The sequence below is a fragment of the Aurantimicrobium photophilum genome, assembly GCF_003194085.1.
GTDB classification, from domain to species: domain Bacteria; phylum Actinomycetota; class Actinomycetes; order Actinomycetales; family Microbacteriaceae; genus Aurantimicrobium; species Aurantimicrobium photophilum.
The window spans coordinates 1,433,172-1,546,829 of sequence record NZ_CP023994.1 but is presented as its reverse complement, the minus strand read 5'-3'; the positions used below and the strand labels follow the sequence as shown (position 1 = coordinate 1,546,829).

112 protein-coding genes, 4 tRNA genes, 2 pseudogenes and 1 riboswitch (2 of these 119 running past the window's edge) are annotated in these 113,658 nt (G+C 55.4%); of the genes and pseudogenes, 66 read left to right on the top strand and 52 right to left on the bottom strand.

Annotated features, from left to right (window positions below):
- Positions 1-832 carry the 5' portion of a glycoside hydrolase family 13 protein gene (locus AURMO_RS07740; RefSeq protein ID WP_110234614.1) on the bottom strand. It extends 812 nt beyond the left edge of the window, so 832 of the gene's 1,644 nt are visible here — the first part of the coding sequence; the start codon lies at positions 830-832; its stop codon lies beyond the left edge, outside the window.
- 141 nt (positions 833-973) lie between these two features.
- On the opposite strand from AURMO_RS07740, the gene AURMO_RS07735 reads away from it, so the two are divergent.
- Both AURMO_RS07735 and AURMO_RS07730 read left to right on the top strand, forming a co-directional pair.
- Positions 974-1,045: transfer RNA gene (locus tag AURMO_RS07735), tRNA-Thr, on the top strand.
- Between the two features lie 52 nt (positions 1,046-1,097).
- A tRNA-Met gene (locus AURMO_RS07730) sits at positions 1,098-1,171 on the top strand.
- A gap of 49 nt (positions 1,172-1,220) precedes the next feature.
- Here the strand turns inward: AURMO_RS07730 and AURMO_RS07725 are convergent.
- A complete protein-coding gene (locus AURMO_RS07725) occupies positions 1,221-2,183 on the bottom strand; it encodes a sodium-dependent bicarbonate transport family permease (protein WP_110234613.1) in 963 nt (320 codons plus the stop codon).
- Positions 2,184-2,261: 78 nt separating this feature from the next.
- Between AURMO_RS07725 and AURMO_RS07720 the strand changes: the two genes are divergently transcribed.
- A complete protein-coding gene (locus AURMO_RS07720) occupies positions 2,262-3,275 on the top strand; it encodes a TerC family protein (protein ID WP_110234612.1) in 1,014 nt (337 codons plus the stop codon).
- Between the two features lie 2 nt (positions 3,276-3,277).
- Positions 3,278-3,547 carry a helix-turn-helix transcriptional regulator gene (locus tag AURMO_RS07715; RefSeq protein WP_110234611.1) on the top strand — a complete coding sequence of 90 codons (270 nt, stop codon included), beginning with the start codon at positions 3,278-3,280 and terminating at the stop codon, positions 3,545-3,547.
- Between the two features lie 23 nt (positions 3,548-3,570).
- Here AURMO_RS07715 and heR read toward each other — a convergent pair whose 3' ends face one another.
- Positions 3,571-4,374 (bottom strand): heliorhodopsin HeR, encoded by an 804-nt coding sequence (heR, locus tag AURMO_RS07710; RefSeq protein ID WP_110234610.1) that lies wholly within the window; start codon positions 4,372-4,374, stop codon positions 3,571-3,573.
- Positions 4,375-4,502: 128 nt separating this feature from the next.
- Here heR and AURMO_RS07705 point away from each other — a divergent pair.
- A pseudogene (locus AURMO_RS07705) lies at positions 4,503-6,200 on the top strand (amidase); the annotation flags it as partial.
- 332 nt (positions 6,201-6,532) lie between these two features.
- Here AURMO_RS07705 and AURMO_RS07700 read toward each other — a convergent pair.
- Both AURMO_RS07700 and AURMO_RS07695 read right to left on the bottom strand, forming a co-directional pair.
- On the bottom strand, positions 6,533-8,350 hold the full coding sequence (locus AURMO_RS07700; RefSeq protein ID WP_110234608.1) for an ABC transporter ATP-binding protein: 1,818 nt from the start codon (positions 8,348-8,350) through the stop codon (positions 6,533-6,535).
- Positions 8,347-10,149: an ABC transporter ATP-binding protein gene (locus tag AURMO_RS07695; RefSeq protein ID WP_110234922.1), complete on the bottom strand. Its 1,803-nt coding sequence runs from the start codon at positions 10,147-10,149 to the stop codon at positions 8,347-8,349. Before AURMO_RS07695 ends, AURMO_RS07700 begins: the two co-directional genes overlap by 4 nt.
- 149 nt (positions 10,150-10,298) lie before the next feature.
- Between AURMO_RS07695 and AURMO_RS07690 the strand changes: the two genes are divergently transcribed.
- From AURMO_RS07690 to AURMO_RS07680, 3 genes are read left to right on the top strand one after another with little or no spacing between them, the layout of a single operon-like run.
- Positions 10,299-11,705: a pyridoxal phosphate-dependent decarboxylase family protein gene (locus AURMO_RS07690; protein ID WP_110234607.1), complete on the top strand. Its 1,407-nt coding sequence runs from the start codon at positions 10,299-10,301 to the stop codon at positions 11,703-11,705.
- A 39-nt stretch (positions 11,706-11,744) separates the two neighbouring features.
- The gene (locus AURMO_RS07685) at positions 11,745-12,710 is read left to right on the top strand and encodes a quinone oxidoreductase family protein (protein ID WP_110234606.1); all 966 of its coding nucleotides are present in this window, start codon (positions 11,745-11,747) and stop codon (positions 12,708-12,710) included.
- Between the two features lie 21 nt (positions 12,711-12,731).
- On the top strand, positions 12,732-14,384 hold the full coding sequence (locus tag AURMO_RS07680; RefSeq protein ID WP_239406890.1) for a FumA C-terminus/TtdB family hydratase beta subunit: 1,653 nt from the start codon (positions 12,732-12,734) through the stop codon (positions 14,382-14,384).
- 66 nt (positions 14,385-14,450) lie between these two features.
- Here AURMO_RS07680 and AURMO_RS07675 read toward each other — a convergent pair whose 3' ends face one another.
- Positions 14,451-15,959: an APC family permease gene (locus AURMO_RS07675; RefSeq protein ID WP_239406820.1), complete on the bottom strand. Its 1,509-nt coding sequence runs from the start codon at positions 15,957-15,959 to the stop codon at positions 14,451-14,453.
- Positions 15,960-16,126: 167 nt separating this feature from the next.
- On the opposite strand from AURMO_RS07675, the gene AURMO_RS07670 reads away from it, so the two are divergent.
- Both AURMO_RS07670 and hisC read left to right on the top strand, forming a co-directional pair.
- Positions 16,127-16,942: an acetoacetate decarboxylase family protein gene (locus tag AURMO_RS07670; protein WP_110234603.1), complete on the top strand. Its 816-nt coding sequence runs from the start codon at positions 16,127-16,129 to the stop codon at positions 16,940-16,942.
- 54 nt (positions 16,943-16,996) lie between these two features.
- Positions 16,997-18,064 (top strand): histidinol-phosphate transaminase, encoded by a 1,068-nt coding sequence (hisC, locus tag AURMO_RS07665; RefSeq protein ID WP_239406819.1) that lies wholly within the window; start codon positions 16,997-16,999, stop codon positions 18,062-18,064.
- 3 nt (positions 18,065-18,067) lie between these two features.
- Here hisC and AURMO_RS07660 read toward each other — a convergent pair whose 3' ends face one another.
- Together AURMO_RS07660 and AURMO_RS07655 are read right to left on the bottom strand one after the other, a co-directional pair.
- Positions 18,068-18,676 carry a GNAT family N-acetyltransferase gene (locus AURMO_RS07660; RefSeq protein WP_110234602.1) on the bottom strand — a complete coding sequence of 203 codons (609 nt, stop codon included), beginning with the start codon at positions 18,674-18,676 and terminating at the stop codon, positions 18,068-18,070.
- A 9-nt stretch (positions 18,677-18,685) separates the two neighbouring features.
- A complete protein-coding gene (locus AURMO_RS07655; protein ID WP_332618791.1) occupies positions 18,686-19,321 on the bottom strand; it encodes a YqaJ viral recombinase family protein in 636 nt (211 codons plus the stop codon).
- A 129-nt stretch (positions 19,322-19,450) separates the two neighbouring features.
- Here AURMO_RS07655 and AURMO_RS07650 point away from each other — a divergent pair, with 129 nt between their 5' ends.
- Both AURMO_RS07650 and AURMO_RS07645 read left to right on the top strand, forming a co-directional pair.
- Positions 19,451-20,191: a response regulator transcription factor gene (locus tag AURMO_RS07650; RefSeq protein ID WP_110234601.1), complete on the top strand. Its 741-nt coding sequence runs from the start codon at positions 19,451-19,453 to the stop codon at positions 20,189-20,191.
- The gene (locus AURMO_RS07645; RefSeq protein WP_110234600.1) at positions 20,191-21,669 is read left to right on the top strand and encodes a sensor histidine kinase; all 1,479 of its coding nucleotides are present in this window, start codon (positions 20,191-20,193) and stop codon (positions 21,667-21,669) included. Before AURMO_RS07650 ends, AURMO_RS07645 begins: the two co-directional genes overlap by 1 nt.
- A 76-nt stretch (positions 21,670-21,745) precedes the next feature.
- Here the strand turns inward: AURMO_RS07645 and AURMO_RS07640 are convergent, their stop codons facing one another.
- The gene (locus AURMO_RS07640) at positions 21,746-22,762 is read right to left on the bottom strand and encodes a 1-phosphofructokinase family hexose kinase (protein ID WP_110234599.1); all 1,017 of its coding nucleotides are present in this window, start codon (positions 22,760-22,762) and stop codon (positions 21,746-21,748) included.
- A gap of 358 nt (positions 22,763-23,120) precedes the next feature.
- Between AURMO_RS07640 and rplJ the strand changes: the two genes are divergently transcribed.
- Positions 23,121-23,636, top strand: coding sequence for a 50S ribosomal protein L10 (gene rplJ, locus AURMO_RS07635; RefSeq protein ID WP_110234598.1), 516 nt, complete (start codon positions 23,121-23,123; stop codon positions 23,634-23,636).
- A gap of 47 nt (positions 23,637-23,683) precedes the next feature.
- Positions 23,684-24,070: a 50S ribosomal protein L7/L12 gene (rplL, locus tag AURMO_RS07630; RefSeq protein WP_110234597.1), complete on the top strand. Its 387-nt coding sequence runs from the start codon at positions 23,684-23,686 to the stop codon at positions 24,068-24,070.
- Between the two features lie 69 nt (positions 24,071-24,139).
- On the opposite strand, the gene AURMO_RS07625 is transcribed toward rplL, so the two are convergent.
- The gene (locus AURMO_RS07625) at positions 24,140-25,390 is read right to left on the bottom strand and encodes an Nramp family divalent metal transporter (RefSeq protein WP_110234596.1); all 1,251 of its coding nucleotides are present in this window, start codon (positions 25,388-25,390) and stop codon (positions 24,140-24,142) included.
- A 106-nt stretch (positions 25,391-25,496) separates the two neighbouring features.
- On the opposite strand from AURMO_RS07625, the gene AURMO_RS07620 reads away from it, so the two are divergent.
- Positions 25,497-26,768, top strand: coding sequence for a saccharopine dehydrogenase family protein (locus AURMO_RS07620; protein ID WP_110234595.1), 1,272 nt, complete (start codon positions 25,497-25,499; stop codon positions 26,766-26,768).
- Positions 26,769-26,772: 4 nt separating this feature from the next.
- Here AURMO_RS07620 and AURMO_RS07615 read toward each other — a convergent pair whose 3' ends face one another.
- From AURMO_RS07615 to xylA, 6 genes are all read right to left on the bottom strand, one after another.
- Positions 26,773-27,750 carry an aldose epimerase family protein gene (locus AURMO_RS07615; RefSeq protein WP_110234594.1) on the bottom strand — a complete coding sequence of 326 codons (978 nt, stop codon included), beginning with the start codon at positions 27,748-27,750 and terminating at the stop codon, positions 26,773-26,775.
- 73 nt (positions 27,751-27,823) lie between these two features.
- A complete protein-coding gene (locus tag AURMO_RS07610) occupies positions 27,824-29,065 on the bottom strand; it encodes a sugar ABC transporter permease (RefSeq protein WP_110234593.1) in 1,242 nt (413 codons plus the stop codon).
- Entirely contained in the window at positions 29,065-29,814 is a 750-nt protein-coding gene (locus AURMO_RS07605) for an ATP-binding cassette domain-containing protein (protein WP_110234592.1), read from the bottom strand. Before AURMO_RS07605 ends, AURMO_RS07610 begins: the two co-directional genes overlap by 1 nt.
- A 138-nt stretch (positions 29,815-29,952) precedes the next feature.
- Complete coding sequence (locus tag AURMO_RS07600; protein ID WP_110234591.1) at positions 29,953-30,999, bottom strand: sugar ABC transporter substrate-binding protein; 1,047 nt, start codon at positions 30,997-30,999, stop codon at positions 29,953-29,955.
- A gap of 178 nt (positions 31,000-31,177) precedes the next feature.
- Positions 31,178-32,590, bottom strand: coding sequence for a xylulokinase (xylB, locus tag AURMO_RS07595; RefSeq protein ID WP_110234590.1), 1,413 nt, complete (start codon positions 32,588-32,590; stop codon positions 31,178-31,180).
- 3 nt (positions 32,591-32,593) lie between these two features.
- A complete protein-coding gene (gene xylA, locus AURMO_RS07590) occupies positions 32,594-33,787 on the bottom strand; it encodes a xylose isomerase (protein WP_110234589.1) in 1,194 nt (397 codons plus the stop codon).
- A gap of 163 nt (positions 33,788-33,950) precedes the next feature.
- Here xylA and AURMO_RS07585 point away from each other — a divergent pair, with 163 nt between their 5' ends.
- Entirely contained in the window at positions 33,951-35,174 is a 1,224-nt protein-coding gene (locus AURMO_RS07585; RefSeq protein ID WP_110234588.1) for an ROK family transcriptional regulator, read from the top strand.
- 6 nt (positions 35,175-35,180) lie between these two features.
- Here the strand turns inward: AURMO_RS07585 and AURMO_RS07580 are convergent, their stop codons facing one another.
- Positions 35,181-36,218, bottom strand: a complete 1,038-nt coding sequence (locus tag AURMO_RS07580; RefSeq protein WP_110234587.1) for a Gfo/Idh/MocA family protein — start codon at positions 36,216-36,218, stop codon at positions 35,181-35,183.
- Positions 36,219-36,300: 82 nt separating this feature from the next.
- Here AURMO_RS07580 and argG point away from each other — a divergent pair, with 82 nt between their 5' ends.
- From argG to AURMO_RS07565, 3 genes are all read left to right on the top strand, one after another.
- Positions 36,301-37,650 (top strand): argininosuccinate synthase, encoded by a 1,350-nt coding sequence (gene argG, locus AURMO_RS07575; protein WP_110234586.1) that lies wholly within the window; start codon positions 36,301-36,303, stop codon positions 37,648-37,650.
- Between the two features lie 175 nt (positions 37,651-37,825).
- Positions 37,826-38,899, top strand: coding sequence for a BMP family lipoprotein (locus tag AURMO_RS07570; protein ID WP_204163610.1), 1,074 nt, complete (start codon positions 37,826-37,828; stop codon positions 38,897-38,899).
- Between the two features lie 125 nt (positions 38,900-39,024).
- A complete protein-coding gene (locus AURMO_RS07565; protein ID WP_110234585.1) occupies positions 39,025-40,539 on the top strand; it encodes an ABC transporter ATP-binding protein in 1,515 nt (504 codons plus the stop codon).
- Between the two features lie 48 nt (positions 40,540-40,587).
- Here AURMO_RS07565 and AURMO_RS07560 read toward each other — a convergent pair whose 3' ends face one another.
- Both AURMO_RS07560 and AURMO_RS07555 read right to left on the bottom strand, forming a co-directional pair.
- A complete protein-coding gene (locus AURMO_RS07560) occupies positions 40,588-41,454 on the bottom strand; it encodes an IS3 family transposase (protein WP_162532689.1) in 867 nt (288 codons plus the stop codon).
- Entirely contained in the window at positions 41,451-41,927 is a 477-nt protein-coding gene (locus tag AURMO_RS07555) for a helix-turn-helix domain-containing protein (RefSeq protein ID WP_110233498.1), read from the bottom strand. Before AURMO_RS07555 ends, AURMO_RS07560 begins: the two co-directional genes overlap by 4 nt.
- A 30-nt stretch (positions 41,928-41,957) precedes the next feature.
- Between AURMO_RS07555 and AURMO_RS07550 the strand changes: the two genes are divergently transcribed.
- The 4 genes from AURMO_RS07550 to AURMO_RS07535 are packed head-to-tail and all read left to right on the top strand — an operon-like array spanning position 41,958 to position 46,241.
- Positions 41,958-43,232 (top strand): ABC transporter permease, encoded by a 1,275-nt coding sequence (locus AURMO_RS07550; RefSeq protein WP_420807783.1) that lies wholly within the window; start codon positions 41,958-41,960, stop codon positions 43,230-43,232.
- Positions 43,229-44,497, top strand: a complete 1,269-nt coding sequence (locus AURMO_RS07545) for an ABC transporter permease (RefSeq protein ID WP_110234583.1) — start codon at positions 43,229-43,231, stop codon at positions 44,495-44,497. Before AURMO_RS07550 ends, AURMO_RS07545 begins: the two co-directional genes overlap by 4 nt.
- A gap of 8 nt (positions 44,498-44,505) precedes the next feature.
- Positions 44,506-44,937 (top strand): cytidine deaminase, encoded by a 432-nt coding sequence (locus AURMO_RS07540; protein WP_110234582.1) that lies wholly within the window; start codon positions 44,506-44,508, stop codon positions 44,935-44,937.
- On the top strand, positions 44,934-46,241 hold the full coding sequence (locus tag AURMO_RS07535; protein ID WP_110234581.1) for a thymidine phosphorylase: 1,308 nt from the start codon (positions 44,934-44,936) through the stop codon (positions 46,239-46,241). The genes AURMO_RS07540 and AURMO_RS07535 overlap by 4 nt, the downstream gene beginning before the upstream one ends.
- A 3-nt stretch (positions 46,242-46,244) precedes the next feature.
- On the opposite strand, the gene AURMO_RS07530 is transcribed toward AURMO_RS07535, so the two are convergent.
- Entirely contained in the window at positions 46,245-47,936 is a 1,692-nt protein-coding gene (locus AURMO_RS07530) for a phospho-sugar mutase (RefSeq protein WP_110234580.1), read from the bottom strand.
- A gap of 11 nt (positions 47,937-47,947) precedes the next feature.
- Positions 47,948-48,799, bottom strand: a complete 852-nt coding sequence (locus AURMO_RS07525; RefSeq protein WP_110234579.1) for a purine-nucleoside phosphorylase — start codon at positions 48,797-48,799, stop codon at positions 47,948-47,950.
- Positions 48,800-48,870: 71 nt separating this feature from the next.
- Here AURMO_RS07525 and deoC point away from each other — a divergent pair, with 71 nt between their 5' ends.
- Genes deoC through AURMO_RS07510 form a run of 3 tightly spaced genes read left to right on the top strand, consistent with a single transcriptional unit; the run spans position 48,871 to position 52,149 of the window.
- A complete protein-coding gene (gene deoC, locus AURMO_RS07520) occupies positions 48,871-49,845 on the top strand; it encodes a deoxyribose-phosphate aldolase (RefSeq protein ID WP_110234578.1) in 975 nt (324 codons plus the stop codon).
- A gap of 7 nt (positions 49,846-49,852) precedes the next feature.
- Positions 49,853-51,295, top strand: coding sequence for an aldehyde dehydrogenase family protein (locus AURMO_RS07515; RefSeq protein WP_110234577.1), 1,443 nt, complete (start codon positions 49,853-49,855; stop codon positions 51,293-51,295).
- Positions 51,292-52,149, top strand: coding sequence for an aldehyde dehydrogenase family protein (locus AURMO_RS07510; protein WP_110234576.1), 858 nt, complete (start codon positions 51,292-51,294; stop codon positions 52,147-52,149). The genes AURMO_RS07515 and AURMO_RS07510 overlap by 4 nt, the downstream gene beginning before the upstream one ends.
- A gap of 7 nt (positions 52,150-52,156) precedes the next feature.
- Here the strand turns inward: AURMO_RS07510 and upp are convergent, their stop codons facing one another.
- Complete coding sequence (gene upp, locus AURMO_RS07505; RefSeq protein ID WP_110234575.1) at positions 52,157-52,789, bottom strand: uracil phosphoribosyltransferase; 633 nt, start codon at positions 52,787-52,789, stop codon at positions 52,157-52,159.
- A gap of 112 nt (positions 52,790-52,901) precedes the next feature.
- Between upp and AURMO_RS07500 the strand changes: the two genes are divergently transcribed.
- The gene (locus tag AURMO_RS07500; protein ID WP_110234574.1) at positions 52,902-53,258 is read left to right on the top strand and encodes a DoxX family protein; all 357 of its coding nucleotides are present in this window, start codon (positions 52,902-52,904) and stop codon (positions 53,256-53,258) included.
- Between the two features lie 53 nt (positions 53,259-53,311).
- Here the strand turns inward: AURMO_RS07500 and AURMO_RS07495 are convergent, their stop codons facing one another.
- The gene (locus tag AURMO_RS07495; RefSeq protein ID WP_110234573.1) at positions 53,312-53,722 is read right to left on the bottom strand and encodes a pyridoxamine 5'-phosphate oxidase family protein; all 411 of its coding nucleotides are present in this window, start codon (positions 53,720-53,722) and stop codon (positions 53,312-53,314) included.
- Between the two features lie 162 nt (positions 53,723-53,884).
- Positions 53,885-54,679 (bottom strand): Bax inhibitor-1/YccA family protein, encoded by a 795-nt coding sequence (locus AURMO_RS07490; RefSeq protein ID WP_110234918.1) that lies wholly within the window; start codon positions 54,677-54,679, stop codon positions 53,885-53,887.
- Between the two features lie 129 nt (positions 54,680-54,808).
- On the opposite strand from AURMO_RS07490, the gene AURMO_RS07485 reads away from it, so the two are divergent.
- Both AURMO_RS07485 and AURMO_RS07480 read left to right on the top strand, forming a co-directional pair.
- Positions 54,809-55,807: a glycerophosphodiester phosphodiesterase family protein gene (locus AURMO_RS07485; protein ID WP_110234572.1), complete on the top strand. Its 999-nt coding sequence runs from the start codon at positions 54,809-54,811 to the stop codon at positions 55,805-55,807.
- A gap of 12 nt (positions 55,808-55,819) precedes the next feature.
- Positions 55,820-58,147, top strand: a complete 2,328-nt coding sequence (locus AURMO_RS07480; RefSeq protein ID WP_110234571.1) for an ATP-dependent helicase — start codon at positions 55,820-55,822, stop codon at positions 58,145-58,147.
- On the opposite strand, the gene AURMO_RS07475 is transcribed toward AURMO_RS07480, so the two are convergent.
- Positions 58,144-58,866 carry a VIT1/CCC1 transporter family protein gene (locus tag AURMO_RS07475; RefSeq protein WP_110234570.1) on the bottom strand — a complete coding sequence of 241 codons (723 nt, stop codon included), beginning with the start codon at positions 58,864-58,866 and terminating at the stop codon, positions 58,144-58,146. The two genes, AURMO_RS07480 and AURMO_RS07475, sit on opposite strands and share 4 nt — an antisense overlap.
- A 186-nt stretch (positions 58,867-59,052) precedes the next feature.
- On the opposite strand from AURMO_RS07475, the gene sucC reads away from it, so the two are divergent.
- The 10 genes and pseudogenes from sucC to ddaH all read left to right on the top strand — a co-directional run bounded on the left by sucC (position 59,053) and on the right by ddaH (position 67,347).
- Positions 59,053-60,216 (top strand): ADP-forming succinate--CoA ligase subunit beta, encoded by a 1,164-nt coding sequence (gene sucC / locus AURMO_RS07470; RefSeq protein WP_110234569.1) that lies wholly within the window; start codon positions 59,053-59,055, stop codon positions 60,214-60,216.
- Positions 60,217-60,243: 27 nt separating this feature from the next.
- Entirely contained in the window at positions 60,244-61,131 is an 888-nt protein-coding gene (gene sucD, locus AURMO_RS07465; RefSeq protein WP_110234568.1) for a succinate--CoA ligase subunit alpha, read from the top strand.
- A 138-nt stretch (positions 61,132-61,269) separates the two neighbouring features.
- Positions 61,270-62,373, top strand: coding sequence for a hypothetical protein (locus tag AURMO_RS07460; RefSeq protein WP_110234567.1), 1,104 nt, complete (start codon positions 61,270-61,272; stop codon positions 62,371-62,373).
- Between the two features lie 20 nt (positions 62,374-62,393).
- The gene (locus tag AURMO_RS09020) at positions 62,394-62,666 is read left to right on the top strand and encodes a hypothetical protein (RefSeq protein WP_110234566.1); all 273 of its coding nucleotides are present in this window, start codon (positions 62,394-62,396) and stop codon (positions 62,664-62,666) included.
- Between the two features lie 9 nt (positions 62,667-62,675).
- Positions 62,676-63,695 (top strand): cell division protein PerM, encoded by a 1,020-nt coding sequence (locus AURMO_RS07450; RefSeq protein ID WP_110234565.1) that lies wholly within the window; start codon positions 62,676-62,678, stop codon positions 63,693-63,695.
- Entirely contained in the window at positions 63,692-63,949 is a 258-nt protein-coding gene (locus AURMO_RS09065; protein ID WP_162532705.1) for a cell division protein PerM, read from the top strand. The genes AURMO_RS07450 and AURMO_RS09065 overlap by 4 nt, the downstream gene beginning before the upstream one ends.
- A gap of 9 nt (positions 63,950-63,958) precedes the next feature.
- Positions 63,959-64,348 (top strand): phosphoribosylglycinamide formyltransferase, encoded by a 390-nt coding sequence (gene purN / locus AURMO_RS07440; protein ID WP_110234563.1) that lies wholly within the window; start codon positions 63,959-63,961, stop codon positions 64,346-64,348.
- Positions 64,349-64,538: 190 nt separating this feature from the next.
- Positions 64,539-64,724, top strand: a pseudogene (locus tag AURMO_RS09105) (hypothetical protein); the annotation flags it as partial.
- Positions 64,725-64,810: 86 nt separating this feature from the next.
- Positions 64,811-66,136, top strand: coding sequence for a bifunctional phosphoribosylaminoimidazolecarboxamide formyltransferase/IMP cyclohydrolase (gene purH / locus AURMO_RS07435; RefSeq protein WP_420807767.1), 1,326 nt, complete (start codon positions 64,811-64,813; stop codon positions 66,134-66,136).
- Positions 66,137-66,147: 11 nt separating this feature from the next.
- Positions 66,148-67,347 carry a dimethylargininase gene (ddaH, locus tag AURMO_RS07430; RefSeq protein ID WP_110234561.1) on the top strand — a complete coding sequence of 400 codons (1,200 nt, stop codon included), beginning with the start codon at positions 66,148-66,150 and terminating at the stop codon, positions 67,345-67,347.
- A gap of 64 nt (positions 67,348-67,411) precedes the next feature.
- On the opposite strand, the gene AURMO_RS07425 is transcribed toward ddaH, so the two are convergent.
- Both AURMO_RS07425 and AURMO_RS07420 read right to left on the bottom strand, forming a co-directional pair.
- Complete coding sequence (locus AURMO_RS07425) at positions 67,412-67,864, bottom strand: GNAT family N-acetyltransferase (RefSeq protein WP_110234559.1); 453 nt, start codon at positions 67,862-67,864, stop codon at positions 67,412-67,414.
- A gap of 385 nt (positions 67,865-68,249) precedes the next feature.
- Positions 68,250-69,602, bottom strand: a complete 1,353-nt coding sequence (locus AURMO_RS07420; RefSeq protein ID WP_110234557.1) for a glutamine synthetase family protein — start codon at positions 69,600-69,602, stop codon at positions 68,250-68,252.
- Positions 69,603-69,739: 137 nt separating this feature from the next.
- Here AURMO_RS07420 and AURMO_RS07415 point away from each other — a divergent pair, with 137 nt between their 5' ends.
- Positions 69,740-70,447, top strand: coding sequence for a type 1 glutamine amidotransferase (locus AURMO_RS07415; protein WP_110234554.1), 708 nt, complete (start codon positions 69,740-69,742; stop codon positions 70,445-70,447).
- Here the strand turns inward: AURMO_RS07415 and AURMO_RS07410 are convergent.
- A complete protein-coding gene (locus tag AURMO_RS07410) occupies positions 70,440-71,168 on the bottom strand; it encodes a type 1 glutamine amidotransferase (protein ID WP_110234552.1) in 729 nt (242 codons plus the stop codon). The genes AURMO_RS07415 and AURMO_RS07410 overlap by 8 nt on opposite strands.
- Positions 71,169-71,290: 122 nt before the next feature.
- Positions 71,291-72,538 (bottom strand): cytochrome P450, encoded by a 1,248-nt coding sequence (locus AURMO_RS07405; RefSeq protein ID WP_110234549.1) that lies wholly within the window; start codon positions 72,536-72,538, stop codon positions 71,291-71,293.
- A 137-nt stretch (positions 72,539-72,675) separates the two neighbouring features.
- On the opposite strand from AURMO_RS07405, the gene AURMO_RS07400 reads away from it, so the two are divergent.
- Entirely contained in the window at positions 72,676-73,179 is a 504-nt protein-coding gene (locus tag AURMO_RS07400) for a MarR family winged helix-turn-helix transcriptional regulator (protein ID WP_110234546.1), read from the top strand.
- Here the strand turns inward: AURMO_RS07400 and AURMO_RS07395 are convergent, their stop codons facing one another.
- Positions 73,180-73,878, bottom strand: coding sequence for a gamma-glutamyl-gamma-aminobutyrate hydrolase family protein (locus tag AURMO_RS07395; RefSeq protein WP_110234543.1), 699 nt, complete (start codon positions 73,876-73,878; stop codon positions 73,180-73,182).
- Positions 73,879-73,991: 113 nt separating this feature from the next.
- Here AURMO_RS07395 and AURMO_RS07390 point away from each other — a divergent pair, with 113 nt between their 5' ends.
- The 8 genes from AURMO_RS07390 to AURMO_RS07355 all read left to right on the top strand — a co-directional run bounded on the left by AURMO_RS07390 (position 73,992) and on the right by AURMO_RS07355 (position 80,789).
- Complete coding sequence (locus tag AURMO_RS07390) at positions 73,992-75,455, top strand: aldehyde dehydrogenase (protein WP_110234540.1); 1,464 nt, start codon at positions 73,992-73,994, stop codon at positions 75,453-75,455.
- 2 nt (positions 75,456-75,457) lie between these two features.
- Positions 75,458-76,366, top strand: a complete 909-nt coding sequence (locus AURMO_RS07385) for a DODA-type extradiol aromatic ring-opening family dioxygenase (RefSeq protein ID WP_110234538.1) — start codon at positions 75,458-75,460, stop codon at positions 76,364-76,366.
- A complete protein-coding gene (locus AURMO_RS07380) occupies positions 76,359-77,237 on the top strand; it encodes a fumarylacetoacetate hydrolase family protein (RefSeq protein WP_110234536.1) in 879 nt (292 codons plus the stop codon). The genes AURMO_RS07385 and AURMO_RS07380 overlap by 8 nt, the downstream gene beginning before the upstream one ends.
- Positions 77,237-77,428 carry a ferredoxin gene (locus AURMO_RS07375; RefSeq protein ID WP_110234534.1) on the top strand — a complete coding sequence of 64 codons (192 nt, stop codon included), beginning with the start codon at positions 77,237-77,239 and terminating at the stop codon, positions 77,426-77,428. Before AURMO_RS07380 ends, AURMO_RS07375 begins: the two co-directional genes overlap by 1 nt.
- 9 nt (positions 77,429-77,437) lie before the next feature.
- A complete protein-coding gene (locus tag AURMO_RS07370) occupies positions 77,438-78,652 on the top strand; it encodes an NAD(P)/FAD-dependent oxidoreductase (protein WP_110234532.1) in 1,215 nt (404 codons plus the stop codon).
- 39 nt (positions 78,653-78,691) lie between these two features.
- The gene (locus tag AURMO_RS07365; protein ID WP_110234530.1) at positions 78,692-79,750 is read left to right on the top strand and encodes an NAD(P)-dependent alcohol dehydrogenase; all 1,059 of its coding nucleotides are present in this window, start codon (positions 78,692-78,694) and stop codon (positions 79,748-79,750) included.
- A 5-nt stretch (positions 79,751-79,755) separates the two neighbouring features.
- Positions 79,756-80,079 (top strand): 2Fe-2S iron-sulfur cluster-binding protein, encoded by a 324-nt coding sequence (locus AURMO_RS07360; protein ID WP_110234528.1) that lies wholly within the window; start codon positions 79,756-79,758, stop codon positions 80,077-80,079.
- Between the two features lie 62 nt (positions 80,080-80,141).
- The gene (locus AURMO_RS07355) at positions 80,142-80,789 is read left to right on the top strand and encodes a DUF3800 domain-containing protein (RefSeq protein ID WP_110234526.1); all 648 of its coding nucleotides are present in this window, start codon (positions 80,142-80,144) and stop codon (positions 80,787-80,789) included.
- A gap of 229 nt (positions 80,790-81,018) precedes the next feature.
- Here the strand turns inward: AURMO_RS07355 and AURMO_RS07350 are convergent, their stop codons facing one another.
- From AURMO_RS07350 to AURMO_RS07305, 9 genes are all read right to left on the bottom strand, one after another.
- A complete protein-coding gene (locus tag AURMO_RS07350) occupies positions 81,019-82,116 on the bottom strand; it encodes a hypothetical protein (RefSeq protein ID WP_162532704.1) in 1,098 nt (365 codons plus the stop codon).
- Positions 82,113-82,745 carry an ATP-binding cassette domain-containing protein gene (locus tag AURMO_RS07345; RefSeq protein WP_110234522.1) on the bottom strand — a complete coding sequence of 211 codons (633 nt, stop codon included), beginning with the start codon at positions 82,743-82,745 and terminating at the stop codon, positions 82,113-82,115. Before AURMO_RS07345 ends, AURMO_RS07350 begins: the two co-directional genes overlap by 4 nt.
- Positions 82,736-83,785, bottom strand: a complete 1,050-nt coding sequence (locus AURMO_RS07340; protein ID WP_162532703.1) for a hypothetical protein — start codon at positions 83,783-83,785, stop codon at positions 82,736-82,738. Before AURMO_RS07340 ends, AURMO_RS07345 begins: the two co-directional genes overlap by 10 nt.
- On the bottom strand, positions 83,778-84,278 hold the full coding sequence (locus tag AURMO_RS07335; RefSeq protein WP_110234517.1) for a hypothetical protein: 501 nt from the start codon (positions 84,276-84,278) through the stop codon (positions 83,778-83,780). Before AURMO_RS07335 ends, AURMO_RS07340 begins: the two co-directional genes overlap by 8 nt.
- A 186-nt stretch (positions 84,279-84,464) precedes the next feature.
- The gene (locus AURMO_RS07325) at positions 84,465-84,782 is read right to left on the bottom strand and encodes a lactococcin 972 family bacteriocin (protein ID WP_110234511.1); all 318 of its coding nucleotides are present in this window, start codon (positions 84,780-84,782) and stop codon (positions 84,465-84,467) included.
- A gap of 261 nt (positions 84,783-85,043) precedes the next feature.
- On the bottom strand, positions 85,044-85,658 hold the full coding sequence (locus AURMO_RS07320) for a TIR domain-containing protein (protein ID WP_110234509.1): 615 nt from the start codon (positions 85,656-85,658) through the stop codon (positions 85,044-85,046).
- Positions 85,655-86,080, bottom strand: a complete 426-nt coding sequence (locus AURMO_RS07315; protein ID WP_110234507.1) for a hypothetical protein — start codon at positions 86,078-86,080, stop codon at positions 85,655-85,657. Before AURMO_RS07315 ends, AURMO_RS07320 begins: the two co-directional genes overlap by 4 nt.
- A 208-nt stretch (positions 86,081-86,288) precedes the next feature.
- The gene (locus AURMO_RS07310) at positions 86,289-87,296 is read right to left on the bottom strand and encodes an agmatine deiminase family protein (RefSeq protein WP_110234505.1); all 1,008 of its coding nucleotides are present in this window, start codon (positions 87,294-87,296) and stop codon (positions 86,289-86,291) included.
- Between the two features lie 40 nt (positions 87,297-87,336).
- The gene (locus AURMO_RS07305) at positions 87,337-88,719 is read right to left on the bottom strand and encodes a pyridoxal phosphate-dependent decarboxylase family protein (RefSeq protein WP_110234917.1); all 1,383 of its coding nucleotides are present in this window, start codon (positions 88,717-88,719) and stop codon (positions 87,337-87,339) included.
- A 510-nt stretch (positions 88,720-89,229) separates the two neighbouring features.
- On the opposite strand from AURMO_RS07305, the gene AURMO_RS07295 reads away from it, so the two are divergent.
- From AURMO_RS07295 to AURMO_RS07280, 4 genes are read left to right on the top strand one after another with little or no spacing between them, the layout of a single operon-like run.
- The gene (locus tag AURMO_RS07295; protein ID WP_110234503.1) at positions 89,230-89,679 is read left to right on the top strand and encodes a MaoC family dehydratase N-terminal domain-containing protein; all 450 of its coding nucleotides are present in this window, start codon (positions 89,230-89,232) and stop codon (positions 89,677-89,679) included.
- A 2-nt stretch (positions 89,680-89,681) separates the two neighbouring features.
- Complete coding sequence (locus tag AURMO_RS07290; protein WP_110234501.1) at positions 89,682-90,101, top strand: MaoC family dehydratase; 420 nt, start codon at positions 89,682-89,684, stop codon at positions 90,099-90,101.
- 3 nt (positions 90,102-90,104) lie between these two features.
- Positions 90,105-91,220: a UDP-N-acetylmuramate dehydrogenase gene (locus AURMO_RS07285; RefSeq protein WP_110234499.1), complete on the top strand. Its 1,116-nt coding sequence runs from the start codon at positions 90,105-90,107 to the stop codon at positions 91,218-91,220.
- Between the two features lie 2 nt (positions 91,221-91,222).
- Positions 91,223-91,576, top strand: a complete 354-nt coding sequence (locus tag AURMO_RS07280; RefSeq protein ID WP_110234497.1) for an iron chaperone — start codon at positions 91,223-91,225, stop codon at positions 91,574-91,576.
- A 9-nt stretch (positions 91,577-91,585) separates the two neighbouring features.
- Here the strand turns inward: AURMO_RS07280 and AURMO_RS07275 are convergent, their stop codons facing one another.
- Positions 91,586-92,791: a pyridoxal phosphate-dependent aminotransferase gene (locus AURMO_RS07275; protein ID WP_110234494.1), complete on the bottom strand. Its 1,206-nt coding sequence runs from the start codon at positions 92,789-92,791 to the stop codon at positions 91,586-91,588.
- A gap of 126 nt (positions 92,792-92,917) precedes the next feature.
- On the opposite strand from AURMO_RS07275, the gene AURMO_RS07270 reads away from it, so the two are divergent.
- From AURMO_RS07270 to AURMO_RS07245, 6 genes are all read left to right on the top strand, one after another.
- Positions 92,918-92,990, top strand: a tRNA-Trp gene (locus AURMO_RS07270).
- Positions 92,991-93,009: 19 nt separating this feature from the next.
- Positions 93,010-93,300, top strand: a complete 291-nt coding sequence (gene secE / locus AURMO_RS07265) for a preprotein translocase subunit SecE (protein WP_110234491.1) — start codon at positions 93,010-93,012, stop codon at positions 93,298-93,300.
- A gap of 38 nt (positions 93,301-93,338) precedes the next feature.
- Entirely contained in the window at positions 93,339-94,145 is an 807-nt protein-coding gene (nusG, locus tag AURMO_RS07260; RefSeq protein WP_110234488.1) for a transcription termination/antitermination protein NusG, read from the top strand.
- A gap of 112 nt (positions 94,146-94,257) precedes the next feature.
- Complete coding sequence (rplK, locus tag AURMO_RS07255) at positions 94,258-94,689, top strand: 50S ribosomal protein L11 (protein ID WP_110234485.1); 432 nt, start codon at positions 94,258-94,260, stop codon at positions 94,687-94,689.
- 12 nt (positions 94,690-94,701) lie between these two features.
- A complete protein-coding gene (rplA, locus tag AURMO_RS07250; RefSeq protein ID WP_110234483.1) occupies positions 94,702-95,391 on the top strand; it encodes a 50S ribosomal protein L1 in 690 nt (229 codons plus the stop codon).
- A gap of 83 nt (positions 95,392-95,474) precedes the next feature.
- A complete protein-coding gene (locus tag AURMO_RS07245; protein WP_110234481.1) occupies positions 95,475-97,388 on the top strand; it encodes a heavy metal translocating P-type ATPase in 1,914 nt (637 codons plus the stop codon).
- Here AURMO_RS07245 and AURMO_RS07240 read toward each other — a convergent pair.
- The 7 genes from AURMO_RS07240 to purU form a co-directional block, all read right to left on the bottom strand.
- Entirely contained in the window at positions 97,297-98,070 is a 774-nt protein-coding gene (locus AURMO_RS07240; protein ID WP_110234479.1) for an FAD:protein FMN transferase, read from the bottom strand. The two genes, AURMO_RS07245 and AURMO_RS07240, sit on opposite strands and share 92 nt — an antisense overlap.
- 10 nt (positions 98,071-98,080) lie before the next feature.
- Positions 98,081-98,596: an FMN-binding protein gene (locus AURMO_RS07235; RefSeq protein ID WP_110234477.1), complete on the bottom strand. Its 516-nt coding sequence runs from the start codon at positions 98,594-98,596 to the stop codon at positions 98,081-98,083.
- On the bottom strand, positions 98,596-100,029 hold the full coding sequence (locus AURMO_RS07230; RefSeq protein ID WP_239406818.1) for a ferredoxin reductase family protein: 1,434 nt from the start codon (positions 100,027-100,029) through the stop codon (positions 98,596-98,598). The genes AURMO_RS07235 and AURMO_RS07230 overlap by 1 nt, the downstream gene beginning before the upstream one ends.
- Before the next feature lie 87 nt (positions 100,030-100,116).
- The gene (locus tag AURMO_RS07225) at positions 100,117-100,626 is read right to left on the bottom strand and encodes a hypothetical protein (RefSeq protein WP_110234475.1); all 510 of its coding nucleotides are present in this window, start codon (positions 100,624-100,626) and stop codon (positions 100,117-100,119) included.
- A gap of 54 nt (positions 100,627-100,680) precedes the next feature.
- On the bottom strand, positions 100,681-100,905 hold the full coding sequence (locus AURMO_RS07220; protein WP_110234473.1) for a hypothetical protein: 225 nt from the start codon (positions 100,903-100,905) through the stop codon (positions 100,681-100,683).
- A gap of 43 nt (positions 100,906-100,948) precedes the next feature.
- Positions 100,949-101,728 carry a dioxygenase family protein gene (locus AURMO_RS07215; protein WP_110234471.1) on the bottom strand — a complete coding sequence of 260 codons (780 nt, stop codon included), beginning with the start codon at positions 101,726-101,728 and terminating at the stop codon, positions 100,949-100,951.
- A gap of 76 nt (positions 101,729-101,804) precedes the next feature.
- Positions 101,805-102,659 carry a formyltetrahydrofolate deformylase gene (purU, locus tag AURMO_RS07210; RefSeq protein WP_110234468.1) on the bottom strand — a complete coding sequence of 285 codons (855 nt, stop codon included), beginning with the start codon at positions 102,657-102,659 and terminating at the stop codon, positions 101,805-101,807.
- Positions 102,660-102,692: 33 nt separating this feature from the next.
- Positions 102,693-102,777: riboswitch (ZMP/ZTP riboswitch) on the top strand.
- A 49-nt stretch (positions 102,778-102,826) separates the two neighbouring features.
- On the opposite strand from purU, the gene glyA reads away from it, so the two are divergent.
- The 3 genes from glyA (at position 102,827) to AURMO_RS07195 (ending at position 106,097) form a co-directional block, all read left to right on the top strand.
- Positions 102,827-104,107 (top strand): serine hydroxymethyltransferase, encoded by a 1,281-nt coding sequence (gene glyA, locus AURMO_RS07205; RefSeq protein WP_110234466.1) that lies wholly within the window; start codon positions 102,827-102,829, stop codon positions 104,105-104,107.
- On the top strand, positions 104,101-105,027 hold the full coding sequence (locus AURMO_RS07200; protein ID WP_110234464.1) for a bifunctional methylenetetrahydrofolate dehydrogenase/methenyltetrahydrofolate cyclohydrolase: 927 nt from the start codon (positions 104,101-104,103) through the stop codon (positions 105,025-105,027). Before glyA ends, AURMO_RS07200 begins: the two co-directional genes overlap by 7 nt.
- A gap of 77 nt (positions 105,028-105,104) precedes the next feature.
- On the top strand, positions 105,105-106,097 hold the full coding sequence (locus AURMO_RS07195; RefSeq protein WP_110233195.1) for an IS481 family transposase: 993 nt from the start codon (positions 105,105-105,107) through the stop codon (positions 106,095-106,097).
- Here AURMO_RS07195 and AURMO_RS07190 read toward each other — a convergent pair.
- Together AURMO_RS07190 and AURMO_RS07185 are read right to left on the bottom strand one after the other, a co-directional pair.
- Positions 106,072-106,629, bottom strand: a complete 558-nt coding sequence (locus tag AURMO_RS07190) for a gamma carbonic anhydrase family protein (protein WP_110234462.1) — start codon at positions 106,627-106,629, stop codon at positions 106,072-106,074. The two genes, AURMO_RS07195 and AURMO_RS07190, sit on opposite strands and share 26 nt — an antisense overlap.
- A gap of 17 nt (positions 106,630-106,646) precedes the next feature.
- Positions 106,647-108,191 (bottom strand): glycosyltransferase, encoded by a 1,545-nt coding sequence (locus AURMO_RS07185; protein ID WP_110234460.1) that lies wholly within the window; start codon positions 108,189-108,191, stop codon positions 106,647-106,649.
- A gap of 63 nt (positions 108,192-108,254) precedes the next feature.
- Here AURMO_RS07185 and AURMO_RS07180 point away from each other — a divergent pair, with 63 nt between their 5' ends.
- The 4 genes from AURMO_RS07180 (at position 108,255) to AURMO_RS07165 (ending at position 111,855) form a co-directional block, all read left to right on the top strand.
- Positions 108,255-109,451, top strand: coding sequence for a CapA family protein (locus AURMO_RS07180; protein WP_110234458.1), 1,197 nt, complete (start codon positions 108,255-108,257; stop codon positions 109,449-109,451).
- Positions 109,452-109,578: 127 nt separating this feature from the next.
- The gene (locus AURMO_RS08935) at positions 109,579-110,061 is read left to right on the top strand and encodes a histone (RefSeq protein ID WP_162532608.1); all 483 of its coding nucleotides are present in this window, start codon (positions 109,579-109,581) and stop codon (positions 110,059-110,061) included.
- 113 nt (positions 110,062-110,174) lie between these two features.
- On the top strand, positions 110,175-111,158 hold the full coding sequence (locus tag AURMO_RS07170) for a pirin family protein (protein WP_110234456.1): 984 nt from the start codon (positions 110,175-110,177) through the stop codon (positions 111,156-111,158).
- 55 nt (positions 111,159-111,213) lie between these two features.
- Entirely contained in the window at positions 111,214-111,855 is a 642-nt protein-coding gene (locus tag AURMO_RS07165; RefSeq protein WP_110234453.1) for a DUF998 domain-containing protein, read from the top strand.
- Positions 111,856-111,896: 41 nt separating this feature from the next.
- Here the strand turns inward: AURMO_RS07165 and AURMO_RS07160 are convergent.
- The 3 genes from AURMO_RS07160 to AURMO_RS07150 all read right to left on the bottom strand — a co-directional run.
- Positions 111,897-111,970: transfer RNA gene (locus AURMO_RS07160), tRNA-Lys, on the bottom strand.
- Positions 111,971-112,017: 47 nt separating this feature from the next.
- Complete coding sequence (locus tag AURMO_RS07155) at positions 112,018-113,616, bottom strand: sialidase family protein (protein ID WP_110234450.1); 1,599 nt, start codon at positions 113,614-113,616, stop codon at positions 112,018-112,020.
- Positions 113,613-113,658 carry the end of a sensor histidine kinase gene (locus AURMO_RS07150; protein WP_162532702.1) on the bottom strand. It continues 1,643 nt past the right edge of the window, so 46 of the gene's 1,689 nt are visible here — the last part of the coding sequence; its start codon lies off the right edge, out of view; it ends in the stop codon at positions 113,613-113,615. Before AURMO_RS07150 ends, AURMO_RS07155 begins: the two co-directional genes overlap by 4 nt.

The following is a 113,658-nucleotide window of genomic DNA, read 5'->3' as shown; positions in this document are numbered from 1 at the left end:
TGGTGAGCGGTTCCACAAATGCCTCAGCGCAGAGAATGCGCTCGCCAGGATATTCCTCAAGCAGCTGGTGCCATTCACGATAGATCTCGTGGACACCCTCATGTCCGAAGTAGGGGTTGTCGGGACGAACCTCAGCGGGAGTATTCCAGTAGGCCTCGTCGCGTCGGAAATCAGGAAGACCCGGTGCCTTGGAGAGACCGTGAGCAACATCCACGCGGAACCCATCGACACCACGGTCTAGCCAGAAGCGCAGGATTTCGAGGAAGCGGTCACGAACCCAGCGGTTAGTCCAGTCGAAGTCAGGCTGGCTGGAGTCGAAGAGGTGCAAGTACCAATGACCAGGGGTGCCATCTGGGTTAGTGGTTCTAGTCCAGGCGGGACCGCCAAAGACAGACTCCCAGTTGTTGGGAGGAAGTTCACCGTTTACTCCCTTGCCTTCCCGGAACATGAAGCGGGCACGTTCTTCACTGCCTTCTCCGGCAGCAAGTGCTTCCACAAACCAGGGGTGCTCAGACGAGCAGTGGTTGGGAACCAAGTCAACAATGACCTTGAGGCCCAGGCCGTGAGCCGTGGACTCGAGAGTATCGAAGTCTGCAAGTGCGCCAAAGAGAGGGTCCACGTCACAGTAGTTGGCCACGTCATAACCAGCATCCTTTTGCGGGCTGGTCATAAAGGGGGAGAGCCAGATGGCGTCAACACCGAGTTCTTTGAGCTTGGGCAGGCGAGAAGTAATACCGGCGAGGTCACCAATTCCATCACCATTCGCATCCGCGAAGGAACGGGGGTAGATCTGGTAAATAACGGAGGAACGCCACCACTCTTTTTCACTCATGGAGCAAGTTTAGGCACGAGCGAAACTCCTGAGAACATCCCTGCGGTATGTCATCAACCGCCTTGTGTTTTTAGCATGCGCTCAGAGGTGATAATCTCTTACGGTGCCAATTTTCGAGGGGAACCTCGAAGGTATGGATACGCCCCGATAGCTCAGTGGTAGAGCACTTCCATGGTAAGGAAGGGGTCGCGAGTTCAATCCTCGCTCGGGGCCCGATCATTCTTCGACTGCTGCAGGGTAACCTGCCTCACCGGCGGATGTTCGTGGCTGGGTAGCTCAGCTGGTTAGAGCGCACGACTCATAATCGTGAGGTCGCGGGATCGAGCCCCGCTCCAGCTACGCCGTCAAAACCCCCTCATCGCGAGGGGGTTTTGTTTTGCTTCAGCGGCTAGCCAATTACCTGAGCGAACCACACGAACAGGGGTATTCCTACAATCAGGTTGAACGGGAAGGTAATCCCCAAGCTCGCTGTGAGATAGAAGCCTGGGTTTGCCTGGGGCAGGGAGAGCTTCACTGCAGCGGGCGCCGCGATGTATGACGCACTAGCGCACAGAATTCCAAACACCGCAGCTCCTCCAGCGCTCAGCCCAATCCAGGCCGCAAGTGCAACTCCTGCAAAGCCGGCAATCAGCGGAAAACCGAGTGCAAACACGAGCAATCCCCAGCCGGCCTGCGGCAGTTCTTTGAGGTGTGATCCAGCCTGAATTCCGAGCTGAAGGAGGAAGAGTGTGAGTATTCCCACAAACAGGCCGCCGAAGAACGGCTCCACTCGCTCGTAGCCGGTCTGGCCGCTGACGGCACCGATGACCAGACCGCCAACCAAGAGCAAGATGGACTTCCCAGTGAGCACTTCGTGCATGAGGGGACCCCAGCTTTGACCTTTGCTGGCCTTGCGGGCAAGGACAAGGCCCACAATCAGGCCGGGTACTTCCATGATGGCCAGCAGGGTGGGTAAGAAGCCTTCTGTTTCGAGCCCTAAGGATTCGACGAACATGAGCCCTGCCGTGAAGGTCACCAAGGAAGTCGAACCGTAGTGGGCGGCAATCGCCCCGCGATCGAGTTGACTCAGCGGGGTCAGTACCTTCAAGAGCGCGAAGGCGGCGATCGGAATCAAGAGCCCGACCGCGATGGCTAGGGCTATTGGTGCGGCGATCTGTGTGGGGTCTGCGTTGCGCAGACCCACACCGCCTTTGATGCCGATAGCGAGCAGGAGATAGATGGAGAGTGCGCTGAAGATCTGTGGTGGAATCTCGAGTTTGCTTCTGAGGCCAACAGCTATCAGACCCAACACGAAGGCCAGCACGGGGGGAGAAGTCAGGTTCGTGACAGCGAGTTGCAGAGATTCAAACATCTGATTCCAATCGGTTGACTGGAACAATAATACATGAAATACTTTTCCGTAATAACTTTTCTCTAATGAAGGTGGATCATGAACGTAGAACTCTGGATGTGGCTCGCAGTATGTGCTGGCATCATCGTGATGCTGTTGGTCGATCTCTTTGCCCACCGCAAGGCCCACGAGATCTCCCTGCGTGAAGCTGCGCTGTGGTCAGCTTTCTGGGTTGCCACCGGTGTGGGCTTCGGCGTTCTCATCTGGAACAGCTTCGGCGAGGAATACGGTCAGCAATACTTTGCTGGTTTCGTCATTGAGAAATCCCTCGCTATCGACAACGTCTTTATCTGGGCATTGATCTTCGCGGCATTTAGCGTGCCGAGGAAGTATCAGCACCGGGTGCTCTTCCTGGGTGTGCTGGGTGCGCTGATCTTCCGAGGCATCTTCATCGCGCTGGGATCAGTCATCCTCGAAAACTTTGCCTGGGTGCTCTACCTCTTCGCTGCCTTCCTCATCTATACCGGTATTCACATGCTGATCAAGCGCAACGAGCACTCAGACCCCACCCAAGGACGTTTCTATAAGTGGTTCTCTGCACGGGTGCCGAGCGTGAAGAAGTTCTACGGGCAGCGCCTCTTTGTGAGAATTGGTGGCACGTTATTCGCCACTCCACTGCTGTTGGTCCTAGTGCTGGTGGAGTTCACCGACATTATCTTCGCGGTGGATTCCATCCCTGCGATCTTCGCGGTGACGTCTGAATCGTTCCTGGTCTTCACCGCGAACGCCTTCGCACTTCTGGGTCTGCGCGCGATGTACTTCCTCTTAGCTGACCTGATGCACCGCTTTATCTATCTCAAGGTGGGGCTGGCCCTGGTGCTGGTCTGGGTCGGTATCAAGATGGGTCTGCACGACTTTGTGAAGGTGCCCAGTGGATTGTCTCTGACAGTGATTCTCACCATCCTGATGGCCGCGATTGTGGCGAGCCTGATTGTGAGCCGCAACAAGGAGGTTGTTCACGCTGAGCCAGCCCACAAGCAAGAATTCCCTGAAGCAACAGAGGCTGAGATTGCAGAATTGAAGCCACTGTGGCGCAGGTCTGTCAGGATGTAAGCATGGCTCAATGGACATTTCTCACTCACCACGGTCACGTGCTGGTTGCGGTTGCGCAATCAGCTGATCTCACGGTGGATCAGATTGCCGCCAAGGTGGGCATTACTGCTCGGGCAACCGCAGGAATCCTCACGGACTTAGTAGATGCTGGCTATGTGGAGAAGACCAAGGTTGGTCGCAACAACCACTACACCGTGCACGGTGAGATTCCCTTGCGTCACCCATTGAACAACAACACCACGATTGCGGAGTTGTTAGCTCTCTTTCAGTAAAGCGTGAGCTTCTCTCTGGTGCGTTAGTTCACAAAGAGTGGAACTAACGCGCCAGAGAAGACCTGCCAAGCCAGGACGCTCTTGGCGACCAAGCTGAGTGTGATGTAGGCACGTTCACCGCGAAGGTAGCTCTTCCAACCGCCAATTTGGCGATACTGCAAAACCTGGTTGATGGCGAAAGTGTTGAAGAACACGAAGAGTGAAATCACGATGCCATAGACAAAACCAGGAACCTCAGCTGCGCTGGTTGAGCCAGGCTGCAGGGTGTAGACGGCAATGATGATCCAGGGCACGATTCCGGTCATGGAGCCGAAGATGAATGGCAGGAACTTCTTGTTTCCTGGCTTCTCATACTTCTCCTGCAGTGCCCCGAACATGATCATGGAGGCGTTCACCGCGAAGATCGCAAACAGAGCAGCGAAGTCGGTAGCACCGTTGAGCTGAGCAATCAGCCAGATCATGACCGAGGAGCTCAGCGAATACTCTGTCCAGCGGAAGTAGTTGTGGTTGAGTTTCAAGCCATTGGCATAGCGCGTGAAGACACCAGGCAAAGAAATAAGGAAGTGGAAGAAAGCCGACATAAAGAGGAAGGCCACCACACCCAGGCCGAGGTTTATTTCAAACAGTGTGACCTGCTCCGTGGGGAGATCCACTCCGGGAGGGCCGGTCATGTAGTCGACCGTCACGGGGAACATAACCTGTGAACTGAGCTTGGTTAGCACGAATAGGAATGCCAGACCCTGGAGCAGGTGGATGGCACCCGCAACAATGTTGTAAACCCGCAGGCGTTTGATCTGTTCATCTTCGGAGCGAATCTTGCGAGCCATGATGCACCAGTCCTTTTGTGACCCTGAGACGGGCCGTCACTGTGCTCAGTCTGGCCTATATTTCCTGAGAAACCCACCCCTCTTGCCTGAGGATTTACAGGAGTACGTGAATGGGTAATGTGTAAGGCATGACCTCCTACACCGTCGTTGAGAAGTCCATCGCTCAGCTACGAGCTGATTTGGATGCTGGCGTGATCACAAGCGTTGAGCTTGTTGCTGCCTACCTGAATCGCATTGCCTTCTATGACCGCCATGGCATCACGCTCAACGCTGTTCCGATTCTGAATCCCGATCTCTTTGCTGAAGCTCGAGCAGCTGATGAGCGCCGTGCTCAGGGAAAGTCTCTGGGGTACCTCGACGGTATTCCCTATACAGCTAAGAACAGCTACAAGGTCAAGGGGTTGACGGTCGCTTCTGGCTCTCCTGCATTTGCGGATCTCATTGCCACCGATGACGCCTTCACCATTGCGCAATTGCGCAAAGCAGGCGCCGTTCTTATTGGTTTAACCAACATGCCACCGATGGCCAACGGCGGCATGCAGCGCGGACTCTATGGCCGCGCGGAAAGCCCGTATAACGCAGATTTCTTGACCGCTGCGTTTGGTTCAGGTTCTTCAAACGGTTCGGGCACCGCTACCGGCGCCAGCTTCGCTGCCTTTGGTCTGGGTGAAGAGACCTGGTCTTCTGGCCGTGCACCTGCCAATAACAATGGGCTCTGCGCATACACACCCTCCCGGGGAGTGATCTCAACCCGAGGCAACTGGCCACTTGTTCCCACCATGGATGTCGTGGTTCCTCACACGCGCACGATGGATGACATGCTCGCTGTGCTCGACCAGGTCGTGGGAGACGACTGGGAAGTGCGTGGAGACTTCTGGCGCATGCAGCCGTGGGTGAAGACCCCGAAGAGTTCTGAGCTACGCCCTGATTCCTATCCTGCTCTTGCAAACCCTCGTGCTCTCGAGGGCAAGCGTATTGCTATTCCACGGATGTATATCAACAAGGCTCCGGTCGACATTGTCCTCGATGACATTGATGTCATAGAGACCCGCGACTCTGTGGTGGAGCTCTGGCATCAAGCCAAAGCTGACCTCGAAGCTCTCGGTGCTGAGGTTGTGGAGACTGACTTCCCCGTGGTGACCAACTACGAAAGCCGTGGGCCAGAGGCGAAGAACCTCAAGGCTCGAGGTTTAGTGCCTGAACACTTTGCTGAGCATGAGCTGTGGGAGCTCTCCATGTTGGGCTGGCACGACTTCTTGGCTGCCAACAATGACCCCACACTTAACGCCTTGGCACAGGTCGACCCAGACAAGATCTTCCCCGTTCCTTCTGGTTCGGTGCCGGGTCGTTACGACGACCACCTGCATCGCTTTGCCCCCGAAGATGTTCCGTTAGAGGAGTATGTGGCCCGCGCTAAGCGAGACGGAGTTCCTGCTCTCGTGGATATTCCAGATATGGCTGAAGGTATTCCAGGGCTTGAGAAGGCACGCAAGCTTGACCTCGAAGACTGGATGGACGAACTCGGGCTCGATGCTGTTGTCTTCCCCGCTTCTGCTGATGTGGGCCCTGCTGATGCTGATGTCAATGACGCCTCAGCTGACCTGGCCTGGCGCAACGGAACCTGGGTTGCCAACGGCAACCTGGTTCCACGCCACCTGGGCATTCCTACTGTCACGGCACCCATGGGAATCATGAGTGACATCGGTATGCCAACCGGACTGACCTTCGCAGGTCGTGGCTATGACGACAGCAACCTCCTGGCTTATGCCTGGGCTTTCGATAACTACCGTAACCACCGCGTTGCCGCTCCTCGCACGCCTGAGCTTGCTGGAACTCACTGGGTCTCGCGCGATGTTGAGCAAGTAAGCCAGGCTCCCGAACTTCACGTCCTCGTCTCCATGGCACCTGCGGTCAATGGGATGGTACCCATCCACGTTGACGTGGCCACAGATGCAGCGGAGGTAATGGTTACCGTCAACGGTGTCCAGATTGCAGGTGTGGTGACCCCCTCTGGCTTCATCGCCGAGACGTTGGTCCCCGAGTCTGAGCACACTCGCCTGCACTCGGAATGGCGAGGAGGTTATGGCTCCGTGATTGTTGCCCTAGCTAAGTCGGGCAACACTGTTGTTGGCCACTACGACGTCGTGGGTGGCGTGGCCTAAGCCAGAGAGTCTCGCCAGGCTGAGTGCAGACTGGCAAACTTGCCGGTGCCGGCAATGAGTTCCTCAGGGGAACCGTCCTCGATGATTTCGCCATGCTCCATCACGAGCACACGGTCAGCAATCGACACCGTCGAGAGTCGGTGAGCAATGATGATTGCGGTGCGATCAGCGAGCAAGGTTTGTAGCCCCCGCTGAACCAGTCGCTCGCTTGGGATGTCGAGAGATGCAGTTGCCTCATCCAAGATCAGCACGGTGGGGTCTGCAATGAATGCGCGCGCGAAAGAGAGCAGCTGACGTTGTCCTGCGGACAAACGACCACCGCGCTTGTTCACGTCAGTGTCGTAGCCTTCCGGCAATCTCATGATGAAATCATGAGCACCCACAGCCTTGGCAGACGCCTCAATTTCTTCCTGCGTTGCTCCAGGTTTACCAAGGCCAATGTTGTCGGAAACCGAACCTGAAAACAAATAGGACTCTTGGGTCACCATGACGATGGCTCGGCGGAGATCCTTGTTGGCTAGGTCACGCAGGTCGATGTCATCCAGGCTGACGGTTCCCTGGCTGGGGTCATAAAAACGTGCCACCAACTTTGCCAGGGTGGACTTCCCAGCGCCGGTGGTTCCCACCAAAGCGATGGTCTGTCCTGCTGGGATGTGGAGATCAAGTTGGGGAAGAACGATGGTCTCGTCGTTATATCCAAATCGAACCTGGTTGAAGTCCAGCTTGCCCTTGGGGTGAACCAGAGGAGTCGGATTGAGCGGCTCCACCACGGTGGCCTTCTCTTCGAGCATGCCCGAGACCTTCTCCAACGCAGAGGACGCGTTCTGGAAGGAGTTATAGAACATGGCTAGTTCTTCCATCGGTTCAAAGAACCGGCGGGTGTAGAGAACAGCTGCAAGAAGTACGCCGACCTCCATAGCGCCGTTGGCCACACGGAACGACCCCAGAATCAAGACGGCAGCCAGGGTGAAGACACCAATGACTTTGAGGCCGGGGTCATAGGTTCCAAAGAGGCGAATGACTTTGCGGTTTGCTTCCCGGTAGTCGTCGACGGCGAGGGCGTAGCTCTTTTCGTTGCGCTCTTCCCGGCGGAATGCTTTCACGGCACGGATACCGGTCATGGTTTCCACGAACTGCACAATCAACCGTGCCGAGAAGGTGCGGGCTTCACGGAACTGCTTCTTGGAGGTGTTGGAGAACCAGCGGGTGAGGAAGAATGCAGGAATCAAAGCAATGAGCAGCGGAAGCGCACTTGAAGGATCCAGTGCAATCAACGCGCCTGCCGTGAACGTCATGAGCAAGATGCCGCGGAACAGGTTGCTGATTCCGCCATCGAGCAGTTCACGCAAGGTTTCGATGTCACTGGTTTGACGAGCAATGACGCGGCCCGAGGTGTAGTTTTCGTGGAAGCTCATACTGAGGTTTTGGGTGTGCTGGAAGACACGTTCACGCAGGTCAATCAATACCGTTTGGCTCAGCACCGCAGAAGAGCGCATATAGACGGCCATCATGGTCGAGCTGACAATCGCGGTGAGCACATACGCACTCACAATCAATTGCGCAGGTAACCAATTGTGGTTCTGCACAACCTGGGACAAGCCCTGGTCAATTCCTAGTGCCAACAGCGTGGGCCCGGCAACCTGCGCTGCCGTGCTGACCACCACAACAACGAGCGTCCAATACAAACGCACCCGCACAGGGTGAAGCAGGGACTTCAGTAACGAAAGCGAGCGCTGGCGCAGGCGCTTTCCTTCCTGTTTCGTGAAGTCGGAGCGTTCTTCACCGGTTACTCCGCGAACTCCGGCAATCGTCATCGCTTTTCCTCCTCGAGGGAAGCAATCACGTTGCGGTATTCGGGGCAGCGCGCGAGAAGTTCAGCGTGGGTGCCTACGTCCAGGATTTTGCCGTTATGCAAGAGAGCAACACGATCCGCCAGCATCACTGTGGAGGGTCGGTGCGCCACAATGAGCGCTGTGGTGGTGCCCAGTACTTCACGCAGTGCCTTCTCGACAGCAGCCTCGGTGGTGACATCAAGTGCGGAGAGAGGGTCATCCAGCACCAAGATGCTGGGCTGGACGGCAATGGCTCTCGCTAAAGCCAAACGCTGACGCTGGCCGCCGGAGAGACTCAGGCCTTCCTCGCCGATCTTGCTTTCGACTCCCTTGGGCAAACTTCGGGCAAAGTCTGCTTGAGCAATGTCGAGTGACTCCTGCAGGAGGGCTTCACCCTCGGCTAGGAGCACAGGGTTCTCGGTGTTGGTGAGATCTTCACGGCCCAGCAAGACGTTGTCTCGCACGGATATGGAGAACAATGTGGCATCTTCAAAGGCCATGGCCACGCGGGTGCGCAGGCTTTCAATGCCCACGTCTCTGATGTCCGCACCATCAATCAGAATGCGACCGCCGGTGACATCAAAGAGTCTGGTGGTCAGGGCGGTGAGGCTTGTCTTGCCGCATCCGGTCAGGCCCACCAGTGCCATGGTTTCACCTGGCTTTATCGTCAGGTTGACTCCATCCAGCAGATCAGGAACATGTGCGGGGGAATCTTCGTAACGGAAGTGCACATCGTCAAAGACGAGTTCACCTGGACCAGCTGGAACATCTTTCGCATCCCGCACTTCGAGGATCTCGATGGGGGTGTCCATCACTTCGTGGAAGCGGTTCAGCGAGCTGGCTGCCTCAATAGAAATTGAAAGCATGGGTGCAATGGACTGCATCGGTCCCTTGAGCAGGGCTGCCGTGGCAAAGAACGCGATGAGAGTTCCCACCGAGACAATGCCTTGCTCAGCTTCGATGATGCCGATGAGCAACGTGATGGCAAATCCCAGGTCGGGAATCAGTAGCATCCAGAACCACATCTGGCCATTGGCCTTGCCCTTGGCAAGTTCGGTGCCGCGCAAGATATTGGCCTGCTCGAGGAATTCTTCGAGAGCTTCACCGGCTCGACCAAAAGACTTCAGCACGCGGATGCCGTGAACCGACTCTTCAATGGACGTGGCTAAATCACCCTGCTGGTCTTGAGAGTTCCTGGCCAACGTGGTGAAAGTGCGCTGGAAACGCAAGCTGATGATGATCAGGGGGAGTGAGCAGATTAGGAAGATGGCGCCCAGCACAGCATTGAAAGCAAAGAGGAGGGTGAAGCCCGCCACGAGCATGATGGTGCTCGTGACGAGCTGCACCAAGGCGAAGGAAATCCATCTGCGCACGGTGCTAATGTCACCCATGGCGCGTGAGAGCAGCTGGCCGCTTTGCCACTTGTCATGGAAAGAAACCGGAAGCTTTTGCAGGTGGACATAGATGGCATTGCGCATCTTGCCCTCGAGGTGAACGCCGGGAGCTAAGGTGATCCAGCGGCGCAGATAGATGAAGATCACTTCGGCCATACCCAGGCCGAAGATCACAGCGACACCAGGCACAATTTGTGCCACGTCGCCCGTGCTCAGTGGGTTGTCCACGAGCCAGCGCAGGGCGAAGGGAATGGTCAATGCGGTGGCTACGGCAGCTAGAGAAACGAAGATGCCGACAAAGAGGAGGGGCAGGGCGCCTTGCACGAATGGGTACACCCGACGCAGGCTGCTGAATGTGCTCAGCTGACCGCTCTGCTGCTGGGTAATTGCCACGCTGCTCCTGTGCTTCGACCTCTCAATGTACCAACTCGGGAAGTGGCACAGTTATTCCTCACGTGAGGGGAACGTCCAGTAGGCGGGACATACTCGTCGACTCGACCCTGTGAGGGAGTGGGGCCCGTTTGTATCCTAAAGACATGAATCACAATCTCCGCTTAGGCGATGAACGTCGTGATGTTCTCCAGGCAACCTTCGACACCGTGACGCAGGTCTGGGAAGGTTTCGATAAAGCACGTGAGAGTGAGCCAGAACTCACCGCCGCCACCGCGGCGTTGTTGGCAGAGACCCTGCCCGAACAGGGCATGATTCACACAGACGCTCTAGGTCAGGCTGTAGATGTCCTCGATCAGTCGCTGGCACAATCGCGCCCCCGCTTCCTGGCCTATATCGGCTCCAGCGGCCTCGAAATTGGAGCCGTGGCAGACTTCCTGGCTGCCTCCTATGACATCAACTTGGCTGTTGATGCCCGTGCCGCTTCCACCCTTGAAGTGCAAACCAGTAAGTGGTTAGGGGAGTTCATTGGTTTCCCCAATGCTCGGGGACTCTTCACCTCCGGGGGAACGGTGAGTAACATCACTGCGCTCGCCGCAGCTCGTCATCGTGCTGTTCCTGAGTCTCGTGAGATGGGTAACACCGGCCCCATGGCGGTCTATGTTTCCAGCGAAGCCCACTACTCCAACAAGCGCGCTGTGGAACTGTTGGGCCTGGGCACCCGTGCGGTGCGATCTATTGCGATTGATGAGCAACACCGCATGGTCCCTGCTGCTCTGGAAGAGCAGATCAGGGCAGATATGGCTGCTGGTGTGAAGCCGATGTGCATCATTGCCAGTGCAGGAACCACCTTGACTGGCGCGATTGATCCTCTGCGCGAGATTGCCCGCATTGCCCAGACTTACAACATCTGGATGCACGTCGATGGTGCCTATGGTGCTCCTGCTGCGGGTACGGATGTTGCTCGTGACCTCTTTGATGGCATTGAGTTGGCTGACTCGGTCACTATCGATGCACACAAATGGTTGTTTGTGCCGAAGGCCTGTTCGATTGTGCTGGTCAAGGATTACGCAGCCTTGGCAGCAACCTTTGGCCACAACGAGGCCTACATGCCGCACGAGGGTGAAGAGCCCAACCCCGTTGATGTGACGCTGGAGTATTCGCGTCCGCTACGTGCACTCAAACTGTGGCTTGGCTTCAAGGCTCATGGTGCATCAGAGTTCCGCTCTGCCATCACGAAGAACATTGAGCTGGCTCAGGAAACCTATTCACGTGCCAGCGTGAATGCGTCTTTCCGTGTTCTGCATCACCGTCCGCAACTTTCCATCGTTCCCTTGCAACACATTCCTCACGGCATGACCGACCCCGAACAGATCAGCAAGCACAACGCAGCGCTGTGTTCTGCCATAGAGAAGGACGGCCGAGTCTTCCTCTCGCCCGCTGTGATCGATGGCGAGACGTGGTTGCGTCCCTGCTTCACCAACTTCCGCACTGAGCTCAGTGACGTCGATGTCCTCTTCGAGGTCATCGAGGACCTGGGCAACAAGCGCTGAGGCAGAAGTATTCGTTCTGGCAGTGACAGACTTGAGACTATGAGTAAAGCCATTGTTGTCTCCGAGTTCGGTGACTCTTCAGTCCTGAACTACACCGAGGTTGAAGCCCCTGTTGCGGGTCCCGGACAGGTGCTTGTGCGTATGCGTGCGACCGGTGTGAACTTCATTGAGATCTACCAGCGCAAGGGCATCTACTCCATCCCGCTTCCCCACATCTTGGGTGCTGAAGGCATGGGAACAATCGAAGCTCTCGGCGAAGGTGTAACCAACCTGGAGGTTGGTCAGCGCATTGTCTTCACTGACGGCATCTCGACCTATGCAGAGTTCGCTCTCGTTCCTGCGGAGAAGGCACTGCATATTCCCGCAGGCATGGATGACCTCACTGCGGCTGCTCTTCCCTTGCAGGGCATGACCGCGCACTATCTGGCATCTTCGACCTTCCCGCTGGGACCTGAGCACACTGCCCTGGTTCATGCCGGAGCCGGTGGTGTTGGCCTGCTGCTGATACAACTGGCCAAGCTGCGCGGTGCTCGTGTGTTCACCACCGTCTCCGATGAACACAAGGCAGAGCTTGCTCGTGCTGCTGGTGCAGACGAGGTGCTGGACTATGAGGGCTTTGATGTTCGGGTTCGTGAGCTCACCAATGGACGCGGTGTTGATGTGGTCTATGACGGTGTTGGCCAGGCCACCTTTGATCGCTCACTCATGTCTCTGGCTATCCGTGGGACCATGGTGCTCTTCGGGGCAGCGTCTGGTCCTGTTCCGGAATTCGATCTGCAGCGCCTGAATTCCGGCGGTTCGCTGTTTATTACTCGACCCACACTGTGGAATTACTTGTTAACGGCCGAAGAGCGCAATTGGCGCTGGGGCGAGCTCACAGAAGCCGTGGTTGCGGGGAAACTTGACGTGCGCATTGGTGGCACCTACCCGTTGGCAGAGGCTGCACAGGCTCAAGACAACTTGGCTGGGCGCAAAACCACCGGCAAACTTTTATTACTTCCTTGAGTTAACAGAAATAAGGCAATGATGAACAAGGGCGAATACCAGATCCTGCACCGCCAGTCCACGGACTACGACAGGACTCTGCTCAGTGACGAAGGCGTTGAATCGGTCACCCTCGGTGAGCACACCTTCACTTCGGTCTCTCCTGAGGCACTCGAGCTCTTGGCCTACACCGCCTATAAGGAAATCAACTACTACCTGCGCCCAGCACACCTCGCCCAGCTGCGCAAAATCTTGGAAGACCCTGAAGCATCGGGCAATGACAAGTACGTGGCCCTAGACCTACTCAAGAACGCTAACGTGGCTTCCGGTGGTGTGCTGCCCATGTGTCAAGACACTGGCACGGCACTGGTCATGGCCAAGCGCGGTCACCGCATTCTGACCGATGGTCGTGATGCTGAATACATCACGAACGGTATTGCCAAGGCGTACCACGACCTCAACCTGCGCTACTCGCAGATGTCTCCCACCTCGATGTGGGAAGAAGTCAACACCGGCACCAACCTGCCTGCTGAAGTGGATATCTCACTGACCAAGGGCGACAGCTATGAATTTCTCTTCATGGCCAAGGGTGGTGGTAGTGCGAACAAGACCTTCCTCTACCAAGAGACCAAGGCTGTTCTGGAAGAGACCCGTCTGTTGGAGTTCCTGCGCGAGAAGATCGCCAGCCTGGGAACCGCAGCATGCCCCCCGTATCACTTGGCCGTTGTCATTGGTGGAACCTCGGCTGACTACGCAGTGAAGACAGCTAAGTTAGCCTCCACCCACTATCTCGACTCGCTTCCCACCGAAGGTGGCAAGGAGGGTCAGGGATTCCGTGACCTCGAGTTCGAACAGAAGGTCTTCGAACTGACCAAAACCATTGGTTTTGGTGCGCAGTTCGGCGGTAAGTACTTCTGCCACGACGTTCGTGTTATTCGTCTTCCTCGCCACGGCGCTTCGCTGCCGATTGCCATTGCTGTTTCCTGCTCGGCTGACCGTCAGCTCCTGGCCACCATCAACTCTGAGGGTGTCTTCATTGAAGAGCTTGAACATGACCCAGCACGCTTCATTCCTGAAACAGGTCTTGAGGAAATCGAGCAGGCTTCACCAGGTGTTCCCATCAACTTGAACCAGCCGATGGAGGAGATCCTCAAGGAGCTCTCCGCCTGCTCTATTGGCACGCGTGTGATGTTGACCGGAACCATTGTGGTGGCCCGTGATATTGCTCACGCACGCATGCGTGAACGCCTGGAGCGGGGTGAAGGGTTGCCCGACTACGCCAAGGATCACCCCATCTACTATGCAGGTCCGGCAAAGACCCCCGAAGGTCTACCTACGGGTTCCTTCGGACCCACCACCGCTGGTCGTATGGACAGCTATGTGGAGGAGTTCCAGAAGGCTGGTGGCTCCATGGTCATGTTGGCCAAGGGAAACCGCTCCTCGGTGGTGACCAAGGCCTGTGGCACCTATGGCGGCTTCTACCTCGGTTCTGTGGGTGGCCCTGCTGCTCGCCTGGCTCAAGACAGCATTCGCTCGATGGAGATCATTGACTACCCCGAGCTGGGTATGGAAGCTGTCTACAAGATCGAGGTGGAGAACTTCCCTGCCTTCGTTGTTGTCGATGACAAGGGCAATGACTTCTTCACGATGGATCAAAAGAAGCCCATTCTGCTGGGCCCCACCCGCACGGCCTAGTAGCTTCCAGACACACAAAAGGGGCGCCCATCTTATGCAGATGAGCGCCCCAGTTTTGTGTACTGGTTAGGACAGAATGTCCTCGGTCAGTGCAGCCTTTTCCTTACCCTGGACTGCAGCGACAATGAAGCCGATGATTCCAGCGATGAAGGGCAGCAGCACCAGGAACCAGCCGAGGGGGCTCAGTGCCCATGCGCTTTCAGGAAGCGATGGGTCCACGCCGTCGGCAACAGTTCCAGCCAGCAGGTTGAAGCGGCTCATCAGCAGGTACTCACCGAGTACGAGACCAATTGCTGCCAGGGCAGGAGCAATCTTGCCCTGCCATGCATTCGCACCGCTGTTCTTAGCGAAGTAAGCGATGACCGCAACGCTGACCAAGATTTCAACCAAGATGATCGAGATGGCGGTGATGGCCGACATCCAGAAGAACAGGTTGAGTACGGGGTCAAGCTGAGCCACTGCGAAGATCACGATGACAACGAGAGCAATGATCGAGGTGAGGATGACACCTGCACGAGGAGCACCCGCCTTGTTCACGTGAGCGAAGCGCTCTGACAAGATGCCACCGCGACCCATAGCGAAGAAGTAACGAGCAGTTGCGTTCTGGAATGCGAGCAAACCAGCGAACAGGCTCGAGACAACGAGCCAGCTCATGATGGTAACCATCCAGCCGCCGACGTACTGGTCTGTCAGTGAGAACAGAACAGCTGCGGGGTCAGCCAGTGGCACACCCTCGATGGATGAACGCTCAATGACCTGGTCGAAGATTGCGTTAGCGCCCATGCCGGTAACCATGGCGAAAGACACCACTGCGAAGAGTGCAGTGATGATTCCGATAGCCCAGTAGGTTGCGCGACGAACGGTCTTCTTAGGGTCGACGGATTCTTCGCCGTAGATAGCAGTTGCTTCAAAACCAATGAAGGAAGCGAAAGCGAAAGCAATAGCGATACCTGCACCGCCGCCGAAGCCACCTGCGAAGATCTGGTCAGGAGCGAAAGATGCACCAATGTTCCAGCCCTCAGGACCGCCGTTAGCAAGGATTGCAATGGCAGTGATGATGAGCGAAAGAAGTTCCAGAATCATGAGGGTGCCGAGAACCTTGGCTCCGACATCAACACTCAGAAGTGACAATGCGGTCACAAGAGCCCATGCAAGGATGCTCCAGACATACCATGGCAGTTCAAGTCCGAGGGCAGCCATCTGGCCGGAAAGAATCGCACCGAAGAAACCGTAGATGGCCAGCTGAATGGTGACATATCCCACGATGGAGATGAATGCGGACGCAACACCGGCTTTGATGCCGAGGCCACGGCCGACGTAAGCGAAGAAAGCACCAGTGTTGGTGACCTTGTGCGCCATGGCGGTGTAACCAACGCTGAACAAGAGCAGGACGATGCCCACGGCGAGGTAAGCGCCTGGGGCGGCTGCGCCGTTACCGGCGAGCATGGCGACAGGAACAGCACCTGTCATGCCCACGAGGGGCGCGGAAGCTGCGACGACGAAGAAGACGATTCCCAGGACGCCAAGACGTCCCTTCTTTAGGGAGGTGTCTTCAGCCGTTTGCGCGGTTGACATCATTGATCTCCTCATTGAGTTCATATCCATAATCGTTCGGATAGAAACGATTTTCTAACTTTCCCAATAAATAAGGTCGACGTCAAGCCAAACAGTGCATTTTCGCCTAAACGTTATGTTTCGAAAATATGTTTGTTTGGATACGAATGACCATATAATCTTGTCCTATGACTGAACTCAAAGGTTTTCTTGCGCCCAAGACCCCAACCGGGAAGAGCGCCATCATTCCCGAGATGCCGTGGCACTACTCCGGAACGCTACTCACTGTCGAGTACCTGACCGATCCTGCCAACGTGCGCGCCATTCTTCCTCCCGAACTCGAGCTTGCCGACGAAGAGCCCGGTGCTGTGGCACTGATTTGGGCTGACTGGCAGTCCTGCTCTGACGACTTCGAAGAACTTCTCGATCCCGATCGCTCGCAGTACATGGAAACCTTCGTGGTTGTCCGCTGCAAGTACGAAGGCGTCACCTACAGTCGCTGCGTGGCCATCTGGGTAACCAAGGACTTCGCTATGGCTCGTGGCTGGTTCCAGGGCTACCCCAAGAAGCTAGGATCCATGCATTCCACTCGCGTCTACAACCGAGGTAAGGCAACCCCCACCCTCGAAGCAGGCGCCAAGTTCGGTGCAAGCCTGGCCGCTTATGACCACCGTCTCGCTTCAGCAAAGGTGACCCTCACCGGTCCCGTCGAAAGCAACGGTTTCGTCAACGGTCACAAGATGCTTCACAACCGCTGGGTTCCATCGATCACCCCAGGTGCTGGTAACTCTCTTGACCAACTCATCACAATGGGTGGCGTTGACCTTGACCTCGGTCAGGCCTGGGGCGGAACCGCAGAGTTGACTCTCGGAGATTCGCAGTGGGACGAGCTGGGCTCAATCTTGCCTGTTGAGAAAATCCTGGGTGGCTACTTCCGTGAGGTTGGCACAACCTTCAACGGGGGAACCCTCGTCGCCGACCTAGGTTCAAACCCCAGCATCTAACTTTCCCTCTCGATGCGCAGAAGTACCGGTAACTATCACCGGTATCGTTGAACTGTGATTAAGCAGCCTGCCCACATCGAGAACATCCCTGCCTATAAGCCAGGGAAGTCCACCGTGGACGGCTGGGATGGTCCGGTGTACAAACTCTCGTCGAACGAGAACCCTTACCCGCCCCTTCCCTCGGTCATCCAAGCTATTACGGATGCAGCATCCACGATGCACCGCTATCCCAACATGGCAGCACCTGTGCTCACGGCAGCTTTGGCCCAGCGTCTGGGTGTGAAGGAATCAGAACTCGCCTTTGGCACGGGATCTGTCGAAGTTGCCGGTCAACTCATTCGTGCCTTCGCTGGTCACGGGGATGAAGTGATGTATGCCTGGCGTTCCTTCGAGGCGTATCCCATCTTGGTGCGCGGAGCCGGGGCTACTCCGGTGGAGGTTCCTCTCACTGCTGATCACCGGCATGATCTTCCCGCGATGATTGCGGCGATTACCCCTGCCACCAAACTCATCTTCATCTGCACGCCCAACAACCCCACCGGAACAGCCGTGGGACATGAAGAGCTGCGAGCATTCCTTGCACAGGTTCCCCCGCACATACTCGTCGTCATCGACGAAGCGTACGTGCACTTCCAGAACGATCCTGATGCTGCCCGTGGTTTGGAGCTCTACCGTGAGTTCCCCAACGTTGCAGTTCTTCACACCTTCTCCAAGGCCTACGGCCTTGCCGCTCTGCGTCTTGGCTACACCGTTGCACGCCCCGAGGTGATGGAAGGTCTTGCCAAAGTCGCTTTGCCCTTTGGCGTGACCGACATTGCTCAGGCTGCCGGTGTGGCATCACTATTGGCAGAGCCTGAACTACAGGCACGCATTGATGTTCTTCTCGAAGAACGCGCCAAGCTTGAGGCCTACCTCGCCACCACCGACTGGGACGCTCCTGCCTCGCAGGCTAACTTTGTGTGGCTTGCAGCAGGGGAAGAAACCGATGCCCTTCAGGCTCACCTGATGAGCCGCGGCATCATTGGTCGGGCCTTTAGCGGCACCGGAATCCGCATCTCAGTGGGATCCCCTGAAGCCAACGAGGCATTGGTGGAGGCACTCGGTTCGTATAACCGAGGCTAGTTCTTAGGCCTCTTCTGCCTGCTCAAGATCATCGAGGCGGGCAATGAGACCGTCGTGAACACCAGGCCACTCGTCCTTGGTGATGGAGTAGACGGCGGTGTTGCGCAGGGTGCCATTGCCCATGACCATGTCGTTGCGCAGCATGCCATCGAGTTTGGCGCCGAGCTTTTCAATAGCTGCTCGAGACTGAGCATTCTTCTCGTGGGTGCGCAGCTCAACAGCGTTGCAATTCAGTACGTCGAAGGCATAGCTGAGCATAAGGAGTTTGGCTTCGGGGTTGATAGCGGTTCCCTGATAGCTGGCCGCCATCCAGGTGGAACCGATCTCGATCTTGAAGTTTTCGAGCTTCATGTTCATGAAGGTGGTCATGCCAATGGCTTTACCCGACTCCACATCAATAGTGGCAAACGGCATCATGGTTCCCTGCGCGTAGAGTCCAAGGCGGCGGTCAATCTCGGCAGTCATGCCGGCAGCATCAGGAACCCAGGTGTACCACAGCTCGTGCAGCTTGCCGTCATCGCTGGCAATAGAGAGGTCAGCCGCATGTTCGTGGCTCAAAGGTTCTAAGCGAACATAGTCACCGACAAGGGTGGGGATCTCAGGTAGTGCCATGGTGGTTCCTTAGTTCGTCAGGCGGTGAAGCTCACCAATGAGCCCGTTTGCGAGATAGACGAGATCGCGGATTGCGCGCTCATCGCGCTCTATCCAGATGTGCTTGGGGGTGTCCGAGACGGGCACAAAGTTTTCGTGCTGTTCCCACACGAACAAGGTGCGCTCAGCACCGAGCACGTATTGCTGCCAGTAGACCTGACGCAGATATCCAGCAGGGACACCTTCGAAGGGCTTTTGGCTGGTTTTGATCTCAGCAAGAATGAGGGTTTCCTCCACCACACCAATGCCATCGGGCGTGGCAAGGTGACGAGATTCTGCTTCCGAGTGGAACAACGCAGAGCTGGGCTCGATGGAGAAGTTCTCTTTCACCCACGCAGCAATGACCGGTTCACGAGCCTTACCGTGGTCGGTGTAGACGTTTCCGGTAAAGCTGGATCCGCGAAGTTTTTCCAGGGCCGCGGTGGGAATGGCGTTCACGCTGTTGAGCTTGGCCACATCCGTTGCGGTAATGCCACGAGAGCGGGCACGAAGCCAGGCGGCCTCATCCGAACCATCGGTGACCATGCGTGAGAGATACGCAATGTGAGGCTCGGCCGCCTGAGGCTTGGTCTCGGGCATCTGGGCCACGTTAGCTGCTGAACTCACGAGCTCTATTCTGGCTTGTCCTGCGGACATCGGTGTGTGCGCTCGCCGCAGTGACGCACTCTCAGAACATTCATAGCCTTCTTAGGCAGTTCATAGGATTCTCATAGGAAACTTCGTCATACTCATCTTGTGAACGAAACAACTGCCCAAGCCCCCATCCGCCTCACTCGTGCCGATGGTTCCCCCATCCGTGTCCTCGTTGTGGACGACGAAGCCTCGCTGACCGACCTACTACAGATGGCTTTGCGTTATGAAGGCTGGGAAATCAAGACCGCAGCCGATGGCTCATCCGCCATCACCACTGCGCGTGATTTCCGCCCCGATGCGATCGTTCTCGACATCATGCTTCCTGACATCGACGGCCTCCAGGTTCTTCAACGACTCCGCGCAGATGGCAATGATGTTCCCGTCCTATTCTTGACCGCCAAGGATGCCCTCGATGACCGTATTGCTGGTCTCACTGCTGGCGGCGACGACTATGTGACCAAGCCCTTTAGCTTGGAAGAAGTTGTGGCACGACTGCGTGGACTGATTCGTCGCTCCACCCTCACCGTGGATGCCAACGAAAGCCCTGTGCTAGTTGTGGGAGATCTCGAGCTGGATGAAGACAGCCACGAGGTTCGCCGCGCTGGTCGCCTCATTGAACTGACCGCAACCGAGTTCGAGTTGCTGCGCTATCTCATGCGTAACCCTCGCCGCGTGGTGAGCAAGAGCCAAATTTTGGACCGCGTCTGGGACTACGACTTTGGTGGAAAGAGCTCAGTCGTGGAGATCTACATCTCCTACCTGCGCAAGAAGATTGACGCCGAAGGTTCGCCCATGCTGCACACCGTTCGCGGTGCTGGCTACATGATCAAGCCGGCTGAATAATGTCGAAAGTCACCCGCGCTCCCTGGACGCTGCGTCGTCGCCTCACGGTGACAATGGCAGCTCTTTTAGTGGTTGCCGCGGCCCTGATTGGTGTCGTCAGTGTGTTGTCGCTGCGATCCTTCTTGGTTGATCGACTGGACACGCAGCTCAACAGTGCGGTGATCCGAACTACGGAAGCCGTCACCGACGGTATTCCGGTTCGTCCCGGCCACAACGATGGTGATAACGATCACGATGACCGCCCCAACAATGCCTTGTTGGCGCCCGGTCAGGCTGCAGGAACTCTCGTCGCCATTGTCGCCGCTAATGGCTCCACCACGGCTGGCATTTTGAACGACCGCGGTGAAGTTCGACTGGTCGATGTCGGAGACATTTCGAACTTCACGACGGTGAAGATTAGCCGCGAGCCCAGCACCATTCACGTCAAGGGGTCGCAGGATTACCGCGCGATAGCGGTCAACACCACAGGCGATGCCAAGCTCGTGATTGCTCTGCCGATGACCGAAGTCAATGCAGCCAGTGCTCAACTCATTACCGTCATCTTGTTGGTGACCGCATTTGGTGTGGGAGCGGTCATCATTGCTGGTCGTTTGCTCATTCGTTACGAATTGCGCCCGCTCGATCGTGTTGCAGATTCAGCAACTCGCGTTGCTGAGCTTCCCCTCGATAAGGGAGATGTTGATTTAGCGGAACGTGTCAGTGAAGACGACACCGATCCCCGCACCGAAGTGGGTCGTGTGGGCTCTGCCTTCAACCACATGCTCGGACACATCTCTCATGCCTTCGCTGCCCGCCAAGCCAGCGAAGAGAAGGTGCGCCGCTTCGTGGCGGATGCCAGCCACGAACTGCGCACGCCGCTGGCCTCTATTCGCGGCTATGCCGAACTCACCAGGCGCAGTGGTGCCGAGCTCCCCGAGGATGTTCGTCACTCACTGAACCGCATCGAATCTGAAGCAACCCGCATGACCGGGTTGGTCGAAGATCTCTTACTCTTGGCTCGCCTGGACGAAGGCCGTGAACTTCAGAACAGCCCAGTTGATCTCTCCCGCATCATTGTCGACGCTGTGAGCGATGCTCACGCTGCCGGACCGGATCACACCTGGGATATGGAACTTCCCGAAGAACCTCTCGAAGTCATCGGTGACCAGGCTCGCTTGCACCAGGTAGTGGTGAACCTGTTGGCGAATGCCAGGGTTCACACACCTGCTGGCTCCACAGTTCAGGTGGTGCTGGAAAAGCACGACGAGAATGTTCTGCTCAAGGTGATTGATAATGGTCCTGGTATCCCTCAAGAACAGATGCCGGAGTTGTTCGAACGTTTCACTCGAGGAGACGCTTCCCGCACGCGTGCAACCGGAAGCACCGGACTGGGCTTGGCCATTGTTAATGCCGTTGTTCAGGCCCACCACGGAACCGTGACGGTGACCAGTGAACCCGGTAAGACCATGTTCACTGTGAGCCTGCCAGCTGCACAGTAATTGCTTCTACACATAAGGAAAGCCCCGCAGATGCGGGGCTTTCCTCGTTAAGTGTTTCGAGATGATGTTGCGTGCTTTAGTAGCGAACAGTTGCCTTCTCGAGAAGAGAGTAGTTGGGGTCAACCTCACGCAGCTGCGCTACTGGAGCATCTCCGAAGGAGCTGATCAAGGTAGTGGGCAAAGACACTGCCAGAGCACCCCATGAGCACCCTGTAGTCAAAGCAGCCTCGGGGCTTAGTGCAGGAAGGGTTCCTGCTTCGCGGCCAGCAGCAGAAGCTTCTGGGCTGACAACCTGGCTGAGGAAGCCAGCAAGGAATGCGTCACCAGCTCCGGTGGTGTTGATGACCTCTGGAGCAACTGCCGAAGCCCAGACAACATCATCGGCAGTGATGGCGATAGCACCATCGGGGCCAAGGCTCACTAGGGCGATTTCTAGGCCGGTCGAGATGAGCTCACGACCTGCTTCGATGACATCACCAAGAGTGTGGAGTTCGTGACCCACGAGAGAAGCAAGTTCATCAGCGTTGGGCTTGATCAGGTTGACCTCACCACTGCGACCCCAGTGCTTGAGTTCGGGACCGGAGGTGTCCAGACCCACACGAGCACCCAAGTCACGGGCACGAGAGAAGAGTTCGCTGAGGTCGATGGGGAGACCGGTGTCAATCATCTTGGGGTGCATACCGGATACGACCAGCCAGTCAGCGTTCATGTCTGAGACTTGCTCGAGCGTGGTCTCGACAACATTGCGCCAGTCTTCAGTGGTGAAGGGGATGGCCTGCTGGTTGATGTTGGTGGTGCGACCGCCGCGCTCAACCACGGTGGTGTTCACGCGAACACGACCCTGAACGGGCATGATGCGCAAGATCTGTGGGAACGGAGTGGAGAAGAGAAGGTACTGGTCCTGCATACCGATAGGGAGCACAGCTGAAACAGGGTGCTTAGAAAGGTGCAGGGTGCGGGCAACGTTCAGGCCCTTACCGCTCATGTATTCGTGGACTTCATACGCACGGTTCACTTTGCCGACAGTGAGATCCTCGGCAAGGTAGGTGCGGTCCAGCACGGGAGCGGGGGTCAGGGTTACTACAGCGTTCACGAGGCCTCAAATCTTCGTGACAAGCCAAAACTCACTTTGTGATGCCGGTCTCACGGGCATCCGATGTGAGCATCAGCGCTAACAGGGGAGGGAAGTCTTTAGTCTACCGATTTGCCAGGGGTACTGCCTCTCACGTACTCTAGAGATACCCAAAGACCGCTGGTTATTGGCGTGCTTATGAATGTAAGCAACCAATCGAAGTTTCGTTTCGACGGAGACCCGCGCAGGAACCTGTAAGTGATTAATACGTTCGCGTGTTTTCTTTCGCTCCAGCCCCTGCGCTGGAGCTTTTTTAGTTTGAGCGGTCTGAGGCTAATCACTCCACACAAGTGGGGTGTGAGAAACCACAAGGAGCGCCATGGCGAACAAGGAAGCAATGCTCTCCGAACTCGAGAAGAATTTCTCTGGTTCGAATGCAGTTCTGCTCACCGAGTACCGCGGCCTCACTGTTGCTCAGCTCAAGGAGCTGCGCAAGTCCATCAGTGAGCACGCGACTTACGCCGTGGTAAAGAACACGCTGACCAAGATTGCCGCCGCTAAGGCAGGCATCACCGGTCTCGATGACCAGCTTGCTGGCCCATCGGCTATCGCATTCGTGCACGGCGACGCTGTCGCTGTTGCGAAGGCCCTGCGTACCTTTGCCAAGGCAAACCCTCAGCTCATTTTGAAGGGCGGCTACTTCGACGGTAAGCCTCTCGACGCTGCTGAGGTTGGAAAGCTCGCCGATCTCGAGTCCCGCGAAGTACTTCTGGCTAAGTTTGCCGGAGCTGCAAAGGCCTCTCTCTTCGGTGCCGCATACCTGTTCACCGCACCACTGTCGAAGGCTGTTCGCACAGTCGACGCACTGCGTGCAAAGCAAGAGTCCGGCAACTAGTCACTTACTAGTTCCGGTTTAGACGAAATAACAACAAGGAGAAAATCATGGCAAAGCTCTCAACTGAGCAGCTCATCGAGGCTTTCAAGGAGCTCTCGCTCATCGAGCTCAGCGAGTTCGTTAAGGCATTCGAGGAGACCTTCGAGGTCACCGCTGCAGCTCCCGTAGCTGTTGCTGCCGCTGGTGGCGCTGCACCTGCAGCTGCTGAAGCTGCTGAAGAGAAGGACTCTTTTGACGTCGTTCTCGAGGCTGCTGGCGCAAACAAGATTGCTGTCATCAAGGAGGTGCGTACCATCACCAACCTCGGTCTGGGTGAGGCTAAGGCACTCGTTGATGGTGCACCTGCAACCGTTCTCGAAGGCGCTAACAAGGACGCCGCAGAGAAGGCAAAGGCTGCTCTTACCGAGGCTGGCGCAACCGTCGTCCTCAAGTAGTCTCAGCTACTACACGCTTCAGGGCGTCAACTCTTCGGAGTTGGCGCCCTTTCGCTTTAACTTCTCCAGCTAGCCAGCGAAGGTAATCCAGAGCAGCACCGCGTTCAATCCAATAACGAACACCGATGCCAACACTGCCAAGGTTGTGGTCACACCTGAGTTGATATCTACGCCCAAGATGGACTTGTCCCTGGTGAAGATCACCAGAGGAATCAGCGCAAAGGGAATGCCGAAGGACAGCACAACCTGGCTAATAATCAGTGCCCAGGTGGGGTCAGCGCCAATACTCAAGATGATGAAGGCGGGGATCAACGTGATGACCCGACGCCACAGCAACGGAATCTGAATATCGGTCAGACCGCTCATGATCTCGGCCCCGGCATAGGCTCCCACCGAGGTTGATGCCAAGCCAGATGCCAGCAGTCCCATCGCAAACAACACGGCTATGACGGGCCCCAAATTGTTGTTCAACGCCGCATAAACACCCTCGAGGGTGTCGGTGCCGGGAACTCCCTGCAGGCTCACTGCTGCTGTGAGCAAGATGGCCAGGTTCACGCCGCCGGCAATCACCAATGCCACAGTGACATCTACGCGGGTGGCCTTGAGAATCTTGCCGCGTTCCACGCCAGCAAGAACCAAACCAAAGCGATCGCGAGTCAGGGCCGAGTGCGCATAGATGGCATGCGGCATGATCGTCGCACCCAAGATGGACGCCGCCAGCAACACAGAAGCAGCGCCATCAAAGCGTGGCATCAGTCCACCCAGCAGCGAACTGGGGTCTGGTGGTGCCACGACGAGACCCATGCCGAAGCCAATGGCAATAATCAACAGCAGCGCGATGACGACGCGCTCAAAAGCCTTCGCACCTGAGCGATCACGAAGGGACAGTAAGAGTAAGGACAACAGACCCATCACCATGCCGCCGGCAAGCAAGGGGAAACCGAATAACAGGTTGAAGGCGATGGCGCCACCGACGACCTCGGCGAGGTCCGTCGCCATGGCGACAATCTCTGCCTGAACCCAGAAGCCCCTGCGCAGCCATTTGTTCTTGATGCGTTCTCCGAGAATCTGGGTGAGAGATTTCCCGGTTGCCAGTCCCAACTTGGCAGAGAGGTATTGCACCAACCAGGCAACCAGGTTGCCCACGACGACTACCCAGACCAGGAGATAGCCGAACTGTGCGCCGGCGGTCATGTTGCTGGCAACATTGCCGGGATCCAGATAGGCCACACCCGCCACGAGTGCCGGACCCAGCAGAGGAACAACCCGCAGAGCACGCGTTCGACGAGTCGCCGAGGGTGCAGGGTTGGGGGTTGTCATCGCTACTCAATTTCGCTGGGATGGACGCTGCTGCGTCTTCCCCACCAGACTACTTGTCAGCGAAGACACAGTCACAGCCTCTACTTCCAGGAGTAACGTCAGGAATATGAGAATTCTGCTAGTTGGTGCCGGTGGCGTCGGAGACGCCATTGCCAAGATTTCCGCACGTCGGTCCTTCTTCGATGTCATGGTGGTGACCGACTACGACATCACGCGTGCCGAGCGCACCATCGAGTGGCTCAAGGCCAAGCACGGTGCTGCCGCGATCGAAGGTCGCTTTATCGCTGACCAAATTGATGCGTCGAAACCCGAGAGCGTGACAGAGGTCGCCCTGCGCCACAGTGCCACCCACGTGATGAACGCGGTCGAGCCGAAGTTTGTGCGGACCATCTTTGCCGGTGCACTCGCCGCTAACGCGGACTATCTCGACATGGCGATGAGTTTGTCCTTGCCGCACCCCACCAACCCTTACGCCGAGACCGGTGTGAAACTCGGAGATGACCAGTTCGCTGAAGCTGGGAAATGGGAGCAGGCAGGACGCCTAGCTCTGGTTGGTATTGGTGTTGAACCAGGAATGTCCAACGTCTTTGCTCGCTATGCGCAAGACAACTTGTTTAGTTCAATCGATGAGCTGGGAACACGCGATGGTGCCAACCTGGTTGTTCGAGACGAGGAAGGCAATGAAATCTTTGCCCCCTCATTCAGCATTTGGACCACGATTGAGGAATGTCTCAACCCTCCTGTGATCTGGGAGAAAGACAAAGGGTGGTTCACCACACCGCCGTTTAGTGAACCAGAAGTCTTCACCTTCCCCGAAGGCATTGGTCCGGTGGAGTGTGTGAACGTGGAGCATGAAGAAGTGCTCATGATGCCTCGCTGGCTCGATGCGAAGCGGGTGACCTTTAAGTACGGACTCGGTGATGAGTTCATCGGCATTTTGAAGACTCTGCATCAACTAGGTCTGGACTCTATTGAACCCATCAAGGTCCGCACTGCACAGGGCCCTGCCATGGTGGCCCCCCGTGACGTGGTGGCAGCTGCATTGCCTGATCCTGCCACCATCGGTCCCCGCATGACAGGAAAGACTTGTGCAGGAGTCTGGGTGACTGGTCTCGGTAAGGATGGCCAACCTCGAGAGGTATATCTGTATCACGTTAGTGATAACGAGTGGACGATGGCCGAATACGACAGCCAGTGTGTGGTCTGGCAGACCGCGCTCAATCCTGTGATTGCGCTAGAACTCCTAGCCAATGGCACCTGGAGTGGCGCTGGTGTCCTTGGCCCAGAAGCCTTTGACGCTGTTCCTTTCCTCGAGCTGATGGCTAAGCCAGAAGCTGAGGGAGGCTATGGACAGGCCTGGGGCCTGGAAGAGCGCTAAACGCTTAGAGACACGAAAACACGTGGGTAGTCACGTGAGTGTATGTTTCACCGGGTTCCACCACAATGCTGGGGAATTGGGGCAATAGGGCATTGTCATTGATGCGCTGAGGCTCAAGGCAGACTCCGCCAAAGGCGGTGAGCACATGCACGTCATCGAACGCTTCCTCTGGGAGATATCCGGCAGTGTAGACCTGGAGCGCAGGCTCGGTTGTGAAGAGTTCTAGCTTTCTGCCCGAAGGTGGGTGGCTCAGGGTCGCTGCCGCAGTTGTGGTGTGGTCCTTCTCCGCCAAGACAAAGGTGTCATCCCAGCCAGGAGTAGCCAGGGAAAGCTGGTGAGGTGTGGGAGTGAGCTCTCCGGTTGGTAGCTGGCCTTCACCTGTCTCTACATGCCAGGCTACGTCCGCCGTCAGTTCGTGATCGTGGATGGTGCTTCCTGCGTTTCCTGACAGGTTCCAATAACTATGCGTGGTGAGGTTCACCGGGCAGGCGGAGGTGGTCTCTGCAGTGAGGGTGCAAGTGAGAACGCCCTGCGCAAAGAGTTCATAGCGAGAGACCACAGTCAACTCGCCGGGATACTCTTCCTCACCAGCAGGGCTTACATAGTGGAATTCTGCAACGACTGATTCATCCGACTCAAAGGTAATCAATTCCCATTCGAGCCGATCAAAGCTGCGGGTTCCACCGCCATGAAGCTGGTTGGGGCCCTCGTTGGGTTCCAGCGAGAAGGAGAGACCACCACCAGCGAAGTGTGCTTGTGGGATACGCCCGGCAACTCGGCCCACGGTGCAGCCGAGGTAGAGGTTGGCGCGGTCGCCATAGTGTTCCGGGCTCGGTAACCCCAGAACCACATTTCCTAGAACGCCAGCTTTATCGGGCACCCAGAGTTCCACGATTCGCGCACCAAATGTAGAGACAACCATGGACACCCCACTCCGTGTTGTGAGTCGAGTGAAACCAGAGGATTCTCGTTGGATGCTCATAATCAAAAATCTCACTGAATCAGGAATGCCCCCGACACATCGACTGTGTCAGGGGCATTCATAACCTGGAAGGTTAGACCCTCACTCCGCCGCCGGAGCGCTTGCGCGACAGGGCGTCGATGGTTGCAGCTGCAATAAGAACTGCACCGGTAACGAGGAAGTTCACACCAGCGGGGAGACCGATGAGGCCCAGACCGTTGTCGATGATTGCGATAACAAGAGCACCGATGGCTGCGTGGATCAAACGACCACGACCACCGAAGAGGCTCACGCCACCAACAACTGCTGCAGCAACACCGGAGAGCACGATCGAACGACCTGCGGTCGACTCGATAGCACCGATACGACTGGCTGCAAGAACACCGGAGACCACAGCAAGTGTGGAACAGATGATGAAGGCGGTGATGCGGATCTTTGCCACCTTGATACCTGCACGACGTGCAGCTTCAGGGTTTCCACCCACTGCGTAGAGGTGACGACCAAAGGTGGTGCGGTCCAGTACGAAAGTTCCCACGAACAGGATTCCGATCACGATCGGAATAACGATGGGGACACCCTCGATGGGGACAACAGAAACGCTGCGGTTGACGCTCATCGCGCCGACGGCGATTCCCCCCAGCACGGCAATGATCGCAACACGAGAAAGCATCAAAGCGATGGGGCGGTTTGCCACACCTGCCTTGGCGCGACGTGCACGGTCATAGAAGCCCAGTGCGAGAGAAACTCCCACCATCACAGCAAGCATGATCCAACCACCTGCAACAGGCATGTTGGAGTTCATGATGGCCTTGAGCTCAGGAATGTCGAGGCGGAACAGACCACCGTCACCAAGCATGACGAGCATGAGGCCCTGGAAACCCAGGAACAGACCCAGTGTGACCACGAAGGAAGGAACACCAATCTTCGCGACGAAGATACCGATAACCCAACCAACGAGTGAACCCAATGCCAGGGCAGCAATGATCGCAACGATCCAGTTGATTCCCATCATCTGGTTCAAAACCACGAACAAGGCCATACCAACACCGGCGGTCACACCTGCAGAAAGGTCGATTTCTGCAAGAAGCAGAACGAAGACCAGGGCCGAGGCGAGAACGGTGAGCTGTGCTGCCTGAACGAACAGGTTGGCAAAGTTCAGCGTGGTGAGGAAGTAGGGGCTCAGTGAGGCGAACAGAACAACCAGGGCCAGCAATGCAATAACAGCAGGCAGTGCGCCCATTTCGCCGTTCTTGAGACGCTGACCGTATGCGGTGATCTGGTCGCGGATAGTGCCTTCGTGGCCGCTACCGATTTCAGTGGGGGTTAGCGAACTCATTACGCCACCTCTTCCATGGTCTTGGTGCCGGTGATGTAACCAACAACATCGGATTGTGTAGTTTCGGAGGTCTTTAGTGATGCGACCATGCGTCCTAAGTACAGAACGTTGATGGAGTCGCAGACCTGGAAGACGTCTGCCAAATTGTGGCTGATGATGATGACGCCGATGCCGTTGTCTGCGAGGCGACGAACCAGGTTCAGAACCTGCTCGGTCTGTGCCACACCCAACGCAGCAGTTGGCTCGTCGAGGATGACGAGCTTTGCGTTACGAAGAACAGAACGTGCAATAGCTACAGTCTGACGCTGACCACCGGAGAGAGAGGAAACCTTCTGACGAACCGACTTCACGGTACGAACCGAGAGGCTCTGCAGTGCCTTGGTGGCCTGGAACTCCATCGAACCTTCGTCGAGGGTGCCCTGGCTGAGCTCTTCGCGGCCGAGGAACATGTTCTGAACGATGTCGAGATTGTCGCAGAGTGCTAGATCCTGATACACAACCTCAATGCCGAGAGCGCCGCTCTGGCGAGGGGAGTGGAGGTGAACTTCTTCACCCTCGAACTTGACGATTCCCTCGTCGTAAGGCTGAACTCCGGAGAGGCCCTTGATCAGTGTGGACTTACCTGCACCGTTGTCACCGACGAGTGCGGTGACCTTGCCTGCGTATGCCTTGAAGTCAATGCCCTTGAGGACATCTACGGGACCGAAGCTTTTCTTAACTCCAGAGAGTTCGATCAGTGGCACATCCATGCCCATCTCCTTTGATGTTTCATCCGGCCTCAAAGCCGGGGTGGGTGTCAATTCAATGACAGAAAAATTGTGGGGGTGAAACAAGAGAGACTTTGCGCCGGCCGGATCGACCGGCGCAAAGTCTCAACTATTGGTTTGTTACTTTACGCCGTACTTTGCACATGCCTCAGCGAGCTCTGCGGTGCAGAGGTCCTTGGCAGTTGCGTCGCCACCAGCAACAACGTCGATGACCTGTTCAGGACCGACCTTGATGGGGGTAACTGCGACGAAGGGGGTTCCGTCAGCGAGCTTCTTCGCTACAGAAGGAGCCTTACCACCGAGGATCTGGATAGCCAGGTCCGAAGCAGCAGCAGCTTCTACAGAGAATGGCTTGTAGACCGTGCAGGTCTGCTTGCCGAGAAGAACGTTCTGGAGACCAGCAACAGATGCGTCCTGACCCGAAACAGGAACGGTCTTGCCGTTCTTGTCAAGGATGGTGATAACTGCAGCTGCGTTGGTGTCGTTTGCTACCCAAACAGCGTCAACGTTACCGCCGAGAGAGGTGTAAGCCTGCTCGAATGCGGTTCCAGCCTTGGTTCCATCCCAGGTACCAGGAGTCTCAGCAGCAGGCTTGATGCCAGCAGCTGACATGACGGATACAGCACCGTCGTAGAACATCTTTGCGTTACCGTCAGCGGGGTCTCCACCTACGTAAACAACAGATGCAGTCTTGGGGTCCTTGCCAGCAGCGGTAAGACCATCAACGATGCACTCACCTTCGATTGCGCCAACACCCTCGTTGTCGAAGGAGACGTAGTAGTCAGCTCCTGCAACGGGACGGTCGTAAGCGATAACTGGAACGCCAGCAGCCTTAGCCTTCTCGGCAACCTGGATAGCAGCACCCTGGTGGTCGGTGAGGATCATTACGCCACAGCCCTTTGAGAGCATCTGGTCAGCAATGGTTGCGTACTTAGCGGTGTCACCCTGAGCGTTCTGGATGTCTACTTCGTAGCCAGCGTCAGTCAGTGCAGCCTCGAGAGCAGGCTTGTCGCCAGCTTCCCAACGAGGTGAGGACTCGGTGTCGGGGAGGATTACACAAGCACGGGTGCTGGCAGCTGCATCGTTAGATGCACCGGCACAACCCGAGAGGGCAAGTGCGGACACAGCTGCTAGAGCTGCGATTGAGATCAATGAAGACTTCTTCATTTCTCTCCCTTCAATTTTCTCTTGGTTTCTCGGATTAACTCCGAGTCGGGCTCGACGGTGAGCCCTGTCCCTATATGTTGCCGTATCCAACAAATGAGAAACAACTTATTTTGGTCACGAAGTGGTAACAAATAGCGGAAAAAGCGATATTTGTTGTTTCAAACCCTAAATAAGGGATTTAACGTGATGCCGCGAAAGCTGCTGCTTTACGGTAGTTTTCGATCACATTTACGGCCTGTGGGGAGGAAACAGTGCCGATCGTGGCAATACTCCACGCAGGTGCACTGCCCAAGACCAGCTGAGCTGCTTGTCGAGCAGCGCCATTCGCCACGTATTCACCAGGTTCCGCAATCACCACAGGAACACCAAAGATTTCACCGGCAATGACCTGAACTGCAGGATTTGCTCCTGCGCCACCGACCAAGAAGATGCGTGAACAGGCAACACCCGCATCAGCAAGTGCTTCGAGTCCTGCATTGAGCCCACAGAGCATTCCTTCGATTGCAGCACGTGCAATGTTCTCGCGGGTGTTGTTGGCCAACGTCAATCCGACCAACTCAGCTGTTGCATCAGGCAGGTTGGGTGTGCGTTCGCCTTCGAAGTAGGGAACTAAAACCACGCCGCCAGCGCCAGGCTCTGCTTTCAAAGCAAGCTGCCCCAGCTCATCATGATTAACTCCCAAAACCTTGGCAAAGGAGTCCATCACTCGGGCGGCATTGAGAGTACAAACAAGAGGCAGCGACGAGTTAGACGCGCTAGCAAAACCAGCAATTGTTCCGCTGATGTCGTGAGTGGAAGAGCTGGAGACGGCAAAGACGGTTCCACTTGTCCCCAGTGAGACCACCACATCACCCTCGGCAGCACCGAGACCAAAGGCAGCAGCAGCGTTGTCACCAGCGCCGCAGGCGACCTTCACGCCACCAGGTGTCATACCAACCTCTTCACCAGGCAACACAATGCGAGGTAAAACAGGAATGTGTCCGAGTGCATAGGTGAGGACTTCGTCGCAATACGAGTTCGTGGCCGAGTTGAAGTAGCCAGTGCCACTGGCGTCAGAGCGATCTGTGGCCAGTGCGTCAAGAACCGGTCCCTTTTCACTTTCACCTTCGGGACCGTATCCGGCCAAGCGCCACGTCAGCCAGTCGTGGGGGAGAGCAACTGCCGCTACTCGGGCAGCATTCTCAGGCTCAGTGTTTTTGAGCCACAACAACTTCGTGGATGTGAAAGAAGCTACGGGCACTGACCCGGTGAGTTGAGCTAAGTAATTAGCTCCAAAGTGTTCGGTGAGTTCTGATGCTGCACCAGCACTACGTGTGTCATTCCACAACAGGGCGTCACGAATAACGCGACCTTCGGAGTCGAGGACCACCATGCCGTGTTGCTGCCCACCAATCGAGATGGCCTCGACATCGTCGATTCCGCCAGCTTGGGCAATGGCTTCCATAAGAGCAGTCCACCAATGTGAAGGGTTGACCTCTGTGCCGTCCGGGTGACTGGCTCGACCTTCGCGAACCAGTGCACCCGTCTCGGCATCTCTGATGACTACTTTGCAACTCTGAGTTGAGGTATCAACCCCAGCCACCAGAGCCATGATTTAGCGGGCGCCCATGAGGTGTTCAATGGCGAGCTGGTTGAGCTTGACGAAGCCAAAGCCGCGGCCATCGAAGTAAGAGTCTGCATCGAAGTTCTCATAGGACGCATTGTCTGCAAGAAGGTCGGTGTAGGTCTCGCCGGGAGCCAAGGTGGAGGTGTGAATCTCAGCAACGCGCGAAGCTTCAAGAGCAGCCTTGACCTCGGGGTCGGCGCGGAATGCAGCTGCACGTTCCTTGAGTAAGAGGTACATGCGCATGTTGGCTGCTGCTGAGTCCCAGACACCGTTGAAGTCCTCTGTGCGGCTGGGCTTGTAGTCGAAGTGGCGAGGACCGTTGTATGAACGACCACCGTTGGGACCGCCGAACTCCAGCAGATCAACTAAGGAGAAGGCATTGAGAATGTCACCGTGACCGAAGACGAGGTCCTGGTCGAACTTGACGCCCTTCTGGCCGTTGAGGTCGATGTGGTACAGCTTGCCGTGCTCGATAGCCTGAGCAATACCGGCGGTGAAGTTCAAACCAGCCATCTGCTCGTGGCCAACCTCGGGGTTCAGGCCCACGAGGTCTGGGTGCTCAAGAGTGTTGATGAAGGCCATGGCGTGACCCACGGTGGGAAGAAGAATGTCGCCACGAGGCTCGTTGGGCTTGGGCTCGATCGCGAAGCGAATGTCGTAGCCCTTGTCCTTAACATAGGACGTCATCAGGTTGACGCCTTCGCGGTAACGCTGAAGAGCACCCTGGATGTCCTTGGCGCTGTCGTACTCTGCACCCTCGCGGCCACCCCACATGACGAAGGTCTTTGCACCCATCTCAGCAGCGAGGTCCAAGTTGCGCAGTGCCTTACGCAGCGCGAAGCGGCGAACGCCACGGTCGTTGCTGGTGAAGCCACCGTCTTTAAAGACGGGGTGGCTGAACAAGTTGGTGGTGATCATCGGGATGATGATGCCGGTGTCGGCGAGGGCCTGCTTGAGGCGGTCGATCTGCTTCTGGCGCTCTGCGTCAGTGCTGCCGAAGGGGAAGAGGTCGTCGTCGTGGAAGGTGAGACCGTAAGCGCCGAGTTCAGCGAGCTTCTCAACTGCCTCGACAACATCGAGGTTGTGGCGAGTGGGTCCACCGAACTGATCCTGGGCTGCCCAGCCGATGGTCCAGAGGCCGAATGAGAATTTGTCTTCGCGGGTGGGAGTCAATGACGACATTGTCGGTAGTCCTTAAGTATGGGGGGTTGTGTATTTGTTGCCTTAGGGAACAATATAGACCCCGACCTATTTACTTTGTCAACTTGAAAACACTCGGTGTTACGAATTTGTTGTTTAGGGGGCAGAATATGTTGGAGATACTTCACACGGAGAGAAAAGGCTGATGACCCCATCCGCAGCAAAACCGCACAGTGGTGCCTCAACCGTTGGCAGTAACAGGGAACAAGTACGCCAACATAATTTGTCGGCAATTCTTCGCCTACTACGCCAATTTGGCACAATGTCACGTTCGGCACTGACCCAACGCACCGGTTTGAACCGCTCCACCATTTCGGACCTTGTTACAGAACTACAAGAACTTGGGCTCATCATTGAGTCTGAAGCGAACACAACCCAGGGCGTTGGCCGACCCTCCCTGATGGTTTCTTTTTCTGATGAAGTAGTTGTGTTCGCGGTTAACCCAGAAACCGATGCCACCACGGTGGGGGTCGTCACCCTCTCGGGCAAAGTCATAGACAAGGTTCGCCACACTCACTCCGCTGTACCTACTCCGACAGAATCTGTCGAGACGGCAACCAGACTCATTGCTGAACTTCGCGCCAAGATGCCAACCACTTTCCGCATAGCTGGAATAGGTGTTGCCATCCCTGGACAGATCCGTGTGGAAGATGGAGTTGTTCGCTTAGCACCGCACCTCAACTGGGTAGAGGTTCCCTTTGCTCGCATGCTTCACCAGCAAACTGGTCTTCCCGTCTTCATCGACAATGACGCCAGCCTCGGCTCCATCGCAGAGCGCGATTTAGGTGCTGGTCGTGGCTTCAGCGAGATTGTCTATCTCTTCGGTGGTGCTGGTGGTATCGGTGGTGGTGTGATTCACGGTGGCATCTTGCTCAGAGGTGCCGCAGGCTATGCCGGTGAACTTGGTCACGTCCGCATTTCTGATTCTCCTCGTGAGGATTACTCAGGGCTCCAAGGAACCCTCGAGTCACTCGTGCAGCGCGACGATCTATTAGCGGCACTCAAGATCGATAGCGCTGATGATGCTCAGTTAGAAGAAGTTCTCTCTAAGCCTGTCAGCACTAAAGTTCAGAAGCTCTTGGAATCCCAGATTGATGCTCTAGCAATTGCCGTGGGTAACTACGTCAACATCTTCAACCCTGAGATTGTGCTCATCGCGGGATATCTCGCCGTGCTGCACTCCTATGACCGCGATCGTCTGCTGAGTCGTTTCCGTTGGAGCACACTCACTGCACCACAGGACCGCTTGCTGGTGAAGACGGCAGAGCTAGGACCCAACCTGCTCATGATTGGTGCTGCGGGATTGCCAATTGCACCCTTGCTAGCAGAGCCTGCGATAACGCAGCTCTTCCCTGCGCGAGGTAAGTAGAGACTTCTACTCTCCGGTCAGCACGGCACCAATCTGGTGGCGTGCCTGGTAGATCAGAGCGTTGTCGCTGACAGCCTCAGCAAGTGGGCGAAGCGGTGAATCCGTGAGGCCCTGATCCAAGAATGACGAGAGCGCTGTTGCTTGATAGCTCAATCCTTCGTGAGCCGGAACACCGGATTCATCGCGCCAGGTGGCAACTGGTGTGGGGTTGAACTCTGAAGCGAACAATGTCAATCCACTGGGAGTGAAGAACGGTTCGTGAATGTTGAGGCGTCCGGCAGAACCGGACACTGAAGCTGCCGTGGGGGTGAAGGCAGCCATTGTCACGGTGGCAACTGCCTGGGCGCCAGAGTCGTAACTCAAGACGGAGGTAGTTGTTTCGTCAACACCGGTGGAGGTCAACGACCCCACGGTGTTGATGCTGGTGGCATTGCCAAGAACGAATGAAGAGAAAGCAAAGTTGTAAATACCGAGGTCAAGAAGCCCACCACCAGCAGCGGGATCCATCAACCGGGGAACGTGACGCAGGTCCTGACCAAAGTCGGAGAACACGAACGAGATATCTCCCAAGATGCCGTCTGCAAAGATTTGACGCATTACCTCTGACTGGGGGATGTAACGAGTCCACATAGCTTCCATGGCAAGAACGCCTGCTGCCTTCGCGGCATCAACGATCTCTTGGGCATCAGTCGGGTTGGTTGCTAATGGCTTCTCAACCAGAACATGCTTGCCAGCAGCAATCGCGAGTAATGCGTGCGCTTTGTGGAACTGGTGGGTGGTTGCCACATAAACCACGTCCACCTCTGGGTGGTTGACCAGTGCGTCATAAGAGGTGAGTGCATGGGGAATACCACGAGGAGTGGCAAAAGCCTCTGCCTTGCCGGGAGTTTGCGATGCCACAGCAACAATGCGCTGGGTGGTGTGTTTGTGAACGGAGTCCGCAAAGGTCTCCGCAATCCCACCCGGTCCAATGATTCCCCAACGTAGGGGGGTGACCGAAGCAGGGTCAATCAGGCGGGGAGCAGGAAGGGAAGAAGGTAGCATCGTCGGTCCTTGATTCAGAGGAGGGTGTAGCCCATGCTAGGCGAACAACGTGGGGTTGTGTAGGCACAACTAGAATTGAGGCATGTCTAAGGTTCTTTCTTCTTTGCCCGTGGGTGAACGCGTCGGTATCGCTTTCTCTGGAGGTCTCGACACCTCTGTTGCTGTTGCGTGGATGCGCGAAAAGGGTGCTATCCCTTGCACCTACACCGCCAACCTCGGCCAGGCAGATGAACCAGACATCGATAGCGTTCCTGGCCGCGCCCTCGAATACGGTGCTGAGATTGCTCGCCTGATTGACTGCCGTGGACCCCTTGTTGAGGAAGGCCTCGTTGCTCTGCAGTGCGGTGCTTTCCACATCCGCACCGCGGGCAAGACCTACTTCAACACCACCCCTTTGGGTCGTGCTGTCACCGGCACCATGCTGGTTCGTGCGATGCACGAAGACGGCGTGGACATTTGGGGTGACGGTTCCACCTACAAGGGCAATGACATTGAGCGTTTCTACCGCTACGGCCTGATGGCTAACCCTGCGCTGCGCATATACAAGCCATGGCTGGACGCTGACTTCGTCAACGAACTTGGTGGTCGTCACGAGATGAGCGAATGGCTTCTTGCTCGCGACCTTCCTTACCGCGCATCCAAGGAGAAGGCGTATTCAACTGACGCCAACATCTGGGGCGCATCACATGAAGCGAAGCTCCTCGAGCACCTCGACCAGGGCCTCGACTTGGTCGAGCCCATCATGGGTGTCGCTGCCTGGCGCGATGACGTCGAGGTCAAGACCGAAGAGGTCACCATCGCGTTTGAAGCAGGTCGTCCAGTCTCGATCAACGGCAAGCGTTACGACGACCCCGTCGCACTCGTGATGGAAGCCAACGCGATTGGTGGCCGTCACGGTCTGGGAATCTCTGACCAGGTAGAGAACCGCATCATCGAGGCGAAGAGTCGCGGAATTTATGAAGCACCAGGCATGGCTTTGCTGCACATTGTTTACGAACGCTTGCTTAACGCTATTCACAACGAAGACACTTTGGCTAACTACGCCGCTGAGGGTCGTCGTTTGGGTCGCTTGATGTATGAAGGTCGTTGGTTCGACCCTCAGGCACTCATGCTGCGTGAGTCCATTGTTCGCTGGGTTGGCTCTGCCGTCACCGGTGAAGTGACCCTGCGCCTGCGCCGCGGTGACGACTACACAATCCTCAACACCGCAGGTCCCGCCTTGAGCTACCACCCTGACAAGCTCTCAATGGAGCGCGTCGAAGACGCGGCCTTCGGCCCTGAAGACCGTATCGGTCAGCTCACCATGCGTAACCTCGACATCGCTGACTCGCGTGAACGTCTTGAGCAGTATGCAGCTCAGGGCATCGTCGAAGGTGGCGCTGCTGTGTTGATGGGTGATCTCAAGGCAGCTGCGCTCGAAAAGAAGAAATAGAAACAGCAGAAAATCGTCGTTCGTTAGGCCCTAAACGACTGATTCCGTATCTCTATATTTCTTTTGTGTAACTTATCCGGTCTGAAGAACCTGATCGGTGGCGATTTCCGTCGTTTCAAGTAACGTAGTTACTACCTCATGCGACCTGTATGGGGACTCGTATTTGGAGGACACATTGGGAATTTTTTCTCGTAAGGTAGCCATCAGCAGCGCAGCAGCGCTAGGTGTTGTTGCCCTTTTGGCCGGTTGCGCAAGCGCACCCGCAGACGAAGCAGCCGACGGCGGCAGCCTCGCACTACCTTGTATGGTTTCTGACTCCGGTGGATTCGACGACAAGTCTTTCAACCAGTCAGGTTTTGAGGGTCTGACCTCAGCGTCTGACGAACTGGGTGTAACCCCCATCACCGTCGAGTCAGCTGCAGAGACTGACTTCGCACCCAACATCCAGAGCCTCGTTGACCAGGGTTGCACCCTGATCACCACCGTTGGTTTCTTGCTTGCAGACGCAACCAAGGAAGCAGCAGCTGCTAACCCTGGTGTCAACTTCGCAATCGTGGACGACAGCAGCATCGCCGCTGACAACGTCAAGCCCATCGTTTTCGACACCGCACAGGCAGCATTCCTCGCTGGTTACACCGCAGCTAGCTACTCCACCACTGGTGTAGTTGGAACCTTCGGTGGTATGCAGATTCCACCCGTCACCATCTTCATGGATGGTTTCGCTGATGGTGTTGCTTACTACAACGAGCAGAACTCCGCTTCCGTAAAGGTTGTTGGTTGGGACGTTGCTTCTCAGACCGGTTCATTCACCGGTGGCTTCGCAGCTGGTGTTGAGGCTAAGACCGCAGCACAGGGTCTTATCGACCAGAACGCTGACGTTATCTTCCCCGTTGGAGGTCCTATCTTCCTGAGCGCAGCTGAGGCAATCAAGGACTCTGGCAAAGACATCCCCATGATCGGTGTTGACTCCGACGCATACAACACCGCTCCTGAAATCAAGAGCATGTTCCTTACTTCTGTTCTGAAGCAGGTTGGTGTTGGTGTCGCTGACGTAACCATCGCAGCAGCTGAGGGTAAGTTCGACAACACCCCATTTGTTGGCACCCTTGCCAACGGTGGTGTTGGTCTTGCTCCATTCCACGACTACGCATCGAAGGTAAACCCTGACCTGCAGAGCCAGCTGGATGCAATCACCAAGGGAATCAACGACGGTTCGATTGAAGTAGTTTCTCCTTCATCTCCTAAGTAATTCACCATAGGTTTGGGGAGGCCCGCTTCGGCGGTGCCTCCCCAAACTGTTTCACCACCTCTTTCCCACAGAGGTCATTTAGAATCAAAGACCACCCTTTACCTCTTCACGAAGTTGTGAGATCAATGAAGCTCGAACTACGCAACATCACCAAGCGTTTTGGCCAACTGACTGCGAACGACCACATCAGCCTCGTTGCAATGCCCGGCAGGATTCACGCTCTCGTAGGTGAAAATGGTGCAGGCAAATCGACGCTCATGAACGTACTATTCGGTCTGTATCAAGCAGACGAGGGCGAGATCCTTCTGGACGAAGTTGTCCAACAATTCTCCGGACCCGGCGACGCAATGGCGGCCGGTATCGGAATGGTTCACCAACACTTCATGCTGATCCCTGTATTTACCGTGGCCGAGAATGTCATGCTTGGCCATGAACAAACCACCCGCGGAGGCCGCTTGGACATTGAAGCCGCCCGCCAACTTGTCCTTGATGTCAGTGCGCGCTTCGGTTTTGATATTGATCCTGACGCACTTGTTGGAGACCTCCCCGTTGGCGTTCAACAGCGTGTGGAAATTATCAAGGCGCTTGCCCGTGATGCTCAAGTCCTCATCTTTGACGAGCCCACCGCTGTTCTTACTCCACAGGAAACTGATGAACTCATGGTGATCATGAAGCAGTTGCGTGATTCCGGAACTGCCATCATCTTCATCACCCACAAGCTTCGTGAAGTTCGTGAAGTCGCTGACGACATTACGGTCATCCGCTTGGGCAAGGTCGTGGGTGAAGCATCCCCAACCGCCACCAATACAGAACTTGCTGAAATGATGGTCGGACGTGCAGTTCAACTCAAGGTTGACAAGGGCCCAGCCAAACTGGGTGCAGATGCTCTTGTCGTAGAGTCACTGACGGTTCTTGATCCCACAGGCATGGCAGTCGTCAATGATGTCAGCTTTACTATCCGTGCGGGTGAAATTGTCTGTATTGCTGGCGTTCAAGGAAACGGGCAAACAGAACTCACTGAAGCAATCATGGGCTTGGCTCACCATGTCTCGGGATCTATTTCCCTTGACGGTCAATCGCTTCTGGGCAAGTCTGTTCGACACATTCTTGATGCTGGTGTTGGTTTCGTTCCCGAGGATAGAACCGAAGATGGACTTGTCGGAAGCTTCACCATTGCCGAAAACCTTATGCTTGACCGCTCACAAGGAGCACCATTTGTTCGCGCTGGTGCACTTCAGCTGAAGACGCTGACAGAATTTGCGACGGAAACCTCGAAAGAGTTCGACGTTCGTTCTCAGGGCATTACCTCCAAAGCCTCCCAGCTTTCAGGTGGTAACCAGCAGAAGATTGTGTTGGCTCGTGAGCTCAGCCGTGATTTGAAGTTGTTTGTTGCTGCCCAGCCCACCCGCGGTATTGACGTGGGATCGATTGAGTTTGTTCACAAGCGCATTGTTCAGACCCGTGACAGCGGCATCCCAGTATTGGTTGTCTCGAGTGAACTCGATGAAGTTGTTGCACTGGCGGACCGTATTGTTGTGATGTATCGGGGACGCATTGTGGGCATCGTGCCTGCCGACACTCCCCGCGCAGTTCTCGGTTTGATGATGGCTGGCGAAGTACCTGCAGGAGTAGCAGCATGAGCAAGAAGACCCCTGAGGCAGTTGAACTGAACCCCTTTATTGGGACAGTTAATGAGGAGTCGGCTTCAAGTCTCTAATGGTCTGAGTTCGGTAGTCAACCGGACTCAGACCATTGAGCTTTAACTGGACCCTGTCGTGGTTGAACCAGTGAATGTATTTCTCTAGTTCCCGCTTGAACTGGCCCATGCTGGTGAAGTGGTGTTGACGCAGGAATTCTTCTTTGAAGTGTCCGAAGAAATTCTCAGCAACGGCATTGTCGAGACAGTTGCCTTTTCGTGACATTGATTGAGTGATGCCGCGTTGTTTCAACGCGAGTTGATATTTGATGTGTTGGTAATGCCATCCCTGATCTGAATGCATCACCAACCCAGTGCCAGGTTTCAACTGAGTGAAGGCTTTCTCCAACATTCCTGTGACTAAACCCATCACTGGTGATGGTGCCAGTTCATAAGAAATCACTTCACGGTTAAACAAATCAATCACGGGTGAGAGATATTGCTTCTGGCCCAGGACATAAAACTCAGTGACATCGGTCACCCATTTCTTCGACGGCTGTGCGGCATCAAAGTTCCTTGCCAACACGTTTGGCGCTGCCTTGCCAATCTCGCCCCTGTAGGACTTGTATTTCTTGCGCCTTCGAACTTGGCATGTGCGGCCTTCTTGACGCATCAACTTCAACACCGTCTTCCCGCTCAACTGGATGCCATGTCTAGTGGCAAGAACGGCGCGAATGCGCCGATAACCATAAGAACGATAAGAACCATCAAAGACCTCACGAAGCAGCGGACGAAGCTGCTCATAACGGTCGAGAGGAACAGGTTGTGAGCGGTGGCGATAGTAGGTGGAGACAGATAACCCCACCGCCTTCAAAACAGCTCGTGTGGAGTATTTGTGCTCTAACTCAGTAACAATCACAGACCGGACAGACGTCGATCTTCCTCCTGGGCTAGAGCCACCCATTTTTTTAGAATCTCGTTCTCCATCTCCAAAAACGCAAGCCGTTCCTCAAGCGTTTCCGGACGAGAATCTTTCCGCGGTCGCCCTTTAGCTTTCTCATAGAAAACTGAAGGACCGCCTTCGCGATAAGCCGACACCCATTTGGTCAACATGCCCCGATTAGAAATTTCAAACTCGGCAAGAACATCAGTTTTTGAAGCGCCAGCAAGAAACTTCTCAACCGCAGCAACCTTGAGCTCTGGCGGATAGAACTTCTTTCCCATAACTGTTGAGTCTAAAAGTCGACCCTGCAAATAACGATCCTGCCAATGCCGGACCGAATCCAGATTCAACCCCAAATGCGCCGCAACAGCTTTATAGCCAAAACCCGCATCGAAAAGCTTTGCAGCTTCGATGCGGGTTTCGATTGAATGAATAACCTTGCCATTCATGAACTCATCCCTTTCAAGTAGTGACTCTTAATTACGAGTCCCACTTTTGGGGTTCAGTTCACAGTAGAGACTGCCACCACCGAGATTGCTCCGCCTTCTCGCTGGAACATTGCCCTCAAAGAAATGCTCGGCGGTAGCGTCATCATCTCTATCCTCTCTGTGCTCAGTGCGTTAGTGGTTGGCGCAATCCTGATTGCTGTTACTGACCCCGGCGTACACAAGGCCGCGGGTTACTTTGCTGCCCGCCCCACCTCAACTTTCCAGGCAATTTGGGATTCCATCTTTGGTGCGTATTCTTCGTTGTTCCAAGGTTCGGTCTATAACTTCCGTCGCCCTGAATTTGCAACGGGTATTAAGCCACTGACTGAGACCCTCACCTTCGCTACGCCGCTCATCGTGGCTGGTCTCGGTGTTGCCTTGACATTCCGTGTTGGCTTGTTCAATATCGGTGGTCGTGGACAGATGCTCATCGCTGCCGCCTGTGCCGGATATGTCGGTTTCACCTGGCATCTTCCTCCCGTGATCCACCTCATCGTTGCCGTTCTAGCCGGCATTATCGGCGGAGCACTGTGGGCTGGAATCGTTGGTGTCCTGAAGGCTCGCACAGGTGCACACGAGGTCATCGTGACCATCATGCTCAACTACATCGCGTTCTACTTGGTCTCCTGGATGCTGCGCACCCAGGGTTTCCTTCAGGCTCCTGGCTCCAACAACCCTAAGACGGCACCGATTCTGGAAACAGCAGTCATGCCTAAGCTCTTGGGGCCTGGCTATAACCTCAACACTGGTTTCCTCCTGGTCATTGCGTTGACCATCTTTGTTGCTTGGTTGCTCTCACGCTCCAGCCTGGGTTTCCAGTTCCGCGCTGTGGGTGAGAACCCGAATGCAGCACGTGTTGCAGGTATTCGTGTGGACCGCATGTATATCTATGCGATGCTCTTCTCGGGCGGCCTCATTGCTGTTGCCGGTGTAATTCAAGTACTCGGTGTTGTGCCTGCTGGCTTTAGTTCCGGTATTGACGCAGGTATCGGCTTCGATGCCATTACCGTTGCGTTGCTGGGTCGAGCAAAGCCCTGGGGTGTGTTCTTTGCGGGAATTCTTTTTGGAGCATTCAAGGCGGGTGGTTTCGCCATGCAAGCTGCTGAAGGAATCCCCATCGACATTGTTCTTGTTGTGCAGTCGCTGATCGTGCTCTTTATTGCTGCGCCACCTTTGATTCGTGCACTTTTTAGGCTTCCTGTTCCTGCCGGGGAACCCAAGCCTGTTTCGTTACGACGCCCTCGAGTGAAGGCGGTGACACGATGAGCCAGATAACGACGTCTCCGGTCACCCCAAACGTGGTGCTCAAGAGCTGGAAGGCTCCCATTGCCTTCGGCATCTTCACTGTGGTTGCTTTTGTGGTCTTCATCCTGCTGAACACGGGAGCAAGCACCAACTTCCGACTCTCAACTGAATCTGACTTCATTCAGCTCCCAGCCATTGACCTCCCAGCGCTGGGAACGGGAATCTTTGTCACGGCACTATTGTTCGCCATGACGGTTCTCAGCTTCTTCTTCTCCAATAAAGGAAAGTCATCACCTATTTGGATGATCAGCGCTTTCGGCTTCTTCTTCATGGTGGGCTTCCTCACCTGGGCAGGTGCTGATGGCTCCATCCTGGTACCCGGTCTCTTGCTGGGCACCGTCGGCCTGAGCATTCCACTCATCTTTGGTGCGCTGGGCGGCATCATTTCTGAGCGCGTCGGTGTGATCAACATCGCCATCGAAGGCCAGCTTCTTGCTGGTGCCTTCGTGTCTGCGATGGTTGCCACACTGACTGGCTCGCCCTACCTCGGTCTCGTCTCTGCGATGGTTGCCGGCATGCTGGTGTCCTTCGTCCTAGCAACCTTCTCGGTCAAGTACTTGGTGGACCAGGTCATTGTGGGCGTGGTTCTCAACGTTCTTGTTCTGGGGCTTACTAGCTTCTTGTATTCACAGGTGTTGAGTAAGAACACCTCTGTGCTGAACTCCCCACCACGATTTGATCGCATCGACATCCCTGTGTTGAGCCAGATTCCCATCATTGGCCCTGTGCTGTTTAGGCAGACCCTGATTGTGTATTTGATGTACATTATCGTGGCCGTTGTCGCCTATGCACTGTTCAAGACCAAGTGGGGTTTGCGCCTTCGTTCAGTAGGGGAGCACCCCATGGCCGCTGACACAGTCGGTATCAACGTGGCTGCAACCCGCTTCTGGAACGTTGCGCTCGCCGGCGCCATCGCTGGTATTGGTGGCGCGTACTTCACCCTGGGTTCCGTGGGTGCCTTCCAGAAAGAGATGACGGCAGGTGCTGGCTTTATTGCCCTTGCCGCTGTCATCTTTGGTCGCTGGGATCCCATCCGAGCAACCCTGGCTGCCTTGCTTTTCGGTTTTGCAAGCAACCTGCAAAACGTTCTGTCCATTATTGGCTCGCCCGTTCCTAGCGAGTTCATGCTGATGCTGCCCTACGTGGTCACCATCTTTGCTGTTGCTGGTTTTGTGGGACGCGTACGCGGCCCTGCTGCTGCTGGCAAGCCGTATACCAAGAGCTAGGAACGCAGATGAGTTCAGATAACACAGCCATTGACTGGGCTGCACTGCGCAGTGCAGCCACGTCTGCCATGGGCAACGCCTATGTTCCCTACTCCACATTCCCGGTGGGAGCGGCGGCACTTGTTGATGACGGCCGCATCATCTCTGGTTGCAATGTGGAGAACGCGTCCTATGGCCTCACCTTGTGTGCTGAATGCAGCCTGGTTTCCCAGCTACATGCCACCGGAGGTGGCAAGCTCATTGCCTTTACCTGTGTTGATGGCAACGGGGAAGTGCTGATGCCCTGTGGTCGCTGCCGCCAGCTTTTGTTCGAACACTCTGCCGAAGGCATGGTCCTCGAAACCGTGTCCGGTTTCAAGACCATCGATGAGGTCTTGCCCGATGCTTTCGGTCCTCGCCAGCTCGATGCCTACAACGCACAATCCAAGGACAAGTCATGAGTACCCCCACAATCGAGCCCTTCGATGCCGTTCAACTGATCTCGATCAAACGAGACAAGGGTGAACTCAGCACGGAGCAGATCCAGTGGATGATTGATGCCTACACCCGAGGCTTCATCGCTCAAGAACAGATGTCCGCCATGACCATGGCCATCTTCCTCAACGGCATGAACCGTCGAGAAATCAAAGACATGACCATGGCCATGATCGCCTCGGGTGAGCGCATGGACTTCTCTGCGCTGAACCGCCCCACGGCAGATAAGCACTCCACCGGTGGTGTGGGAGACAAGATCACTCTGCCCCTGATGCCGCTCGTTGCCTCGTTTGGTGTGGCAGTGCCACAGCTGTCAGGCCGCGGCCTGGGCCACACCGGTGGAACCTTGGACAAGCTGGAATCCATCCCGGGTTGGCGAGCACATCTCTCCAATGAAGAGATGTTCAACCAGTTGGCTGAGCTCAATGGGGTGATCTGTGCTGCAGGCTCAGGCCTAGCTCCTGCAGATGGCAAGCTCTATGCCTTGCGCGACATCACCGCAACCGTGGAAGCAATCCCCTTGATTGCCTCGAGCATCATGAGCAAGAAGATCGCCGAAGGAACAGACAGCCTCGTGCTCGATGTGAAGTTTGGTTCCGGCGCATTCCTTAAAGACATAGAACGTTCTCGTGAACTAGCCCGCACCATGGTTGCCCTCGGCACCGATGCCGGCGTGAACACCACGGCGTTGCTGACTGATATGAATATCCCTCTCGGCCTCACCATTGGTAATGCCAATGAGGTTCGAGAATCTGTTGAGGTGTTGGCTGGTGGCGGCCCCGGTGACGTTATCGAGTTAACGGTGGCACTGGCCACCGAGATGCTCAATATGGCAGGCATGCACGATGTGGAAGTTGCGGAGAATCTCCGCAACGGCAAAGCAATGGATTCGTGGCGGGCCACGATTTCTGCTCAAGGCGGAGACCCTGACGCGGCCCTGCCCACCGCTTCTGAATCACACGTTGTTCTTGCTGAGAGCGATGGCATGTTGGTTCACCAGGAAGCACTTCCGTTCGGCATTGCTGCTTGGCGACTTGGCGCTGGCCGTGCACGTGCAGAGGATGCGGTTATCCACGCGGCAGGTATTGATCTCCACGCCAAGCCAGGTGACATGGTTCGCAAGGGCGATCCCCTGTTCACCCTCCATGCCAACGATGCCGCACGCTTTGAGCGCGCGCTGGAAGCAGTTGAAGGCGCATATGTCATCGGTGATGCCAGCTCTTTCGTGCCTCGCACCTCGCTCATTGCTGAACGCATTACGGCTGAATAGGAATTAGAGCCCGAGTAGCTCTTTCATCCCGAAAGCGAGGGCTGAGAGCCTCTGTGCAGCGTCGTTTCTGCGTTGGGCTAATTCACCCTCGCGAGAAACCACGTCGATATAGACCTTGAGTTTGGGTTCGGTTCCACTGGGGCGAACCATAATGCGGGAACCATCTTCCAGCCAGAATCTCAACACATCGCTGGGTGGGAAGTCGGAGTTTCCTGCGAGAAGGTCATCGACGGTTGCCACTGCAATCCCACCAATACCTGCAGGCTGCGAAGAACGCAGACTCGTCATCAGGCGAGGAATCTCTGACAAGTCAGAAACTCGGAGTGAAATCTGTTCGCTCGCAAAGTGGCCAAAGGTCATGCTGAACTCATCGAGGTGGTCACTCAAAGTAGAACCCTGTGATTTCAGTTCGCTCACGATGCTCAAGAGAGCAACGGCAGCTGAGATTCCGTCCTTGTCACGAATAGTGCCGGGGTTCACGAGATAGCCCAGGGCTTCTTCATAGCCGAAGGCCAAGTTCTCCACTCGGGAAACCCACTTGAACCCGGTGAGTGTCCATCTAAAGTCCAGACCGTAGTGTTCAGCAACGGCAGAGAGTGCGGGGCTAGACACGATGGAGCACGCCAGTGTTCCAGTCTTGTTCGTAAGGCCAAGTTCACGGGCTGTTCTCCAGCCCAGCAGAGCACCAAGCTCATTGCCGGTGAGTCGGCGATAGCCTTCAGCTGTTGACTCATCTGGGATAGCCACTGCCAGACGATCCGCATCCGGGTCGTTAGCCACGATGAGTTCTGCATTGGTCTTTCGAGCTAATACATAGGCCAGGTCAAGTGCGCCGGGTTCCTCCGGGTTAGGAAACTCCACGGTGGGGAAGGTGGCATCAGGAACGTTTTGTTCAGCAACTACTTCAGGTGTGCCGAAACCAGCACGTGAGATTACAGCTGCGAAGGTTTCATAGCCCACACCATGCATGGCGGTGTACACAAAGTGAGGTTGTGCTGATGACGCATAAGTCCCTGCAACCAGAGCGGTCTGGGAGATGTAATTATCAATGACTGACTCAGGAATAGTGCTGAATGGGCCCCTGGCTAGCTCGCCAACGTTCATCTGCGCGGCAACCATGTCTATCTGCTCGGCAATGTGGACATCGGCGGGGGAGACAATTTGGGAACCATTGTCATCTCCGCCGAGGTAGACCTTGTAGCCGTTGTCAGCTGCAGGATTGTGGCTAGCAGTGACCATGACGCCAGCACTGGCATTTAGTTCACGAACGCTGAAGGCGAGAACTGGGGTGGGAAGCATGCGGGGCAGCAACATTGCCTCAACTCCAAAGCCCGACATAATCTCTGCTGTGTCGCGAGCAAATACTTCTGAGTTCTTACGGCCGTCAAAACCGATGACCACACTGGGAGTCTTTCCTTCGTGTGCATTCGCAAGCAAATAGCGGGCCAAGCCGGCTGCTGCTTGAATGACAACAACCCGGTTCATTCGGTTGGGACCTGCAGCAATGGCACCACGAAGACCAGCTGTTCCAAAGCTCAAGCGAGTGGAGAAGCGGTCCGAGATCTCTGCCTGTGCTTGCTCGTCACCTGCTTCAGAGGCTTTAAGTAGCGCTTTAAGTTCTGCCACTGTTTCTAGGTCGGGGTCTTGCTCAATCCACGCCAGAACCTCGGAATGATACTCATTCACTGTTGTCATGACTGGGCTTTCTAGAGCTTGTCCACGATGCGGGCAAGTAGCTCGCTGATGCGACCTTCTGCAGCAGCGCCCGCTTCCAGTACCTCTTTGTGGGACAGCGGGTTCTCAGAAATACCAGCAGCCAAGTTGGTAATGAGAGAGAGTCCCAGAACTTCCATTCCTGCTTGGCGGGCAGCAATCGCCTCTAACGCCGTGGACATACCCACGATGTGGCCGCCGAGAACCTTCGCCATCTGCACTTCGGCAGGAGTTTCATAGTGAGGCCCGCGGAACTGGACATAGACACCGTTATCGAGGCTGCTATCCACCGTGCGAGCAAGATCGCGCAGTCTGGATGAATACAGATCAGTGAGGTCAATGAAGGTCGCGCCCTCAAGAGGAGAGTCCGCGGTCAAGTTGATGTGGTCGCTGATCAGTACGGGGGTTCCTGGCTTCCAGTTGGGCTTGATGCCACCTGCACCATTAGTGAGCACCATGGTGGTGGCACCGCACGCAGCAGCGGTGCGCACGCTGTGGGCCACGCGGCGCACACCGTGGCCTTCGTAATAGTGCGTGCGAGCACCAATAACGAGTGCACGCTTTCCGCTAGGAAGCAAGATGCTGCGTAATGTTCCGGAGTGGCCCACGACGGCGGAAGCACTGAAACCAGTAATTTCGGCGGCATCAATCGTGGCTGTGGTTTCGCCCATCAACTCAGCTGCTTTGCCCCAGCCAGAACCCAATGTCAGACCAATATCGTGCTGAGCTACGCCTGTTTTCTCCGCGATCTGAGCCGCCGCTTCGCGGGCCACCTCAAACGGGTCCACGTCAGGGTTAGAGAGGGGGTTGAGAAGTTCATCTTGGTTGTTCAGCGTTGAATCCATTGACTCATCCTAGCCACCAAGAATGAGGAAACATCCGCCGCGAACGGGGTTTCTCCCAGTAGTGTGGAGAGATGCGTTCTATCCCAGTATTGTCAGATCTCACCGCAGAATCACTTGCGGACTTTCTTCGAGCTCTGCCCGGTGTTGACGCTGTTGGCCTCGAAGCCCGAGCCGCCGATTTGGGCACTCGGAGCATCAAGACGTCGTCCAAATCGTGGGCAATCGACACCATTATCAAGCTGATTGACCTCACCACGCTTGAGGGTGCTGATACTCCGGGCAAGGTCCGAACTTTGGTCTCCAAAGCACTGGTACCTGATGCGAGAGACCTGACCACACCTCGGGTTGCCGCAGTATGTGTTTATGGCGACATGGTTGCCATTGCTGTTGAGGCACTCGGTGACATGCATGGCGACCCAGACCAGGGCAAAGTTTCCGTCGCTGCCGTAGCAACGGCATTCCCTAGTGGCCGCTCTTCCCTGGCAATCAAGATTGCAGACACCCAAGAAGCAGTTGCCGCAGGTGCAGACGAGATCGACATGGTCATTGACCGCGGAGCTTTTTTAGCGGGGGACTGGTGGACCGTCTTCCAGCAGATTGTGGCGGTGAAAGAAGCCTGCCGTCGTGCCGACGGAACTCACGCCCACCTCAAAGTGATTCTGGAAACAGGAGAACTCGTCACCTATGACAATGTGCGCAAAGCTTCCTGGCTCGCCATGCTTGCCGGGGGAGACTTCATCAAAACCTCAACAGGCAAGGTAGCTCCCGCTGCTACGTTGCCGGTCACCCTGCTCATGCTGGAAGCAGTGCGGGATTGGTATGCCGCAACCGGTCAACGTATTGGTGTGAAGCCTGCTGGCGGAATCAAAACCACCAAGGACGCCATCAAGTATCTGGTCGTCGTTGCAGAGACTGTCGGGGAAGAGTGGCTCGTGCCACACCTGTTCCGTTTCGGCGCCTCAAGCTTGCTTAACGATGTTCTCCTCCAACGCCAAAAACTTGCCTCGGGTCACTACTCGAGTGCCGATTACGTCACTCTCGATTAGGAATTACATGTCATTCATGGACTACGCACCAGCGCCAGAATCCACCGGGATTCTGAACCTCAACGAGCACTACGGCCTCTTTATCAATGGAGAGTTCGTTGCCGGCAGAGGCGAGAACTTCACCAGCATCTCTCCAGCCACTGAGGCACCCATTGCAACCTTCAGCACCGCCACCGAGGCAGATGTTGATGTGGCCGTCCGCGCAGCACGATCTGCCTATGACTCGGTCTGGTCGAAGATGTCCGGTGCTGATCGTGGGAAGTATCTTTTCCGTATCGCACGCCTGATTCAGGAGCGTTCACGCGAGCTTGCAGTTGCTGAGACCCTCGACAACGGAAAGCCCATCAAGGAAACCCGTGATGTGGATATCCCCTTGGTTGCTGCCTGGTTCTTCTACTACGCAGGTTGGGCAGACAAACTCGACTTCGCTGGCTTGGGTGCAAACCCCAAGTCGCTCGGTGTTGCAGCTCAGGTGATCCCATGGAACTTCCCCCTGCTTATGCTTGCCTGGAAGATTGCTCCCGCGCTCGCCGCAGGAAACACAGTGGTGTTGAAGCCAGCAGAAACCACCCCGCTGACTGCCATGCTCTTCGCAGAAATCTGTCAGCAGGCGGACCTTCCCGCAGGTGTGGTCAACATCATCACCGGTGCAGGCGACACAGGTAAATCCCTGGTCAACCACACCGACATCAACAAGATCGCCTTCACTGGTTCAACCGCTGTGGGACGCGAGATTGCTCGTGCCGTTGCGAGATCCAACACCAAGCTCACTCTTGAACTCGGTGGCAAGGGCGCCAACATCGTCTTCGACGATGCCGCCCTGGACCAGGCTGTTGAAGGAATTGTCAGTGGCATCTTCTTCAACCAGGGTCACGTCTGCTGTGCCGGTAGTCGACTTCTGGTTCAAGAAAACATCCATGACGAAGTTATGGACCGTCTCAAGACTCGTCTGTCTACTCTGCGCCTGGGTGACCCACTGGACAAGAACACCGACATCGGTGCCATCAACTCTCGCGAACAGCTGGACCGCATCACCGCGCTCGCCGCCCAAGGCGAAAGCGAAGGTGGAGAGCGCTGGAGTCCAGCGTGTGACATCCCTGCCAAGGGTTTCTGGTTTGCACCCACGGTCTTTACTGGTGTCTCTCCCAGTAACACCATTGCTCGGGAGGAAATCTTCGGACCCGTGTTGTCGGTGATGACCTTCCGCACACCTGCCGAAGCAATCACCAAGGCCAACAACACTCCTTATGGTCTCTCTGCGGGTATCTGGAGCGAGAAGGGCAGCCGCGTCTTGGCTGTTGCAGACAAGCTCCGCGCCGGCGTGATCTGGGCCAACACCTTCAACAAGTTCGACCCCGCAAGCCCATTCGGTGGTTACAAAGAATCTGGCTACGGCCGCGAAGGCGGCCTTTCCGGATTGGCTGCTTATCTGGAAGGTGGTGCAGCATGAGCCGTCTCGCTGTCCCCAAGACCTACAAGCTTTTCATTGGCGGAAAGTTCCCCCGTAGTGAATCAGGTCGTGTTTACGAAGTGAACTCTGTCGCCGGAGAATTCGTTGCCAACGCTGCACAAGGATCACGCAAAGACATGCGGGACGCGGTTGTTGCCGCTCGCACCGCGCAGCCTGGCTGGAGCGGTGCTACCGCGTATAACCGCGGTCAGGTTCTGTACCGCATCGCTGAAGTGCTCGAAGGCCGCAAAGCACAGTTCGTTGAAGAGATCATGCTGGTCGAAGGCTCCTCCGCAAAGGAAGCAGCCGCTCAGGTCGATGCCGCCATCGACACCTGGATTTGGTATGCCGGCTGGGCAGACAAATACACCCAGGTTGCCGGGCAGGCCAACCCTGTCTCTGGCCCCTACTTCAACCTGTCTGTTCCTGAACCCACCGGTGTTGTCGGCGCGATTGCGCCACAGACCTCGGGTTCATTGCTCGGATTAGTCGCCACTATTGCCCCCATCCTGGTTTCTGGAAACACAGTCGTTGTTGTTCCATGCGAGGATGCGCCATTGACCGCCATCAGCTTTGCTGAAGTGATGGCAACGAGCGATGTTCCTGGTGGTGTGGTGAATGTGATTACCGGAAGCCCAGCAGAGCTGGCACCCTGGATGGCATCTCACGCAGATATCAATGCTCTGGATCTTGCAGGTGCTGGGTCACTTGATTGGGCGTCGCTTCAGATCGCTGCAGCAGAAACCCTCATGCGCACACTCGCGCCGGTTGAGGGAATCCCAGTGTCATCTCTGAACAGAATCACAGCATTCACTGAAGTGAAGACTGTCTGGCACACCAAGAGCCTGATTTAGCGGCTGTTTAGACCGTTCCGTAGAGCCGGTCACCCGCGTCACCAAGGCCGGGAACGATATACCCGTGCTCGTTGAGACGCTCATCCAATGCACCCAAAACCAAGGTGACGCTCTTGCCCTCGGTTGCTGCTTCAACAGCTGTAACACCCTCAGGTGCACCAAGAAGACAGACGCAGGTCACGTCGGTTGCCCCGCGCTTGAACAAGAAGTCAATAGCGGCAATCAGCGATCCGCCGGTTGCGAGCATAGGGTCCAGCACAAAGCACTGACGTCCAGTGAGGTCATCAGGAAGGCGCTCTGCATAGGTAGCAGGTTGCAGAGTTTCTTCGTCACGAACCATCCCGAGGAAACCAACCTCAGCAGAAGGCAGCAAGGTGACCATTCCATCTAGCATGCCAAGACCCGCACGAAGAATAGGAACAACCAGAGGTCGCGGTTGGCTCAGCATCACCCCCTTGGTCGTGGTGACTGGTGTCTCAATGGTGACTTCTTCGACCCGTACATCTCGGGTGGCTTCATAGGCCAACAAGGTCACGAGCTCTGTGGCGAGAGAGCGGAACACTGAAGAAGGAGTGCTCTTGTCTCGCAACACAGTGAGCTTGTGGGTAATGAGGGGGTGGTTGGCCACATGTAAACGCATGGCTTCAATCTAGCCGAATCCCGTAAGGGCTCAGAAAATTCCTCTGCTCTGAATCGCGCTAATCTAAAACCTGGGGGAAATGAATATTTACCCGCACTTTTGGAGGTAAATCTTGGCCATCGTTCTTTCTATTCTTGATCTGCTGTTGGCAATACTTTTTGTCTACGCCGGCTCGACCAAAGCATTCCAGCCTGTTGAGAGGCTCGAACCCAAGATGGCATGGGTCAAGGACTATAGCCCTCGAACCGTCAAGCTCGTTGGATGGGCGGAGCTTCTTGGTGGAGTTGGCCTGATTCTTCCTGGCCTGGTTGGCCTGGGAATTCTGCAGCTCACGGCAGCGATTTGCTTGGCTGTGCTCATGGTTGCTGCAGCAGTGTGGCATTTCCGCAACAACGACGCCAAGGGCGCCATCCCCAGCATCGTGCTCGCAGTATTGCTCGCAGTGCTGGCCTTATTCATGATTGTCTAAGCCGCTATTGAAGAAGGGGCCCCTACGGGCCCTTTCTTAAATTAAGTAGGTATTTAGCGCTGAGGATCCAGCACATTGAGGCGACGTCCGCGAACCTCGGTGGGGTCGAGCTCCATCCAGACGTAGTCGAGATCAGGAGCGAAGTCGACAATGGGGAGCCGGTCTAGTACCTTGGCAGCATCTTCACTGGTGAGTGTCCGCACAACACCCAGGGCAACGGTGCTGGAGAAGTGCTTCATCATCTGCCAACCAGATTCAAAAGCAACCAGCCTGCCATCTGTCTCTTTGCGTAAGCGAGACTCAGCGCCGGTGCGGAAGTAGATCTTCCAGTTGTGAACAACATACGAGACGGGATAGATATCGGGTGCTCCTTCGCGGGCACTCGCAATACGGCCAATTTGGTTGGCCTGGATAATCTCCCACGATCCTTCATCGTCGAGGTGATCAATGGGGTATTCGCTCATGGTGATGCTGTCTTTACTGGAGGGAAGGATATTTTGAGTTTATAGCTCATGGTGTGTGAATTCTGTGTGCTGTGGTAGTTGCTCCATCCGCCGTGGAATGGGTTAAGGTATGAGAAATGGCCTCCCCGAAGGGAAGCCATTTCACCGTGTTCGTTGTCTGCGTTAGTCGCGGGCAATCGCCAGGAACTGCAGAATCTGCATGTAGAGCCAGACCACAGTGACCATGATGCTGAACGCACCGGTCCAAGCGAACTTGGCGGGAGCCTTGTTCTGCACACCGCGCTGAACCATGTCGAAGTCCAGTACGAGTGAGTATGCAGCCAGCAAGATCACCAGAGGGCCAATGATCAGACCCAGTGGGATACCGAAGATCTCAACAGAGTTGAGACCGAAGGTTCCGCTGGTGGCACCGAAGGCAGACATCAGCAGGCTTACAACCGAGAAGACCAGGTACGCAATGATGGCGATGAAGAAAATCTTGGTCGCACGTGCTGATGCGCGGATCTTGCCGTTGGCAAACAAAGCCAAGGTCACACCGACCACCACGATGGTGGCAATAACAGCCTGGGCAACAATGCCACTCCACTGGGCGTCAAAGACCAGTGAGATACCGCCGAGGAGAACACCCTCAAGCGCGGCATAAGCAAGAATCAGTGCGGGTACTGGCTCTTTCTTGAAAATGTTGACCATGGCCAGGACGAAGGCACCAATACCGGCGACCATAATCATGCCTGAGCCCAGGGCAGGGTTCATGCTGGTGATGATCCATCCGGCGGCTGCGCCGACGAGGAGTACGACGAAAGAGATGAAGGACTTAGCAACTGTGTCTTCGTAGGTCATGGCGCGTTCGGGTGCGCGGTTGGCCGACGGTGCGTCATAGAGCGCTTGGAGCTCAGCAGCAGTCGCGTTAGGCGAGAAAGCCTTTTGGCCAGTGAAGGCGGGGTTGTTAACAGCCATGATGGTTGTCATTTCCTTTCAGGAAGTTGTGCGCTTTCTGGGCGCTACATCCACGATACCGAGTGTGAGCACCATGTTTTCCGAGAATTCGCTGTGTGTATGAACCTCGGTGATGGCTAGGCTGAAAATATGACAGCCCGCCCCCTGGTAATTGCCCATCGTGGGGCCAGCGGCTATCACCCAGAACATACTCGTCCTGCTTATCTCACGGCCATCAGTCAAGGGGCGAACGCCATTGAACCTGACTTGGTGTTCTCCAAAGATGGCGTTCTCGTTATTCGCCATGAGAACGAGATTTCCGGAACTACTGATGTGGCAAGCCGGCCAGAGTTCTCTGACCGTCTGACCACCAAGGTGGTCGACGGTGAAGAACTCACCGGCTGGTTCACCGAAGACTTCACCTGGGCAGAACTCTCTACATTGTTATGTAAGGAACGTTTGCCGGAGCTACGTCCCGGCAACGCGAAACAAGATGGGCAGTACCCCATCTTGCGGTTTATTGATTTGCTCGAGATCGCAGACCAAGCAGGGCCTGATTTCACCCTGGTGGTGGAGATCAAGCACCCCACCTACTTTGCCGGTTTGGGTTTGAGCTTCGAAGCTGCGTTGACGCAGGATTTGTTCCTGGCTGGCTGGCGCACAGATGACTTCCGTTTGATCATGGAGAGCTTTGAGAAGAGCATCATTGTGCGCCTGCGCGAGTTGCAGATTGGTGCCCAGCATTTCTACATCATGGACCGCGAGCATGTGGCTTTCGATGAACTGGTGTGGGCGGTCTCTGAAGGTGTTCCCCCCATTAGTAATGCGGATGAACTTTCTGGTCCTGGCTTAGAAGCCTTTTCCGGTCGGCTTGATGGCCTGGCTTTAGCCTCTTCCCTGCTCTTTGATGGCAGTGCCTTGGAGCTCAGCCACGGCCGGGCCATTGTCGAGCAGGCACATCAGCTGGGGCTCAAGATCTTTATCTGGACGCTGCGACCAGAGAACGAGTTTCTGCCTGAGACATTTCGAACTTCTGCTGACCCGCTTGAGCATGGCCAGTGGCAGAAGTTTTACGAGAAGCTGTGGGAGTTGGGTATAGACGGCGCCTTTGCCGACCACCCCGACTTGGCTGTCCGTACTCGCCCGTAGACTTGACGGGCTATGAGTGAGCTTTCTTCCGCCGATCCTTTACTGGATGGCCTGAACCCCCAACAGCTTGAAGCTGTGCAATACCGGGGTCCGGCATTGCTCATTGTTGCTGGTGCTGGCTCGGGTAAAACGAGCGTGCTCACCCGCCGCATTGCTTCTCTCATTCGTAATAGAGAAGCTTGGCCCAGCCAGATTTTGGCCATCACCTTCACCAACAAAGCTGCAGCTGAAATGCGCGAACGCGCAGAGAAGATGCTGGGCATTGCCACTGAGGGTATGTGGATCTCCACCTTCCACTCATCCTGCGTGCGCATTCTCCGCCGTGAGGCAGAGAACTTTGGTTTCACCAAAGCGTTCACTATCTATGACTCGCATGACTCTCGCACTCTGATCAAGCGCCTGATTAAGGAATACGAAGCCGACACTTATGGGCTGTCAGTCTCTGGAGTTGCCGGCAAGATTTCCCGACTGAAGAACGAACTCTCGGACGTGGACAGCTATTCCCGCAATGCAAACCTCAATGACCCTACTGAGGTGAAGTTCCTTGAGGTGTTCCGCGGGTACACCCGTGCACTCCAGGCTGCCAACGCATTCGACTTTGACGACCTCATTGCTCAGACCGTGTTCTTATTCCGTGCTTTCCCGCACGTCGCAGACCACTACCGTAAGCAGTTCCGTCATGTCTTGGTCGATGAGTACCAGGACACGAACCACGCTCAGTATGCGCTCATCCATGAACTCACCAGGGAAACCGCTGACGGCATGCCCGGCGGATCACTAACCGTGGTCGGTGACTCCGACCAGTCCATCTACGCCTTCCGCGGCGCAGACATGCGTAACATTGCCGAGTTCGAGCGCGACTTCAAAGGTGCTCACGTGGTGATGCTGGAGCAGAACTACCGCTCCACCCAGACAATTCTTTCTGCTGCTAACGCGGTGATCTCCAACAACTTTGACCGTAAGGACAAGAAGCTCTGGAGTGATGTGGGAGACGGTGACCTCATTGTGGGGTTCACCGGGTACTCCGCACACGATGAAGCCCAGTTCGTGGTCGACGAGATCAGCACCCTGCATTCTGCCGGCGTGGGTTACAACGAGATGGCCGTGTTCTATCGCACCAACTCACAGACCCGTGCCTTGGAAGAAATCTTCATTCGCTCCGCCGTGCCGTATCGAATCTTGGGTGGCACGAAGTTCTATGAGCGCGCTGAAATCAAAGACATCCTGGGATACCTCGTCACCATTGCCAACCCTGCAGATTCGTTGGCAGTGCGCAGAATTCTCAATGTTCCTAAGCGCGGTATTGGACCTGCCACCGAGACCGGCTTGCAGAATTATGCCGACACTAACCAGATAACGCTGCGCGAAGCGCTGCGCTCTGCTGACTCGTTAGGACTGGGTCCCAAGGTATCCGGGGCGATCGCCAAGCTGTCAGGCCTCATTGACGAGGCCACAGCATTGGCGGAGTCGGGCCCTGTTGCTGATGTGCTCACCCGCATCTTGGAAGAGACCGGGTATGTGGATCTGCTCCGCGCTACCCGCGATCCTCAAGACGAAGCTCGTGCTGAGAACGTGGAAGAACTTTTGGCAGTGACCAAGGAGTTCGATAAGAACAACCCCGGTGGCACGCTCATCGACTTCCTGACCGAGGTCTCTCTCGTTGCAGCTGCTGACGAACTCGATGACGCAAGTGGAACAGTTTCTCTGATGACCCTCCACACCGCGAAGGGCCTGGAATACAACGCCGTGTTTATTACGGGCGTGGAGGAAGAACTTCTTCCTCACCGCATGTCTGCCGGCGAACCCGGTGGCCCAGCCGAAGAACGACGCTTGTTTTATGTGGGCATTACCCGTGCACGCAAGCGCCTGTTCCTCTCTCTTGCCATGAGTCGTGCTCAGTTTGGTCAAACAAACGTGGCGATGCCTTCGCGCTATCTTCAGGAGATTCCTTCGGAACTCATTGAATGGCGCCAGTCACCTGGTTCGGTCAATGGTCGGGATGGATATCAGTCCCGCGCGCTCAACGCACGTGGCTCTCGCTATGACGGTGGCTTCGGCTCGAGTGAACTCGGCGGTTGGGGTTCCACCGAGGGCGGATGGAACTCTCTCGAGGCGTCACCGAAACCCAAAACAGAATGGGCTAACCGTGTCACGAACAAGATTCGTGACAACGGCGACCTGGAGCTGGTTGCCGGTGATCGTATTTCTCACGCCGACTTTGGTGAGGGAACCGTGAATCAGGTGACGGGCGAAGGCGCCAAGCGCGTTGCCCACGTGAAGTTTGACTCAGCAGGAGCGAAGAAACTCCTGATCAAGATCGCTCCGATTGAGAAACTCTAGATAGCTGTTCCGCTGCCCAGCAGTGAACCAATGAAGTAGGTCACAGCCAGTGCTGCTGCGCCACCAATGGTGACGCGCAGGATCGCGCGGGGGACAGGTGCTCCACCGATGTAGGCACCAACACCACCGGTGAGGGCCAGGGCAATCAGCGATGCCGCAACGGTTGCGGGAATCTTTGCGTCTCCGGGAACCAGTAGCACCGCTAATAGAGGCAAGATTGCACCGGCGAAGAACGCAATCGCTGACGAGATTGCTGCATGAAGCGGGTTGGTCAGTTCTTCCTGATTAATGCCAAGTTCAATGTCGAGGTGGGTTTTGAGGGCGTCCACCTCGGTCATTTCCACCGCAACCTGACGTGCTGTTGCAGGCTTGAGCCCCTGGGCTTCGTAGAGAGCAACGAGTTCTTCGAGTTCTTCCTCAGGGAATTCTTCGAGTTCGCGACGTTCCTTATTGATCCAGGCCTTCTCTGAGTCACGCTGGCTGGAAACAGAAACATATTCACCCAGTGCCATCGAGATGGCTCCAGCGGATAGACCGGCAACACCAGTCAGTAGCAGAGCTGCAGGGTCTGTTGTTGCGGCCGCAACACCGACCATCAGGGCCGCAATCGAGACAATGCCGTCATTGGCGCCAAGAACACCGGCACGAAGCCAGTTCAGCTTGCTGTTGGAAGCGGCGTCGTGGGGTTCAAAACCTTGTGCGTGGACTGATTCAGGCATAGCTCTACTCTGTCAGCTCTGTCTAGTTGCTGCCAGTTAGGAGAGGCATACCTATATAGAGGGTGTAATCCGCGGAAAAAACCGGTAAAGTCTGAATGGTCAATTTATCTTGATATCAAGTTACTTTTAACTCATCAGATTTATTTACTTCCCCTCTTTATCGCTCAACGCGGATTAGGAAATCACGTGGATCTTTACGAATACCAAGCCAGGGACCTATTCGAGAGCTACGGTGTTCCCGTGCTCGCTGGCATCATCGCAGACACCCCTGCTGAAGCTCGTGCTGCAGCAGAAAAGCTGGGCGGCGTTGTCGTCGTCAAGGCTCAGGTTAAGGTTGGCGGCCGTGGTAAGGCTGGCGGCGTCAAGGTCGCTAAGACCCCTGAGGAAGCAGAAGAAGCAGCGAAGGCCATTCTTGGTCTCGACATCAAGGGCCACGTCGTCAAGCGCGTCATGGTTGCCGCTGGTGCTCGCATCGCTGAAGAGTTCTACTTCTCAGTACTTCTTGACCGTGCAAACCGCTCCTACCTTTCGCTGACCTCCTACGAAGGTGGCATGGAGATCGAGCAGCTCGCCGTTGAGCGTCCCGAAGCTCTTGCTCGCATTGAGGTCAACCCCATCAAGGGCATCGACCTGGCAGAAGCCAAGAAGATTGCTGTCGCAGCGAAGTTCCCTGCAGAGCTCGTAGACAAGGTTGCTCCTGTCTTCGTCAAGCTCTACGAGGTCTACACCGGCGAAGACGCCACCCTCGTTGAAGTTAACCCTCTGGTTCTTACCGAAGAAGGCGACATCATCGCCCTCGACGGCAAGGTCTCGCTCGATGAGAACGCTGAGTTCCGTCACGAGAACCACGCAGCACTCGAAGACAAGGCAGCTGCTGACCCTCTCGAGGCTAAGGCAAAGGCTGCAGACCTCAACTACGTCAAGCTGGACGGTGAGGTTGGCATCATTGGTAACGGTGCAGGTCTGGTCATGAGCACCCTCGACGTTGTTGCTTACGCTGGTGAAAACCACGGTGGCGTCAAGCCTGCTAACTTCCTCGACATCGGTGGTGGAGCTTCTGCTGAAGTGATGGCTGCTGGTCTCGACGTCATCCTCGGTGACGCACAGGTCAGAAGCGTTTTCGTCAACGTCTTCGGTGGTATCACCGCATGTGACGCTGTGGCGAACGGTATTGTCCAGGCACTGGCAACCCTCGGTTCCGCTGCTAACAAGCCTCTCGTTGTTCGCCTTGATGGCAACAACGTCGACGAGGGTCGCCGTATCCTCGCCGAGGCTAACCACCCACTCGTAACCCTCGCAGACAGCATGGATGACGGCGCCGACAAGGCCGCTGAACTCGCTGCCCGCTAAGCCCTCACGAAAACTCAAGGATAAGAAATGTCAATCTTTCTGAACAAAGACTCCAAGGTCATCGTGCAGGGCATCACCGGTGGTGAGGGCTCCAAGCACACCGCTCGTATGCTCGCTGCAGGAACCCAGGTTGTTGGTGGCGTCAACGCACGCAAGGCTGGCACCACCGTTACTCACGGTGATGTTGAGCTCCCCGTCTTTGCAACCGTTGCTGAGGCAATGGCTGCAACCGGTGCTGACGTCTCGATCGCCTTCGTTCCTCCTGCATTCTCCAAGGACGCAGTTATCGAAGCTATCGACGCAGAGATTCCTCTGCTCGTCGTCATCACCGAGGGCATCCCCGTTCAGGACTCTGCTGAGTTCTGGGCATACGCCAAGGACAAGGGTGGCAAGACCCGCATCATTGGTCCCAACTGCCCTGGCATCATCACCCCAGGTGAGGCACTCGTCGGTATCACTCCTGCGAACATCACCGGTAAGGGCCCCATCGGTCTGGTTTCCAAGTCTGGAACCCTGACCTACCAGATGATGTTCGAGCTGCGCGACCTTGGCTTCTCGACCGCTATTGGTATTGGTGGAGACCCCATCATCGGCACCACTCACATCGATGCGCTCGCTGCATTCGAGGCTGACCCCGAGACCAAGGCCATCGTCATGATCGGTGAAATCGGTGGTGACGCTGAAGAGCGCGCTGCAGACTTCATCAAGGCGAACGTAACCAAGCCCGTTGTTGGCTATGTTGCTGGCTTCACTGCTCCCGAGGGTAAGACCATGGGTCACGCTGGTGCCATCGTCTCTGGTTCTACTGGAACTGCACAGGCCAAGAAGGAAGCCCTCGAGGCTGCCGGCGTCAAGGTTGGAAAGACTCCTTCCGAGGCTGCTCGCCTGATGCGCGAAATCATGGCAAGTCTCTAATCCAGGCTGCTTTTACTCGGCGCTTCCTTTCGGGGGAGCGCCGAGTTCGTTTAACCACACCTGTCCCCAACCGTGACGAAATCTTGGCCGAACTGGCAGACTAGAACAACTGTCTAACCTTTGAGGATTGAAACAAACATGTCTACTGCTGTGAAGAAGAGCGCTGGTCGCTCCTGGCTGTCCGCTATCGCCTTGATTCTGGCTATTGCGCTCACCCCCGCTGCCATCGTGACTCACTGGGCAACCAGCGAAGTTACCAATACTCAGCGCTTTGTTTCCACGCTGTCCCCACTAGCCAAGAACCCTGCTGTTCAGGAGACCATCATTACTGAGGTCACCACCATCATTGACAAGCAGGTCGACATCAAGGAAGTCACCACTTCCCTCTTTGAAGGTTTGGGCAATGCCCTGGATCTTCCCGATGCTGCCAAGAAGGCTCTCGGCATGCTGGCTGCTCCTGCAGCGAGCGGCGTTGAGGGACTCGTGCAGACCCTGGTTTCTAATGTTGTGAAGTCGCAGGCATTCGCTGATGCCTGGGACAAGACCCTCACCCTGACCCAGGAGCAGACCGTTGCGCTGCTTTCTGACAGTCCAGATTCTGTCATCAAGCTCTCCAACGATGGCACCCTGACACTTCCGCTCAAGCCCATCATCGTGGAAATCAAAAAGGAACTGGTCAAGCAGGGCGTTGGTTTTGCCTCGGCTATCCCTGAGGTCAACACCGACATCACCATCGGCAAGGTTCCCGAGCTGGCATTAGCTCGCGTTCTCTACCAAGTTGGTGTGGGCGTAGGAACCTGGCTTCCTTGGGTAGTTGCAGCACTGTTCGTCGTGGGAATTGCGGCTGCTCGCCGCCGCCCACGCGCACTTGCAGCCACCGGTAGCGTCATGCTTGGTCTGATGGCGCTGATGGCGTTCCTCTTCACCAGTGGCCGCATTGTTGCAACCACGGTGATTGACCCCAACTACTCTCCTATTGTGGGCGCGGTCTATGACGCTCTCGTTGCCTTTGTGCTCAATGTTGTACTCGCACTAGCTGTTGCTTCAGTCTTTGCCATTATTACCGGCTGGGCATTTGGCGTCAGCGAAAGTGCAGAGAAGTTCCGCGCATTCTCGAACAAGCAGATCAATTCACTGCGAAAAACGGTTGACCCCGAAAACAAGATCTTTGCTAACTCGAGCGTTGTGATGCACAAGTACCGCATTGTGGCCCGCGTGTCATCATTGGTGGCATTGCGCTGATTCTCAGTTCAATCATTCCTTTGACTGCCGCTGATGTCTTTGGCTGGACACTTACAGGTCTGGTCCTGCTCTTCGCCTATGAAGTCCTGCAGCGCCCTGTCGTCACGGCAGCAGCACCCAAGGTTGCCGCGACTGTCGCAGCTGCTGCTCCAGTTGCAAAGACTGCTTCAGTGAAGAAGGCCCCTGCCAAGAAGGCCCCTGCTGCATCTGCAGCCAAGAAGCCCGCTGCGAAGAAGAGCGCAACTGGCTCAACTAAGCCTGTCGCGAAGAAGCCAACCACTAAAAAGTCATAGCATCAAGGGGTGAACCGCACCCTGATTGCACTGCTTGCTGCCCTGGAGTCTCTCCTGGCAGTGGGCATTGGCTTGGGTATTACCCTCATTCCACTGAGTTTGATGTGGGCTGTCCAGTTGGACAGCGGCATCGGCTGGGACGTGTTTTATCGCGCTGCTGCTGACATTTGGTTAGTCGGTCACGGTGTTGACCTCACGGTCACCTTGGATCCTGTGCTGGCTGCGAATGTGGGTTTGGCGGGTGCTGAAAAGCCTTTCCTCATCTCCATTGCGCCCTTGTTCTTCTCAGTCTTGACCATCCTCTTGGGTGTTCGACTGGGTCGTAAGTCGTTGGAATCTGGTGCACGTTTTGTGGGCCCTGTTGCCGCAATCAGCACCTTCGGTGGCCTGACGGTACTCATTGCGCTTTCTTCGATAAACGCCAACGCCATGCCCACAATGTGGATGGCACTGTCATTCCCCACCGCCATCTTTGGTGCCGGTTTGTTCATTGGTGCTCGTGGTGAGATTGGTCACTCGGGTGGTCGTGCGGAGCGTTTGCAGCAGCGCGTCACCGACTGGGCTTTTGGCTTGCCACTCCAGGTTCGCGCGGTTCTGACATCGTCACTTCGTGGCGGCATCGCTTCTGCTGCCATCGTGGTGGGCATTTCCGCTGTCGTGCTCTCGGTCTTGCTGATTGCAAACTTCTCCACCATCTTGGGGCTCTATGAAGGCCTGCAGGGAGGTGGAGGCGGAAGCCTGATCCTTACCGCTGCACAACTGATGTTCATGCCGAACTTCGTGATGTGGGTGGCGTCCTGGTTTGTGGGCACCGGCTTTGCTTTAGGTACTGGATCTTCCGTTTCTCCTGTCGGCACCGAGCTGGGTCTGGTTCCAGCGCTTCCGATTCTGGGCGCTATGCCCACTGCTGATCTGGCTTTTGGTTTTGTGGGACTCACCGTTCCTATTGCTGCCGGATTCTTCGCGGCCTTCTTTGTTCGCCCCTCGCTGGTTCGAGGCCTTGGTGGAGCACCGCCCTGCGCTGGTTGATCTTTACGGTGTTCGGTATTGCTCTTGTTGGTGGCGCTTTGATTGGCTTTATGGCGTGGGCAAGCGGCGGTGCCGCAGGCCCAGGTCGTCTCGTTGACGTGGGACCTAACGCACTGCGCACCGGAGGCGTGGCAGCAGTCGAGTTCCTCATTGCGGCAACACTGGGTTTGTATGCCGGGTCGCGTTCTCCCTCAAAGCCTGCTGCTTCCACACCGGCTAAAACTCCCGAAAACAGCCCCAGTTCTAGCCGGTAGGCTTGAGGGGTGCTGAAACTCGTCGTCCTGATCTCTGGATCGGGCTCTAATCTTCGTGCCTTGCTCGAGGCAACGAGTGATGAGTCATTCCCAGCACAGATTGTGGCTGTCGGTGCCGATAACGAGGCATCTGGTTTGGCCCATGCGCGTGAGTTTGGTGTTCCCACATTCGTGGTTTCACCGGCCGACTACGCCAACCGCGTCAGCTGGGGAGAAGCCCTCATTGCTGAGGTTTCTTCCTACTCTCCAGACTTGGTGTGTGTGCTGGTTTCATGCGCATTCTTCCTGCCAAACGTGTCGGTGCGTTCTCGCCAACTCATCAACATGCACCCCGCATTGTTGCCCCTCTACCCCGGCGCTCACGCGGTGCGTACGCCTTCAGACGGCCGGCAACAGTGACTGGTGCAACAGTTTCATATCGTCGGACGGCGTCGACACTGTCCTGTCATCGAGCAAGTGAGTGGCCATCAATGCTGATGACACCGAAGAGACGCTGCACGAGCGCATCAGGATTGTCGAGCGTGAACTCATTGTTCACACCGTTCGCAATATCGCCCACGCCCACTCAACCTTCAGGATTTAGCACGTCATGAGCCGGCCCCTCACACGACCCCAGCCTCTACAACCACCGCGACGTTGTTCCCATTCGTCGCGCCCTGATCTCTGTCACGACAAGACCGGTCTGCTGGACCTCGCCGGCGCACTCAGTGCTGCCGGTGTTGAGCTGGTCTCCACCGGCTCCACTGCGCAGACCATTCGTGACGCAGGTCACGCAGTCAAGGATGTCAGTGAAGTAACTGGCTTCCCCGAGTCTCTTGATGGCCGCGTGAAGACTCTGCACCCATCCGTGCACGCAGTATCTTGGCTGACCTTCGACTTCAGGCCCACGCTGACCAGCTTGAAGAGCTCGGCATTCAGGCGTTTGACCTCGTTGTGGTCAACCTTTACCCCTTCCGCGAAACTGTGGCTTCCGGAGCAGCGGACGCAGACGTCATCGAACAGATCGATATCGGTGGCCCTGCCATGGTTCGTGCCTCGGCAAAGAACCACCCCAATGTGGCCATCGTGGTTTCCCCTGCTCGCTATGGGGAGATTATGGAAGCCGTTGCCCAGGGTGGTACTTCTCTAGAACAGCGCCGCTCACTGGCCGCTGAGGCATTCGCGCACACTGCGGCATATGACGCAGCTGTGTCGTCCTGGTTTGTTCGTGACGAGAAGTTCCCTCAGACCTATGCTGTTTCCGCGCAGCGCGGCTCTATCCTGCGATACGGCGAGAACTCCCACCAGGAAGCTGCGCTCTATCTTGAGCAGGGTGGACATGGCATTGCCCAGTCCACTCTCTTGGGTGGCAAGGAAATGTCCTACAACAACTTCGTTGATGCTGACGCTGCTGTTCGCGCAGCTTATGACTTCATCAATCCTGCAGTGGCGATCATCAAGCACGCGAACCCCTGCGGTATTGCCGTGGGCCGCGACAAGGCAGTGGACCAGATTGCATCTGCTCACCGTCTTGCCCACGAATGCGACCCCGTTTCTGCTTTTGGTGGTGTGATCGCGGCTAACCGCCCCGTCACACTCAAGATGGCGGAGCAGGTCAGTGAAGTCTTCACCGAGGTACTCGTTGCTCCTGGTTTCGAGCCGGATGCTCTTACCCTGCTGAGAACTAAGAAGAACCTGCGTCTGTTGCAGCTTCCTGAAAACTTCGGCCGCGAGCCTCAAGAGATCCGCCAGATCTCCGGCGGTTTCCTCGTTCAGGATGCCGACCTCTTTGATGGCACCTCCAAGCTCGGTGCGCTTCTGAGCGATTGGCAGCTTGTTTCAGGTGCGCCTGCTGATGAGGAAACTCTGGTTGATCTCGAGTTCGCATGGAAGGCGTGCCGTTCGGTGAAGTCCAACGCCATCCTGCTTGCTCACAACGGTGCGTCGGTGGGTGTGGGAATGGGCCAGGTCAACCGTGTTGACTCCTGCCACCTCGCAGTCAACCGTGCGGGAGACCGCGCTGCGGGCTCCGTTGCTGCGTCCGATGCGTTCTTCCCCTTCGCAGACGGTCTCGAAGTTCTCCTAGCTGCCGGTATCAAGGCAGTTGTTCAGCCTGGTGGGTCAGTGCGTGATGAAGAAGTCATCGCTGCTGCTCAGAAGGCTGGAGTCACCATGTATTTCACCGGCGAACGCCACTTCTTCCACTAAAGGATAAATAAATGTTCACACCCCGTCGTTTGATTGCTGCAGCCCTGTCTGCCCTCGCGGTCACCATCATCACCCAGAACGTCACCGGCCTGGCCTTTTTCATTGGTAACAACTTTGAAGAAGCCATCCTCTGGCAGGCTGGCTCGTTCTTCATCGGCGCGAGTGTGATCTTCTTTATCCTGGTCTTCCTCAAGGGTGCTTTCGGCTTCTTGGCTAAGCGTCGTTACTCGTGGGTTGTCGGTCTGGTTTCCTCCGTCATTGCTGCGGTTGTGAACATGTTTATCCAAGCTGCATCGCAGGGTGCGGGCTTCTCCGCTGATGTGTTTGCAGGTGTCTTCGCATCTCTCCTCGGCGTGAACCTCATCTTCGTTGTTGCCGGTACGGTGTCCACTGTCACCGCCGGAACAGCTATCTGGCGCTGGGTCATTGCCCGCGGTGCTACAACTGCACCCACCAAGGTGGCACTGGTTCGTGCACCCGCTTCGACTCTTGCTGATGGTCTGGTGACTCACATCAAGCGCAAGAAGGTTGATCTGGAACTGGCTGACCAGCAGTGGGATGCCTATGTGGCAGCCCTCAACGCTGCTGGTTGGATGACCATCGAGGTAGAGCCCCGCGATGACCTCGCAGACAGCGTCTTTATTGAAGACACTGTTGTGATGCTGGGCAAGCTTGCTGTGATCTCTAACCCCGGCGCAGACAGCCGCAAGCCTGAAATCGAAGCCACCGAGGCGACGCTGCGCGACCTCGATGTCGAGATCGACCGCATCGTGAGCCCCGGTGCTCTCGATGGTGGCGACGTACTCAAGGTGGGCAAAACCGTGTATGTCGGCCGTGGTGGTCGCACCAACGGTGAAGGCATTCGCCAGCTTCGCGCCATCGCCGCAAAGCAGGGATATACCGTTGTGGCTGTTCCTGTGACCAAGGCACTTCACCTCAAGACTGCTGTGACTGCATTGCCTGATGGCACCGTCATTGGTTACCCACCACTGGTGGACGACCAGGGTATCTTCGACCGCTTCCTTCCCGTGCCCGAGGCGCACGGAACCGCTGTCGTGGTGCTTGCTCCAGACACCGTGCTGATGTCCTCATCTGCTCCGAAGTCCGCAGAGCTGTTCCGTGAACTTGGTTACCGCGTGATCACCGTGGACATCTCTGAGTTTGAAAAGCTCGAAGGCTGCGTGACCTGCCTCTCGGTGCGCCTGCGCTAAGAGAAGACCTACAAGAAGGGGACCTAGAAAACTAGGTCCCCTTCTGCAGTTAAATTCAGTTCTGTTAGAGCGTCATTTCTCCGATAATTTCGCCATAGCGTGTTGTTCCAATATCGGTGAACCCAATGCGGTGGAAGAAGTCACCGGGGCCATTGTCCCCTGCTTCCCACAAAACGGTGAGTGTTGTATAGCCGCGAGATTTAGCTTCCTGGGCGAGTGCTTCAATGGCAAAACGACCAACACCCTTACCTTGAGCATCCGCGGCTACAACGATGCGCCAAATGCATGACTTGAATTCATGCTGATCGCTCTCAGGATCAAAGTGACCTCGGATGAAGCCCACAACGTTGTCTCCGTCGAGGACTACTCGGGGCCACTCAGTCGAGGGGTTGAAGTAGGACTCCGCGAGAGCATAAGAAGTCGGGGCAACGAACTGTTCTTGACCAGGCTTGAGGGTCAAAGAGTTCGCCGCGACAATAGTTGTGGCTGAGAGTTCTTCTAATCTGTAGGTCCCCATAGTTCTAGATTATTCCTCTCACTCGTTAAAGGGGAGTATCTGCGTGTAAAGCTCACGTTAACAACTCCTGAGTGCGAACAGGGGAATATTCAGGATAATCTCAGTTTCAGAACTCGCTTTGAGAATTTTTTTGCGATACCCTAGGGGGTATACAGATTGACCGAAGGGTCATCGCTAACACGGAGGTAATTATGTGTAGTCCAGCCAAGTGCGGTTCATGCGGCAAGACCACCTGGACCGGTTGTGGCGAGCACATTGAGGAAGCGCTTCAGGGCGTAGCTCAGGCTGACCGCTGTACCTGTAACTAGGTTTCACACAAAGAACGGGTCCCTCTGGGACCCGTTCTTGCGTTAACCCGACGCCCTCTGCTGGGAGGGCGGAGGAATTAGTAGGACGCTGCGTACTCGGTGATTTCCCACTCAGTAACTTCGCGGGTGTTGGGGTCGTCAACCGAAGCTTCGTAACGAGCAATTTCGTCACGCTTGAGCACCATGAACACGTTGATGAGTTCCTGTGACATCTGCGTGCGCAGTGCGTCGTCTTTTTCGAGCGCATCGAGTGCCTCGCTAAAGGTCTCAGGAAGGATCTCGGCACCTTCGTTGTCGTAGGCCATGCCCACGGCGTCGGGTGGACATTCCAGCTCGTTCACGATGCCATCCAGGCCTGCGGCCAGGATTGCTGCGATGACGAGGTAGGGGTTGGCTGCGCCGTCGCCCACGCGAATCTCGAGACGAGTTCCCTGGCCGCGCTCAGGTGGAACGCGAACCATGCAGGAACGGTTGTCATAGCCCCAGTTGGAACGGTAGGGGGCGAGAGTGTCAGGGCCCAGACGCTTGAACGCGTTCACGGTGGGGTTGGTGAAGGCGGTCAGTGCGTTGGCGTGCTTGGTAATACCGGCAATGAGCATCTTGGCTGCAGGGGAGAGATGACCGCGGCCGTCGTGCATCTTGTTGATGCCGTCGGCATCAGTGACAGAGAAGTGCAGGTGGAAACCAGAGCCACCTTCATCGCTCCACGGTTTACCCAAGAAGGACGCGTGCTTGCCGCGCTTGGCAATGATGTCCTTGACGGCAGTCTTGAAGAAGAAAGTGCGGTCAGCAGCATCGAGCGCTTCGCTGTGCCAGAGGTTAACTTCGTACTGCGCTGGGCTGAACTCGTGGTTACCGGCAAAGGCACCGATGTTGAGGTTATCGAGCATGCGCATGAGGTGCAGGAAGTCGCCGTCGGGGTCAACCAGAGTTCCGGTCATATAGACGCGGCCGGTTTGAGACAGCGAACGGGTGAAGTTGCCTTCTTCATCCTTGTTGGCAATGTAGAACTCGAGCTCTGGGCCAACGACGGGGTGCAGACCGAGAGCGTGGTAGCTCTCGATCACCTTTTGCAGCACCGAACGAGGAGACATCAGGTTTGGCTTACCGTCCGGGTTGAAGGCGTCACCAATGACATAAGCAACACCGGGTTCCCATGCCAGGGGGGAGATGGTGCCGGGCACAATCTGGGTTATGAAGTCCTGCAGACCGTCGTTGGCAATGCCGTTTGCTTCGTGGAATTCGCCACCGGTGGTGGTGGTCCACACGCCCTGGCTGAACGCGGGGCCGTTGTGGCAAGCCTTGTCGAGCTGACTGACCAAGATGTCCTTTGAACGAGGAATACCGAGAACATCCGAGAACATGACGCGCAATACATCAATCCCGCGCTCTCCGAGGTCATCTCGAAGTTTGGTCAGATCGTTAACCATTGCAACTCCTTTGTGGCAAGTTTGGTGTCATAACGCTATCGTTAGGGTACTAACGAATAGTACCGATTCGCTAGAGAACTTCAAAATAATTGGCACATATTGTTATGTGTACTCATTCTGTATCCAAGGAGCTCACTGTGAAAGCCCTCGTTATCCAGCACGACCACGTCAGTCCCACTGGACCTGTGGGTCGTCGGCTTGAGCACCACGGCTTTGAAATCACTGAGTTCCTTGTTGTTCCCGAAGATCTCTTCTCCACCCCCAACATCACCGTGGAGTTTCCCCACTTTGATGACTTCGATCTCATCGTGCCCTTGGGTGCTCCCTGGGGTGCATGGGATAACGCCTGCATTGGCAATTGGCTCGAGCCTGAGCTGGAACTGGTCAAGAACGCCGTCTCGTCAGGCAAGCCAGTGCTGGGCATTTGCTTTGGTGGTCAACTCATTGCCCGCGCCATGGGTGGAACCGTGGGCCCTGCACCACAGTTCGAAATTGGTTGGACCAACATCTGGAGTGACCGCCCCGAGCTCGTCTCGAACGGTCCCTGGTTCCAGTTCCACTATGACCGCTTCACTGTTCCTCCTGGTGCGGTGGAGATTGCACGCAACCCAGCAGCACCTCAGGCTTTCATCATCAACAAGACCCTGGCTGTTCAATTCCACCCTGAGCTGGAGTCACCAGGTCTCAAGGGATGGCTGGACTGGGGCGGCGATAAGAAGGTGATCGAGGCAGGCCTCGATCCCGTCATCCTGCAGGCCCAGACCGTTGCTGAAGATTCAGCAGCCGAGAAGCGCACCTATGCTCTCGTTGACGCTTACTTGAAAGACGTCGCCGGACTTATTTAGAGGCGAACGCCTTCACCTGCTCAGCAAAAGCTGTGGCAGTTTCGTGTGCCTGGCGACGGTACTCGAGGAAGTTCTCGTGGCTCAGGCGCATTTGCTCCGCCACGTCGATGCCTTCCTTCTCGAAGTACTTTCGGTAGGTGGTCAACCAGGCGAGCTGCTGGTTCAGGCCCACTTCTAAGTGGAACTGAGTAGCCCACGCTGCGTTGCCCACTCGGTATGCCTCGATGATGCCGTTGGTCTCACCCAGCAGAGTGGCTGACTCTGGAAGCTCATAGCTGTCGTAGTGGAAGTGAAAACCTTTCAGGCCGCCACTTATAGAAGCGAATACAGGATCTTGTTTCGCTTCAGGTTTCATCACAACTTCGGTCCAGCCCAACTCGGGCACAGGTGAGGGCTTGAACGATGCTCCAGCTACCGAAGCAAGAAGTTGAGAGCCGAAGCACAGTCCAAAGAATGGAGTTTCGGATTCGAGCGCGTATTCCACAATCTTGCGCTCGTAGGGCATCCATTCAGTTGTGGCTTCATCCAGGATGCCATTGTGGGCGCCGAGCGAAATGATTCCGGAGTACTGTGCCAACTCATCGAGTGCCGGACGAGAGTCAAAGTCTTTGGCAGCATCCCAAGTGTCCAGAAACAGACCTGCTTCCGCCAGCGGTACGGCAAATTCATTGAGGTTGTCATCGACGTCATGAACGATGACAAGTACACGGGGAGCAGTCATGGATATCAGCCTAAGTCAGCGTGGAGTGGTTATGTGAGGAGAATGCAGAACGGCTCCCAGTTAGCGGGAGCCGTTCTGCAGGAGGCCACACGAGGGTGAGACGTCCCTCGTTGTGTGAAGTCCTAGCGCGTGGTGACCTTGACGGGCATGCGCTTGATGCCGTGCACGAAGTTCGAACGCAGGAAGTCAACTTCACCGGTGCGCTCAACCTTGTCGACGCGACTGATGAGGTCTTCGAACATGACGCGCAGCTCGATGCGAGCCAGGGAGTTACCCAAGCACATGTGGGGGCCACCGCGACCGAAGGTCACGTGCTCGTTGGGGTTACGAGTGACATCCATCTTGTTAGGGTTCTCGAAGACGGACTCGTCGCGGTTGCCGGAGGCAAACCAGGCGACCATCTTCTCGCCCTTCTTGATCATCGATCCGTTGAAGTCCACGTCCTTGGTCGCGGTGCGACGGAAGTGGTAGACGGGGCTGGCATAGCGGAGGAACTCTTCAACAGCCCAGGGGATCAGCTCTGGGTTCTCCTGGAGGAGAGCAAGCTGGTCAGGGTTGTTGATGAGGTTGTTCATGGTGTGAGTGATGGTGTGACGAGTGGTCTCGTTACCAGCCACAACCAAGAGCAGGAAGTTGGTGTGGAAGTCACGGTCTGACAGTGGGATGCCATCCGAAGGCTCTGAGTTGACTAGAACAGAAACCAGGTCGGTTCCGTTCTTTCCTAGACGCTGGCGACGAAGTTCGTCACCGTATTCGAACACCTCGAGTGCAGCAGGTGAGCGGAAGGGCAGGTTCTTGTATTGCTCGCTCTCTTCTGAATTGATGAGAACGTCAGCGTGCTCAGGGTCGGAGAAGCCCACCATGCGGTTACCCCAGTCAATGAGCTGACCGGTGTCGGAGTCGGGCACATCCAAGATCTTGGCGAGCACGCGAATGGGGAAGTCAGCGGCAACGTCTTCGACGAAGTCGAACTCGCCCTTGGCGAATGCATTGTCGAGGGTGCTGGCGGTGAGACCGCGGAGGAAGTTCTCGTAGCGGGCAACAGCAGCAGGAGTGAATTCGAACTGAATCAGTCGACGCATGGCGCGGTGACGAGCACCGTCGGTCTCGAGAAGTGAACGGCGTGCTTCTTCTTGCTCGGGGGTAACTTCTTCGAGGTTGGTGAAGCGTTCGCTGGTGAATGTCTCGGAGTCGCGGAGGACCTTCACGATGTCGTGGTAACGAGTGGCAGACCAGAAACCGCTGCCGTCTTCACCTTCGTCGCTGAAGTGAGCGGGGGTGTTGGTGCGGATTTCTTCAAACGCCGCCCAAGGGGCACCGTTCTTGAACAGGTCCAGATCGGCCAAGTTGTAGGGCGACGATGGCTTCATCGAAGTCTCCTCGTTGAGATTGTTCGGATACGAATAATCTCAGGATAACCCCATCACCCCGAGGTAAGTCAAGTTCTTCCATGAGATGTCGCGTGTGCTGGCATAAACTTGAGGGACACTCACAGGAAAGAGAAATCATGGCAGGCAGTCACACCCTGGCTGAGACAGAGTCTCAGATCACCAGTCGCCTGAGCCACATGACCCTCGACTTCGAGGCCATGGCGGTCATGTCGAATCTCTTCCGTGCAGCCAGCGCCGTGCGCAACCACTTTGAGCGAAACGTGCTCGCAGAAAGCGGCCTGAGCTGGACAGCTTTCGTTGTGCTCTGGGTGACCTGGATCTGGGAACCTGCAGAAACTCGTGACATTGCCGAGGAAAGCGGAATCTCAAAGGCAACTCTGACCGGTGTTCTCAAGACTCTCGAGAAGATGGGCTTGGCAGAGCGTTCACGTAGTGAAGCTGATGGCCGTCTGGTGCTGGTGAACCTCACCGACAAGGGTCACAAGCTGATGGAGAAGCTGTTCCCTGCGTTCAATCGTCAGGAAATTGAAATCTCGTCCAACATTCCTGCCGCTGATCGCGGCCGCTTCGCAGACATGTTGCGTCTGCTCACCAACTACACCGAAGCGCAAGCAAAGTAGTTAGCGCGAAGCTCCATAGCTGGCAGCTTCGCTGACAAAGCGCTCAAAGAGTTCTGCTTGGGGCTTATTGGTGTCGAAGTTGTCCTCGGGGTGCCACTGCACACCGAAGGCCCAGCCGGCAGCGTCAATCTTGATGGCTTCGACATCACCCTGTGCTGAGCGAGCAATCACTTCGAGACCTTCGCCGAGAGTGTCAATGACTTGGTGGTGGTAGCAGGAGGCCTCGACCTGGGCTGAACTCAAGCCCATCTCGGAGTGATACTTCTCAATGGTTACCGGAGCAACATAGTGCTGGTGAGGCTCATCCATGTGTTGAACGAGTGTGCCGCCACGCGCCACGTTGGTGATCTGGGTGCCACGGCAAATGGTGAGCACGGGCATACCGGTGCCGAGGGCATAGTTGACCAGGGAGATATCTACCTCGTCCGCCAGATCGTCCACGTCATAGACGTGGTCAGAAGATACTTCTTGTCCGTAGCTGCCGGGGTTCACATCAGCACCGCCGGGCATAAGCACGCCATCAATACCCTCGAGGCGCTCAGCCCAATTGCTTCCCGCAACGGGGAGGAAGGTCAAAGGTTCTCCACCAGCTGCCCAGACTGCTTCGGCAAGTCGACGTGCGGTGATGACGGCGGCATAGCGCGTGGCAGAAGTGTTCTCTGCAAAGCGGGCAAGAATGGCGATTCTCGGGCGGGCCATCAGGCACCTTTCGCAATAAAAAAGAACTTTTACCTTGTGTGACTTTTATATCCTAGTAATAATCATTAGTATACGAATGATTACTTCAACACAAAGATGTGAGGACATTACCCATGACCACAATTAGCGTCGCCGGTGCCGAGATTGACACCCGCCACTACATTGGCGGCCAGCGTGTTTCCTCCGCAGAGACCTTCACCAACACCTCTCCCATCGATGGCACCTTCCTCGGCGAGATTTCTCGCGGTGGTCAGGCAGAAGCAGACGCAGCGGTAGCCGCTGCGCGCGCTGCCTTCCCCGCCTGGGCTGCACTCGGTCCCCAGGGTCGTGGAGTACTTCTTCACAAGCTTGCCGACTTGATCGAAGAGAACAACGAGACTCTTTCCCAGCTCGAGACCATGGACAACGGTTCGCTGCTTCGTTCACACCGCCGCGGTGTGATGCCTCGCGTGGCCATGAATATTCGTTTCTTTGCTGACTGGGCCATTAACGAACTGCACCACGAGAAGTTTGAGACCCGTGGCCACACCAACAACGTCAGCTGGGACCCCTCCGGTGTTGCTGTTCTGATTACCCCCTGGAATGCACCTCTCATGCTCGCCACCTGGAAGATTGGTCCTGCTCTCGCAGCAGGTGACACTGTCGTGCTCAAGCCTGCTGAGTGGACACCGCTGAGCGCATCGTTCTTTGCAGACCTGACCAAACAGGCTGGTATTCCTGACGGCGTATTCAATGTTGTGCAGGGTTATGGCAAGGAAATCGGGTCGGCACTGGTTGCTCACCCCGATATCAACCGCATCTCGTTCACCGGTTCGGTTCCCACCGCCAAGGTGATTGCTCGCGCAGCAGCAGATAACCTCACTCCTTGCTCCTTCGAGCTCGGTGGCAAGAGCCCCATGATCGTGCTCGAAGATGCTGACCTCGACCTCGCAGCTGAGATTGCTGTTGAGCAATACGACAACGCGGGCCAGGTGTGCCTGTCCGGAACCCGCATCTTTGTGCACGAGAACATCGCTGATGAATTCGCCAAGAAGTTTGGTGAGAAGGCTGCTGCGATCAAGCAGGGTGACCCTCGCGATGAAAACACTGACATCGGTCCTCAGATTCACCAGGTCCACTTCGACCGCGTGAAGGGATTCGTTGACCGTGCCAAGGCAGAAGGTCAAGAGATTGTCTGGGGTGGTGAGCCCAACGACGCGCTCGGTGGACTCTTCTTCAAGCCCACGCTTGTGAAGAACCCCACCGAAGGCTCCGAGATTGTCACCAGTGAAATCTTTGGCCCCGTGCTGTGCATGATGACCTTCAAGACGGATGAAGAAGTCATTGAGCGTGCTAACGGCACCGAGTTCGGACTTGCAGCTGTTGTTGTCTCCGGCAACCAAGAGCACGCCAAGAAGATCACCGATGTGCTGGTTGCCGGCACTATCTGGGTCAACTGTTTCTTTGTGCGCGACCTTCGCGCACCCTTCGGAGGCTCGAAGAAGTCAGGTATTGGTCGCGATGGCGGCACCTGGTCCTTCGACTTCTATGCAGATGTTAAGAACACCGTAGTTTCACCAAATGGATGGAAGGAATAACCATGGGCGAAGTAGTAGGCGCTGCAATTCTTGCGCACGTACCCACTGTCATGTTGCCTAAGGAGACTCGTCTCGAGCTCAATGACGGCAAAGAGATCTCACTCGTTCCCGGTTTCGAAAAATTCCGTAAAGACGTCATGGAGAAGCTCGATTACGACACCGTGATTGTGCTCGACTCGCACTGGGCAACCACGGTGGAGTTCGTCATCACCTCCCACGATCACCGTGAGGGTAAGTACACCGCAGAAGAACTTCCTCGCGGAATGTCCCAGATTCCTTACTCGTTCAAGGGCGACCCTGAACTTGCTGAATCTGTGGTCAAGTATGACGAGAAGAACGGAACCTGGATTACCCCTATTTCCGACCCCTACCTGCCCATCATGTATGCCACCGTGAACCTGTGGGACTACCTGGGCAAGGGCCTCGACAAGCGCTGGGTATCTGTCTCGGTTTGCCAGACCGCCACTACCGAAGACTTCCTGCGTGCAGGTCGTGCACTCGGTGAAGCTATCCGTGACTCGGACCGCAAGGTTCTGCTGTTGGCGTCGGGTGCGCTCTCGCACACCTTCTACAAGCTGCGCGATCTGCGCAAGCACGAAGCAAGCGATCCCATCCACATCTTCTCTCCCGAAGCACGTGCTGCCGATGAAGAGCGCATCGAATGGTTCAAGGCCGGAGATCACAAGCGTGTTCTCGAGACCATGCCTGAATTCTTGAAGTTCAAGCCCGAGGCAAACTTCAGCCACTACCTCACCATGGCTGGGGCCATCGGCGAGGAAGCCAACACCTCCAAGGGCGAGATGTACTCTGACTACGAGAACTCCGTCGGCACCGGCCAGGTTCACATCTACTTCCCGAAGCCAGAAGGCGGCTTCCCCCAGCCAAAGGACATGGTTCTCTCTCGTGACTGAATATCGTCGAATCCTGCTTGACGGCGCTGCTGTGCAAACCGTGCGCGACGGAGAGTTCCTTGTTGCCGCTGACGGTCGTCGTGTGGCTATTGAGGATGCGCAGCACCTGCCACCATCGGAGCCCACCAAGATCATCGCTGTTCACTTGAACTACGACAGCCGCACCAAGGAGTTCATGACCAAACTCCCAGACGCACCCACCTACTTTCACAAGCCCATCACGGCCATCAACAGCCACAAGGGTGCTGTTGTGCGCCCCGAAGGCTGCAAGTGGTTGAACTATGAGGGTGAAATCGTCATCGTGATCGGCAAGACCTGCCGCAACATCAGCCCCGAAGAAGCCGGTGACTACATCGCTGGTTACACCGTGGGTAATGACTATGGCCTGCACGACTTCCGTGACACGGACGCTGGCTCCATGCTGCGCGTGAAGGGTTCGGACACCCTGGCACCCGTCGGCCCTGGTCTGGTTACTGACTGGGACTTCCGCAACAAGATGATCCGCACCTATGTCAACGGTGAAGTCAAGCAAGAAGACAACACCGACAACATGGAATGGGACATGCACTACCTGGTTGCAGATATTGCTCGCACCATCACCCTGGTTCCTGGTGACATGCTGTTCTCTGGCACTCCCGCATTCTCTCGTCCCGTTCAGCCCGGCGACATCGTCGAGGTTGAGGTCGAGGGTCTTGGTCGCTTGACCAACCACATCGTTGTTGGACCAACTCCAATTCGCACAGACGTGGGTGCACAGCCCACCGAAAGCGAAGAAGTTATTTCGACCGCCATGGGTGGTGACTGGGAATTCCGTGGAATTCGCACACCCTCCAAAGACCTTTACCCATCCACTGTGGAGGAAAAAGAATAATGATCAAGATCAACGTCGACATGGACAAGTGCCAGCACTACGGACAGTGCGTCTTCGAGGCACCCAATGTCTTCCGTCTCAACGATGACGACAAGCTCGAATACCACGCCACCGCTGAAGACAGCGAGCGTGACAACGTTCAGGCTGCTATCGATGTCTGCCCCATGCAGGCCATCTTTATCGTCGACTAAGGAATTCTCATGACGCGCCCCGTATTAATCATTGGCGCTTCTATGGGCGGACTTCGCGTAGCAGAGTCGCTGCGTCGAAGCGGTTATGCCGGTCCTCTTGTAGCCATCGGTGAGGAAACACACCCACCCTATAACCGACCACCCCTGTCCAAAGAGGTGCTCGCAGCTGACGTGAACCACGAAGCTGTTGCGTTCCCCCTCGGAGACGCTGTCTCCGACGTGGAATGGATTTTGGGGCGCAAGGTTGACCGTGTTGATCTGGAAAACCAGATCGTCACCGACGACTTAGGAGTTGAACACTCCTACGAAGCACTGATCATTGCGACGGGACTTCGTCCACGTCGTGTGGATCTGCCGGGCATGCCAAAGAAGGGGACTCACGTCATTCGATCACTGGATGACGCGATTGCTTTGCGCTCGGAGATCTCTGAAGGAACTCGTGTTGTTGTCTATGGCGCAGGTTTCATTGGGTGTGAAGTGGCTGCCACAGCCAAGAAGCTGGGCGCTCACGTCACGGTCATTGGTAAGGGACCAGTTCCTTTGCTTCGCCCGCTGGGACTTGAGTTAGCCAAGGACATTCAGGCCCGCCAGGAAGCACAGGGAGTGAACTTCTTTATGGGTTCCACTATCACCAAGGTCACCGGGGGTGACCGGGTGGAGAGCGTGCTGCTGGACTCGGGTGTGGAGCTCTACACCCAGGTGCTCATAGAAGCCATTGGTTCAGAGCCCAACCTAGAACTGCTCCACGACAACGACGTCGACCTCGACGGCGGTGTGGGAGCAGACACCAACCTGCGCGTACTCAAGAAGGACGGAACTCCCTGGGAGAACGTCTACGTCGTCGGTGACGTGGCACGCTTCCCGATTCCTCAGTTCTGTGACTACTCACGTCGCGTTGAGCACTGGAACATTCCCACCGAGATGGCCCGCAAGGTGGGTAAGGAAGTTGCACTCCAGCTTTCCAGTGATGCAGATGCTTTTGCTGAAGAGCTGGCCAAGCCCTTCGCTCCCATTCCCTCGTTCTGGAGTGACCAGTTTGATGTGAGCTTGCTGGCGTATGGCTTGATTGATCAAGCCGACGACATCCAACTGCTGGAAGGTGAAGCAGGCGGAGATTGCATCTATGGCTACTACAAGCGCGGTGACCTGGTGGGTGTCTGCGGAGTAGGTATGAGATCGAAGGTTATGGGCTACCGTAGCCAAGTGGGCTTAACGCGCCCTTAGTTCGTGCAGGACGATCTGCACATTACGAAAGGTTTGGCTATGACTACTACCGTTCGCGCAATTGGGGCTGCCGCTGAAGGCGCCAAGATGGCTCCCATGGACATTGTCCGTCGCACCCCCGAGGACACTGACGTCCGCATTGCGATTACACACTCCGGCATTTGCCACTCAGATATCCACACTGTTCGCGGTGAATGGGGCGACCGTCCCTACCCCCTCGTTCCTGGTCACGAAATTGTGGGAACCGTTCTTGAAATTGGTTCTGCCGTCACCAAGTACAAGGTTGGCGACATCGTTGGCGTCGGCGTCATCGTGGACAGCTGTGGTGAATGCGACAACTGTGTCAACAAGGATGAAAACTACTGCACCGGTCCCGTTGGTCCACGCCTGACCTATGGTGAAGCAGAACCACAGCTTCCTGGTCAAGTCACTCAGGGTGGATATGCCCAAGAAATCGTGACCACCGAGAACTTCGTCTACCGCATCCCTGAAGGCCTTGACCTTGCTGGTGTTGCGCCACTGCTGTGTGCAGGAATCACTGTCTACTCTCCCCTCAAGCACTGGGGTGCAGGCCCTGGCAAGACCGTCGGTGTTGTCGGTATCGGTGGCCTGGGACACATGGCTGTGAAGTTCTCTCACGCACTCGGCGCACACACTGTCGCTCTGACCTCAAGCCCAGAGAAGGTCGCCCTCGGCACCTCACTTGGTGCAGATGAAGTTCTCGTCACTTCTGACAAGGAGGCCATGAAGGGTGCTCGTCAGAAGTTTGACCTGATCATCTCGACGCTTCCTGGCGATCACGACATGAACCCCTATCTTGATCTGCTCACCCTGGATGGCACTTATGTCATCGTGGGCGCGGTCAACGACATGACTCAGCCATTCTCGCTTCCTAAGCTCATGATGCGTCGCCGCTCGATTGCCGGCTCGCAAATTGGTGGCACCGTGGAGACTCAGGAAATGCTCGACTTCTGTGGCACGCACAACATCGTTGCTGACGTCGAGGTCATCAAGGCGGACTACATCAACGAGGCTTATGACCGCGTTGTTGCCGGTGACGTGCAGTTCCGTTTTGTGATTGACGCCACAACCATCTAGTACTGATGCCTCAACTGAACTTCATTTCTCCCGACGGAGAAAAGCACACGGTTGAGGGCAAGCTCGGTGACTCCGTCATGGACGCCGGTGTTCGCAACGTTGTCCCGGGAATGTTCGGGCTGTGTGGTGGGGCATTAGCGTGCGTGACATGTCACCTGCTTGTCGACGACAGCACCGCTTCGCGGTGCACTCCCATGCAGGACTTTGAAGACGAGATGCTCGATGGCACTGTCACGCCCAGGCACGCGAGCTCACGTTTGAGCTGCCAGATCGTCATCACAGAAGAACTGGACGGCGGCACGTTTATCGTGCCCGAGAAGAACTACTAAGTGCTGGCTCATCTCTTTGGTTACCCTCTGGAAGCGTCAGTGGCTCTTCGTAGTATTCGTCTGTGTATGTGTTTATTGATGATTCAGGCGATGCCGGGTTTCGGCTTGGAGAAGGCTCTTCAGATTCATTAGTTATCGCTTGCTGTGTATTTCCAGACGCAGATTCTGCCGAGCTTGCGGCGGACGAAATTCGAAAAATTCGCAGTGAGTTGGGTTGGCATACCTCTCACGAGTTTAAATTTTCAAAGACTCGGGCAGACATAAGAATGCAATTTCTGGTTCGACTTGCGAAACAGAACTTCTTTATCAGGGCCATCGTGTTGCCAAAAAAAGATATAGATTCTGACTTTTTGAAAACAGAACATAAATCCTTTTACAACTTTGCAATCCAGTCCGTGTTGAGTAACTCGGGCGGGACAATACAGAATGCATCAATCAGAATTGATGGCTCCGGTGGCCGGGAATACCGAAAGGCAGCAATTGCGTACTTCCGCAGAGAGTCACAAGCTAAGGATGCCGGGATAATTCGCAAGGTAAGTTTTGTCGACTCACATAGAGATCAGTTAATCCAACTTGCTGACATGGTTGCTGGATCAATCCGATGTTCACACGATTCAAACCGGGTCGATTCAGGCCAATACCTGGGAGCCCTCAACGCACGAATACGAGACCCACGATCTGATATTTGGGTTTTTGGTGTTCCGCGTTAAAAGCGATTCGCCCCCTAGCCGAAAATGGCACGCACACCATACGGAGGCAGTTCGGGAAGCGAATCTTTGTATTTCAAGTATTACAGCCCCTACTGACACTTTCAAGCTGTGGGTCGAAAATGCGGAGTACTAAACCTTGGGCTGCTGCTGCGTAATGCAGTGAATGCCGCCGCCGCGGGCGAACATCTTTTGTTAAGCAGAGCTCCCTTTTGCCGCTATGTGAGAAGTATCACTCTCGCTTCTTAAGGAAGTTAAGGAGATACCGTTCTTTCATATTCAGTGCGGTAATTATCACTCCGGAAAAGACGCCAATCAAAGCGAAAACAACAATTTGAGCTGTTACCAAATTAATTGTGTGTAGGTTATCGGAATATTTACCCGAAATGAGAAATCCTATGGAGACTGACACAATTGCTCCGGGAATTGCCCAAATAGATTGTTCCAGTATCTGCATCACTACTAATTGAGAGTTTCGCATTCCTGAATGCAACATGGAAGAAAACTCAAGTCGCCGGAGCCATATAGAACTGGCACCTAAAGCAAGTCCTGTTGTGAGTGCCAATAAGTAGTTGAATTTGCTCGTTCGGGAAGTGAATAATTTCTCCCCATCAAACGAGTTTCCTAATGTGGTGTTTAGTTGAGAAATTTGTGGAATGACATCTTCTGCCCCACTGTCTGGGATAACAACAGTATTGAGAAGTGAATTTGCCTCAATTGATTCTGGCCAAGAGATGAGCCAACATTCGTCGTAGGGCTTCGTGTCGACGAGTTCGGGCGAAATGATTGCATACCCGAATCCACCTCTTCTTCCATCATCTGGATATTCATACACGCCTGAAATATTAAGCTCACCCTGACTTGTCGAAAGCTTGTTGCCGTTACCTAAGAGATATTCGTATGCGGGCTTCCCCATCAATACACCAGCATTTGCTGTGTTTTGAGGTTTGAATTGGGCGGTATCGAGTATCGCCAAAATTCCCGTACTTGCGACATATTCTTCAATCGGAATTGAACTCATGACGGTAGGTCGAAGACCCGAATCAATTTTTCGTATTGCCGCGCTTGAGATACCGAGATTACGTGAAAGAGATTCACAGCCAGCTCCGTCTATTCTTCCTTCAGCAGAGACGTAGCGGATATTTGCGCCAGATTCTTGATAATTAACTGCTCCTACTTGAACGCTGTCGATTACTAGCACTTCGTGGACTACGAGGACGGATAATAAGCAGGTAAACAAGGAGAAGATTAAGCCGGTTTTGGAAGTTCCAGAGAGAAGATTTCTTTTAATTTCACGACTTATCCCGATAGAAAGCAGGGGTCTTTTCATTTTGGATGAGACCTTTTGCCCAAATCAAGAAACTGGTTACACGCCGCAATAGTTTCAGGATCATGTGAAGCAACAATGACGACTGTTCCGGTTTTACTGATTGCGGAAATTGCGCTGTTGACTGATCTGGCACTTGCGCGATCCAACTGAGCAGTGGGTTCGTCGACGAGCAACATTGCTGGATTTGTAGCTAACGCCCGAGCCAACATGAGTCTTTGAGCCTCACCCCCGGATAAAGCATGGAAAGGTCGACCATCACGTAGCTCGGATAATCCCACTAGCTCACAGAGCTCAATGGACACTAAATCAGCAGCTTCAGGGCTCTCGCCTCGTGCGATCAGGGGAAAGCCAACCTGATCGATCGCCGATCGCTTGGGGACCCCGAAGGGGTTTTGAAAAACCCATTGTGTGGTGCCACTAATACTTTTTTCGATATGGCCCTCGGTCGGAGTAACCCAGCCAGCAATCGTTGTCAGGAGTGTGCTTTTTCCACTACCGCTTGGACCTGTTATCGCACAGCTTTCTCCCGAAGCTATTGATAGATCAATGTTTCTATAGAGCCAATGTGACGTTGCAGTGAACCGGTGGCCCAATCCAGACAATTTGACCGCACCCTCAATTACTTGCATGATTCTTGTCCGGTGGGCACAGTGAGCACTCTAGGAATAGCTTCTTTGTCCGAAACTGGATTGATGAAAGTTTGCCCAAATTTCGATCCAACGATGGTGACCTTATAAATTGAGGCATTTGATTTCACGCACGCTGTTTTTTCCTCGATACCAAAAAGAGTGACCGGTGATACCGCAGTTAATTTCTGAGGAGTAATCAAGCGGATGATGCCAGGTCTGACAGCTTCAAATTTATCTGTCGCGCTGATGGCAGATTTGTATTCCGGTGAATTCCTGATTGCTTCAAGAGCGGCATCGTTAACAGAGGAACTGTTTTCATCTAATTCAACCTGCACGCCCATTACTTCAAGAAATCGAAGTCCCAAAAGTGGAGTGATCGGGTAATCCACTATGTGGACCGCCAAGAGTTGTCCTTGAATCGAAGCAAAATTTGATCCGGGCTCAATGATTTCTCCAACATGAAGCAAACATTTGTTCAACAAAACATTTTGTTCTGGAATCCATACAATTCGTTCAAAAGGAATTTCAGTCAAACGCGTTCGTGATGATTCAAATCCTGAGAGTAAAGCTGAAACCGATGCAATGAGCTTGGAATCGACTGAGCCTTCACTAGGAATCTCTATTCCTAAAGCGATAAGGCTCTGTCTTAGAGCAATGACATCTGGACCAGTGTCGCCGAATACAAGATTGCGCCACAGTGGCATAGAAGTATTGAGAGCAAGTAAGGCTTGTCCATCAATCGACAGGGGTGAACTTCCAGAGGAAATTGCTGCACCTTCTATGCAGTCACTTCGAGTGAGCCTCCCCCCGAGTAATGAACTCAATGGGACATCTGCCCCGATTTTCAGAGACACCTGGACAGTTTGTGGGTCATCAAAAGTTACTATTTCGGATGTGTAAGTTTGCTCAGGAGTAGGCGTTCGTAGTGACAGGGGCGCATTGACAGGAAACAGCAGAGCGCCAATAACGGCGCCAAGGATCGCAACTGTTATTCCGGCCATTGCGTAAATTGTGTAATTGACTTGCGGTTTCTTAGCCAACGAATGTTCCGCTCGGATCTGCTTCGCAAAATTGAACTGCGGTTACAGCAGTGGCTTCATCTACGAGTGCCAGCTCTGTAATGGGATACGTGCGGTAATCTTTCACACTGAAATTCGAAGGAACGATCCCTGCTCGAATAATGCAAGACACTATTTCTTCACTTCGATCTTTATTAGTTGGACTTGATCGCAACTGATAATAAAGATGAATTATGGCATTCACACCAGAAGTTGAAGAGCACCTATCAGCAATTTCGTTTGCTGTGCTTGCGCCCATAGTTTCTGGGAAACCGAAATCGAACCCTCCGCCAACATCAAAACTAGTGAATGTAAGTTGATTTCCTTGCATGCAATTTCTGAATTTTTCAGTAACCGCCTGCATTTCTATTTCACTAATTTGTTCGTCGGCTAGAAATGATTGAATCTCAGGTGTCGGCGCTAAAGAATATCGAGTACGGAATTCCTCCGCCCACGGACCAGAGAAACTAGGCATGCCAGATTCCAAGTTGGTTACAGACTGTCTAGAAACATCGACAGAACTCGAGCATGCCGTAAGGAATAGAAACAACGACATTGAGCCGAATAAGAAGAGATACTTAACCCCAATTTCGGTTAAGCCCGCCTTCGGCTTGGATTTAGGCATTTTTGTCGGACTCGTAAACGTCGCTTTTTACCCTATTTAATATTTGTAGTAGTAGGCGGTGTTGTTAGTGCCGAAGAAAGCGCCAGAAGCCACGATGCTTGCGTAGGACCAAATTCCAGCACCACGGTCAGCAGACCTTGAACACGAACTTATATTGCACGCGGTGGAGCGGTGAAGAGCAGAAGGGTGGTGGTAGTTTGAGTAAACGTAATAGGTACTTGATGGCTGGTTGATTCCGTATTGCCAGGTACCACCGGCAGGGTAGGCAGTTATTGCCTGTGCAGCCTGCCCAGCTCCAAACGTGAGCCCCATCGAAAGTGCAATTGCCCCAGTTACTTTGATGAACTTGTTCATTATTTCCCCCGAAATGTTTTTTTATGCTGAAAGCATTTTTGAAATTTTTACACGAAGTGAACAGCGTGTCAACAGAACATGGAAAAAATGAGTTTTGTGATAACTCTTATCCTCTTGCAGAACGCAAGAGGAGTTTAAGAATCCTTATCGAAACTTTTCATGTACCCAGATGCTTTGCGTTTATAGGCGCTCCAAACCCTAATTGTCTTTCAGGAAGGAGATGGTTGCAGGAGGTCCAACTTCTCAAAAAATAGGACAGAATTATCCGTTGCAGGGCTTATTGAATTTCGGCAATGGCAAAGAGTTGTCGACTGGAACAGTGCCCGAATCCCGCTTATCATAGGCAGCTTCGACAGCATCAAAAAGAACTTTAACTGTCTTTGGGTAGTTGATTGCTACCATGTAAGACTTGCCTGGATCATTTTTTTCCCAGTTCGCGCGGGCACGATCTGGCAATTTCCATTTACCGTTCAGTTCTGGCAAGGCGATTCCGACTAAACCTGACCGTTTATTACTCGAGTCGTTACGCAAGGTTGCAGAGATTTCCCAGTCAACAAAGTGGCGACTCCATGTGCACTTTCCCACCATCAGGATTGTCACTGTTGAATCGCGAAGGTAATCCTCCCGGATGCGACGCTTAATGTATTCATCTGAGCTGCTGTCCACGAAGTCGTGTTTTTCAGTTACTCCAACGCAGCGAAAGTGAAAAAAATCCTTGTATTCCGAAACAAAGGTTCTGACTTGTTCTTCATCTGCCACATGATAGGAAATAAAGACCTTGCGGCGAACACGACCCGGGGAGTCTCGGCCTTCATCTGCAATCTGCTGAACGCTTTTTCGCATATTGATGAATTCGTTTCCTTGAATATTTGTCATTGGCAGTCCCGCGTAACGACGGTAACAAAAGAAAGAATGAAGATGGCAACATAGAAAACCCAAATCGAAGGCGAAAAAGCCGCTTTCACCAATTCGGCAGACTTCAAAGCTGGTTTTTCGACCGTAAACAAATCTTGGGCGAGGACTTTGTTTGACTGTAAGTCATTTACAAATCGGCTATACACCCGACGAAACCAGCGTTCTTTTGCTAAGTAATATCCGTCCAGTCCCCACAAAACCAACACGAAGCCACCAAGAGCAGAAGCGCTGCGCAAATCTCTGTCTCCGAGCACGGCAACTATACCCACAACAGTTGCCGCTAGCATTTTTATCCCGCCACCCAAAGTGGAGAGCCGCCCAATTATGCTCTGCAAAATTGTCAGATGTGTTTGCACCCCAAGGCCATCAATGTCTAATCGCATTTAGAACCTCACTTCCTCTTTGTTGGAAGTCTAGTTTTGACAAAGGACAAACGCCATTGGTGTTGATGTAGATTGACGTCCCGTCGCTTCATATTCACAAACGGGTCGGCCTGATTCCTCCTCCGAGGAGTACCAGGCCATGGACAAGATGGCCAAACTCCTTGAGCACCAAGTAGATGTGCTCAGAGGTCAGGCAGAAGAGAAGTAATTACGCCTTGGGCTGCTGCTGCGTAATGCAGTGAATGCCGCCGCCGCGGGCAAAGAGTGGACGAGCGTCCACGAGCACAATCTCACGACCGGGATAGGCCTTAGCAAGAACCTTCTGAGCCTTCTTGTCGCCCTCGTCGTCGAATGCACACAAAATCACAGCACCATTGCAGACGTAGTGGTTGATGTAGCTGTAGTCGACCCAGCCTTCATCGTCCTGCAGAGTTTCTGGTGCTGGCACAGAGATGACGTTGAGCTTGTTGCCTTCGGCATCCCGAGCACCCTTGAGCACACGACGCACTTCTTGGCTAATCCAGTAGTCCGGGTGGTCCTGGTTCTTCTGATCGTGGAAGAGCACGGTGTCTTCATTGGCAAAGCAGGCAACGATGTCGATGTGACCACGGGTGCCGAATTCGTCATAGTCGCGGGTGAGACCACGAGGCATCCAGATCACGTCATCGATGCCGAGGGTGCGCCGCAGCTCTTCCTCAACCTGTGCCTTGGTCCAGTCCGGGTTGCGACCTGGATCAAGCTGCACGGTCTCGGTAATCATGACGGTGCGAGAACCATTGACATGGATGCCACCACCCTCATTGGTCAGAGGAGAGTCAATGCGGGGAACACCGATGGAGTCCAGAATGGTGGTGGCTGCCTGAGAGTCGTGCTCCCAGCTGGCCCAGGATTGTCCGCCCCAGCCATTGAAGATCCAGTTCACGCCGGCCAGGTTGCCCTTGTCATCGCGGACAAAGGTCGGCCCAATATCGCGCATCCAGGCGTCATCGAGTTCGGCGACCAGAACCTCCACTTTCGGGTCGAGCCACTTCTTCGCTTCGTCGACGGCACTGGGGTCAACCAAGATGGTGACCGGCTCAAATCGCACGATGGTGTTGGCCACGTCGGACCAGCACTTGCGTGCTTCATCGGCTAGTTCTTCAGTCTCACCGAGGGTGTAACCGGAAGAGGGCCACGCCATCCAGGTGCGCTCATGTTCTGCCCACTCTGCAGGCATGTGAAATTCACGAGGTGTCACGATTAGACCGTATTCCTAGTTAGACCATCGTGTCGAGGATTTCGACCAAAGATTCGTAAGAAGTTCTCGGGTTCACAATTGCGAAGCGAGTGTTGGGCTCGCCCTTGTGTGAGCTGGGAACAACAAAACCGATGCCGTCTGCGAGGAGTTTGTTGGACCACCGGGTGTAGTCCTCGAGCTTCCAGCCCTTCTTGGTGAACACCACGACGGAGAGTTGTGGATCACGCACCAGGTCCAGATCTGGACGGCGACGAATCTCATTAGCAATCTTGTAAGCCAACTGAATGTTCTGCTCAATGGCTTCGCGGTAGGCCGCAACACCATAGGTGGCCAGAGAGAACCACAGCGGTAATCCACGAGGACGACGCGTGAGGTTATAGGCGTAGTCGCTGGGGTTCCACTCTTCAGGGTTCTCGAGTGCATCCAGGTACTCAGCGTGCTGCGTGTGGGTCACACGTCCCAATTCAGGGTCTCGGTAAACCAGTGCACACGCATCGAAGGGAGCAAAGAGCCACTTGTGGGGATCGACAATAAACGAGTCCGCCAGAGCCACCCCGGCAAAGAGGTGCTTGGTGGTCGGTGCCAGCATCGCAGCGATGCCGTAGGCACCGTCTACGTGGAACCACACGTTGTGTGCCTTGGTGACTTTACCCACTGCTTCGAGTTCGTCCACGATGCCGAAGTTGGTGGTTCCACCGGTGGCGACGACGGCAAAGATGCCATCCCAGTCGCCTTCGAGTGTCTTCTCGAGGGCTTCACCGGTCAAGCGACCTTCAGCATTGACGGGGACAGGGACGATGTCCACGTCCATGACCCTCGCAGCGGCCTTGAGTGACGAGTGGGCTTCCGAACTACAGGCGAAGCGCCAGCGAGCAGGGAGAGATTTTCCAGTGGCCAGGAGGGCTTCCTTGGCGGTGTGACGAGCTGCAACCAGAGCAGAAAGGTTACCCAGGGTTCCACCCTGAACGAAGACGCCACCGGCGCCTTCAGGCATGCCGGCTTCTGTGGCGAGCCATTCGAGTACCTGGTTCTCGGCATAGACCGCACCAGCACCCTCCATCCACGATCCGCCATAGATGGTGGAGGCAGAGACGATGAGGTCAAACAGGGTTGCTGCCTCTGTCGGTGCACACGGAATGAAGGAGAGGTAGTTGGGGTGGTCGTTCGAGATGGTGGCTTCTGCCAACACGTTCTCAAACAAGCTCAGCGCTTCAATGCCGCCCATGCCCTCTTCGGTCACGGTGGCAGGAACTGCTGCACGCAGTTCTGAAATGGTCTTAGGCCCATCCAGCGGTGGCGGGTCGTAGTTCATGCGACGGCGAGCGTATTCAAATACTTGCTCGCGAAGCTTCATTGTTTCGAGATCGACGGTGTGCATGTGATTGCCGTTGGGCGTTGTCATGTCGCTGACATCCACTCTGTGTTCATCCGCTGAATGCCCGCCACGACGACTGTCGTGCGACTGGGGCCCTTCAGCAGGCTCAGACCACACTATCGGGGATGCTCGACACGCCGAAACCCCGGATTGAATTAAGTTTTTTCTCAGGCGGAAATGGCGTAAATATGCGGTTCTCTAGGCGAACTCACAGAATGTTATGAAAAAACTCACAAACACTACATGTAGTGGAATGACACAGGTGTGATTCACGTTATATAGTGATAACTCACCGCAGGGGTGCGGCAGAATCCCGCAAGGGATTCGACAAGTTTTATGGAGGCAAAAATGGAATTCGAATCAAACGACACCGTTGGTGGCTACGCAGTACCCGTAGATCCTATGGATCTGCTCCAGTGCGACAGCTGCCAGTAAAAAAGTAACTTCGCAGCACTGCTGCACAAGAACCTCAGACCAAAGATGGTCTGGGGTTCTTTGTTTAAGCTCAACATGCTCAGCCACGCCTAGAATTGTGCCGTGGCTGTAAATCCTGAACTTCAAGGTCGTGTCTTCCCTCCGACCGCCCCGTATCTTGTTGGACGCGAGAAGATTCGCGAGTTTTCTCGCGCCGTTCTTTCTACCAATCCCATCAACTTTGATGTGGAGGCAGCCAAGGCTGCTGGCCACGCAGACCTGGTTGCGCCACCTACCTTCCCTGTGGTCGTGCAGGAGGCAACCCTGGCCCAGCTGCTAGCAGAGCCAGATGCCGGTATCGACTTCTCTCGCGTTGTCCACGGTGAACAGCGCTTCACTTACACCCGTGCCATCGTTGCTGGTGATGAACTCACCGCAACCCTTACTGTCTCCAGTGTGAAGAGCCTCGGTGGCCACAACATGGTCACTGCAGACACCGACATTGTCGATGCCGAGGGCAAGCACGTCGTAACCGCGATCTCCACGCTGGTCGTTCGAGGAGATGAGGACTAATCATGGTTGACTACAGCTCCCTGACCAAGGGCGACGTTGTCGCCGAAGAGTCTTTCCACCTCACCCGTGACAACCTGGTGCGTTATGCCGGGGCATCCGGTGACTTCAACCCCATTCACTACCGCGATGATGTTGCGATCTCCGTTGGTCTTCCCGGAGTTCTTGCTCACGGCATGCTGACCATGGGTCTGGCTGTGCAGCCGGTCTCGAACTGGGTGGGCGACCCTGCTCGCATCGTGGACTACCAGGTGCGCTTTACCCGTCCAGTGTTGGTTGATGGTGCAACCGGTGCTGATGTCACCGTGACCGCAACCGTGGGTGCCCTGGAAGAAGAAACTCAGGTTGCCCGCATTGACCTCACCGTCAAATACAACGACGAGACTGTTCTGGGTAAAGCCCAAGTTCGCGTAAACCTCGCCTAGAAGATGACCTCTGTTCCGCTGTCGACACTGACCACCATCCAGGTGGGCGGTCCGGCGCGCGAACTCATCACAGTCACCACCCGGGAACAGCTCATCGAAGCTGCCGTGGACACGTGGGATTCGAATGAACCCTGGCTGATCTTGGGTGGCGGCTCCAACACCATCGTTGCGGACGAGGGATTTGATGGCACCGTCATTCACGTGGCCACCACCGGCATTGAACGTCAGCAGGACATCTCTCGTTCCCCGAACCACAGCACAATTCGCGTTGCCGCGGGGGAGAACTGGGACAACCTGGTTGCCTGGAGTATTTCCGAGGGACTTGCGGGTATTGAGGCACTCTCTGGAATCCCCGGCTCAACCGGGGCGGCACCGATTCAAAACATTGGCGCCTACGGCCAAGAGCTCTCTTCCGTACTCACCGCCGTTGAATTCCTTGACCGCTACACCCAGGAGATCTCCTGGATCCCCGCAGCTGACTTAGCTCTGGGATACCGCGACTCGGTGTTCAAGCAGGGCAAAGAAGGTGTTGTCCTCACGGTGGAGCTGAGCTTGGCCTCCTATGGCGAGAATCTCTCTGCCCCCATTGCCTTCCCTCAGCTTGCCTCGGCTCTCGGTGTTGAGCTTGGAGCGCAGGTCGCGCTCGCCGAGGTCCGCGAGACCGTGCTGAAGCTGCGTGCCAGCAAAGGCATGGTGCTGGATCCAGCTGATCCAGACACCACCAGTGCCGGTTCTTTCTTTATGAACCCCATCGTGACCGAAAACTTTGCCCGGAACTTGCCGGCAGATGCCCCCCGTTTTCCCGTGCAGAAGACACAACAAGATCGTGTGCTGCCTCTGGGTGCAGACGTTCCACCGCTTGCCTCGGTGGATGCCGGCCCCAACCTGGTCAAGCTCTCTGCTGCCTGGCTCATTGAGAACGCTGGGGTGAAGAAGGGGTATTCCATCCCCGGCTCCAAGGCAGGCATCTCTACTAAGCACACACTGGCCATTACGAACCGCGGTGGAGCCACCGCTGCTGAAGTAGTTGGACTGGCCACTTATGTTCAGGCGATGGTGCAGTCGCACTTCGGCATTATTTTGTATCCAGAACCGAACCTGATTGGTGTGGAGATCTAGCTATGGCGAAGTTTGAGAATCTCGACGAGTATTTCGCCAGCCTGGATGACACCAAGGCCGCAACCCTGCGTCGAGTGCTGGACGTCATCGCGACGAACTTTCCTGATTCCTCCGTCAAGCTGGCGTGGAACACTCCACAGATTCAGATTGCGGGAAAGTACGTCTTTGGTATGTCCGCGGCGAAGAACCATCTCTCGCTCGCGCCCTGGAGCGAAGCGGCCATGTCTACCTTTGCTGACCGGTTATCCGCTTACGAAACCACGAAGGGCTTATTCAAAGTCCCGGTGGATTGGGACGTTGACGGCGCACTAATTACAGACCTTATTCAGGCCAGAATGGCCGAACTCGGTCTGTAGGTAGCGTTCCTACTTGGTGCCGAAGAGCTTCTGCAGGCGCTGAATGCCCTCGAGCAGAGGGCCATCGCCGAGTGCGTAGCTAAAGCGCAGGTAACCACTGGGGCCGAACGCTTCACCGGGAACAGCGGCAACTTCTGCCTTGTCCAGGATGAGGTCTGCGAGCTCCAGAGTGTTGGTGGGTGTGACGCCATCCCATTCTTTGTTCAGCAGTGCGGTCACGTCGCAGTATGCGTAGAACGCACCTTCCGGCATGGGAACGTCGAAGCCGGGGATCTTGCGGAGTTCTTCCACAATGAGCTTGCGACGACGGTCAAAGGCTAGACGCATTTCTTCAACAGGTTCCTGAGGACCGGTCAGTGCAGCCAGAGCAGCACGCTGAGAAATGTTGGACACGTTCGAAGTCAAGTGAGACTGGAGGTTGGCAGCGGCCTTGATGGCATCGGCAGGGCCGACCATCCAACCCAGACGCCACCCGGTCATGGCATAGGTCTTGGCCACACCGTTGACCAGGATGGTGCGGTCCTGCAGGGCAGGAACAGCATCTACGATCGAGACTGCTTTCACGCCGTCATAGGTGAGGTTCTGGTAGATCTCATCGGCGATGATCCACAGACCGTGCTTCTCGGCCCATTCGCCAATGGCTTTGGTCTCCTCGGGAGAGTAGACAGCACCGGTGGGGTTCGAGGGAGAGACGAACAGCAAGAGCTTGGTCTTGTCGGTGCGAGCAGCTTCCAGCTGCTCGACAGTGACCTTGTATTCCTGGTCAGCACCAGCAAAGACATCAACCTGGACACCGCCAGCCAACTTAATGGCTTCAGGGTAGGTGGTCCAGTAGGGGGTGGGGACGAGGACCTCGTCACCTGGGTCAACCAGGGTGGCGAAAGCTTGGTAGACAGCCTGCTTGCCACCGTTGGTGACCACAACCTGGCTGGCATCTACTGCCCAGCCACTGTCGCGCTTGGTCTTGTCCGCAATAGCCTGGCGCAGCTCGGGCAAACCAGCTGCGGGGGTGTAGCGGTGATTCTTGGGATCCTTGACCGCCTCCAGCGCTGCCTCAACAATGTGCGCAGGGGTGGGGAAGTCAGGTTCACCAGCTGCATAGCTGATGACCGGACGACCGGCAGCTTGCAGTGCTTTTGCTTTGGCATCAACCTTGAGGGTTGCCGACTCGGCAATGGCGGAAATACGAGAAGAAATTCGCTTCAATTCAGGCACGGTTACCACTATAGAGCGAGGAGCTCAACTTTACAGAGGGGCGCTTTCTCGCCTATGCTGTTGCGAAGTGGTTGCAATATGCCATGCTTTCGCGCGCCTTCTTTTTGAAGAGGATCTGCGAAGCAAAGGGTGGTGGCTCAATTGGTAGAGCAGCGGTCTCCAAAACCGCAGGTTGCAGGTTCGAGTCCTGTCCGCCCTGCAAATCGAAAGGAAAAGATATGGCGCAAGACGTAGCCGACGAACCCGGTGAGGACATCGTCGCTCGTGCAAAGAAGGAGCGTGCTGGAAAGCGCAATCCTTTCTCGCGCCTTGCCCTTTTCATTCGACAGGTGATTGGCGAACTGAAAAAGGTCGTCACACCTACCCGTAAGGAACTCATCAACTACGTGTTAGTTGTGTTGGTTTTCGTGGTCATCATGATGGCTCTGGTTTCCGGCATGGACTACATCTTCGGTTGGGGTGTTGTCACCGTATTCGGTGATCCCACCGTGGCCACCACTGCTGGCTAACCAGCGGTAAACGATTTTCTAGATAAGACAGGAACAACGTGACTGAATCGACGCGCGAAGACGAGCAGCTGCTCGAGGCCGCACTGGATGCACTCTCCGAGACTGACGCAGCTGAGGTTGTGGACGTAGAAGCTGACGCAGTGATTGAAGACGCTCTCGACGTAGACACCATTGAAGAAGCTGAGGCAGCGATCGTCGCTTCTGAAGACGAAGAAGAAGTTGCTGACGACCCCTACGCAGCGTTCGAAGCAGAGCTTCGCACTCTGCCCGGTAAGTGGTACGTCATTCACTCCTACGCTGGCTTTGAGCGCAAGGTCAAGCACAACATCGAGAACCGTCGTACCTCGATGCAGCTCAACGATTTCATCTTCCAGATCGAAGTTCCTATGGAAGACGTTGTGGAGATCAAGAACGGCCAGCGCAAGATGGTTACCCGTGTTCGTATCCCCGGATACGTACTCGTTCGCATGGACCTTAACGAAGACAGCTGGTCGTGTGTTCGTCACACCCCCGGTGTTACTGGCTTCGTAGGCAACGCTCACAACCCCACCCCACTGCGCTTCCAGGAAGCATTCAACATGCTGAAGCCATTGGTTGAGGTCAAGGATGTCCCCACCGCCAAGGCTGTCCAGGCCAAGGGTGGTCAGGCTGTTGCTCGTACTCCTATCGCAGAGATCGACTTCGAAATCGGCGAGACCGTGGTTATCAAGGAAGGTTCGTTCGCTGGCCTCCCCGGAACCATCAACGAAATCAAGCCCGAGAGCGGCAAGCTCACCGTGCTGGTTTCGCTGTTCGAGCGTGAGACCCCCGTCGAGCTCAGCTTCGACCAGGTCACCAAGCAGTAGAAAAGTTTCCCTGAGCTAAGTCTCAGGGATTACCGCGAATCAGGTTCGCCTGATTTCACGGGAGAGTTCATCGGAACCCCGATGAGTTCGAATTCAAAAAAAGGAAAAAGAAATGGCACCGAAAAAGAAGGTCACAGGTCTGATTAAGCTTCAGATCCAGGCCGGCGCCGCGAATCCAGCTCCTCCTGTTGGTCCCGCTCTGGGTCAGCACGGTGTGAACATCATGGATTTCTGCAAGGCATACAACGCAGCAACCGAATCACAGCGCGGAAACATCATCCCCGTTGAAATCACTGTTTACGAAGACCGTTCATTCGACTTCATCCTCAAGACTCCTCCTGCAGCTGAAATGATCAAGAAGGCCGCTGGCGTTGCTAAGGGTTCTGGTACTCCTCACACTGTGAAGGTTGCCAAGCTCACTCAGGCACAGGTTCAGACCATTGCGGAAGCAAAGATGGTTGACCTCAACGCTAACGACATTGATGCAGCTAAGAAGATCATTGCCGGAACTGCACGTTCCATGGGCATCACGGTAGAGGGCTAAGGGGTATAAATCATGGCTAAGAAGTCAAAGGCATACCTTGCCGCTGCCGCAAAGATCGAAGAAGGCAAGTACTACACCGCTACCGAAGCAGTTGCAATTGCTAAGGAAACCGGTTCCGCTAAGTTCAACAGCACCGTTGAGGTAGCCCTCAAGCTCGGTGTTGACCCTCGTAAGGCAGACCAGATGGTTCGTGGAACCGTCATGCTGCCTCACGGTACCGGTAAGACTGCACGCGTTATCGTGTTCGCAACCGGTCCTGCTGCAGAAGCTGCACTCGCAGCTGGTGCTGACGAGGTTGGTGGCGACGAGCTCATCGAGAAGGTAGCCGCTGGTTACACTTCCTTCGATGCAGCTGTATCGACCCCTGAGCTCATGGGTAAGGTCGGTCGTCTCGGTAAGGTACTGGGTCCTCGTAACCTGATGCCAAACCCCAAGACCGGAACCGTAACTCCTGATGTTGCTAAGGCTGTTAACGACATCAAGGGCGGAAAGATCGAGTTCAAGGTAGACAAGCACTCCAACGTTCACTTCATCGTTGGTAAGGCTTCGTTCACCGCTGAGCAGCTGTCCGAGAACATCGCAGCCGCTCTTGACGAAGTTGTTCGCCTCAAGCCTTCATCGGCAAAGGGCCGTTACATCCAGAAGGGTGCTGTCTCGACCACTTTCGGTCCTGGTATCCCCCTCGATGTTGCAAGCATCTAAGTTCAACTGAACTAGAGCAATGGGCTCGTCGCGTATGCGACGGGCCCATTCTTCATTTCTGGGATGTGTGCCAAGCTGAAGTAATGGATCAGCCCCGCCCCTTCTTCGTGCGATACCCGGTATTCGCGTCGACGATTGTGTTGGCGATTATCGGTGGTGTTCTCGCACTCACTGGTCTGGAAGAAGCCGCGCGCTGGATCATCAGCATCTTTGCGCTGGCTATTGCCGCTAAAGAGTCCGTCGGCATGGTTCGCTCCATCCTCAAGGGCAGCTGGGGCATCGATGTTCTCGCGGTCACTGCCATTATTGCCACAGTGTTGGTGGGGGAATACTGGGCCAGCATCATCATTGTGTTGATGTTCACCGGTGGTGAATCTCTCGAGGACTATGCCGAGAGTCGCGCCAAGCGTGAGCTGACCTCTCTGCTGGATAACACCCCACAGATTGCTCACCGCGAGGTGTATTCCAGTGCGGGTGCGGAAAAGGGTGCACTCTTTGCCACCAAAGACTGCCCTGTTGCCGAGCTCAACATTGGTGACGTCGTTGTGGTGAAGCCCGGTGAGCTGATTCCCGTGGACGGTATCCTACTCACTCCTGAGGCCACCCTCGATGAGTCTTCCCTGACGGGTGAAAGCATTCCGGTTGAACGCGTCAAAGGCGATGCGGTCATCAGCGGTTCGGTCAACGGCTCCGCCGTGTTCCGAATGGAAGTCACTGCTCTGGCGGCAGATAGTCAGTATCAGCGCATTGTGGAGCTCGTGAAGGAAGCCTCTGAGAGCAAAGCACCGTTCGTGCGTCTTGCCGACCGCTATGCGGTTCCCTTCACCATCGTGGCGTATGTGTTGGCGATTACTGCCTGGATTCTCAGCGGCAACCCCACGCACTTTGCCGAAGTACTGGTGGTGGCAACGCCCTGCCCGCTGATCATTGCTGCCCCTGTTGCGTTCATTGCCGGTATGAGCCGTGCTGCTCGCCACGGCATCATCGTGAAGAACGGTGGCACCCTCGAGAAGCTCGCCCGCATCAAAACAGTTGCGTTCGATAAGACGGGAACCCTCACCCATGGCCAGCCCGTGTTGAGCAAAGTGAAGACGGCCCCGGGTATTGAGGAAGACGAACTGGTGCGCTTGGCCGCTATAGCCGAGCAATACTCTGCCCACACCCTTGCCCACTCCATCGTGGTCGGTGCCCAGCAGCGTGGTCTCACTGTTGAACCCTGCACCGATGTCACCGAGACCACCGCTGCTGGTCTGACCGCCACCATCGAGGGCAAGAAAGTTGTGGTGGGCAAATACAGCTTTATTGCCGAGCAAGATCCCAACGCGGTGCGAGTCGAAATCACTGCCGGTGAACTTGCTGTTTATGTCGCCATCGACGGGAAGTTCGCCGGAGCATTACTGCTGCGTGATGAGCTCCGTGCCGATGCCCCCGATACTCTGCAGTGGCTGTCTGCCCTGGGTGTTCGTCACACCCTCATGCTCACCGGTGACGGACAAGTCACCGCAGAGCATGTGGCGAGAGAGTTAGGCGTGACCAACGTCCGAGCTGAATGTTTGCCCCTGGATAAAGTCCGCGCCGTGGAGGCGGTGACTGATCGTCCCGTGATGATGGTGGGTGATGGAGTCAACGACGCTCCTGTGCTCGCGGCAGCCGATGTTGGCGTGGCGATGGGTGCTCGCGGATCCACTGCCGCCAGTGAGTCAGCTGACGTGGTCATTATGAAAGATGATCTTCACCGCGTTGCCCGCTCTATTGAAATCGGTCAGCAGACCATTCGGATTGCGTTGCAGAGCATCTGGATTGGTATTTCACTGAGCCTGATTCTGATGGTCCTCGCCACCTTCGGACTCATTCCCGCCGTCGTGGGAGCCGGATTCCAGGAAGTGATCGATGTGATTGCGATTCTTAACGCGCTACGAGCTCTTGGAACTTCGCGTTGGCTTGTAAAGCTCCATCTGGCGCCACGGTCATTACAGCCACAGCAAAGTTCTGTGTGATCTGATTCAGGGTTGCTTGACCACCCGAAATGATTGCGGTGGCAAGCACATCTGCCGTAATGATGTCTTCTGCTATGACGGTGGCCTGAACAAAGTCTTTGGTTGTTTCGGGGCGCAGCCAGATGTGTTCCCCGCGCTCTGCCGATCCCGAGGTGGCCATGGCAGGAAACTCAGAGGTAAGTCGGATGGCGGCCAAGATTGTTCCGCGGTCTTGAGGTTCCAGAATGCCCGTGACCCAGCCACTCTCCTCAGCGGATTGATCACCCGAGGTGGTGAGGTCGCCACCGACGTTGACGGAAAAGTTCCCAAAGCCGGCATCGCGTAGCAGCGCAGCTGCAGCGTCAATGGCCACAGCTTTGATGGTTCCGGAAAGATCAATCACCCCATCGGGACGGTGAGGAGTGAATGCGCCATCCGTCTTCTCACGCCAGTCCAGCGCGCGGGCATATTCACTGCGCATCTCGTCGCTGGAATCTGCGAGGGCTAGCTCACCACGAGCAATAGCTGAGATCTCCGAATTCTCGAGATAGAGAGAAAAAATCGCATTGAGCCGTGCACACTCGTGCTCGATTTCGTTGAGCACTGCAATGGCACTGTCCTCGCGTGAGTGCTCGCCAAGTTCTGCATCCGCGATGCGAATACTGACCATGGTTCCCATGGTCTCGAACGAGTGCACTGCCATGAGGAAAGGGTTAGCCCGTGAAGCCGGCAGCGTCCAGAGCGGACTGCAACGACTGCATGTAGGACTGAGAGGTGTATGTCGCACCGCTGACGTTGGCAACCTGAGCACTTTGAGCGCTGAGGACTTCTTCACGCAAAATGGGGTTAGCGCGTGAACTGATCTGTTCAGACTTGCGGTCAGCAGTCTGTGTTTGAAGCACGATGACGTCTGAAATCTGTCCGCTCGAAATAACGACCTGAACCTGCTGTGCACCATAGCGGGTGTTGATAACCGCGCCATCGTAGGTGCCATCTGCAGGGCCTGACGCAACAGGGGCTGTGGTCTCCGCGGGAGTAGAGCTGCTGGTGTCTGAGGAAGCAGCGGGCGTGGAGGCGGCGCTCGAAGAGCTTGCACCAACAGTTGTTCCCGAGGCTGCAGCCTGGCTCTGTGGGAGGGAAGACACGAGTGTTCCCACGCCTGCCTGCCAGCCGATGGCCACGATTGCTGCCGAACCAACTCCGGCTAAGAAAGCACTACCTGCTCGCATTAGAAATCAAACCTTTCAGCGTGGATCTGGTGATCCTTGAGTCCGAGACGCTTGGCGTCGCGGATGACGAGTTCTGTCCAGGGGGTTGGACCACAGATGTAGAGATCGGATTCTTTGATTTTGGGAGCGAGCGTCAGCAGTGATTCACCCTGTCCGTATGCTTCAGCCGAAAGCCAGGTGTGAACACCGCGAGGGCGGTGACCTACCAGCACCCGGAGCGAGGCAGACTTTTCAACACAGAGGTCGTAGGTCTCCTGCCACAAGTAGACATCCTCAGCGTCGCTGCCGCGAAGAATCACTGTTGCTTCGTGGGGAGCGAGATCAGATGCCTCGAGCAGAGCGCGGATGGGCGTGATACCAATGCCGGCGCCGACAAACACGGCCTTGTTAGTGGTGCGTGCTTCATCCGTGAAAAGTCCGTAAGGACCTTCGAAGCTGACACGGGTGCCGGGCTTGAGGGTCAGCAGCTTGCCACTTCCCTTACCCAGATCGCGCACGGTGATGCGAAGTGAACGACCATCAGGGTGTGCTGAAAGCGAGTAGGGGTGTGCGTCCAGCCGCATATTTGGTGCCCAGAAACGCCACTGGAAGAACTGCCCGCCTTGCGCCCGGAGCGCATCGAGGCCACGACCACGCATGGTGACAGACACCACACCGGGAGCTTCCACAACAACTTCGCTGACCCGCAGATCGTGACGAAGCGAACTTGCCACGGGAACGATGACTCGAAAGATAGTGATGGCTGCCAAAGAGCCAACATAGAGCGCCATCCAGTACCAGCGAGCCCAAGTACCGTCAGCGAACATCATGCCCTGAGTGAACTGGTGGGGAAGTGCCAGCAGGACTGCTGCATATGAAAGTAGGTGCACGACGTACCAGAACTCATAGGAGAGTTTCTTGCGGACGATGACCAGTGAGGTCACGACAACCAGGATCAGAAGACCGGTTGCAATGAAGGCAATGGACATGTCCTGCTGGTTCGCAATCATGTCGATGGCTTCAGCAATAGGGTTGAGTCCCTGTGCGATGCCATACCCGATCATGAGCAGAAGCATGTGAGCAAGGATCAAGTAGAGAACGGGCTTACCCAGCTTGCGGTGCAAGGCCAGTGCCTTGTCGTGTCCAAAGGTGCGGTCAATTGCAGGAATACGTGCAGCGAGCACGAGCATGACTAGAAGAAGATCAGAACCGATCAGGCCGGTCACGATGCCGAGGCCAGTTGTGACGTCCTTGATGTTGATGAAGTAGGTGGCTCCGCCATCTGCCAAGAACAGGGCAAGAGCGATAGCAACCGAGAAGTAAACGATGGTCTCGAGGAGATCTCCACGGCGCAGACGTGCTTTGTATCCACGCTTGATGGCCGTTGCACGCTCAGAAGTGGCGCTGCCACGACGAGCAGCCTGGGGGGTGCGGTATGGAGCAGTGGAGATCATGAGATAAAACTGTCAGGTTTCTCTGAGGGAACCCTATGACAAACCTATGAATTACTTATGAAAGTAAATCCGCCCGATTAGGAGTCATTAATCCTCTGGATTTTGGGTGATGGCTTTCTTGGGCTTGGTTACGGCGGCAACGTTTTTTGCCATGTCCAAACTTGCCAGATGCTTCTTGAGTCGCTTTGCCATGGGTAGGAAGGTAGCGAGAGTCACACCACCAGAAACTAGTCCACCAATAACGGGTACGACTTTGGAGATTCCTTTGGCAAAAATTTGTTTGGACATCTGCACGCCAAGATATGCAGAAACCCTTTTAACCACGGGGTAAATCACGCCCTGAGTGAGCGCCTTGCTAGGGAGCGTTCTTACGATTTGTTCTGAAATGAGTCCCGAAACCTGAACAATAGCCTTGTTTGCAGCCTGAACCCCAAACATGACACCAACAAAGAGCGCAAGGATACCCTTCGTAGCGTCGTCTGGTTCGTCAGTTTCTGAAAAAAGGTTTGGCCAGCTATAGAGGTATGCGAGCTTCTGAGTAATCCGCAAAATGTGTCCCATGTATTGGGCTACATCGAGGGGGATTGTTCCAAGCATCGCGAAGCCGCCTGGGATTCCCGCAACAGCAGAAATAGTACTTACTCGAGTGGTTTACCATTTGATTGCTTCATCTGCAAGCCTGTTGATGATGTCTTGTGATATTCCAGCTGCTGCCGGGCTCTCGGCTATTGCGATTGTGATTTGTTCTTCAGTGCAAAAGTGATTCAGCGCACTTCGAAGAAAGTCACTCCGATCGATTCGGACCGCAGGTAATTTTGCAGCTGAAACCAGTGCGTTTTCGAAATTGATACCTTTGCGCTTTTCTAGATTCCCCATTTGGCAATTCTAGGGAAATGCACAAAATTCATAAAATAATGAATTAGTTGAACTGCCACGAACGCTTGGACAAGCCGTACCAGAAGCCATCAATAGCACTCGTATTGTCCAACCCAGTACCCAAAGCAGCGCCCAAAGACACATACAGGGGCGCCCAGTGCTCAATGCGGGGGTGTGCTTCGTGGGCAGCAGGAGCCTTATCCCAGAAGTTCAGCAGGGCATCAATGTCCTTGTTCTGCAGGGCTTCGTCAGCCCAGTGGTCGAACTCTGCTGAGGCTTGTGGTGGTTCACCGTCAGGGCCAGCTCCAGGGTTGAACCAGCGCAGATTGTGGGTGGTGAAGCCCGAGCCCACAATCAAGGTTCCTGCATCGCGCAGAGGAGCAAGCTTGCGACCCATCTCGAACAGATCAACCGGGTTCAAGCTGGGCAGGGACAACTGCAGAACAGGAATATCTGCGTCCGGATACATCTGGGTCAACGGAACATAAGCACCGTGGTCCAAACCACGGCTCTGATCCTGCTGAACGTCGGGGCCTAGAACACCGAGCACATCAGCTGCCAGCTCTGTGGCTGCAGGGGTGTTGTATTGCATTTCGTAGTACTTGCTAGGGAAACCATAAAAGTCATAGACCAGCCCGGTGTTCTCCCGGGTGGAGCTGATGGTGGCGGGAGCTTCTTCCCAGTGAGCAGAGACCATGAGGATCTGCTTGGGCTTCTCAATAGCCTGACCCCAACCAGCAAGTTCGCTGGACCAGCGAGCGTCATCAACCAACATGGGAGCACCGTGGCTCATAAACAGCACTGGCTGGGTGATCTCGCTCATCGGTATCCCCTTATCTGAACCACTCTGTGGGGCTCACTTGAGTGAATGCGTCAGCGTTCGGATTTATTCCGCCGGATTATTTGAAAATAATCGTGCGCTGACCATCGCGCAGGATGCGGTCCTCGGCAAACCACTTGACCGCTTGGGTCAGAGTGCGACTTTCTTCGTCCTGACCAATGGCAACCAGTTCCTCAGGAGAACGAGAGTGATCCACACGGACCACGTTCTGCTCAATAATCGGACCTTCATCCAGGTCACTGGTGACAAAGTGAGCGGTGGCACCGATGAGCTTCACGCCACGAGAGTGCGCCTGCTTGTAGGGGTTGGCACCCTTGAAGCCGGGCAGGAAGCTGTGGTGAATGTTGATGATCTTGCCCTCAAGCTTCTTACACAGCTCCGGTGAGAGTACCTGCATGTAACGGGCAAGAACGACCAGTTCGACGTCGTTCTCTTCCACGACCTCGAGCAGACGCTTCTCAAAAGCTGCCTTCTGCTCAGGTGTGGTCACGGGCATGGACTCAAAAGGAATGCCATAGAAGCCAGCAAGGGAGCTGAGCTCATCGTGGTTCGACAGTACGAGAGGAATCTCAACAGGCAACTGTCCAGCACGCTGGCGGAACAGGATGTCGTTGAGGCAGTGGGCTGCCTTGGTGGCGAGGACAAGGGTGCGCAGGGGGCGTCCGACCACGTCGAGTCGCCATTCCATGTCATAGGTTGAAATAACAGGTTGCAGTGCAAGCTCGAATTCTTCGCGGCTAGCGGTGGTCTCCACCTGCAGACGCATGAAGAAAGTTCCAGTGTCATCACTGGAGAACTGCTGGCTCTCGGTGATGTTTCCGTTGGCTGCAACAATGGCGCCACTCACCGCGTGGACGATGCCGGGTTTATCGGCACAAACAAAGGTGAGTACCCAGTGCGTTGCTTCAGACATGTATCAAGATTATTGCCTTCAGGCTTGGTAGACTGACACAGTCGCAACTGGCGTTGAGATGGGTATCCATCAGGGAGCGATATGAGATCGGATCTGGCCGAACGCCTGGGCTAAGAACGAGAAAAACCTGTTCCGGGTTTTACCCGGTCTACCCCTAGGAGCCCACTGTGTCTTCAGATAACACCTTCAACGCCCCTCTCTCCGAGGTTGACCCCGAGATTGCTGCAGTACTGCAGAACGAACTCGGTCGCCAGCGCGACTTCCTCGAGATGATTGCCTCCGAGAACTTCGTTCCTCGTGCAGTGCTCGAATCTCAGGGTTCGGTTCTCACCAACAAGTACGCCGAGGGCTACCCCGGCAAGCGTTACTACGGTGGTTGCGAATTTGTTGACGTGGCAGAAAGCCTCGCCATCGAGCGCGCAAAGAAGCTTTTCGGTGCTGCTTACGCCAACGTTCAGCCTCACTCGGGTGCAACGGCTAACGCTGCAGTACTGCACGCCATTGCTCAGCCTGGCGACACCATCCTCGGTCTTGAGCTTGCTCACGGTGGTCACCTCACCCACGGTATGAAGCTCAACTTCTCCGGCAAGGTCTACAACCCTGTTGCTTACGGTGTTGACCCTGAAACTTTCCTCGTCGACATGGATGTTGTGCGCAAGCTCGCTCACGAACACAAGCCCGCCGTCATCATTGCGGGTTGGTCGGCATACCCTCGTCAGCTCGACTTCGCTGCGTTCCGTGAAATCGCAGATGAGGTTGGCGCCAAGCTCTGGGTCGACATGGCTCACTTCGCAGGTCTGGTTGCAGCTGGTCTGCACCCCAACCCCGTGCCTTTTGCTGACGTGGTCTCCACCACCGTTCACAAGACCCTTGCTGGTCCTCGCTCCGGTCTGATCCTCAGCCGTGACGAAGAACTGGCCAAGAAGCTCAACTCCGCAGTGTTCCCCGGACAGCAGGGTGGTCCCCTCATGCACGTCATCGCAGCGAAGGCAACCGCCTTCAAGCTCGCGATGGAGCCAGAGTTCAAGGACCGTCAGCAGCGCACCCTCCGTGGTGCACAGATCATTGCTGACCGCCTGACTCAGCCTGACATGAAGGCTGCTGGCGTTGATGTGCTCACCGGTGGCACCGAAGTTCACTTGGTACTTGTTGACCTGCGTAACTCTCCTTTGGATGGCCAGCAGGCTGAAGACGTGCTGCACGAGTCCGGCATCACCGTGAACCGTAACTCGGTACCGTTCGACCCACGTCCACCCATGGTCACCTCGGGTCTGCGTATTGGTACACCCGCACTGGCAACTCGGGGCTTCGGCGACGCAGAGTTCACCGAGGTTGCAGATGTCATTGCTGAGGCGCTCAAGCCCGGTGCTGATGTTTCTGCTCTTAAGGCTCGCGTCAAGGTTCTCACCGAGAACTTCCCCCTATACCCCGGCCTCGAGCAGTGGTAGCAATCACTCTCGACGGCATCGCAACTGCGACTGCCGTCAAGGGTGAACTCGCTGGCCGCATCGCAGCACTCAAAGCCAAGGGAATCACCCCTGGACTGGGCACGCTGTTGGTTGGCGACGACCCTGGATCGCGTTCCTATGTCGCGGGTAAGCACCGCGACTGTGCTGAGGTGGGCATTGAGTCCATTCGGGTAGACCTCCCCGCAACAGCCACTCAGGCTGATGTTGAGGAAGCTATCAAGAAACTCAACGCAGACCCTGCTGTCACCGGCTACATCGTTCAGCTTCCCTTACCCAAGGGCTTGGATGAGCATGCAGCTCTTGAGCTCATTGATCCTGCCAAGGATGCCGATGGTCTCCACCCCATGAACTTGGGACGACTTGTCATGGGCATTGAAGGAGAACTGGCTTCGCCACTTCCCTGCACACCTGCCGGGATTGTGGAGCTGTTGCAGCGCTATGACGTTCCACTTTCGGGCAAACACGTCACCGTGGTGGGCCGTGGCCTGACCGTGGGGCGTCCACTGGGACTTCTGCTCACTCGTAAGGGCATTGACTCAACTGTGACGCTCACCCACTCCCGCACCGTCAACATTGAAGACGAGATTCGTCGCGCTGATGTTGTCGTTGCTGCCGTGGGTGTTCCCCACTTCATCAAGCCTGAGTGGGTCAAGCCTGGTGCTGCAGTTCTGGATGTGGGAATTACCCGAGTGGAGAATGCAGAGACGGGCAAGGCCAAGCTCACCGGTGATGTGGACCCTGCAGTGGCTGAGGTTGCTGGCTACTTCTCACCGAATCCTGGTGGCGTGGGGCCGATGACGCGTGCGATGCTCTTGGCCAATGTGGTCAAGGCAGCGGAGCTGGCTGCTAGCTGTACTGCCCAGGCAGGTTGGTTGAGTAAATGTGACGACTCGCTGTAGTCGTTAAACGTGAGTGAGTACCTCCGGGAGTGGAGTGGAGCTGTCAAAGGCATTCACAACACCACCCGGAGGTACTCATGTCCCACGCTAATGCCGCTTTAACTCCTCGTCATCGTCTTCGCATCGCGCGCCTCATAGTTGATGAAGGTTGGACAGTCGTTGCGGCTGCCCACATGTTCAATGTTTCGTGGCCAACAGCTAATCGTTGGGCTCAAAGATATGCGGCTATGGGTGTTGCCGGGATGGATGATCGTTCTTCCCGGCCACATCGAAGCCCGAATAAAACCGATCAACAACTCGTTCGCAAGATTGTGCATTTGCGGTGGAAGAAACGCCTTGGACCAGTGGCTATCGGCGGGAAACTGGGCCTCTCAGCTTCAACTGTTCATGCCGTTCTAGTTCGATGCCGTCTGAACAAACTTCATCACGTTGATGTTCGAACGGGGGAAGTTATCCGCCGTTATGAACATGCGACCCCTGGAGCGATGATTCATGTTGATGTGAAAAAACTCGGCAAGATTCCAGATGGTGGCGGTAGTCGATACGTCGGGCGTCAGCAAGGAAACCTCAATATTCGCGCCACTGCAGGGCGGCCAAAGAACAATAAACGTGGACGTGTTGCAGGGATAACATTCGTCCACACTGTTATCGATGATCATTCCCGCATTGCCTATGCCGAGGTTCATGCCAATGAAACTGCAGACACTGCTGTCGGCGTTTTACGCCGCGCAGTGTCGTGGTTTGCTGCAAGAGGAGTCACTGTTGAGCGAGTTCTTTCCGACAATGGACCTGCCTACGTGTCTCATTTGTGGAGAGATGCGTGCAACGAACTTGGCATCAAACCGAAAAGGACAAGGCCCTACAGGCCACAGACGAACGGCAAAATTGAACGCTTCCACCGCACCTTGGCCGATGGTTGGGCCTTTGGGAAGTTCTACAACACTGATTCAGCTAGAAACAACGCGTTGCCAGGATGGTTGCACGAATACAATCACCATAGGCCCCACACTGCGATCGGAAACCGGCCACCCATGAGCCGCTTAACTAACGTCCCTGGGCAGTACAGCTAGTTGCTTCGGCCTTATAAATCTCAAGGCGCTTGCGGTAGTTCGCTGCGTTGTTTCGCACGCCTTCTTGCTCTTCCGGCGTGAGTTCGCGGCGCACCTTCGCAGGAACACCTGCCACCAGTGAGCCGGGAGGAACAATCATTCCTTCCAGCACCAAGGCGCCGGCAGCAACAAGAGAACCCTTGCCGATTACGGCGCCATTCATCACGGTGGCATGCATGCCGATGAGGCAGTCATCTTCCACGGTGCAGCCGTGGATCACGGCGTTGTGTCCGACGGAGACGTTCTTGCCCAGGGTGAGGGGGTAGCCGGTGTCGACGTGGCCGCTGACGTTGTCTTGGATGTTGGAGCCTTCACCGATCACGATCGGTTCATAGTCTCCACGCAGGACTGCGTTGAACCAGATGCCCACATTGGCGTGCAGGGTGACATCGCCGGCCAGGCGAGCGCCTGGTGCGATGTAGCACGAGTCGTCCACGCTAGGGGTTCCATAGGTGGGTACCGAAATGATCTGGGCTGAATCCTGAGAAGTCATGCTCTCAGCCTAGAACGCTATCGCCTGGGTTCAGGAGGAAGTTTGGGTCCAATTTCCGGTGCGCGGCGAGCATACGCCTTTTCAGCATTCGTTGCTTGCCACTTCCGCAGAGCTCGCCACCAGGCTGCACTCTTGTGCTTCCAGGCTTTGCGGAGCTCTTTGTTCCAGAGTTCCAGCACCGCAGCATCATTGAATGACTGCACGGAGTCGATAGCAGCCTTGCGCATGGCAAGGACCTTCTCGGCAGGCAGCGACTGTAGACGCACAATGGCTGCTGCCATGGCATCGGTGTCTCCGTCGTGGATGAGGAAACCATTGACCCCGTCCACAATGATGTCGCTGGGGCCATACGGGATATCAAAGGAAATAGGAATACAGCCAGCGGCCATGCCTTCCAGCAGAACCAGAGGAGTTCCTTCGGTTTCTGAGGTAATCAGAATAAAGCTCGCGGTCTTAGTCTCGCCCAAAGCAGTGGTGCTATAGCCGTGAAGGGTAGCAAAGCGGGTCGCATCTACGGCGTTCACCATGGCGTCAACTTCTGACTTACTTTCGCCATCTCCATAAACATCGAGGTGAAGCGGGGTAGTTGCATGCGCCTTACTGGCAGCTTCAATAGCGAGGTGAACGCGCTTGCGTGGCACAAAGGCCGCCACCACGATGCCGCGGTCCACAGGACGCTCGAGTGTGATGGAGCTGGGATCAGGAAGTGGCACTGAGTTAGGTATGACCGCCAGGTTGGGGCTGGCACCGACGATGTCGGTGACATCCTTACGCTGACGCTTGGTCAGTGTTGCCACGAGGTCATAGGCCGGAAGATTCTGAATGCTCTTGCTGCGGGCTTCACTGAGGATGGGTCGGCCATCAGATGTGATGCCCTCCACATGTGCACCCTGGATCACGTGCACGGTCAACGCATTGCGGCGACGGTATTCAATGAACATGTTTACTGCCGTCTTACTGTCCACGATGTAGGTGGTGGGAGTCTTGCCATTCATGCGGTCAAGCGCCCAGTGATAGAAGTCGTTGGCGACCTTCCAGAGCTTGTAGGGCTTTCCCTCAACATCACACAGGATGATGCGGCGTCCGCCTCGGACTCCGCGCTCGCGGAAGTCCCGGCGGTCGCTGAGCATCAAGGTGCCATCTTCACGGAAGTGATCCACCTGCAGCACCGTCACGTCATCGGCGGCATAGCGCGTGCGAGAGATTTCCTTGTCACCACGGAAGGTTGATTCAAAAGAGTCACTGTCGGCAATGGGAGTGAATGCTTTATCGAGAGTGGTCGACGGACCCGTAGACCGGTCAGGAATCTGTTCAGTACGCAGCCAATCCCATAAATTGCGAATGGAGACGTCACCGAAGAGACGTCCCATTTTGCGCAGTTCAACCTCAACCTGGTCGTAGTCAGGGAAGTTATCGAAGGTGAGGACCGTGACATGGCCGGCACCTGCCTGGCTCATGATGCCTGCGCGATGAAGCAAGGTCACGGTGAGACCACCAGAGTCTGTGCGGATTCCCCAGGTGACGCTGACGTAGTTGGAGGAAGGCAGAACGGTTGGACTCACCTGCTCATGCTACTTGTTCCTCTAAAACAAACCGGGGTAGCGGTGCTCTGTCAGAATAAGGATATGAAGCGGGGAATCATTGCAGGGCTGTTAGCTATTTCAGTGGGGTTGACCTTGGGAGCGTGCGCTCCAGAAGTGCCGGTGGCTAAGCCCACGGTAACCAAGACGGTGAAGCCGACCCCCACTCCCACGGCTCACCCCGGTATCGGGCCAGAATGTCCCACCGATGACTGCTTCACCATCACCGCAACCGGTGACATGCTTTTCCACGCAGGACTGTGGAAGCCAGCAGTTATTCCGACTGATGCCAACGGCCGTAACTACGACTTCATGCCACTTCTGCAGGGCCAGAGCGCATATCTCAACAAAGCAGATATCGCGATGTGTCACCAAGAGACACCTTTTGCTCAAGTTGGTGAAGCTCCCACTGGCTACCCCATTTTCAATACTCCGTGGGAGTTAGCTGTCACGACCAAAGCAATTGGGTATGACGCCTGCACCACCGCCAGTAATCACACTGTTGATATGGGCTACGCCGGTGTTGTGAGGACTCTAGATGTCTTGGATCAAAACGGCCTCAAGCACACTGGTTCCTACCGTTCACCCGAGGAGGCCAACGGGGTCCTCATCATGGACACCCCTGCAGGGCGGGTGGCATTCATTGAACACACCTTCTCTGTCAATGGCAACTACAACGAATTCGACTGGCAGGTGAACTACCCACTAGATCCTGACGTGATGATTGCGCGTGCAGCTCAGGCGCGTGCACTGGGCGCCGATGTGGTTATTGGTGTCCAGCACGCGGGAACTGAATACTCGAACGAAGCCGACATTCAGCAGATCAACAATGCACACGCATTGATTGATAGCGGCCAGTTCGACATGGTTTATGGCCACCACCCTCACGCCATCCAACCCATGGAGTTTTATAACGGCAAGTGGATTGTTTACTCCTTGGGTAATGGAATCAGCGAATCTTCCGGTGACTATCCCGTGAACAATGAGTTCCTCATTATGCGTGCACAGTTCAGCAAGGCTGCAGATGGCACCTGGTCGGTCAGTGACATGGCGTGGGCTCCAGCCACCAATAAGCAGGACGGCGTCTATCGCTGGTGCTCGGTGGCTTCGGATGCTCCTCAAGGTGTGTGTCAATCTCCTGAGTTCGATGCTGGAGTGCGCGAACGCACCCGTGCCACTGTCAACGCCATGGGCGCTGAAGCTGCTGGCGCTCATGAATGGCTTGTGACGCAGGATAAGTAGCCCGAACGCCACAGGCTCCCTTTGTTACGGCTCGCGACTGGCCTCAGGTCTCATAAGAAACACTCAGGTTACGCTTAAGTACGAACTTTGTTCCCACACCCAATCATGAAATGAGAGTGTTATCTCGATGGCTCAGTCATCTTTCCTTTCCTCCCTTAAGAAGGCTTTCCGCTCAGGCGCAAAGCAGGCTGGTGCAACCGCTGCTGTAGTCGCTGACAAGGTTGAGGACGTCACCGCCGACGCAACTGTTGTTGCGAAGAAGGCAGCAACCACCACCAAGAAGGTCGCCACCACCGTCAAGAAGGACGCATCAAAGACTGCGGCTTCTGTTGGTAAGGATCTTGCTCACGCAGCTACCACCATCAAGAAGGATGCAGCGAAGACCACTGCAACCGTCAAGAAGACCGTTGCTGCAGCAAAGCCCGTAGCAAAGAAGGCTCCTGCTAAGGCAGCAGCACCTAAGGCAGCAGTAAAGCCCGCAGCAAAGAAGCCTGTAGCAAAGCCCACCGCAGCTAAGGCTGCCCCCAAGGCTGCTGCAAAACCAGCTGCCAAGGCTCCAGCAAAGAAGGCTCCTGCAAAGGCAGCAGCCAAGCCTGCAGCAAAGAAGTAATTCGAGCTCACGCTCACGAGATGGCATCCCTTCGGGGATGCCATCTTTGTTTTCGGGAATACGTTTCTCCGCGCGGGACTTATCCTCAGAGATAGCTGAATAAGGAGCACACGATGCCTGCTGTAACCGCTGATACCTTCACCCTTCCCCACCTTGCACCTGCCGTTGGCCGTGCACGCGCGGTGAAGTCAGTGACCAAGGGACCCCAGGCATTTGAGGGGGATGGCTTCCCGGTGACCCGTGCTTTTGCCGGAGTCTCCTACCAAGACATTGATCCCTTTATTCACATGGATCAGATGGGTGAGGTGGAATACGCCCCCTACGAACCTCGTGGAACCTCATGGCACCCGCACCGTGGTTTTGAGACCTTCACGTACATGATCGATGGCACCTTCCAGCACCAGGACAACCATGGTGGTGGTGGCATCATCGAGAACGGTGCAACCCAATACATGACCGCTGGCTCCGGTGTTCTCCACATCGAGACACCGCCAGACGAGCTGGTGATGTCTGGTGGTTTCTTCCACGGCATTCAGCTCTGGATCAACCTGCCTGCAGCGAAGAAGATGACGGCACCGAACTACCAGAACCTTGCTGGTGGCGATGTTGAATTGCTCTCTAGCCAAGATGGTGGTGCACTCATTCGCGTCATTGCCGGTGAGATTGATGGCTACGTGGGACCTGGTAAGTCGCAGACCCCGATGACCATTGCTCACGTGACCTTGGCTCCGGGAGCATCTGTCTCGATCCCATGGAATCCTGAGTTCAATGCTCTTGCTTACACGCTTGCAGGTCAAGGCACTGTGGGCGAAGGTGAGCTCGGAGGTTCGGCGGCACCGATTGCTGCAGGAACCCTAGCTGTCATGGTTGATGGAGATCGAGTTGTTCTCACAGCTGACAAGGTTCAGGATGCACGCAATGGTGCACTGGATGTTCTGCTCCTCGGTGGCCAGCCCATCAACGAAACAGTAGTTGCCTATGGCCCCTTCGTGATGAACACTAAGGCAGAAGTTGTGCAAGCGCTCGAAGACTTCAATTACGGACGTTTCGGTCAGATTCCTGACGATGCACTTCAGCCCTTCCACCACAGGCACTAATGTCCTCCAGCAGGTGAGTGGATAGCCTCGTAAGCTTTCATGCGAAAGGGGCAACATGACTCAAGCCGATATTCACCCTCACCAGGTCAGTCGATTGTTGCTTGTCTTGGCCGTAGTGGGACCAGTTCAATCAGTCCTGGGCTGGAGTTTGTCGGCAGCACTCTGGCCTGGCTATGACCCCATTGTCCAAACCATTAGTGAATTGGCATCACCTGAATCTCCGGTGAGATATCTCCAATCGAGTTTCTTTATCCTCGGCGCACTCATCGACATCGTTGTCGCGCTGAGATTCACGGTGTTAGCCAAACCAGCCCGAGTATTGATCTTCCTGGGCGGACTGGCAACGATTGGTCTCACGATATTCCCCACCCCGTTGGTGGGAGTCTCTGAGCCTCACAGAGTGTTTGCCACGATTTCTTTCGTCATCTTTTCGATATGGCCCGTGTTTGGCATGCGGCTTGGTCGCGAATGGCCACCCATCGTTCGACCGCTTGCTTCCATTGTTGCGACGCTTGTGCTGGGAGCTATTGCAATCGGGTTCTTGGCAATCTGGACGAATCCCGAAATCCAGACTGCAGGATTCTGGGAACGTGCTGTCACAACAAGTCAGGCCATTTACCCGGCTCTGGTGATATTCCTGTCCTGGCGGTTTATGAAAAACCAGAGCCGAAACTCATCGTTGAGTAACAAGTCCTAATGCAAAGAATCCCTCACCATCAGGTGAGGGATTCTTGATTGTAGGCCCCAAGGGGATCGAACCCTTGACCCTCGGATTAAAAGTCCGATGCTCTAACCAACTGAGCTAGAGGCCCGCCGCACATAAGTGCTCTTCTAGTTTAGAACAGATGCCGAGCACTACTTATCGTCGTGCGCGGGATCGAGCTGTAACGGCCCAAAAGATCAAGCCACTTCCAAAGAAAGCAATACTCAACAAGCCTGTGGCCCACAAAACTGACCCCGTCGCAGGCAACGTGGGTGCGGGCGTTGAGCTTGAACTTGAGGAAGCTTCCCAGCCATACACACGAACAAATCCCTTATCGGGGTTTCCATTTGAGGTGGTTTGCCAACCGTAGATAAAGCCTTGTCCGGTCAGTGCCCCAATAGAAACTGAGCTGATGCTACTTGGGGATGATTGCCAACTCGTGATGGACTGCACGCCTTGAGGCCATGTTGCGCCATTGTCAGTGCTCACGGACGAACCGGTTGCAAAAGTCGAGGAAACATTCTGGTTCAGCACCATTGCAACTTTTCCATCGGGGCTGAGGGCAAGTTGGGGGTTGGTGTAGAACTGGCCTGTCACACTGGGCGAAATATTTAGCGGAGTTGACCATGCTGATCCAGCGCCTGTTGTTGTGGGCCAGGGTGAAGCTGAGGAAGACGACGAGGGTGAGGCTGACGGAGAAGGTGAGGGAGTAGATGTGGGAGATGAATAGCTGGTTTGAATGTAGGTATAGCCACCGGTGCCCATGCTCCATGCGGCCGCAATGCCACCATCTGCTGTGACTACAGCAGTTATTTCATTTGGGAATGCCGTGCTACTAATCGGGATTCCCACGTCCCATGTTGATCCGGCATTGGAACTGATTCGTGCGGTAACTGTATAGCTTGGGTTCAAATCAGGATCCGCCCACAACACGACGAAAGCACCAGTCGGTAATGCAACAACGGCAGGTACGTGGGGCACACCGGCGACGGCGTTGCTGGTGAGCGTTGTGACCGTCGACCAGTTTGACGAACCCGCAATTTGAGTTTGCTGTGTAGTGTCGGACGCCACCAGAATCCAACTCACAACTATGTCTCCAGAGGTGTTTACAACCGGGGTAACAAAGCGTGCATCGGAGCCGGAAGCCGAGAGAGTTTGCCCTTGCGTCCAACTCTGCAGTTGAGACTGGCTGTATCGAACGATAGCTCGGTCGTGTGCGCCATCACTTTGCTGGAATCCCACTACAAGTTCAGTAGTGCCAAAGGCGGCCAGATGTGGGTGGCTGGCTGCATATGCAGCGCCACCAGCCGTACTGATGGTTTGCGCAGAGCCCCACGTCAGACCGTTGTTGGAGCTGGTGACCAAACGGATCTGGTTCACTCCAGAGGTTCCCGAGGCCTCGGCAAAAGCAACTGCAAAATGTCCGTTGTTGAGCCTAACTACGGTTGCGTCAGCACTTGCAACCCCCGAGGCAGAGAGCACAGTTGGGGCGCCCCATGTGACACCACCGTCGGTGCTTCGGCGGGCGAGAACACTGTAGGTAGAGCTCACCGTCTCAACAGTGATGGCGGTAATGGAGCCATCACTGCCGCTGAGGAAAAGAGGAGCTTGGTTTGTCGTCGCTCCATTGGCCGTAATTTGAGTATCGTCTGTCCATGTTGGGGTGGCAGTTGCGATGTGGGGAAAGAACAACACGCTACCTAGTGCTGCTACAACAGCGAGCAAGAGGGTAAACCTGTGGGCTGGCTTGTTCATGATGTTGATTCTTTCACTCTGGAAATAGTGCACGTTACGGTG

Coding starts and splice junctions, on each gene's coding strand:
- AURMO_RS07725 (WP_110234613.1), bottom strand. CDS start 2,183: ATGTTTGAATCTCTGCAACTCGCTGTCACGAACCTGACTTCTCCCCCC.
- AURMO_RS07720 (WP_110234612.1), top strand. CDS start 2,262: ATGAACGTAGAACTCTGGATGTGGCTCGCAGTATGTGCTGGCATCATC.
- AURMO_RS07715 (WP_110234611.1), top strand. CDS start 3,278: ATGGCTCAATGGACATTTCTCACTCACCACGGTCACGTGCTGGTTGCG.
- heR (WP_110234610.1), bottom strand. CDS start 4,374: ATGGCTCGCAAGATTCGCTCCGAAGATGAACAGATCAAACGCCTGCGG.
- AURMO_RS07700 (WP_110234608.1), bottom strand. CDS start 8,350: ATGACGATTGCCGGAGTTCGCGGAGTAACCGGTGAAGAACGCTCCGAC.
- AURMO_RS07690 (WP_110234607.1), top strand. CDS start 10,299: ATGAATCACAATCTCCGCTTAGGCGATGAACGTCGTGATGTTCTCCAG.
- AURMO_RS07685 (WP_110234606.1), top strand. CDS start 11,745: ATGAGTAAAGCCATTGTTGTCTCCGAGTTCGGTGACTCTTCAGTCCTG.
- AURMO_RS07680 (WP_239406890.1), top strand. CDS start 12,732: ATGAACAAGGGCGAATACCAGATCCTGCACCGCCAGTCCACGGACTAC.
- AURMO_RS07675 (WP_239406820.1), bottom strand. CDS start 15,959: ATGTCAACCGCGCAAACGGCTGAAGACACCTCCCTAAAGAAGGGACGT.
- AURMO_RS07670 (WP_110234603.1), top strand. CDS start 16,127: ATGACTGAACTCAAAGGTTTTCTTGCGCCCAAGACCCCAACCGGGAAG.
- AURMO_RS07660 (WP_110234602.1), bottom strand. CDS start 18,676: ATGGCACTACCTGAGATCCCCACCCTTGTCGGTGACTATGTTCGCTTA.
- AURMO_RS07645 (WP_110234600.1), top strand. CDS start 20,191: ATGTCGAAAGTCACCCGCGCTCCCTGGACGCTGCGTCGTCGCCTCACG.
- rplJ (WP_110234598.1), top strand. CDS start 23,121: ATGGCGAACAAGGAAGCAATGCTCTCCGAACTCGAGAAGAATTTCTCT.
- rplL (WP_110234597.1), top strand. CDS start 23,684: ATGGCAAAGCTCTCAACTGAGCAGCTCATCGAGGCTTTCAAGGAGCTC.
- AURMO_RS07625 (WP_110234596.1), bottom strand. CDS start 25,390: ATGACAACCCCCAACCCTGCACCCTCGGCGACTCGTCGAACGCGTGCT.
- AURMO_RS07620 (WP_110234595.1), top strand. CDS start 25,497: ATGAGAATTCTGCTAGTTGGTGCCGGTGGCGTCGGAGACGCCATTGCC.
- AURMO_RS07615 (WP_110234594.1), bottom strand. CDS start 27,750: ATGAGCATCCAACGAGAATCCTCTGGTTTCACTCGACTCACAACACGG.
- AURMO_RS07610 (WP_110234593.1), bottom strand. CDS start 29,065: ATGAGTTCGCTAACCCCCACTGAAATCGGTAGCGGCCACGAAGGCACT.
- AURMO_RS07605 (WP_110234592.1), bottom strand. CDS start 29,814: ATGGATGTGCCACTGATCGAACTCTCTGGAGTTAAGAAAAGCTTCGGT.
- AURMO_RS07600 (WP_110234591.1), bottom strand. CDS start 30,999: ATGAAGAAGTCTTCATTGATCTCAATCGCAGCTCTAGCAGCTGTGTCC.
- xylB (WP_110234590.1), bottom strand. CDS start 32,590: ATGGCTCTGGTGGCTGGGGTTGATACCTCAACTCAGAGTTGCAAAGTA.
- xylA (WP_110234589.1), bottom strand. CDS start 33,787: ATGTCGTCATTGACTCCCACCCGCGAAGACAAATTCTCATTCGGCCTC.
- AURMO_RS07585 (WP_110234588.1), top strand. CDS start 33,951: ATGACCCCATCCGCAGCAAAACCGCACAGTGGTGCCTCAACCGTTGGC.
- AURMO_RS07580 (WP_110234587.1), bottom strand. CDS start 36,218: ATGCTACCTTCTTCCCTTCCTGCTCCCCGCCTGATTGACCCTGCTTCG.
- argG (WP_110234586.1), top strand. CDS start 36,301: ATGTCTAAGGTTCTTTCTTCTTTGCCCGTGGGTGAACGCGTCGGTATC.
- AURMO_RS07565 (WP_110234585.1), top strand. CDS start 39,025: ATGAAGCTCGAACTACGCAACATCACCAAGCGTTTTGGCCAACTGACT.
- AURMO_RS07555 (WP_110233498.1), bottom strand. CDS start 41,927: ATGAATGGCAAGGTTATTCATTCAATCGAAACCCGCATCGAAGCTGCA.
- AURMO_RS07545 (WP_110234583.1), top strand. CDS start 43,229: ATGAGCCAGATAACGACGTCTCCGGTCACCCCAAACGTGGTGCTCAAG.
- AURMO_RS07540 (WP_110234582.1), top strand. CDS start 44,506: ATGAGTTCAGATAACACAGCCATTGACTGGGCTGCACTGCGCAGTGCA.
- AURMO_RS07535 (WP_110234581.1), top strand. CDS start 44,934: ATGAGTACCCCCACAATCGAGCCCTTCGATGCCGTTCAACTGATCTCG.
- AURMO_RS07530 (WP_110234580.1), bottom strand. CDS start 47,936: ATGACAACAGTGAATGAGTATCATTCCGAGGTTCTGGCGTGGATTGAG.
- AURMO_RS07525 (WP_110234579.1), bottom strand. CDS start 48,799: ATGGATTCAACGCTGAACAACCAAGATGAACTTCTCAACCCCCTCTCT.
- deoC (WP_110234578.1), top strand. CDS start 48,871: ATGCGTTCTATCCCAGTATTGTCAGATCTCACCGCAGAATCACTTGCG.
- AURMO_RS07515 (WP_110234577.1), top strand. CDS start 49,853: ATGTCATTCATGGACTACGCACCAGCGCCAGAATCCACCGGGATTCTG.
- AURMO_RS07510 (WP_110234576.1), top strand. CDS start 51,292: ATGAGCCGTCTCGCTGTCCCCAAGACCTACAAGCTTTTCATTGGCGGA.
- upp (WP_110234575.1), bottom strand. CDS start 52,789: ATGCGTTTACATGTGGCCAACCACCCCCTCATTACCCACAAGCTCACT.
- AURMO_RS07495 (WP_110234573.1), bottom strand. CDS start 53,722: ATGAGCGAATACCCCATTGATCACCTCGACGATGAAGGATCGTGGGAG.
- AURMO_RS07490 (WP_110234918.1), bottom strand. CDS start 54,679: ATGGCTGTTAACAACCCCGCCTTCACTGGCCAAAAGGCTTTCTCGCCT.
- AURMO_RS07485 (WP_110234572.1), top strand. CDS start 54,809: ATGACAGCCCGCCCCCTGGTAATTGCCCATCGTGGGGCCAGCGGCTAT.
- AURMO_RS07480 (WP_110234571.1), top strand. CDS start 55,820: ATGAGTGAGCTTTCTTCCGCCGATCCTTTACTGGATGGCCTGAACCCC.
- AURMO_RS07475 (WP_110234570.1), bottom strand. CDS start 58,866: ATGCCTGAATCAGTCCACGCACAAGGTTTTGAACCCCACGACGCCGCT.
- sucD (WP_110234568.1), top strand. CDS start 60,244: ATGTCAATCTTTCTGAACAAAGACTCCAAGGTCATCGTGCAGGGCATC.
- AURMO_RS07460 (WP_110234567.1), top strand. CDS start 61,270: ATGTCTACTGCTGTGAAGAAGAGCGCTGGTCGCTCCTGGCTGTCCGCT.
- ddaH (WP_110234561.1), top strand. CDS start 66,148: ATGTTCACACCCCGTCGTTTGATTGCTGCAGCCCTGTCTGCCCTCGCG.
- AURMO_RS07425 (WP_110234559.1), bottom strand. CDS start 67,864: ATGGGGACCTACAGATTAGAAGAACTCTCAGCCACAACTATTGTCGCG.
- AURMO_RS07420 (WP_110234557.1), bottom strand. CDS start 69,602: ATGGTTAACGATCTGACCAAACTTCGAGATGACCTCGGAGAGCGCGGG.
- AURMO_RS07410 (WP_110234552.1), bottom strand. CDS start 71,168: ATGACTGCTCCCCGTGTACTTGTCATCGTTCATGACGTCGATGACAAC.
- AURMO_RS07405 (WP_110234549.1), bottom strand. CDS start 72,538: ATGAAGCCATCGTCGCCCTACAACTTGGCCGATCTGGACCTGTTCAAG.
- AURMO_RS07400 (WP_110234546.1), top strand. CDS start 72,676: ATGGCAGGCAGTCACACCCTGGCTGAGACAGAGTCTCAGATCACCAGT.
- AURMO_RS07395 (WP_110234543.1), bottom strand. CDS start 73,878: ATGGCCCGCCCGAGAATCGCCATTCTTGCCCGCTTTGCAGAGAACACT.
- AURMO_RS07390 (WP_110234540.1), top strand. CDS start 73,992: ATGACCACAATTAGCGTCGCCGGTGCCGAGATTGACACCCGCCACTAC.
- AURMO_RS07385 (WP_110234538.1), top strand. CDS start 75,458: ATGGGCGAAGTAGTAGGCGCTGCAATTCTTGCGCACGTACCCACTGTC.
- AURMO_RS07375 (WP_110234534.1), top strand. CDS start 77,237: ATGATCAAGATCAACGTCGACATGGACAAGTGCCAGCACTACGGACAG.
- AURMO_RS07370 (WP_110234532.1), top strand. CDS start 77,438: ATGACGCGCCCCGTATTAATCATTGGCGCTTCTATGGGCGGACTTCGC.
- AURMO_RS07365 (WP_110234530.1), top strand. CDS start 78,692: ATGACTACTACCGTTCGCGCAATTGGGGCTGCCGCTGAAGGCGCCAAG.
- AURMO_RS07360 (WP_110234528.1), top strand. CDS start 79,756: ATGCCTCAACTGAACTTCATTTCTCCCGACGGAGAAAAGCACACGGTT.
- AURMO_RS07350 (WP_162532704.1), bottom strand. CDS start 82,116: ATGAAAAGACCCCTGCTTTCTATCGGGATAAGTCGTGAAATTAAAAGA.
- AURMO_RS07345 (WP_110234522.1), bottom strand. CDS start 82,745: ATGCAAGTAATTGAGGGTGCGGTCAAATTGTCTGGATTGGGCCACCGG.
- AURMO_RS07335 (WP_110234517.1), bottom strand. CDS start 84,278: ATGCCTAGTTTCTCTGGTCCGTGGGCGGAGGAATTCCGTACTCGATAT.
- AURMO_RS07325 (WP_110234511.1), bottom strand. CDS start 84,782: ATGAACAAGTTCATCAAAGTAACTGGGGCAATTGCACTTTCGATGGGG.
- AURMO_RS07320 (WP_110234509.1), bottom strand. CDS start 85,658: ATGACAAATATTCAAGGAAACGAATTCATCAATATGCGAAAAAGCGTT.
- AURMO_RS07315 (WP_110234507.1), bottom strand. CDS start 86,080: ATGCGATTAGACATTGATGGCCTTGGGGTGCAAACACATCTGACAATT.
- AURMO_RS07310 (WP_110234505.1), bottom strand. CDS start 87,296: ATGCCTGCAGAGTGGGCAGAACATGAGCGCACCTGGATGGCGTGGCCC.
- AURMO_RS07305 (WP_110234917.1), bottom strand. CDS start 88,719: ATGACAACGCCCAACGGCAATCACATGCACACCGTCGATCTCGAAACA.
- AURMO_RS07290 (WP_110234501.1), top strand. CDS start 89,682: ATGGTTGACTACAGCTCCCTGACCAAGGGCGACGTTGTCGCCGAAGAG.
- AURMO_RS07285 (WP_110234499.1), top strand. CDS start 90,105: ATGACCTCTGTTCCGCTGTCGACACTGACCACCATCCAGGTGGGCGGT.
- AURMO_RS07280 (WP_110234497.1), top strand. CDS start 91,223: ATGGCGAAGTTTGAGAATCTCGACGAGTATTTCGCCAGCCTGGATGAC.
- secE (WP_110234491.1), top strand. CDS start 93,010: ATGGCGCAAGACGTAGCCGACGAACCCGGTGAGGACATCGTCGCTCGT.
- rplK (WP_110234485.1), top strand. CDS start 94,258: ATGGCACCGAAAAAGAAGGTCACAGGTCTGATTAAGCTTCAGATCCAG.
- rplA (WP_110234483.1), top strand. CDS start 94,702: ATGGCTAAGAAGTCAAAGGCATACCTTGCCGCTGCCGCAAAGATCGAA.
- AURMO_RS07245 (WP_110234481.1), top strand. CDS start 95,475: ATGGATCAGCCCCGCCCCTTCTTCGTGCGATACCCGGTATTCGCGTCG.
- AURMO_RS07240 (WP_110234479.1), bottom strand. CDS start 98,070: ATGGCAGTGCACTCGTTCGAGACCATGGGAACCATGGTCAGTATTCGC.
- AURMO_RS07235 (WP_110234477.1), bottom strand. CDS start 98,596: ATGCGAGCAGGTAGTGCTTTCTTAGCCGGAGTTGGTTCGGCAGCAATC.
- AURMO_RS07230 (WP_239406818.1), bottom strand. CDS start 100,029: ATGATCTCCACTGCTCCATACCGCACCCCCCAGGCTGCTCGTCGTGGC.
- AURMO_RS07225 (WP_110234475.1), bottom strand. CDS start 100,626: ATGCTTGGAACAATCCCCCTCGATGTAGCCCAATACATGGGACACATT.
- AURMO_RS07220 (WP_110234473.1), bottom strand. CDS start 100,905: ATGGGGAATCTAGAAAAGCGCAAAGGTATCAATTTCGAAAACGCACTG.
- AURMO_RS07215 (WP_110234471.1), bottom strand. CDS start 101,728: ATGAGCGAGATCACCCAGCCAGTGCTGTTTATGAGCCACGGTGCTCCC.
- purU (WP_110234468.1), bottom strand. CDS start 102,659: ATGTCTGAAGCAACGCACTGGGTACTCACCTTTGTTTGTGCCGATAAA.
- AURMO_RS07195 (WP_110233195.1), top strand. CDS start 105,105: ATGTCCCACGCTAATGCCGCTTTAACTCCTCGTCATCGTCTTCGCATC.
- AURMO_RS07190 (WP_110234462.1), bottom strand. CDS start 106,629: ATGACTTCTCAGGATTCAGCCCAGATCATTTCGGTACCCACCTATGGA.
- AURMO_RS07180 (WP_110234458.1), top strand. CDS start 108,255: ATGAAGCGGGGAATCATTGCAGGGCTGTTAGCTATTTCAGTGGGGTTG.
- AURMO_RS08935 (WP_162532608.1), top strand. CDS start 109,579: ATGGCTCAGTCATCTTTCCTTTCCTCCCTTAAGAAGGCTTTCCGCTCA.
- AURMO_RS07170 (WP_110234456.1), top strand. CDS start 110,175: ATGCCTGCTGTAACCGCTGATACCTTCACCCTTCCCCACCTTGCACCT.
- AURMO_RS07165 (WP_110234453.1), top strand. CDS start 111,214: ATGACTCAAGCCGATATTCACCCTCACCAGGTCAGTCGATTGTTGCTT.
- AURMO_RS07155 (WP_110234450.1), bottom strand. CDS start 113,616: ATGAACAAGCCAGCCCACAGGTTTACCCTCTTGCTCGCTGTTGTAGCA.